Origin of the sequence: Neobacillus drentensis, from assembly GCF_036962125.1 — a bacterium.
In the GTDB taxonomy this organism is placed as follows: domain Bacteria; phylum Bacillota; class Bacilli; order Bacillales; family Cytobacillaceae; genus Neobacillus; species Neobacillus drentensis_B.
The window spans coordinates 118302-233644 of sequence record NZ_JBALOA010000005.1 but is presented as its reverse complement, the minus strand read 5'-3'; the positions used below and the strand labels follow the sequence as shown (position 1 = coordinate 233644).

At 38.5% G+C, this 115343-nt stretch carries 99 protein-coding genes and 1 pseudogene (1 of these 100 only partly in view); 9 read left to right on the top strand and 91 right to left on the bottom strand.

Translation table 11 applies throughout. The annotated features are described in order from the left end of the window. The 4 genes from V7121_RS05670 to V7121_RS05655 form a co-directional block, all read right to left on the bottom strand. Positions 1–702 carry the 5' portion of an MFS transporter gene (locus V7121_RS05670; protein ID WP_335495381.1) on the bottom strand. 534 nt of this gene lie to the left of the window's left edge, so only the first 702 of its 1236 coding nucleotides appear in the window; the start codon lies at positions 700–702; its stop codon lies off the left edge, out of view. Between the two features lie 191 nt (positions 703–893). Then, positions 894–2534, bottom strand: coding sequence for a glycoside hydrolase family 43 protein (locus V7121_RS05665; protein ID WP_335545966.1), 1641 nt, complete (start codon positions 2532–2534; stop codon positions 894–896). A gap of 60 nt (positions 2535–2594) precedes the next feature. Then, a complete protein-coding gene (locus V7121_RS05660; protein WP_335545964.1) occupies positions 2595–2996 on the bottom strand; it encodes a C-glycoside deglycosidase beta subunit domain-containing protein in 402 nt (133 codons plus the stop codon). A gap of 11 nt (positions 2997–3007) precedes the next feature. After that, on the bottom strand, positions 3008–3901 hold the full coding sequence (locus V7121_RS05655) for a sugar phosphate isomerase/epimerase family protein (RefSeq protein ID WP_335545962.1): 894 nt from the start codon (positions 3899–3901) through the stop codon (positions 3008–3010). A gap of 220 nt (positions 3902–4121) precedes the next feature. Here V7121_RS05655 and V7121_RS24895 point away from each other — a divergent pair. After that, a pseudogene (locus V7121_RS24895) lies at positions 4122–4241 on the top strand (DUF5597 domain-containing protein); the annotation flags it as partial. Between the two features lie 72 nt (positions 4242–4313). On the opposite strand, the gene V7121_RS05650 reads toward V7121_RS24895, so the two are convergent. The 11 genes from V7121_RS05650 to V7121_RS05600 form a co-directional block, all read right to left on the bottom strand. Beyond that, positions 4314–5279 (bottom strand): ROK family glucokinase, encoded by a 966-nt coding sequence (locus V7121_RS05650; protein ID WP_335545960.1) that lies wholly within the window; start codon positions 5277–5279, stop codon positions 4314–4316. A gap of 54 nt (positions 5280–5333) precedes the next feature. Further along, a complete protein-coding gene (locus V7121_RS05645; RefSeq protein ID WP_335495391.1) occupies positions 5334–6305 on the bottom strand; it encodes a sugar phosphate isomerase/epimerase family protein in 972 nt (323 codons plus the stop codon). Next, positions 6302–6757, bottom strand: a complete 456-nt coding sequence (locus V7121_RS05640) for a C-glycoside deglycosidase beta subunit domain-containing protein (protein WP_335495392.1) — start codon at positions 6755–6757, stop codon at positions 6302–6304. Before V7121_RS05640 ends, V7121_RS05645 begins: the two co-directional genes overlap by 4 nt. 10 nt (positions 6758–6767) lie before the next feature. Further along, a complete protein-coding gene (locus V7121_RS05635; protein WP_335545958.1) occupies positions 6768–7895 on the bottom strand; it encodes a Gfo/Idh/MocA family protein in 1128 nt (375 codons plus the stop codon). Between the two features lie 54 nt (positions 7896–7949). Then, on the bottom strand, positions 7950–8855 hold the full coding sequence (locus V7121_RS05630; RefSeq protein WP_335495396.1) for a sugar phosphate isomerase/epimerase family protein: 906 nt from the start codon (positions 8853–8855) through the stop codon (positions 7950–7952). 255 nt (positions 8856–9110) lie between these two features. Continuing rightward, positions 9111–11789, bottom strand: a complete 2679-nt coding sequence (locus V7121_RS05625) for a sugar-binding domain-containing protein (RefSeq protein WP_335495397.1) — start codon at positions 11787–11789, stop codon at positions 9111–9113. Between the two features lie 71 nt (positions 11790–11860). Further along, positions 11861–13258: an MFS transporter gene (locus tag V7121_RS05620; protein WP_335495398.1), complete on the bottom strand. Its 1398-nt coding sequence runs from the start codon at positions 13256–13258 to the stop codon at positions 11861–11863. Positions 13259–13661: 403 nt separating this feature from the next. After that, on the bottom strand, positions 13662–14768 hold the full coding sequence (locus tag V7121_RS05615) for a glycoside hydrolase family 3 C-terminal domain-containing protein (RefSeq protein WP_335545957.1): 1107 nt from the start codon (positions 14766–14768) through the stop codon (positions 13662–13664). Positions 14769–14909: 141 nt separating this feature from the next. Continuing rightward, positions 14910–15908, bottom strand: coding sequence for a glycoside hydrolase family 3 protein (locus V7121_RS05610; RefSeq protein WP_335546156.1), 999 nt, complete (start codon positions 15906–15908; stop codon positions 14910–14912). Between the two features lie 85 nt (positions 15909–15993). After that, entirely contained in the window at positions 15994–17091 is a 1098-nt protein-coding gene (locus V7121_RS05605; protein ID WP_335495402.1) for a Gfo/Idh/MocA family protein, read from the bottom strand. A 19-nt stretch (positions 17092–17110) separates the two neighbouring features. After that, entirely contained in the window at positions 17111–17899 is a 789-nt protein-coding gene (locus V7121_RS05600) for a sugar phosphate isomerase/epimerase family protein (protein WP_335545955.1), read from the bottom strand. Positions 17900–18251: 352 nt separating this feature from the next. Here V7121_RS05600 and V7121_RS05595 point away from each other — a divergent pair, with 352 nt between their 5' ends. Next, complete coding sequence (locus V7121_RS05595; RefSeq protein WP_335495405.1) at positions 18252–19271, top strand: sugar phosphate isomerase/epimerase family protein; 1020 nt, start codon at positions 18252–18254, stop codon at positions 19269–19271. Position 19272: 1 nt separating this feature from the next. After that, positions 19273–19665: a C-glycoside deglycosidase beta subunit domain-containing protein gene (locus V7121_RS05590; RefSeq protein WP_335495407.1), complete on the top strand. Its 393-nt coding sequence runs from the start codon at positions 19273–19275 to the stop codon at positions 19663–19665. Between the two features lie 61 nt (positions 19666–19726). On the opposite strand, the gene V7121_RS05585 is transcribed toward V7121_RS05590, so the two are convergent. Beyond that, a complete protein-coding gene (locus V7121_RS05585; protein WP_335545953.1) occupies positions 19727–22204 on the bottom strand; it encodes a GH39 family glycosyl hydrolase in 2478 nt (825 codons plus the stop codon). Between the two features lie 290 nt (positions 22205–22494). Continuing rightward, entirely contained in the window at positions 22495–24564 is a 2070-nt protein-coding gene (locus V7121_RS05580) for a bifunctional aldolase/short-chain dehydrogenase (protein WP_335545952.1), read from the bottom strand. A 214-nt stretch (positions 24565–24778) separates the two neighbouring features. Here V7121_RS05580 and V7121_RS05575 point away from each other — a divergent pair, with 214 nt between their 5' ends. From V7121_RS05575 to V7121_RS05560, 4 genes are all read left to right on the top strand, one after another. Then, positions 24779–26374 carry a spore germination protein gene (locus V7121_RS05575; protein WP_335545951.1) on the top strand — a complete coding sequence of 532 codons (1596 nt, stop codon included), beginning with the start codon at positions 24779–24781 and terminating at the stop codon, positions 26372–26374. Positions 26375–26401: 27 nt separating this feature from the next. Then, complete coding sequence (locus V7121_RS05570) at positions 26402–27589, top strand: Ger(x)C family spore germination protein (RefSeq protein WP_335495413.1); 1188 nt, start codon at positions 26402–26404, stop codon at positions 27587–27589. Positions 27590–27850: 261 nt separating this feature from the next. After that, entirely contained in the window at positions 27851–28948 is a 1098-nt protein-coding gene (locus tag V7121_RS05565; RefSeq protein ID WP_335495415.1) for a GerAB/ArcD/ProY family transporter, read from the top strand. A gap of 25 nt (positions 28949–28973) precedes the next feature. Further along, complete coding sequence (locus V7121_RS05560; RefSeq protein ID WP_335545949.1) at positions 28974–30107, top strand: GerAB/ArcD/ProY family transporter; 1134 nt, start codon at positions 28974–28976, stop codon at positions 30105–30107. A gap of 75 nt (positions 30108–30182) precedes the next feature. On the opposite strand, the gene V7121_RS05555 is transcribed toward V7121_RS05560, so the two are convergent. Next, complete coding sequence (locus V7121_RS05555; protein WP_335495417.1) at positions 30183–31064, bottom strand: SCO family protein; 882 nt, start codon at positions 31062–31064, stop codon at positions 30183–30185. Between the two features lie 264 nt (positions 31065–31328). On the opposite strand from V7121_RS05555, the gene adhE reads away from it, so the two are divergent. Further along, a complete protein-coding gene (adhE, locus tag V7121_RS05550) occupies positions 31329–33938 on the top strand; it encodes a bifunctional acetaldehyde-CoA/alcohol dehydrogenase (protein ID WP_335545947.1) in 2610 nt (869 codons plus the stop codon). 138 nt (positions 33939–34076) lie between these two features. Here the strand turns inward: adhE and V7121_RS05545 are convergent, their stop codons facing one another. From V7121_RS05545 to V7121_RS05435, 23 genes are all read right to left on the bottom strand, one after another. Next, positions 34077–35057, bottom strand: a complete 981-nt coding sequence (locus V7121_RS05545) for an electron transfer flavoprotein subunit alpha/FixB family protein (protein ID WP_335545946.1) — start codon at positions 35055–35057, stop codon at positions 34077–34079. Positions 35058–35069: 12 nt separating this feature from the next. Further along, complete coding sequence (locus V7121_RS05540; RefSeq protein ID WP_335545945.1) at positions 35070–35864, bottom strand: electron transfer flavoprotein subunit beta/FixA family protein; 795 nt, start codon at positions 35862–35864, stop codon at positions 35070–35072. A gap of 30 nt (positions 35865–35894) precedes the next feature. Beyond that, on the bottom strand, positions 35895–36749 hold the full coding sequence (locus tag V7121_RS05535; RefSeq protein WP_335495421.1) for an aspartate/glutamate racemase family protein: 855 nt from the start codon (positions 36747–36749) through the stop codon (positions 35895–35897). Between the two features lie 210 nt (positions 36750–36959). Next, complete coding sequence (locus tag V7121_RS05530) at positions 36960–38336, bottom strand: FAD-dependent oxidoreductase (protein WP_335545943.1); 1377 nt, start codon at positions 38334–38336, stop codon at positions 36960–36962. A gap of 15 nt (positions 38337–38351) precedes the next feature. Beyond that, the gene (locus V7121_RS05525) at positions 38352–38789 is read right to left on the bottom strand and encodes a GlcG/HbpS family heme-binding protein (protein WP_335545941.1); all 438 of its coding nucleotides are present in this window, start codon (positions 38787–38789) and stop codon (positions 38352–38354) included. 25 nt (positions 38790–38814) lie between these two features. Next, on the bottom strand, positions 38815–39543 hold the full coding sequence (locus tag V7121_RS05520; protein ID WP_335545939.1) for an SDR family NAD(P)-dependent oxidoreductase: 729 nt from the start codon (positions 39541–39543) through the stop codon (positions 38815–38817). A gap of 24 nt (positions 39544–39567) precedes the next feature. Continuing rightward, complete coding sequence (locus V7121_RS05515) at positions 39568–40989, bottom strand: FAD-binding protein (protein ID WP_335545937.1); 1422 nt, start codon at positions 40987–40989, stop codon at positions 39568–39570. Between the two features lie 33 nt (positions 40990–41022). Further along, positions 41023–41910, bottom strand: coding sequence for an isocitrate lyase/PEP mutase family protein (locus tag V7121_RS05510; protein WP_335545935.1), 888 nt, complete (start codon positions 41908–41910; stop codon positions 41023–41025). Positions 41911–41966: 56 nt separating this feature from the next. Next, entirely contained in the window at positions 41967–42818 is an 852-nt protein-coding gene (locus V7121_RS05505) for an FAD synthetase family protein (protein WP_335545933.1), read from the bottom strand. A gap of 286 nt (positions 42819–43104) precedes the next feature. Then, positions 43105–44277, bottom strand: coding sequence for an acyl-CoA dehydrogenase (locus tag V7121_RS05500; protein ID WP_335545931.1), 1173 nt, complete (start codon positions 44275–44277; stop codon positions 43105–43107). Positions 44278–44324: 47 nt separating this feature from the next. Then, positions 44325–45830, bottom strand: a complete 1506-nt coding sequence (tcuA, locus tag V7121_RS05495) for an FAD-dependent tricarballylate dehydrogenase TcuA (RefSeq protein ID WP_335545928.1) — start codon at positions 45828–45830, stop codon at positions 44325–44327. 60 nt (positions 45831–45890) lie between these two features. Further along, a complete protein-coding gene (locus V7121_RS05490) occupies positions 45891–46844 on the bottom strand; it encodes a VOC family protein (protein WP_335495434.1) in 954 nt (317 codons plus the stop codon). 26 nt (positions 46845–46870) lie between these two features. Next, positions 46871–47710 carry an alpha/beta fold hydrolase gene (locus V7121_RS05485; protein ID WP_335495436.1) on the bottom strand — a complete coding sequence of 280 codons (840 nt, stop codon included), beginning with the start codon at positions 47708–47710 and terminating at the stop codon, positions 46871–46873. A gap of 261 nt (positions 47711–47971) precedes the next feature. Beyond that, positions 47972–49825 carry a XylR N-terminal domain-containing protein gene (locus V7121_RS05480; protein WP_335545926.1) on the bottom strand — a complete coding sequence of 618 codons (1854 nt, stop codon included), beginning with the start codon at positions 49823–49825 and terminating at the stop codon, positions 47972–47974. A 103-nt stretch (positions 49826–49928) separates the two neighbouring features. Next, a complete protein-coding gene (locus V7121_RS05475; protein ID WP_335495438.1) occupies positions 49929–50714 on the bottom strand; it encodes a 2-keto-4-pentenoate hydratase in 786 nt (261 codons plus the stop codon). 41 nt (positions 50715–50755) lie between these two features. Beyond that, positions 50756–51238 (bottom strand): flavin reductase family protein, encoded by a 483-nt coding sequence (locus tag V7121_RS05470; protein WP_335495439.1) that lies wholly within the window; start codon positions 51236–51238, stop codon positions 50756–50758. Positions 51239–51295: 57 nt separating this feature from the next. Continuing rightward, positions 51296–52249 carry a VOC family protein gene (locus V7121_RS05465; protein ID WP_335495440.1) on the bottom strand — a complete coding sequence of 318 codons (954 nt, stop codon included), beginning with the start codon at positions 52247–52249 and terminating at the stop codon, positions 51296–51298. 85 nt (positions 52250–52334) lie between these two features. Beyond that, positions 52335–53528 carry an acyl-CoA dehydrogenase family protein gene (locus tag V7121_RS05460; RefSeq protein WP_335545924.1) on the bottom strand — a complete coding sequence of 398 codons (1194 nt, stop codon included), beginning with the start codon at positions 53526–53528 and terminating at the stop codon, positions 52335–52337. A gap of 42 nt (positions 53529–53570) precedes the next feature. Continuing rightward, positions 53571–54224: a GntR family transcriptional regulator gene (locus V7121_RS05455; RefSeq protein ID WP_335495442.1), complete on the bottom strand. Its 654-nt coding sequence runs from the start codon at positions 54222–54224 to the stop codon at positions 53571–53573. Between the two features lie 24 nt (positions 54225–54248). After that, positions 54249–55094, bottom strand: a complete 846-nt coding sequence (locus tag V7121_RS05450; protein WP_335495444.1) for an alpha/beta fold hydrolase — start codon at positions 55092–55094, stop codon at positions 54249–54251. Positions 55095–55403: 309 nt separating this feature from the next. Beyond that, entirely contained in the window at positions 55404–56603 is a 1200-nt protein-coding gene (locus V7121_RS05445; protein ID WP_335495445.1) for an MFS transporter, read from the bottom strand. 399 nt (positions 56604–57002) lie between these two features. After that, entirely contained in the window at positions 57003–57467 is a 465-nt protein-coding gene (locus tag V7121_RS05440) for a flavin reductase family protein (protein ID WP_335495447.1), read from the bottom strand. An 89-nt stretch (positions 57468–57556) separates the two neighbouring features. Beyond that, positions 57557–58222 (bottom strand): serine/threonine protein kinase, encoded by a 666-nt coding sequence (locus V7121_RS05435; RefSeq protein WP_335495449.1) that lies wholly within the window; start codon positions 58220–58222, stop codon positions 57557–57559. A gap of 107 nt (positions 58223–58329) precedes the next feature. Between V7121_RS05435 and V7121_RS05430 the strand changes: the two genes are divergently transcribed. Continuing rightward, the gene (locus V7121_RS05430) at positions 58330–58881 is read left to right on the top strand and encodes a GNAT family N-acetyltransferase (protein ID WP_335495451.1); all 552 of its coding nucleotides are present in this window, start codon (positions 58330–58332) and stop codon (positions 58879–58881) included. Between the two features lie 189 nt (positions 58882–59070). Here V7121_RS05430 and V7121_RS05425 read toward each other — a convergent pair whose 3' ends face one another. The 50 genes from V7121_RS05425 to V7121_RS05180 form a co-directional block, all read right to left on the bottom strand. Continuing rightward, a complete protein-coding gene (locus V7121_RS05425; protein ID WP_335495453.1) occupies positions 59071–59271 on the bottom strand; it encodes a hypothetical protein in 201 nt (66 codons plus the stop codon). A 91-nt stretch (positions 59272–59362) separates the two neighbouring features. Next, the gene (locus V7121_RS05420; RefSeq protein WP_335495455.1) at positions 59363–59908 is read right to left on the bottom strand and encodes an outer spore coat protein CotE; all 546 of its coding nucleotides are present in this window, start codon (positions 59906–59908) and stop codon (positions 59363–59365) included. A 253-nt stretch (positions 59909–60161) separates the two neighbouring features. Next, the gene (locus V7121_RS05415) at positions 60162–60626 is read right to left on the bottom strand and encodes a RicAFT regulatory complex protein RicA family protein (protein WP_335495457.1); all 465 of its coding nucleotides are present in this window, start codon (positions 60624–60626) and stop codon (positions 60162–60164) included. A 1-nt stretch (position 60627) separates the two neighbouring features. Then, the gene (miaB, locus tag V7121_RS05410) at positions 60628–62172 is read right to left on the bottom strand and encodes a tRNA (N6-isopentenyl adenosine(37)-C2)-methylthiotransferase MiaB (protein WP_335495459.1); all 1545 of its coding nucleotides are present in this window, start codon (positions 62170–62172) and stop codon (positions 60628–60630) included. A gap of 175 nt (positions 62173–62347) precedes the next feature. Next, positions 62348–63214 (bottom strand): 2-oxoacid:ferredoxin oxidoreductase subunit beta, encoded by an 867-nt coding sequence (locus V7121_RS05405; protein WP_335495460.1) that lies wholly within the window; start codon positions 63212–63214, stop codon positions 62348–62350. A gap of 2 nt (positions 63215–63216) precedes the next feature. Continuing rightward, positions 63217–64953 (bottom strand): 2-oxoacid:acceptor oxidoreductase subunit alpha, encoded by a 1737-nt coding sequence (locus V7121_RS05400; RefSeq protein WP_335495462.1) that lies wholly within the window; start codon positions 64951–64953, stop codon positions 63217–63219. Positions 64954–65439: 486 nt separating this feature from the next. Next, a complete protein-coding gene (gene spoVS, locus V7121_RS05395; protein WP_026566505.1) occupies positions 65440–65700 on the bottom strand; it encodes a stage V sporulation protein SpoVS in 261 nt (86 codons plus the stop codon). A 206-nt stretch (positions 65701–65906) separates the two neighbouring features. Continuing rightward, on the bottom strand, positions 65907–66704 hold the full coding sequence (locus V7121_RS05390; protein WP_335495464.1) for a TIGR00282 family metallophosphoesterase: 798 nt from the start codon (positions 66702–66704) through the stop codon (positions 65907–65909). A gap of 108 nt (positions 66705–66812) precedes the next feature. Continuing rightward, a complete protein-coding gene (rny, locus tag V7121_RS05385; protein WP_335495466.1) occupies positions 66813–68372 on the bottom strand; it encodes a ribonuclease Y in 1560 nt (519 codons plus the stop codon). A 317-nt stretch (positions 68373–68689) separates the two neighbouring features. Continuing rightward, positions 68690–69736 carry a recombinase RecA gene (recA, locus tag V7121_RS05380; protein WP_335495468.1) on the bottom strand — a complete coding sequence of 349 codons (1047 nt, stop codon included), beginning with the start codon at positions 69734–69736 and terminating at the stop codon, positions 68690–68692. Positions 69737–69992: 256 nt separating this feature from the next. Next, positions 69993–71246, bottom strand: a complete 1254-nt coding sequence (locus V7121_RS05375) for a competence/damage-inducible protein A (protein ID WP_335495470.1) — start codon at positions 71244–71246, stop codon at positions 69993–69995. A gap of 32 nt (positions 71247–71278) precedes the next feature. After that, positions 71279–71863, bottom strand: a complete 585-nt coding sequence (gene pgsA, locus V7121_RS05370) for a CDP-diacylglycerol--glycerol-3-phosphate 3-phosphatidyltransferase (protein WP_335495472.1) — start codon at positions 71861–71863, stop codon at positions 71279–71281. Positions 71864–71914: 51 nt separating this feature from the next. Continuing rightward, on the bottom strand, positions 71915–72823 hold the full coding sequence (locus V7121_RS05365) for a helix-turn-helix domain-containing protein (protein WP_335495473.1): 909 nt from the start codon (positions 72821–72823) through the stop codon (positions 71915–71917). Positions 72824–72844: 21 nt separating this feature from the next. After that, positions 72845–73633, bottom strand: a complete 789-nt coding sequence (locus V7121_RS05360; protein ID WP_335495474.1) for a DUF3388 domain-containing protein — start codon at positions 73631–73633, stop codon at positions 72845–72847. A gap of 146 nt (positions 73634–73779) precedes the next feature. Further along, a complete protein-coding gene (locus tag V7121_RS05355) occupies positions 73780–74037 on the bottom strand; it encodes a DUF3243 domain-containing protein (protein WP_335495475.1) in 258 nt (85 codons plus the stop codon). An 82-nt stretch (positions 74038–74119) separates the two neighbouring features. Further along, positions 74120–74839 (bottom strand): elongation factor P 5-aminopentanone reductase, encoded by a 720-nt coding sequence (gene ymfI, locus V7121_RS05350; protein WP_335495476.1) that lies wholly within the window; start codon positions 74837–74839, stop codon positions 74120–74122. A 58-nt stretch (positions 74840–74897) separates the two neighbouring features. After that, positions 74898–76190: an EF-P 5-aminopentanol modification-associated protein YfmH gene (yfmH, locus tag V7121_RS05345; protein ID WP_335495477.1), complete on the bottom strand. Its 1293-nt coding sequence runs from the start codon at positions 76188–76190 to the stop codon at positions 74898–74900. Beyond that, the gene (yfmF, locus tag V7121_RS05340) at positions 76191–77477 is read right to left on the bottom strand and encodes an EF-P 5-aminopentanol modification-associated protein YfmF (protein WP_420490560.1); all 1287 of its coding nucleotides are present in this window, start codon (positions 77475–77477) and stop codon (positions 76191–76193) included. Positions 77478–77654: 177 nt separating this feature from the next. Beyond that, on the bottom strand, positions 77655–78614 hold the full coding sequence (locus V7121_RS05335) for an ABC transporter permease (protein WP_335495479.1): 960 nt from the start codon (positions 78612–78614) through the stop codon (positions 77655–77657). Beyond that, positions 78615–79661, bottom strand: coding sequence for an ABC transporter permease (locus tag V7121_RS05330; protein WP_335495481.1), 1047 nt, complete (start codon positions 79659–79661; stop codon positions 78615–78617). Beyond that, entirely contained in the window at positions 79654–81189 is a 1536-nt protein-coding gene (locus V7121_RS05325) for an ABC transporter ATP-binding protein (protein WP_335495483.1), read from the bottom strand. The genes V7121_RS05330 and V7121_RS05325 overlap by 8 nt, the downstream gene beginning before the upstream one ends. A 201-nt stretch (positions 81190–81390) precedes the next feature. Then, on the bottom strand, positions 81391–82470 hold the full coding sequence (locus V7121_RS05320) for a BMP family lipoprotein (RefSeq protein WP_335495485.1): 1080 nt from the start codon (positions 82468–82470) through the stop codon (positions 81391–81393). A gap of 82 nt (positions 82471–82552) precedes the next feature. Continuing rightward, positions 82553–83278 carry a GntR family transcriptional regulator gene (locus V7121_RS05315; RefSeq protein WP_335495487.1) on the bottom strand — a complete coding sequence of 242 codons (726 nt, stop codon included), beginning with the start codon at positions 83276–83278 and terminating at the stop codon, positions 82553–82555. A 290-nt stretch (positions 83279–83568) separates the two neighbouring features. After that, positions 83569–85920: a DNA translocase FtsK gene (locus V7121_RS05310; protein ID WP_335495489.1), complete on the bottom strand. Its 2352-nt coding sequence runs from the start codon at positions 85918–85920 to the stop codon at positions 83569–83571. 133 nt (positions 85921–86053) lie between these two features. Beyond that, positions 86054–86290, bottom strand: coding sequence for a YlzJ-like family protein (locus V7121_RS05305; protein WP_335495490.1), 237 nt, complete (start codon positions 86288–86290; stop codon positions 86054–86056). Next, positions 86287–87033, bottom strand: a complete 747-nt coding sequence (locus tag V7121_RS05300) for a ClpP family protease (RefSeq protein ID WP_335495492.1) — start codon at positions 87031–87033, stop codon at positions 86287–86289. Before V7121_RS05300 ends, V7121_RS05305 begins: the two co-directional genes overlap by 4 nt. A 113-nt stretch (positions 87034–87146) precedes the next feature. Further along, complete coding sequence (locus tag V7121_RS05295) at positions 87147–88814, bottom strand: ribonuclease J (protein WP_335495494.1); 1668 nt, start codon at positions 88812–88814, stop codon at positions 87147–87149. 266 nt (positions 88815–89080) lie between these two features. After that, positions 89081–89956 (bottom strand): 4-hydroxy-tetrahydrodipicolinate synthase, encoded by an 876-nt coding sequence (gene dapA, locus V7121_RS05290; RefSeq protein WP_335495496.1) that lies wholly within the window; start codon positions 89954–89956, stop codon positions 89081–89083. A 92-nt stretch (positions 89957–90048) separates the two neighbouring features. Continuing rightward, on the bottom strand, positions 90049–91293 hold the full coding sequence (gene dapG / locus V7121_RS05285; protein WP_335495498.1) for an aspartate kinase: 1245 nt from the start codon (positions 91291–91293) through the stop codon (positions 90049–90051). Positions 91294–91328: 35 nt separating this feature from the next. After that, entirely contained in the window at positions 91329–92378 is a 1050-nt protein-coding gene (gene asd, locus V7121_RS05280) for an aspartate-semialdehyde dehydrogenase (protein ID WP_335545921.1), read from the bottom strand. Positions 92379–92585: 207 nt separating this feature from the next. Beyond that, the gene (dpaB, locus tag V7121_RS05275; RefSeq protein WP_335495500.1) at positions 92586–93185 is read right to left on the bottom strand and encodes a dipicolinate synthase subunit B; all 600 of its coding nucleotides are present in this window, start codon (positions 93183–93185) and stop codon (positions 92586–92588) included. Beyond that, positions 93182–94084 carry a dipicolinic acid synthetase subunit A gene (dpaA, locus tag V7121_RS05270; protein WP_335495502.1) on the bottom strand — a complete coding sequence of 301 codons (903 nt, stop codon included), beginning with the start codon at positions 94082–94084 and terminating at the stop codon, positions 93182–93184. Before dpaA ends, dpaB begins: the two co-directional genes overlap by 4 nt. A 168-nt stretch (positions 94085–94252) precedes the next feature. Then, a complete protein-coding gene (locus V7121_RS05265; RefSeq protein ID WP_335495504.1) occupies positions 94253–94495 on the bottom strand; it encodes a YlmC/YmxH family sporulation protein in 243 nt (80 codons plus the stop codon). Positions 94496–94634: 139 nt separating this feature from the next. Then, positions 94635–95873 carry a M16 family metallopeptidase gene (locus tag V7121_RS05260; protein ID WP_335495506.1) on the bottom strand — a complete coding sequence of 413 codons (1239 nt, stop codon included), beginning with the start codon at positions 95871–95873 and terminating at the stop codon, positions 94635–94637. A gap of 103 nt (positions 95874–95976) precedes the next feature. Beyond that, positions 95977–96924 carry a polysaccharide deacetylase family protein gene (locus V7121_RS05255; protein WP_335495508.1) on the bottom strand — a complete coding sequence of 316 codons (948 nt, stop codon included), beginning with the start codon at positions 96922–96924 and terminating at the stop codon, positions 95977–95979. Positions 96925–97076: 152 nt separating this feature from the next. Continuing rightward, the gene (pnp, locus tag V7121_RS05250; protein WP_335495510.1) at positions 97077–99194 is read right to left on the bottom strand and encodes a polyribonucleotide nucleotidyltransferase; all 2118 of its coding nucleotides are present in this window, start codon (positions 99192–99194) and stop codon (positions 97077–97079) included. Positions 99195–99436: 242 nt separating this feature from the next. Beyond that, a complete protein-coding gene (rpsO, locus tag V7121_RS05245; RefSeq protein ID WP_026566475.1) occupies positions 99437–99706 on the bottom strand; it encodes a 30S ribosomal protein S15 in 270 nt (89 codons plus the stop codon). Between the two features lie 205 nt (positions 99707–99911). Next, positions 99912–100847: a bifunctional riboflavin kinase/FAD synthetase gene (gene ribF / locus V7121_RS05240; RefSeq protein ID WP_420490561.1), complete on the bottom strand. Its 936-nt coding sequence runs from the start codon at positions 100845–100847 to the stop codon at positions 99912–99914. A 16-nt stretch (positions 100848–100863) separates the two neighbouring features. Then, complete coding sequence (gene truB, locus V7121_RS05235; RefSeq protein WP_335495512.1) at positions 100864–101799, bottom strand: tRNA pseudouridine(55) synthase TruB; 936 nt, start codon at positions 101797–101799, stop codon at positions 100864–100866. Positions 101800–101845: 46 nt separating this feature from the next. Continuing rightward, a complete protein-coding gene (gene rbfA, locus V7121_RS05230; RefSeq protein ID WP_026566472.1) occupies positions 101846–102217 on the bottom strand; it encodes a 30S ribosome-binding factor RbfA in 372 nt (123 codons plus the stop codon). A 17-nt stretch (positions 102218–102234) separates the two neighbouring features. Continuing rightward, entirely contained in the window at positions 102235–102516 is a 282-nt protein-coding gene (locus tag V7121_RS05225; protein ID WP_335495513.1) for a DUF503 domain-containing protein, read from the bottom strand. Next, entirely contained in the window at positions 102513–104834 is a 2322-nt protein-coding gene (infB, locus tag V7121_RS05220; protein ID WP_335495514.1) for a translation initiation factor IF-2, read from the bottom strand. The genes V7121_RS05225 and infB overlap by 4 nt, the downstream gene beginning before the upstream one ends. A 19-nt stretch (positions 104835–104853) precedes the next feature. Further along, entirely contained in the window at positions 104854–105156 is a 303-nt protein-coding gene (locus V7121_RS05215; RefSeq protein ID WP_335495515.1) for a YlxQ family RNA-binding protein, read from the bottom strand. A gap of 8 nt (positions 105157–105164) precedes the next feature. After that, on the bottom strand, positions 105165–105437 hold the full coding sequence (rnpM, locus tag V7121_RS05210; protein ID WP_335495516.1) for an RNase P modulator RnpM: 273 nt from the start codon (positions 105435–105437) through the stop codon (positions 105165–105167). Positions 105438–105455: 18 nt separating this feature from the next. Beyond that, a complete protein-coding gene (nusA, locus tag V7121_RS05205; RefSeq protein WP_335495517.1) occupies positions 105456–106577 on the bottom strand; it encodes a transcription termination factor NusA in 1122 nt (373 codons plus the stop codon). Between the two features lie 34 nt (positions 106578–106611). Then, positions 106612–107082: a ribosome maturation factor RimP gene (gene rimP, locus V7121_RS05200; RefSeq protein ID WP_335495518.1), complete on the bottom strand. Its 471-nt coding sequence runs from the start codon at positions 107080–107082 to the stop codon at positions 106612–106614. A gap of 290 nt (positions 107083–107372) precedes the next feature. Next, a complete protein-coding gene (locus V7121_RS05195; protein ID WP_335495520.1) occupies positions 107373–111698 on the bottom strand; it encodes a PolC-type DNA polymerase III in 4326 nt (1441 codons plus the stop codon). Between the two features lie 380 nt (positions 111699–112078). Continuing rightward, positions 112079–113338, bottom strand: coding sequence for an RIP metalloprotease RseP (gene rseP / locus V7121_RS05190; RefSeq protein ID WP_335503664.1), 1260 nt, complete (start codon positions 113336–113338; stop codon positions 112079–112081). Between the two features lie 17 nt (positions 113339–113355). Continuing rightward, positions 113356–114498, bottom strand: coding sequence for a 1-deoxy-D-xylulose-5-phosphate reductoisomerase (gene dxr / locus V7121_RS05185; protein ID WP_335503668.1), 1143 nt, complete (start codon positions 114496–114498; stop codon positions 113356–113358). 34 nt (positions 114499–114532) lie between these two features. Then, the gene (locus V7121_RS05180) at positions 114533–115327 is read right to left on the bottom strand and encodes a phosphatidate cytidylyltransferase (protein WP_335545919.1); all 795 of its coding nucleotides are present in this window, start codon (positions 115325–115327) and stop codon (positions 114533–114535) included. Positions 115328–115343 lie beyond the last annotated feature (16 nt).

Sequence of the window (115343 nt, the reverse complement as noted above, 5' to 3'; positions counted from 1 at the left end):
GCCAAACGTCATGGTGAAAATAAGCAGTAAAAGGACAAAGTAAAACACTTTAAAAGACCTTTTGATGTCATGAATCATTCCGTTTTGTTCCAACGATGATTCTCTAAACACAAGTTGTTGTGCTATTGACAACGACTCAGGTAAAAATAATAGAGAGACGATCATTGCGATAGCTGCGGCTAGTGCTGAAGCATAGAATGGTACACGTATACCATATTCTGCTAGAAATCCACCGATTCCTGGACCAATAACAAAACCTAGAGAAATGGAAGCACCAAGTAACCCCATTCCTTTCCCGCGTTTTTCTATTGTTGTAACATCCGCCACATAAGCCATAGTAGCTGGAATGAGCAATCCTACACCGATTCCCCCAATGAAGCGTGATACATAGAGAAGCCATAGGTCGGTACCTACACTAAATAAAAATTGAGACACCATAATGATGGCTAACCCTATAATCGTAATTTTTTTCCGACCGTATTGGTCTGAAAGCTTCCCACCTAGAGGTGAAAAAAGAAATTGAGTTAGTCCCGTTGCGGCGACGAGATACCCCATATCTTTACCGCTTGCCCCGATTTCAAGAATAAATTTTGGAAGAACCGGAATCGCTAACCCAACCCCTACTAATGCAATAAATGTGTTTATCATTAGAATTAGTAGCGGCATATTTATTTTTACCTTTATCAAATTAAACCTTTGCATTCACTTTCTCCTGTTCTAGAAACTAAAAACGATTCTTATTTAATCTTAACTGCCAATTCACTCATTTCATTTCACTTTTTTAATCTCTTAATAGTGCAATCTTTATCCTTGTTTTTTTCGAATTTCTTTTAAAAATAAAGAGATTAAAAATCTAATTGTGATTTTTAATCTCTTAACTAATTATTCTCTTATTATTCGGCTCCAACATATTCAAACCAATCAAACTCAGCATAGTTTTGGCTATCCTTGCTATTCGAACTGGCAAACATGCCAAGCATTGTCCCCACCATACCGCCAACGATCTCTGGATTTATTTTTCTCGCGTCTGCGTTCTTGTAAAGTAGGTCGAGGACTCCATCCACTTTGCCATAATAAAAGCTATAGGATTGTCCTTCTGCAATCATGCTAAGAATAATGCTGCCTCCATCCACCTCAGTATTTGCCAGCTCGTTTTCAGTCGTCACACCTTTGAAGTGTGGTTGGTGCGGATATCCGCTTAGCTCGCTCGTACACTGGATTAGCCTAAGAATTTGCTTCCCTTTTTCCAACGACCGCTCAAACCGGACTTGATGATTTGAAGCCTGCATCACGACAATCCCTGCTGTCTCATTCTCTAATAAGGCATTAAAGTTCATTTTAACAGAGATTCGAAAGCTAGCATGCAATTGTCTTCGTCCAACAAAGCTTAAACTCGGAACAGCCTTAGCCGTTTCAGTTGCGGACAAGTCTATCTTGCGTAATTCTGGACTCATGGAACGTGGCAGCAATCTCAAAGACAACTTGCTGTCTGAGAGGGTATGAAAGTCATCATAAGGTGTACCGAAGAAAACCCAATCCATTCCTAACTTTTCGCCCTCAAAATCGTCCCTTTCTGGAATTAAATGTGGTGTATAGGCAGGCAGTTCAGGAGCTGGATAACTCCATTCTACTTTTCCTGTCCCAGGGCTTATGACCGGCCAACCGTCCTCCCAAACAACTGGTGAGATAAAGGTTTCCCTGCCAAGGTTTTTATGATAACCCTCAATCAGGCGGGAACCTAAAATTACGGCATACCATTCTCCGTTTTTCAGTTCAACAAAATCAGCATGGCCAACATTACAGATTGGATACTGTTTCCCTAGATGTCGATGCGTCAAAATCGGATTTCCCGCATAGCCCTCATAATAATCAAAAATATGTTTACTTCGTGCGATCGTTACTGCATGGAAGTGTTCCGTACCTCCCTCAGCAATCATCAAATAATAATAACCATCCTTTTTGTAAAGATGAGGAGCTTCAGGTGAAGCGCAATTATTCAAGGCTCCCCCCCATATCGTCCGTTTCTCGCCAACAAGGCGCATATTGACCAAATCGATTTCACTAATCCAGATTACTTGATTTCCATGTGTTCCATCCTCACTAATATCGCCTCTGGTACCGGTGATATATGCCTTTTTGTCTTCGTCAAAAAATAAAGATGCATCAATGCCCGGGCAGCCCTCTAGCCAATATGGATCTGACCATGGCCCCCGAGGATCCTTAGCAGTGACAATAAAATTCCACTTGTCGCTTACATTCGTCGTAATCATATAGAAGGTGCCGTCATGATAACGAAGTGTTGGGGCCATGATTCCGGCTGTCATATGATCTGCCGTCGTATGCAGTTGTGACTTTCGGTCGAGGATGTGCCCAATCTGTTCCCAATTCACAAGATCCGTGCTATGAAAAATCGGAACCCCCGGGAATAGGGAGAAACTTGATGTTATCATGTAGAAATCATTATCTACCCTGCAGATGGAAGGGTCGGGATAAAAGCCAGGTAAAATCGGATTTTTTAACTGTTTATTCTTCAAATAGATCGCCTCTTTTATATTTTTCAATCGCGATAAATATCTTGTAAACTACTTAAAAAGTTACACCATAATCAGTGTTCTCTTTTGTGCTCCGCCGAGAACAGTATCCGCCACTGGAGGAAAATAAGAGCAGCTATACGTATAGTTAACTTCTATTTCATGGCTTCCTGATTCCAGGCCGCCTTCTTTTGCAACCGTAAGAGTAGCAGGCTCTAATAGACCCCAGTGAACATCCCCAATTTCGGCCATTTCCGCTTGTGTATAGGTAACACCATTGATGGTCCAGGTAATTTGCTCTCCCAAAAAAGTTTCCCCATTAACTGTAACCGTAGCAGGGCGCAACTGTGAAAGCCAGAGTCCTCGATAATATAGGGATCTGATGTTAACCTGAAAGCCGACGATTTCTCCATCACGTACCACATTTTTAAATCCTCTCGATTGAATACAAGGTTTTTCTAACATTCGCTTCTCTCCTATTCTCCCAATATTTTTTTCATCATGACGTGGTGTTTCCGAACCTGTTCAACAGCATAGCCTGATACATCTTTCTTTGGTCCTTCATACTCACTTACCATATAACCGTCCCATTTGTGCTCGATCAAAGTATTAATAATTTTTTTGTATGGAATCGTCATCTCTTGAAAGTCATCTGACATCTTCACAAATTTTGCATGACAGCAATATACATAAGGCAGTAACGGGATTATATCCTCTACCGGGCTGTGGTCACTCTCAGGCATGATGAACTCATTTGGCCCCCATTCACTGGCAGGTATAGTCTGGGTTGTAAAAACACCGAAGTCGATGTTCAGTCCAAAATGTTTAGTTCCTGTCTCTTCAATAAACTCAACATAATCATCTACCATTTTGGATTTTAGAAGTGTAGGAGCATGAATCTCCGGACACATGCGCACATTATATTTTTCTGCCATCGGAAGGGCCATTTTAATGAACTCTCGCCAATTCTCTACAGGAGTAAGGTCATCATCGATTACACCTAGTTTAGTACGAAGAACGGTAAATCCGAGTCGGTTGGCTAGTTTGAAATCGCGAACCAACATTTCATATGATTCTTCTGGTGTAAGATGTCTTCCCTGATATAGTCGAGAATCAACCCAATGTCCATATTCAACCGGTACAATATCATATTTTTTTATTAACCTGTCCCAATTTTCCAGCCATTCTTCACTAGGATTCGGGTAGCCTTCAATATGCGAGTTTGCTAATATTTCTAGTCCTTTCGCACCCATATCATGCATCTCAGCAAACATATCTTCCAAACTCATCGTTACACCGTATTCGCCAGCATAACTGTAAAGAGAAACTCCTCGTTTCGGTTTCCTATTAATCTCGACCTGATTAGTCATTTCAGCCTTCTCTCCTTTTTTATCTCTCAAAATGTGATTCCGCTTACATTTAATCATACCGTTTGTTTTCTCTTCTTCCTCTCGTAAAATTAACTTTAAAGATGTTGATTTTTGTTTCTTTTATCGTCCATTCCTTTTTTAAAAAAAATAGGATAAAAATTAATATATAATTCTTATCCATAAAATTGATACTATGAAAAATGTAAACTGTTGATTCGAAGAAGGCGAATTTGTTAAAGGAGAATGGAAAGGTGGCCGTGTCTTAAACGGTGACGAAAAAATGATGATTCAATTAAAAGATATGCCAGCAGCTTATAAAACTCAGGTAAATGAGTATTAAAATTAAATATTAATTAGACAATAAAAAAGATGCCAATTCATTCTTTAATGAATAGTTGGCATCTTTCATTTTTTAACTCTTGCTTGATTGTTTTACCAATGAGGCAGCCCCAATTACTCCTGCATCATTTCCTAATTGGGCAAGTTTCAATGTTGTACTCGTTCTTACTGTTGGGAAGGCGAACTTACGGAAGTATTCCTCCACTCCTGCTAACAGTATATCTCCAGCGGCGGATACTCCCCCGCCGATCACAATAGTTTCAGGATTTAAGATGTTCCCAATATTGGCACAAGCAAGTCCTAAATAAAAATAAAATTTGTCTACAACGATTAATGCTAATTTATCTCCACGTTTGGCATAATCGAACACGGTCTTTGCCGTGACTTCTTGCCCATCATCAATTAACCACTTCAACTCAGATTCCCCGGCAAATCTTTCAGAATAATCTCTGGCTAATCGGACAACCCCTGTTGCACTTGCTACTGTTTCCAGACAGCCTTGATTTCCACATGTACAATGATATCCATTTGGCTCTACATTAATATGACCAATTTCTCCCCCTGCCCCAACCTTGCCATGAATAAGATTGCCATCTGCAATAATTCCGCCGCCAACACCTGTTCCTAGTGTAACGAATACTACATCCGCACCATTTTCACCGGCACCCTTCCAGCGCTCACCTAATGCCGCTACGTTCGCATCATTATCGATATAAAATGGTATGCCTGTCCCAGCTTCAATCGATTCTTTCACCGGCTGCAAAGTACTCCAATTTAAATTATAGGCTCCAATCACAGTTCCTTTTTCGCGATCTACTGTTCCAGGAGAGCCCATTCCAATTCCCTGGAATTCATCAGCTGCTAGCCCATTTAATTCTATGCGGTGATTAATAGATTCAATTATGTTAGGAAGGATATTCTTTCCCTCATTTTGAATATCTGTCTCAACGCTCCACTTTTGTTGGACCTTTCCTTCATCTGTCAAAATGGCAAATTTAACTGTTGTGCCGCCTAAATCGATCCCAATAAATTTCTTCATTTTTCTCCCGCCTTAGTAAAGAATACAGGTGAAATTCACCTGTATTCTCTCAATTTATCTAGTTAGTATTTTTCTTTCCATTTCCAAAAGACGCTTCGTCATAAGTAAAGCCCTTCCCGATAAATGATCCTCGTATTCTGCCATAATATAACCGTCGAAATCAGACTTTTGGATAATTGGTAAAATGTCTTGATACGGAATACTCGCTTCCTCAAGATTCTCATCAATATAATGGAATTTTCCATGGAAGTGGATATTGTATGGCATGATTTTCTTTAATCCGTCTAAATCAGGCTCGTTATAGAATGTGACAAATCCATACATCCCCTGTAAAGCACCCATTACTGGACCATTGGCACCAGCTTCAAGCAAGCGTTGACTTGCTTCCTCTCTTGGGACACCATCATAGCGTAGTTGCGCTGCCATTTCCAGCAATTCAAGCGGAGCGCCATTAGCTAGGGCCTCATCCCAATGTGGTTTATTTGGACGAGTTGCAAAGGTTCCAAAATCAGTGACAAAGCCTAGATGTTTAGATCCTGTTTTCTCAATTACTTCTACATATTTTTGGATATTTGGCGAAGTTGGCGTTTCAGGATTATGAATCTCGATCCCAACCTTAATTCCATAAGCTTCAGCGTAAGGTGCGAGTTTTCCAAATGCTGCCGGCGATAAAAGATACTGGGCACGCATGATCTTACAGCCTAATTTATTGGCCGTTTTCAAATCAATAATCGCTGATTGCAGCAATTCATCATCTGTTAAATCGCGATCGGATCTCAGCCCCCGGTCGGCATTTGCTCCGTATGACACAAATTCGATTCCATAGTGATTCGTTATCGCTTTAAATTCATTTAACACTTTATCACTTACATATGGATAAGAAGGGAGCATTTGGGTCCCTACCAATTCAAATCCTTCTGCTCCATATTCAGCTGCAGTACGAATACAGTCTTCTAATGTAAATTTGCCCTTTACATACTCATCTGTGAAGCTATATAAAGAAACACCTAACTTAATGTTACTCATTTGGCTATAACCTCCTCTCTTATCGCTAGTGTTTTACTGCCACAAGAATCTAGTACGGCATATTCGCGTTCAATCTTTCTTCCTGGAACTGCCATATAAGGGATCCGTAACATCAACTTTATATCAATTTGATGTTCTCCTTCTGACAATCCCCCTGGTTGATAAACATTAATGGTAGCTGGTTCTATTAAATTCCAAAACTCTGAAACTAGACTTGGAAGTTGCCCAACGGTAAACTCTTTACCATTAAGACAAAAAGTTAAATGATCTGAATTTATTTCCTTCCCATCCACCTTAACAGTAAACTCCTCAATACAGGATAAATAATGTCCACGATAATTACTTAAACGGATTTGGAATTCATATCCTAGCTTTTTCCCATTCACATAGGTGTTTTTTAAACTATCATCACAAACAACATCCACGAATGGCAATTTCATACTAAATGCCATGGTGCACCTCCTATTTGCTTAATACTGTCTCTTCCTTAAAAACAATTTCCTTACCTGTCTCAGCAGATTTATAAACGGCATCTAAAATTTTCGTTACAACAAATGCTTGTTCTGGTTTTACAAGTGGTTCTTTATCATATTTAACAGCCTCTAACCATTGTTTTGCTTCTAGAACTTCTGGCTTATTCGATCCGCCTTCAAAGAATGCAATCGCTCCGCCTGCGGAATTTTTCTCTTCTGTTAACATACCATTGCGGGAGGAATTATAAACTAACTCATTGGTACGGAAGCTCATCCCGGAATTGATTTGTGCTCCAGACTTTGTTCCGCAAAGAGTAGTTGCTGCCTCTCTAGATTCTAAAACGTTAAGTGCCCAAGACGATTCAAGGAAAATCGTTGCTCCATTCTCCATTTTGATATATCCAAACGCGGAGTCCTCAACTTCAAACGTTTCCGGATCCCATGGACCGAACATATTACCTTCAACCGCTTCCGGTAAATGACCTAATTTATTGAAAACCGAACCTGTTACAGAAACTGGCTTGTAATTATCCATCATCCATAAAGTAATGTCGAGAGCATGTGTACCGATATCAATTAGTGGGCCGCCGCCTTGTTGAGATTTATCAGGAAACACTCCCCAAGTTGGCACGGCACGGCGGCGAAGGGCATGTGCTTTTGCAAAATAAATATCACCCAATTCATCTTTTTCACAAGATTTATGAAGAGATTGTACTTCTGGACGGAAGCGATTTTGATAACCAATAGTGAATTTCTTGCCGGACTTTTTCCAAGCGTCGATCATTTTTTGAGCAGCTTCTGTAGTATGAGCCATTGGTTTTTCACACATAACATGTTTGCCTGCCTCAAATGCTGCAACTGTAATTGGGCTATGGCTTACATTCGGCGTTAGAACATGTACAAGATCGATCGATTCATCCTTCAATAGTTCGAGATAGTCTTCGTAAACTTTAGCATCCGGTGTTCCAAATTCTTCCGCTGCTTTTTCAGCACGTTCAACGACGATGTCACAAAACGCAACAATTTCACTGATTTCCTTAAATTGTGATAATGCAGGAAAATGTTTTTGATTTGCAATACCTCCGCAGCCAATAATACCAATTTTTAATTTACTCATAATGAATACTCTCCTTTTTCTTTATAAAATTTTTTAAATAAATATGATGCTTACTTAAGCAAAAAACTGACTCAAATAGTTTTTACTAATATTAATTGAATCTTTTTTAGATTTAAGTGAATCTTCGAATGCCTTGTCCTCTACTTCAATGACGGCATACCCGCGATAGCCGATATCTGTTAAGGCTGATACATATTGTCCCCAATTGACATCCCCTAGTCCTGGTAGTTTAGGAGATATGTATTCAAGCGGAGTAGCCATGATCCCTACATCATTTAAGCGATCCTCATATACCTTAATATCTTTAAAGTGGATATGGAAAATCCGCTCTTGGAACTCATAGATTGGCTTGATATAATCCATTTGTTGCCACACAAAATGCGATGGATCAAAGTTCAATCCGAAGTTTTTATTTGGAATTAATTCAAACACTCGACGGAAGGAAGCTGGTGTCGTCATGAGGTTTTGCCCGCCTGGCCACTCATCGGAAGTAAATAACATTGGGCAGTTTTCAATCGCAATGTTTACTCCAAGTTCTTCAGCGAACTCTATGATAGGTCTCCAAACAGTAGTCATAATCTCCAAATTTTCGTCTACTGTTTTCTTTTGGTCTCTGCCAATAAATGTAGTTACCATGTTAATATCAAGTTTGTTTGCTGCCTCAATACATTTTTTGATGTGGGTCACATAGTAATCGCTTTTTTCCGGATCTGCATCTAAAGCATTAGGATAATAAGCAATAGCAGAAATCTTAACTCCTTTTGCTTCTGTATAATTTTTAATGTAATCCACATCTAAGTTATCCACATCAATGTGGGTCACACCTGCATATTTCCGGGCTGCTTTCCCTATTGGCCATGCACATATTTCCACACATGAAAATCCATTATCAGCTGCATAGTCAATTACTTCTTCAAAGCTGCATTCACTCAAAATTGCGCTGTTAAAACCAAGTTTCATGCTGTCTGTTCCTCCTCCTATGTTTCTATCAAGTTTTATTTATTGATTCCGCTTACATATATATCTTAACCTCTTTTTGCATATGTTCCCTTTCTTTAATTAACCTTATCAGGTATAGATTTTCGTCTTTTTTATTATTTTCTTTCATCAAAAAGATAAATAGGATAAATATTAGCCTGTTATTTTTAATCTGTTTGTAAAACTAGGATCAAAAAGAAAAAAGGTGCGATACTCTGTGTATCACACCTTACCTATTTACGTCCAAAGAGTTATTTTCCCAAACATTCCTGTTGGATCAATTGCGTCATGCCAAACAATGAATGGTGGTTCTGGGTGATTAAAACGATCTCTATCCAATGTTGTGGCTACTTCGACACGAATGGTATTGGTACCTTTCCTTAAGTATTTTTCCAGCTCAAATACATAAGGAGGGCAAACCTTCATGCCTGCATATTCATCGTTGATCCATAATTCAACTGCTTCATAAATATGGTCAAAAGCTAGTATCCCCTGCTTTGAAAATTCCTCTAATTCGAAGGTTTTTTCGTACCTAATAATACCAGTAAAAGTTGGATTTTGTGTCGAAATAGGGATGAGTTCCTTCATACCATTTACTTCACCAAAGTTCGGATATTCTTTGTTCTTAACCAAAGAGTAATTCCAATCAGATGATAAATCCAGGCTAGATTTACAACTAGAAAGTTTAGTAGCGAATGGAATATATGTTTCAAAATTGTCTGCATGTTCCTCAGAACTTGCAAATACAACGCATGATTCATATGGATTTAGCTCTAAATAGATAATATCTCTCCCATTTTCTTTTCTAACTGGCAGATTTTCAAATTTATTTTCAAGACTGTTATAAATAATTGCAGACTCTCCAAGTGATAATTCAATCTCGCCGCTAAAGGTATCAAATGCGGATTCATTTTGGAACATGTATATATTATTGTCTTTCACATAATGATAGTAGGTTAAATCTTTAAATGGCTTCTTTAATCGAATATCATAAATTCCTAATGCTTTCAGTTCATTTGTTAAATTCCTTAATGGTATTACCTTACAGTCTTCCGTTGCTCGTAATAAATCTGCAGCTTCCATTTGGTCTACTACATTAGCAATCCCTTCTGGCCTTCCATCAACAAAAATAATTTCCAAGCCGTCTGAATTTTTAATAAAAGAAGCCAACTCTTTTGTAATATATTGACTATAAGGGATCACTAAACATTTAAATTCTTCACCATTAATTTTTAACTGTTGATTTTTTAACTTTCCATTATAGGAACTTAAATCATGTAAGATATCAATTGGAACAAAATCAAAATCAATCTGATTTTCGGTTAGTACTCTGGCTGGTTTTTGCATTTTCATATATTCCCCGGTCCATTCGCTCTCACCTTGGTATAAAACAGCAACAGGGGCGACATGGGTACCATTATTAAAAATATGACATAAGCGGTTCGCATATTGCATGAGATGGGCAAAATGTTTGAACTGCGGATTATGCCCACGTGAGTAAAAATGCGGCGGACAGTCGAAATCAGGGTATTCCCGCATTGAAAAGGCATGAGGAACCAGATAATTGATTCCACGGACAATCAAGTGATCCAAGATATACTTCATATCCCTTACCCCAAGCTTCCATCCATAAGCGCCAAAAAGTTCACACATGGTCCTGCCTTGTTTCTTAGGATCTAGATGTCCAAAAGATGAACCAAGCTTTCCTAATGTATAATGATAGAATTCTCCATCTCCTTTGAAAACTCCCCTTCTCTCTAAACCAACACCGCCAAAAATCACTTGACCGCCAATCACATCAATTCCCGACATATGCTGTCCAGACAATGCCCGGAAGAAATGGCCGGCACCGCTTCCTAGTCGGCTATGCTGGTCATTGTCCTCAATAACGTGCCCAATATATTCGACATGGTGCTCTTCACACCATTTTCCTAATTGAATACTAAAGTTCTTTTCATATAAACGAGTAACGATATCCATATAGGTATATCTTGTATGGATACATTGATTCATTTCTTCCGAATTATTCCATAAATAAGGCAGGTACAGTCGCCAATTACCTCCAAGAGCATCGGAAAACATAGTTTTTGCCTCTTCACTCCAAGGTAATGGCATATCTTTTCTACCAATCGATTCATTAAAGTCAAATCCATTTACATTACCGAATGCTGGTTCATCTGAAAAGAACCCAGCAAATGTCTTTCCAAACTCCTCTTTGTAACGGGCATAATGGGGTTCATATACGGCTTCAAGTTGAGTATTAACGGACTCTTTATCGATCATATTAATATATTTCGGATTGCCGCCATCTGTTTTCGTTTCATAAACGACATAAAGCCTCCATGGACCTTCTGGCAGGGTGCATGTTAAGAAATCACCTTTAACACTGTTCGTTAAATCGATTAACTCTTCATAAATAATCCCGTCTGTTACTAACTTTGCTGCAACAATGCTTATTAATTTATTGTTATTTTGTTCTTCTTTGTCTATCGGTTTACCAATATCCAACCAGGAACTCTTTGGTTTTAACATTGGCGTAATATGTACCGTTACCTCATTTTGTGCTCCTAATATATCCAAAGTATTATAGTTTATATAGGTTTTCTTTCGTTCCGGATATTTTTTTTCAATTAAGCCGTTGGCATATCCAGTTGGAAAATGGGCATCATCTAACACCCAAATACGCATACCTCGCTGCTTTGCCTCATCCATGACAATATCGAGGTCATGCCACCAGCCAGGTCCTGCAAAATCAGGGTGTGGACGTGCTTCAACACAGATCCCTCTTATTCCGCATTCGTAGATTTTTGCAATTTCTTCTCTAATTACTTCTTCCTCTTCGCCTCTCATCCAAAGAAAAGGAAGGATGTAATTGTCGTTATTCTGATTGTTCAATTCTTGTAAGATTCCTTTCATGATGTACCTCCCTAATAAAATAGCTTATAAGCTACACATATCTGTGTAACTTATAAGCTCCTTAGAAATACTTACATTGTTAATTCATTTTGTCTCTTTAGAAGTTCTTGTGTATTTGCCATAGCTCTGGCTTTAGTAATTTGATAGAAAAACAATGGAATGGTTCCGATAATTAATAGTATACCAGGTCCTAAATTTACTAAAACATTGATTCCTGTCACCACTTCCGGCGTTTGCGGTTTATTCGCAACATAGCCAATAGCTCCTAGAATGGCTGCACTCAAGGCACCTACTGAAGCGCTTGCAATTTTGGTCACTAGACTGGTAAAGGAATAAATGGCGCCATCTGCACGCACGCCTGTCTTCAATTGACTTTCATCTATAGCGTCTCCAACCATACTGAATACCATAAGGCCGCTGAATCCAAGGGGAACACATGAAATCGCTGACAAAATATAGATCATTGTAAAGTTTGTGACAGGTGTTAAATACAACCCACACCAACCAAGTCCCATAATGATTGATCCACCAATCAAAAGGGTCTTCTTTTCAAAGAATTTTGCGATAAACGAAACACCAAATGCTCCAATGGCTCCACAAACTGATAATATTGTAAATAATACTGCAATTAAATCTGGACGATTTAATACATAAATAGCGTAATATACGATAGTCCCGATTCTTCCAAATACACCAAGCAAAACAATGAAAAGACTTGTTAAAATTAACAATACTGGTTTATTGGACCAGACTGATTTTAATGATTCTTTAATAGAAGGCCTTTCTTCTTTTGCTGGAGTAACGACTTCCTTACAGTTTTTAAAGGTTAAAAATAGAAGTGGAGCAGAAACTAATGATAGAACAATTGCTGCATAGAAGAAACCATGTTGTTGGTTTCCATCACCTAAAAATGTAATTAAAGGCATTACGGCAGCACCAGTTAAAATACCAGCAAGTTGACCGAAAAATCCTCTATATACGTTTAAATTCGTTCTTTCATTTGTATCCCGTGTCATTACAGTCGCCAGTGCACCATATGGAACATTGACCACAGAGTGAACAGTACCTAATAATAAATAGGTAATGGTAGCATAAATGACTTTACCTGTAATTGAAAAATCTGGAGTGTAAAAAGTTAATATATTTAGGGCGCTAAGTGCAAACGCACCATAAAGAATATATGGTCTAAAACGTCCGTGTTTGCTCTTGGTTCGTTCCATTATTAAGCCAAGTAATGGATCTACAAAACAATCCCATACCCTTGCTACTAGTAAAATGATAGCGGCTACACCACCAGCGATACCAAAAACATCAGTGTAGAAAAACAATAAATAAGATGACGCCAAACTCCATACAACGCTAGCAGAAAACTCTCCAAACCCATAACTTAACTTGGTAAAGAAACTAAGCTTTTCAGTATTTTGAGAAGCAACGATCTTATTAGTTGGCTGAACCACCGTATTTGCCATATTTTTCCTCCTACTTTAAAGTACTGATCCCAAATTGTGTATCTCTCATCACAGTAGCTACTGTTAAAATTATATTAACTTACCCCATATGCAAACGCCTTCATATTATTACACAGATAACTTTAATATTTTAACCTCTTTAAAATTTAAAGGGCTTTCATTTTTATGAGGATAAAAATTTAATGGTAATTTTTAATCTATTGTTTCAAAATTCAGAAACTATTTCCTAGTAATAGTCAATTTGAATTACTTTTTTAGTATTTTATCACATAATTGACTAGCTTAGATTAAATGTAAGTGTACTATATGGAAAAAGATAATTAATATTGACAATAAAAAAACGCAACCATTTAACATAAGTTAGATAGCTGCGACTATAGGATCACTAACAGTTTAAAAAAGATTAATAATCTACTACTATAAATTCTCCTTCAAGTCCTTCTTTCGAGTTTGGACCGATGCATACTTTGAATACACCTGGTTCAATAATATAATCCATCGCATCATTATAGAAACCAAGATTTTTAATCTCAATCTCAAAACTTACTGTTTTCTTCTCGCCTGGCAGAAACTCTATCTTTTTAAATCCTTTTAACTCCTTAACCGGTCTTATTCTACTTGCAACTACATCTGATAGATAAAGCTGTACAATTTCTTCTCCTGACCGGTCCCCTGTATTTTGCACATCCACATTAATTGTAACTTTACTGTCTTTTGTAACTTCTGAAGAAGATATCACAAGATTTTTATATTCAAATGTAGTGTAACTTAAACCAAAGCCAAACGGATACAATGGCTCAGACGGACCATCGATATATTTGGAGGTGAATTTTATTTTACTAGCGGGTCTTCCTGTTTTAGGATGATTATAGTAAATGGGCACCTGTCCAACTGAGTATGGAAAAGTAGCTACTAGTTTACCGCTTGGATTATAATCCCCAAACAAAATATCCGCTATTGCATTGCCACTCTGAATGCCCAATTGCCATGCTTCAACAATGGCAGACACGTTCTCCGCAGCCCATGGTAATGATAGTGGTCTACCATTAATTAGGACGACTACAACTGGTTTACCAGTTTGATGTAATGCTTTTAATAACTCTTCCTGGCGACCTGGCAAGTTAAGATCCATACGGCTCGAAGCTTCTCCACTCATTTCGGCATTCTCACCCACAACTGCAATGATGACCTCGGATTCGTTTGCTATTTGTACGGCCGTATTAAAGTCTAAACCTTCATCACCTGTTACTTCACAGCCCTTTGAATAAACGATTTCTGTATTCTTATCGACCACTGATTGGATTCCTGACAGGACAGTAACTACATCTTCTGAGTCACCAGTGATCGCCCACGTACCCAACATTTCCTTTTTATTTTCGGCTAATGGACCAATGACAGCAATTTTCTTGAGATTTTTCTTTAATGGAAGGATATTCTCGTCATTCTTCAATAAGACAATCGAACGTTGCGCCATCTTTCTTGCCACTTCTACATGTTCAGGAGCAAGCAAAACTTTTTCTTCTAGATTACAATCTGTTCGATAAGGATTATCAAAAAGTCCTAACTGGTACTTTACACGTAATACCCGACGTACTGCTTCATCTAGGCCGTCTACAGGTATGTCACCATTATATATTTGTTCAGGTAAATCCTATTGGTACGTACCTTGACTCATGTCCATCTCCAACCCAGCCAGTAAAGCCTTCTTACTTGCCTCTTTCCGATCGACCGACTCCCCATGAATTACCACCTCTGCAATTGAATTAGCATCACTTACTACAAACCCCTTAAACCCAAACTGCTCTCTTAATACATTTGTTAACAGGAACTTGTTTACAGTACAGGGGATACCATTTAAATCATTAAATGCACTCATAAATGTCCCAACACCTGCTTTTGCAGCTGCCTCAAAAGGAGGAAGGTACACCTCATAAAGAGTTTGAAGGGACATGTCCACTGTATTATAATCGCGGCCGCCAACAGCTCCTCCATATGCCGCAAAGTGCTTGGCACAAGCAAGAATTCTACCAGGTTCGGATAGTTTCTCACCTTGAAATCCTTTCACTCTAGCCGCTGCAATCACGCTAGCAAGATATGTGTCCTCTCCAGCACCTTCAGCCACTCTTCCCCAACGAGGGTCTCTTGAAACATCGACCATTGGGGCATAAGTCCAATGAATACCTGCAGCTGAGGATTCTTTGGCCGCAATTTCTGCCGTTTTCTCTATTAATTCCAGATCCCAACTACATGCTTCTGCAAGTGGAATCGGAAAGATCGTCCTATATCCGTGGATAACATCCAAACCAAAAAGTAGTGGAATGCCCAATCTTGACTCCTCTATTACAATTTTTTGCAATTGATTCGAAAGTTCAACTCCGGTGATTCCTCCCATTGAACCAATCAAACCTCTTCTAAGATCATCTTTATGGTAATCCCTCTCCATAGCCTGAAAATCCTCATATGAAATTTCACCTTTTACTAATTTCTCAATAATTTCGTCTTTTGTCATACCAAATGCACCAAAAATAGATGGAAGTGATTGGTTTAGTTGACCAACCTTCTCCTCTATCGTCATTTTATCAATCAGTACATTAATCTTATTCTCGTAATCCGCTATTATCATTTTTTCCTGAATATTTAATTCAGTCATAACCAAAATCATTCCTCTCTATTTTCTATTCTCAAGCAAAAAAAGTACCCTATAGATAGATTTATATCTATTGGGTACCTTTTCCTCAATATGATGAAGACAGCAATAGAAGTTTATTTTTACCTTCTTTTTCGAAAAACACTGGTTCGTTTCGATTTGCAGCCTGATAAAAATAATCAATAATTTCCATCATATAAGCACCATGCTCTGCAGGTGCCATTAATGGCTCACCTGATAGAATACTATTTGTAAAATGTTCGAACTCGTTCTTTAGTTTAATAGTTGGATTCAGAATAGGGGAAATATCCACACAGGCATCCAATAATTCTGAATGAATCTTTAACTCCCCATTAATAAGAGAAACTCCACCCTTTGTTCCAAGTATTTCTACATATTGTTTGTCCTTCTCAATATTGGATGCCCAGCTGAATTCGAAATTAACAGTTGCTCCATTTTTAAGACCAATAAACCCAAGTGCGGAATCCTCAACATTAAAGATTCCATTCGGAATACCTTTATAGCCATTGCGATTACGAGTAGTCGTATGATCAAAATTATTATAAGTGGACCCTGTCACATAAGACAGTTCTGGCATTCCCATTAGGTACAAGGCTAAATCTAGATAGTGAACACCTAAATCGACCATTACTCCGCCGCCGGAACAATCTTTATTTGTAAACCAAGTGCCTCTTCCCGGTATCCCACTTCGTCGGATCCAACCAGCTTTAGCATGATAGATTTCTCCCAAGAATCCCTCAGCAATATACTTCTTCATATAAACAGCTTCATTTGTAAATCGATTATTAAGTCCGACCATTACCTTCTTCCCAGACTTATTTTTCGCCTCTACTATTTTTTTCGCTTCGATTGCATTAATGGCAAGTGGTTTCTCACAATGAACATTTACTCCCTTTAATAGAGCGTAAATAGAAATTTCAGCATGTAGATAGTTCGGTGTACACACACTGACAAGATCCAAATCTTCGGAATTAATCATATCTTCATAATTGTTATAAACGTTGTTTATATTATATTTTTGAGCTAATTTATGAGCATTCTCTAGATTTACATCACATATCGAGACTAATTCAACATTCGGAAGATTCATATAATTATTTAAATGTTTTCTTTCCGCGTTACTCCCTGCACCAATTAACCCATATCTTAATTTCCGGTTATTCATTTAATCCTCCCCTTAAGCTTTAAAATGCAAGCTTCTTCATATATTCAATGGTAAAATTGATTCCTTTTTCGCCTATTTCCCCTGTCCAAACTGGTGAATGTGGCTCAATACTGAGACCGCCGGAATACCCTTTTACTCTTAATAACGAAATAAAGGTTTTCCAATCCGTTTGATCCAGCCCTGCAGGTGGATCATCCACCCTCTGACCATTAATAATCATGGAACCCTTTAAATGAACATGGTTAAAACGGTGACCCCAATCTAAAGTTTCCTGTAAGTAATCCCCACCGAAATATCTGCTGTGAGAGGGATCAAATTTAATCCCCAGATCTTTTAAATGGCCATGAACGATTTTCCAAACTTCAGGATTATGGACAAAGTTTACTTTCCGGCAGTTGTAAGTGGAAATTTTTACGCCTTTTGGTTTAGCGTACTCAATAAGCTGTGAAAAAAAGTGTATCGCTGCAGTACAATTTTCATAATAGGATAGTTCTTCGACATAATTACAGCCACTAACAAAATTGGTGCATCCTAATTCACTTGCGACATCAATTAATCTGTAACATCTTTCTAATTCTTCTTCTATGACTTTTCCCTTTTCATCAATACGTAAAGACTTCCATCTACCTATAGATTCAACTGCGACACCAGATTCATTTTTCCACTTAAGTAAATTGCCGCGATTCCAATAAAAGGCATCTACATCTTGCCCTTCATTCACGCAGACCTCTATAAAATCCAGCCCTTTTTGTTTGGCACTCTGAAAACTTTCCTCAGTTGGTGTCGCTATTATTCCAATGTGCATCATTTCAAAAACCTCTTTTCTTAAATTTTTTGACATGCAATCTATTTAACTTTTTATTTTTGATTTACCCTTACAACTACATTTTAAATGTTACGTTTATAAGTTTCTCTCCAACTCTTAACCATTTTATTGTAAGTTTTTTATTCATTTTATTTTCTTTTAAACAAATAAAAACTTAAAGGTTAAAAATTTACCGGTGATTTTTAACCTTTACCTATGATTTGTAGAAAGGCACAAAAAGGCGACGAAAATCTATATCTGAAAAGATAAATAATGAAAGGGAATGAGAGATAACTAGGGTTATGATACAAATGTAAGCGACACCAAGTTAGAAATAATAAAAAGGAGATTTTATATGAGCAAAATAAAAACATGCGTAAGTTTGTATAGTCTGCAAGATGAATATTTAAATAAGCGGATGAACCTAGAAGAAGTCTTTAAATTCTTAGCAGAGAATTCAGTGGAAGGAATTGAGATTATTCCCGATCAAATGATGCATAACACCCCCCATCCTTCAGAAGAAACGTTAACAGAATGGGATCGACTCGTATCTACCTATAAAATGAAGCCAGTAATTGCGGATGTCTTCTTAAATACAAACTTATACAAAAATCGAGAATTAACGAAAAAAGAATGTGTTGACTTACTAATTAAAGAAATTAAACTTGCAAATCGTTTAGGAATTCGATTGATTCGTTTAGTGTCGATGGTTCCGGCATATGTAATCGAACCTTTATTGCCGTATGCAGAAAAATACAATGTAACTCTAGCATTGGAAATTCATGCAGGTTTAAGTTTTGATGTAAAGAAGACGCAAGATTTTATAAATGAGATGAAACGATTGAATTCTCCTTATATCGGACTTGTAATTGATACGGGAATCTTCTGTAGAAGGCTGCCAAGAGTAATGGCTGATTATTGCAAACATTTAGGAACAAGCCAGGAAGTAATTGATTATATCAATCACATTTTCGAGCAAGGGAATGACCCTAGGAAAGTATATCTTGAAAATGGTGGATTCCCAGATGACTTAAAAGCATTATTAAAATCAGATGCTGATTACTTCTTTGCACACATGGCAGATGGATATGAAAATGATCCCTACACTGTGTTAGATGAATATATGCCGTACATTAAGCATTTTCACTTTAAATTATTTGAAATGACAGAAACTGGAGAAGAGTATTCGATTGATTATAAAGGCATTCTGCAATATCTGCATGATAAAGGATACGAAGGTTATGTTTCTACTGAATATGAAGGAAACCGCTGGGTACTACCTGGAAAACCAATGAAGGAAAAAGAACAAGTTTTGGCACATCAGGCGCTTATTCGAAATGTAATTAAGAAGTTAGAAGGTCAGGAGGTATATTGATATGTTTGATAATAATGTTTTCATAGAAAACACTTGTAAAAATATAGTAGATTCTGGTCACGTTATTGGATTTGAATTAAAGACTAATATTACTTATTACCGGGGTATTCCGCTAAGCATGGTAAATGATATTGGAGTTACAGTCGATGGTGAAAAGGTTGCACGTGAACATATCGTCTGCTCAGTTGATGAAGTAGATTGGTTTACTTTAGATGAAATGGAAACCATCACTTCCTATAAATGGGAATATGGTGAACCGTTAACAGTAAGAGTACTCAATGAAGGTGGGTTATCTAAAGGGAATCATGAAGTAGCTTTAGATGTAGTTGTTCGTACTGCCTATATACCAGTTCCTTTAGCGGGAAGTAAGGTTAGAACTGTCGAGATCGCTTAAAAAAAGTAGAGGGTAAAAATCTATTAAAGATTTTTACCCTCTTTTTTCATATTGCCGTAAATTATCTCTCACCAAATAACAAATTTAACTCAAACAACCGGACCTCATGGGGTTGAAGTTCTCCTCTTAAAACAATCGAATGATTCTCAACAAGAGAATGCTCTACTTTCATACAAGGAACACAGATTTGCTTAAAATAATCCACTTCATCCGATTTAATGTCATCTACAGCACCAAATTTTAACCACTCATCTAGTACACTACCATGATCGCGATTTAGTTTTAATTCTTTTACTCGATATTTCCCATTTGCAATACCTTGAATTTCCAAGGAAAGGTTTAAAGGCTCATTGTTTTCAAATATTTCATATTGTTCGTGAATTCCTGTACTACCCTCGGGATGTAAGTAATAAGAATAATTGAAATGTTTATAGTTAAAACACAATACTTGATATCGATCACCTGACTTTTTTGTAACAAGATAATTGTCACCTTTAGCCACTAAGATCTCTCCTAATTGTTTTAGCAGGACAAAGGCATGGAAACTCGGTTTTTTAATACTATTTTTTGTTACCAGTCCGGCACCGCCATGAAAAATGTTTTTCGAATCCCTAAAATCACTAAAAATATCAGAGCATAACCAGTATCCCATCATTTTCAATTGATTTTGATTCAAATTCTCAACAATATTCTTAACCATATATGAAGCTTTAAAGCTGCTATCATTAAGATAGTTACGATTTGAGATGCTGATATTCCATTCGGTCACATTAAGTTCTAAATTCTCAAACCCTGCTTTTTTCAAAGATTTTCGTACTTCATTCAATTTGTTTAAAACATAATGAGGATTAGCGGAATGTAAATTTTTAATAGGAACCCGATACTTATCACGATCGATTTCAATGGGATAAAGATAAATGGACAAAAAGTCTGGCTGAATTTCTTCCTTCTTCCACTGTTCCAGTAACAAATCCAGTTTGTCCCCTTCTAAGTCCATGCTAAGCCCACATCCGCCAACCTTTGCACCAGGTACAAGTTCTTGTGCTGTCCTCTTAAATTCACTAAATATTTTAAAGTACCTATCAAATCGCGGATCTTGATTTTGATTATTCTTGATTTTAGACAAGAAATCTTTTTCTTCCTCTGCATTATTACTAAGTTGATCCATTGGCCGCCACAATTCAAAATACCATGTCTCCACTTCTTCAATACCATAACGCTCGATGCATTGCAGCAAAAACGCCGTCACTAGGTTGTGCCATTCCTCTAGTGTCCTTTCAGTACTTATCGTTTGGATAACAAGCGTCTCACCAATAGCTTTTTGAATAATTTTTGGCTTTGGCCCCATTTCAATAAAGGGTTTCAATTTATTTTTAATAAGAAAATCCAATAATTTGTTGGCATTAGAAAAATTGTAGGCGATGGTTCCCCCAGAGCGATCTTCTAAAAGCATATCATCTCCAAACAACCCCCAAAATCTAGCATAGGTAAAACCGATTTCCGATTGCAAAAGGTTGATTTGCTCTTGCATATCGGAATTCAACAAATCTTTTGCATATCCAATATTAAGTAATCGATTCCAATACTTTACAAAAGCATCTGTTCTTCCAACTTTTATTATTTCATTATCCGCAGTACTTCTGGATTGAGGTAATGCTTGAACACTTTTGTCCTCGGTACTTTTAAGATAATGGCGCAGCTCGGTAAGGGCTTCATTGGTTTCTAGATTGCTTAGATCATTAGTAGATTCTGCTGCTTCTTTCTCTACTGTTTCTGACATTTTCTTTCTATATTCAACTGGCTTTAATTGATAACTTTCATTAAATACTCTGTTGAATGCCGCTAAATTTGGAAATCCATTATCTAAGGCAATACGAGTGATCGGCTTATTGGAGTTCACTAACTCGTTAACTGCATGGGCTAGGCGAATTTCATTTACGTATTGGGAAAAGGTTTTTCCTGTTTGTTTTTTAAAAAACTTAGACAAATAGGGAACCGAAATGTAATGCAGGCCGGCTACCTCTTCTAAGGTTAAGGGCTCGCGATAATTGCTCTGCATATATTCAATGATTTCTAATAATCGATCATTTCGTCCTTTACTATTCGAATAACTCTGTATTTCAAACTGATTTGTGCTTTTTAAATAATGTAATTTTAGAAATGATATTAATTTAAATGTTTTCTCTAAAGACTCAACTTCAATATCATGTCGTTGCTGCATATACACGGACAGTAGTTCTTCAATAATCATTCTTAGTTCTTGATTAGAAGATTCACCCTGTTCCAATGAATTGCAAGTGAATAATAAATTTTTTTGAGCAAGCAAAGAACTTAATTCCAAATAATTAAAATGAAAAACAATAAATAAATTATCCTTCTCTGATTGAAAGGAGTGAAAATCATTTGAATTCACTAAGATAAAATCAGCTTTGTTCAGACGATAGGTATTATTTTTGATTTTCACTTGGAGTTGACCTTTTATTATATAGATTAATTCAATTTCTCGATGTGCATGTTCCAAGTTACTCTTGTTACTCATAACGGAAACAGTTATTAACTTTGAATCTATAGAAGTTTGGAAAATATGCATACCACTCAGGTTCAATCACCGCCATAAGAAACTAACTTATTTTTGTAAACTACTATTCTTTAATATAACATATATTGAAATAATAGTTCGACAATATATTTATCAGAGAGTACATCTCCTACTCGGGGAAAAAGATTATGACCCTTTTCTTTTTTGTATAAAATTCAAAAAGACCGTTCCTTAATTAGAGAACGGTCTTTTAACTAATCTTTAATCTGCTTTATTTTCACTTTGGCGGCTTATCTAGTAAAAGCTGCAGGTACCCCTCCATCCACAGTTAACATACATCCAGTGGTTCTGTCTGATTTCGATGAAGCAAAGAAGGCAATCGATTCGGCAATATCAGATGGATAAATATTAACTAGCAGAGTCGTGCGTTTACGGTAGTGTTCTTCTAATTGGTCTGGCTCGATACCGTATGCAGCCGCACGTTCCTCCCGCCATCTAGAGCCCCAAATAGCAGATCCCTGAAGCACGGCATCTGGAAGAACGGAGTTCACACGAATTCCATATTCTCCGCCCTCAGCAGCAATACATCTTGCTAAGTGTGTTTCAAGTGCTTTCACAGAGCTATAGGCTGCTGCATTCTTACCAGCGTACACAGAGTTTTTCGATCCGATAAACACCATATTCCCGCCAATTGCTTGATCCTTCATTTGCTTGAAGGCTTCGCGGGCAACTAAAAAGTAACCTGTACCCAATACATTCATATTTAGATTCCACTCTTTGAGCGTTGTTTCTTCGAATGGACTTGATGTAGCAAGTCCTGCATTGTTGACAATAATGTCTACCCCACCAAATGTTAGTGCTGTTTGATTAAACGCTTCTTGAACTTGCTCTTCACTAGTCACATCCATTTTAACAGCAAGTGCACGGTTCGCACCATATTGTTCGTTAATTTCTGCAGCTACTTTTTCTGCACCTTCAAGATTGAGATCTGCTAAAACAACATGAGCCCCTTCAGCCACAAGGCGACGAGCTGTTGCACTCCCAATTCCACCAGCTCCTCCAGTGATGAAAGCTACCTTTCTAGAGAATTCTGCTTCTCGTGGAGCAAGCGTTAATTTATATAATTCTAATGGCCAATATTCAACATTGTAGGATTCGTTTTCGCTTAAAGATACAAAGTTTCCTAGCATAGTTGAACCTTTCATAACTGCAATCGCACGATGATATAAAGCTCCACTAACTCTAGAATTGCTAACATCCTTCCCTGAATTCACCATCCCAACCCCAGGAATAAGGATGACCCGTGGAGCTGGTTCAAACATTTTATCATTTTCATTTTTGTTGCGCTGAAAATATTCCATGTAAGCTGCTTTGAAACTGGCCACTCCCTTTTTAATACTGGCAATTAACGCATCCACATCTTTTGATTGCGGATCCCAATTGATATAAAGTGGGACCATTTTTGTGTGAACTAAATGGTCTGGACAAGCCGCACCGATTTGTGATAGCACAGGTGCATTTTGACTGTTTACAAATTGCAAAACATCTTCACCACGGTCAAAGGTTAACAGCATTTTCTTTTCATCACTTACCGCACCGCGAATAATAGGCATAACCTTTGCTAGGATACTAGTTGCTTCATCCACAGATAGAGATTGATATTTTTGTCCGCCAAATACTGACTCTTCATCTATTCTAGCTTTGATATACTGTTCTGCTTCATTAATGATTTCAATTGTTTTTGCATAAGTCTGTTCAGAAGTTTCTCCCCATGTAACTAGTCCGTGCTTTTCCATTAAGACTAACTCTGCGTTCGGATTATTCCGAACTCCTGCTGCGATCATTTTTGAAAGTGTGAAGCCAGGGCGTGCATATGGAACCCAGACAAAACGGTTTCCAAAGATCTCTTCAGCCAGCTGCATTCCATTATCTGCACAACAAAGGCTAATAATCGCATCTGGATGGGTATGGTCAACATGCTTAAATGGCAGGAAGGCATGCAATAAAGTTTCGATCGAAGCTCTTGGATGTTTGCTGTCAATCATGCAATGTGAAAGATAAGCAACCATTTCTTCATCTGTCATTTCGTCACGTTCAAATAATGGACGAATATCTTCTAAAATTAATCCAGTAAAATTATGTGCTCCCATGGTTGCCAAATCAGAACCGCTACCTTTTACCCACATTACCTCGATCTCGCGTCCACGGAAATCCTTTTCAATTGTTTTCATGGAAGTATTGCCGCCACCCCAGTTACATACGGCACGATCTGTTCCAATTAAATTGGAACGATACACTAACTCTTCTACCCCTTTTGAAACCTGTGAAGCTTTTTCAGTATCCCAAAGATTCTTTACCATCCCGATCCCTCCGTTTTATCGTTTATATTTTTACTTCTTTCTGTTTTTATTATAATTTACTTTTGTTTATTTTTGAATAGAGGATTCAAAATTTTATTTTTATTTGAGATTGTTATTAAATTTTGGCATAATGAATAACTCAACCTTATTTTGGAAATATAATCATACGTTGATTTAATAGAAGGGAAAGATAAGAATGGCAGGGGAATGGTAAATGAGCTTATTTCGAACCATTAAGAAAAACGCAAAACAAAAAGTCATCGAGAGTTCAAAAAAAGATGATTCCCTAACAAAGGATCCCTTAACAGGTATTTTTTCAGAGGACTTACAGAAAATTAATAAAACCTTTGAGAAAAGTTCAGATGTAGTGATAAGGGAATTTTCAATTGGTAGTGAAGAAAAAGTTAAAGCAGCCATTATCTATACGGATGGATTAGCAGATACAACATCGATCCAAACCTTTATACTCGACTCACTAATGGTTGAAGCAAAACAAATGGATAACACAAAAGAAAACTTGCATAGCAGAAAAATTCTCCAGTGGGTTAAAGCTAGTCTTCTAACTGTTGGATCAGTTGCAGAAATAAGCGATTTTGACTCGCTATTTACAAATATTCTCTCAGGTAACACAGTAATATTTATCGATGGGATGAAAGTGGCAATTGGTGCTTCAACAGGGAGATGGGAAGAACGTGCTATTTCAGAGCCTGCTTCTGAAACAGTTGTTCGTGGACCTCGTGAAAGTTTTTCTGAAAATATTCGAAAGAATACTGCTCTAATTAGAAGAAAAATAAAAGATTCCAATCTCCTTTGCGAGCAAAAGGAAATTGGTCGTATCACAAAGACCTGTGTTGCAGTTATGTATATCAATGGAATCGTCAATGAAAAAGTAGTGGAAGAAGTACACACCCGATTGGACAGGATTGATATTGATGGAATTTTGGAAAGTGGAAATATTGAAGAATTAATTCAAGATGAAACGTTCACACCATTTCCTACTATATATAATACGGAGCGTCCAGATGTCATTGCTGCTGGCCTGCTTGAAGGTCGTGTAGCAATCCTAATTGATGGGACTCCTTTTGTCCTTATTGTTCCATCCCTATTTATTCAAAACTTCCAGGTCCCTGAAGATTATTACCAACGTGCTGATATTAGCACCTTTCTAAGAATGCTCCGAATTGTTTGTTTTTTAATATCGCTACTTGGCCCATCATTTTATATAGCAGCTACTACTTACCATCAGGAAATGTTACCTACACCTCTTTTAGTCAGTTTAGCTGCCCAGCGAGAAGGGGTTCCCTTTCCTGCCTTTGTCGAAGCACTTATTATGGAAATTACCTTTGAAATCCTTAGGGAAGCTGGGATTAGGATGCCTAGGGCAGTTGGTCAAACGGTATCAATTGTCGGAGCATTGGTACTTGGACAAGCTGCTGTTGAGGCTGGAATCGTGTCGGCAAGCATGGTTATTGTTGTTTCGATTACCGCCATCTCCAATTTTGTTTTTCCTGCCTACAATATGGCAATTTCAATAAGAATGCTCCGTTTTGGGATGATGATGCTTGCCGCTTCTTTTGGGTTGTATGGAATAACCATCGGCCTGTTAGCCCTTCTACTTCATCTTAATTCATTACGTTCATTTGGGATTCCTTATATGGCGCCTTTCAGTCCTTTTATTAAAGATGATATAAAAGATACTATTTTCCGATTTCCGCTAAAATTTTTAGGAACTCGTCCTAGGCTAATTAGCCAAAAAAATAGTAAACGCAATCATACACCAGCTACATCGAAACCTGAACCAAGAGAATAGTTTCTTTGTTGTAAAGGATGGACTTAAATGAAAATGTTATCTTGGCTATTGATTATCATCTTGTTCGTTCCCATTCTTTCAGGATGTTGGAATAGAAGAGAATTAAATGAACTTGCGATTGTCGCAGCATTGGCTATTGATAAAACTGGAGATAATTACCTAGTTACTGCACAAGTAATTGACCCTGGTCAAGTATCAACTAATGGTGGAGGAGGTGGTCGAGCACCTGTTACAACTTATTCCGAGAAAGGAAAACATATTTTCGAGGCTGTACGTCGAATGACCACCATCACTCCTAGAAAATTGTATTTTTCACATTTGCAAATGCTTGTCATTAGTGAGGAAGTGGCACGTGAAGGTATGAATAATACCTTAGATTTCTTAACTAGGGATCCGGAATTTAGGAAAGATTTTTACATTGTTGTTTCAAGAGAGCTTAATGCCTCACAAATTCTAAAAAATTTATCGCCTATTGAAAAAATTCCAGCACAAAAAATGCGATCTTCCCTTGAGACATCTCAAAAGGCTTGGGCGCCAACAATCGCAATTCAAATGGATGAGTTAATCTCTTCGTTAACAAGTGATGGGAGTAATCCTGTCCTAACTGGTATCACCATAAAGGGAGAAGGGGATGATGGACAAACTTTGCAAAACGTGGAGAGAATTGAACCCTTTGCACGGTTAAAATATAAAAATATAGCTGTTTTTAAGAAAGATAAATTAATTGGGTGGCTAAATGAAAAAGAAAGTAAAGGTTACAACTATATTAAAGATAAAGTCGAGAATACCGTGGGGCCAATTCCATGTGAAAAGAAAGGGGAATTAATCATTGAAGTTATTCGATCAAAAACGAAAGTGAAAGGAAAGTTTATTAATGGTAAACCAACAATTGATATCCAAATACGTTCTGAAGCCAATATCGCAGAAGTAGCATGTCAAATTGACTTAACAGATCCTAATGCTATTAGGAAAATTGAAAAAAAAACTGATAAAGTGAATATAAACATTTTGAAAACATCGATTGCAAGAGCTAAAAAATTAGGAGTAGATATTTACGGGTTTGGGGAAGTCATTCACCGTACCGATCCTAAAGCATGGAAAAGTCTAAAAAAAAATTGGAATCAAGAATTTACTCACTTGCCTATTACCATTCATTCTGATTTCAAAATTCGGCGAACTGGAACTGTAAACCAATCATTTCTAAAAAAGGAGTAATCCATTTTTGTTTTATAGCATTATTATCCTATTTATTTCCATCGGCATTGGTTTATTAGAAATACCGAAATTGTTGAGAGGTAAGTTAGTTAGAGAGAGTCTCTTCTATTTACTGATTCTTTCGATAGGTACCTTTTTTTGTATTCTTTTAGCCTTAGATATTAATTTACCGAATCCAGTCAATTGGTTAACCATATTATTTAAACCACTGACTAATTGGTTAAATTTCACTTAATGTAAACGGAAAGGGAGGGACTTTACATGATAGAAAAAGGAGTTATCTCTCAAGGTCAATTTATCATACTGGCCGTGTTGTATATAATTGCTACTTCCATTTTAATTGGTCCTCCTTTGTTCGTATTAGCTGCTAAACAAAATGCTTGGATGGGGATTATCATTGGTATATGTTTTGGAGTTCTTCATGCGTGGATGTATGGGATTCTCGCCAAACGATACCCAAACAAAACGTTGATTGAATTCAATGAAAGTATTCTCGGAAAATGGGCTGGGAAAGCCCTCTCCCTTCTATTCTTCATATTTTTTTTAATACTTACCAGTGGTCTACTACGGATTATCGGAGATTTTATTACAACCAGTATTTTGACTGATACGCCAATTGAAGCTATTGAAGTTACGTTTATGTTATTGCTTATATTGGCAGTTCGTCTTGGCTTAGAGACGTTTGCGCGAACCGCAGAAATGGTAGTCCCATGGGTTTTGATATTTTTTTTCCTGCTTACATTCTGTCTACTGCCTGAAATTGAAATGAAAAACCTATTCCCGATCCTTGAGGATGGGATAAATCCAGTCATAAAAGCAACCATCTATTCACTAGGGGTTCCTTTTTCTGACCTCGTCATTTTACTGATGATCGCCCCAACTGTGGCTTCTCCTAAAAAAATTGGAAAAGCACTGGGTATTGCAACATTTACAGGTGGGTTTATCCTACTAACGATTGTATTATTAGCTATTCTCGTTTTAGGGGCTAATTCAATAATTCAAATAAATTACCCCATTTATATATTAGCTCAAAAAATTAATATCGGTAATTTCATTCAAAGAATTGAAGTACTGGCCGGGGCTATTTTTTTTATTTCAGCTTTTATTAAATCTACGATCAGTTTTTATTCAACCGTTGTAAGCTTTGCCCATATTTTCCAATTAAAAAAATTTGAAAATTTAACCCTTCCCTTTGGGATAGTTATCATTTCCTTAGCCACGGTTATGTCACCGAATATCGTCTATTTTAATAATTTTCTTTCAACAACTTGGGTGCCATTTGCCGTAATCTTTGGTTCGATTATTCCTTTTTTCTTATTTACGATTGATTCAATAAAAGGAGCAATGAGAAACAAATAAGAGAACCATTGGGGGTTTATCATTCATGAATATAAAAAAGATTAGCGCTTTTCAATTGTTTTGTCTGATGTATTTATTTGAGCTTGGTAGTGCTATTGTAGTAGGGTTAGGTTTACAAGCAAAACAGGACGCTTGGTTAGCGATCTTACTAGGGATGGTTGGCGGGATCTGTCTTTTTCAAATATATCATTTCCTTTATTTACAATTCCCTGATCAGCCATTAACTAGTTACATTACGAAAATACTTGGGAAATTCATTGGGACTCCTTTAGCTCTTATTTACTGCTTCTACTTCCTATACATCGCCGGAAGGGTGTTGAGGGATTTCGGAGATTTGTTAATTACATCTGCTTTGGATGAAACTCCATTAATTATGATAAATGCCTTGATGGTCCTTTTAATCACCTATGGGTTGTCGAGAGGCATTGAAGTGATCGGCCGTACAAGCGAAACTGTGTTTTTTTTAATGCTCTTATTTGGTTTTATCGGAATTACCTTCACCAATTTTTCGGGGATTGTTAAATTGGTCAATTTAGCCCCACTTTTTGAAAGTGGTTGGAAAACTTTATCTTCCACAGTATTAAAACAAACCTATACTTTTCCATTTGGAGAAATGATAGCCTTCACCATGATTCTTCCGCATTTAAATAATCAGCTAAATGGAAGGAAAATTGGCATTTTTGCCTTGCTAGCCAGTGGTATCACATTAAGTATCACTGTCGCACTAGAAATAGCTGTACTTGGGGCAAAAGGTGTAGCTTTCTCACAATTTCCTTTACTTGATATGATTGGACAGGTAAATATCGGTGATTTTATCCAACGATTAGATATAATTGTTGTCGCAACATTAATTATTGGTGTTTTCATAAAGATAACAGTCTTTTTTTATGCCGGGTATCTAGGTTTAACTAGTATATTTCATATCACGAAAAAAAAACAGAAAGCCCTTTTTTTACTCATCCTTGGGACACTTATTCTGATTTCCTCAATAAAAATGTCTAGTAACTTTGCAGAGCATCTGAAAGTAGGATTGAAGTGGGTTCCAATTTACCTTCACTTACCATTACAAACTGGCGTTCCTCTATTATTATTCTTGATAACCTGGTTACGAAAATCTCTTCGAAAGAATAAACTAAAGACCCATGAAATGGAGTCTTAATTGGATATTCGGTCAATACAATTCATGATTCCTGAGAAAGACCGCTATTTTTTGTCAATAGCGGTCTAATTCTAACTAATCCATATTCACAACTTGATATAACTCATTTCGATCGATTATGCTCCCTGTAAACTCATGGGTCAACTTTCCATTTGCATTAAATATAAACGTTTTGTTATCATGTATGACTTCTGATCCCTTTTTTGAAAATTGTTCACCAAGTGTGTCTGCCAAATTTTGAATCTCATCCTTATCCCCTGTCAGCATCTTTAAATAAGTCATATCAAAATTCATCTTCTTGGCATGTTCTTTCATCGCTTCAGGTGTATCATTTTTTGGGTCGAGCGAAACAGAAATAAGCAGGATATTTCCTGTGTTGCTTCCCTTTGCTTTCAAATCCTGCTGCAGGTTGCTAAAATTGCTCAAAAGAATTGGACAAGCATTCGGGTCGATACAGTTTACATAAGTAAAAGTCATGACCACTTTTTTGCCAATAAGATCTTGGTTAGTCACTGACTTCCCATTCTCATCGATTAACTTAAAATTAGGTAAGGCAAGGTCTTTTGTGACCTTATGGGCCGTCTCTAATGTTTTTGCCTCGACAGCGAATTCTCTATCTTCTTCTAAAATGTCCCCATCATGTTCTACCTTTATTGAAGCTATCCAATCACCATTCATCGCTAGATTTGCTGTTCCAATATATTTGCCCTCACCTATGTCTTGGACGGCAACAGGAGTAGTTCCGTGATCCATGTTTTTCATAGCTAGATTGGCACTTACCTTTGCATCCTCAACGGGATTTCCCTGTTTGTCAGTCACAGTAAATTGCATCGCATACATTTTTCCAGGAGTAAACGTTTTTGGCGAGGTAAGTTTTACCGATAAACGTTGGGATCCCCCGCAGCCAGCAATAAATATAATAATCATAGTCATTAAGATGACAGTTAGTCTTTTCATTTTGCCAACCTCACAGTTAGATAAATTGTTAAATCTTAGCTTCCTTTAACTATATACTACTATTTTTTTAAAAACTGTGAAGTTTTACACATGAACTCGAAATAACACAATACGGCAATTACTTCTTGAATTTTTTTTGAACTTTATTAGAACCATGGGGTTTCGCCAAATTTCTCCTCACTTTTCAACAAATTTCTACGTTATTCATTGATATATTTTATGACAGTACAAGAATACAGTTTAAATTAAAGGGAGGAAATCATAATGGCGATTGATGAAAAGGTGCTTTTCCAAACTCAATCAGAAACCATGGTAGATCGGATCGCCCATAAAGGGGCGGTTGCGTTAACGGAGTTTCGCACATATACCCAAGAAATGGTTGATGAAATTGTTAAAGAAATGGCTCTGACTGCACTTGAAAATCATGTTCATCTTGCAAAAATGGCCGTTGAGGAAACGAAAAGAGGACTTTTTGAGGATAAGATTTCCAAAAATATGTTTGCTACTGAAATGATTTATCACAGTATCAGAGACCTAAGAACCGCAGGTATTATTAGTGAAAACGAACATGAAGGGACGTATGAAATGGCTGAGCCTGTTGGTGTGATTGCTGCACTGGTGCCAGTCACAAATCCCGCATCAACTGTCATTTATAAATCCCTTATAGCCTTGAAAACTAGAAACCCAATTATATTTTCCTTTCATCATTTGGGTCAAAATACTGGGATTACCACAGCAAAACTGCTCAGTGATGCCGCTATAAAGGCAGGTGCTCCGGAAAATTGCATTCAATGGCTTGAGGACACCTCTCGTGATTCGGCAAATACATTGATGCGGCATCCAAAAGTCTCACTAATTTTAGCTACTGGTGGCTCAAGCATGGTTAAGGCTGCCTATAGCTCCGGGAAACCGGCAATTGGTGTGGGGCCAGGTAACGTCCCTTGTTATTTTGAAAAAACAGCCAATATCAAGAATTCTGTCCAAGACCTCATCCTATCAAAAACCTATGATAATGGAATGATTTGTGCATCTGAGCAAGCGCTCATAATTGATTATGAGATATATACAGAAGTTGTAACCGAAATGATGGCAAATAACTGTTATTTCCTTAATGAGCAGGAAAAACAACTATTAGAAAAATTGGCGGTTAAAGAATCTACTGGTACCCTTAATCCGCTCGTTGTCGGCTTGTCAGCTAGTAAAATAGCAGAAATGGCAGGATTAGAAGTTCCTGTTGACACGAAGATTCTCGTTGCAGAATTAGAAGGTGTGGGACCGCAATATCCACTTTCATGTGAAAAATTAAGCCCGATTCTTGCCTGCTACAGGGCAAGAAGTTTAGAGGACGGTTTAAGAATTGCTGAAGAAACACTTGAATATGGGGGACTCGGTCATACTGCCTCAATCCATACCTTTGATGATGATATCATTGAATTGTTTGCAATGAGGATGAGAGCAGGACGAATTCTGGTAAATACCCCTTCTGCCCAAGGAGCAACTGGAAATGTTTATAATGATTTTCTGCCCACCCTTACACTCGGATGTGGCACCTATGGAGGAAATTCCGTCTCAACAAATGTTGGCGCGATGAATTTGATTAACATTAAAAAGATTGCCAAAAGAAATATAAACGCTCAAGTTTTGAGGACACCACCGCAAATTTATTATAAAAAGAACTCTGTCCAAGTCTTAGAAGTTCTACCAAACATTACAAAGGCATTCATTGTCACTAGCCCAAGTGCGGTGAAGAACGGTTACGTTGCTAAAGTTCTTCATTATCTAAAAAAACGTCCGGATTTCATTCAGTTTGAAGTATTCTCTAAGGTCGAGCCTGATCCGAGCCTTGAAACGGTTTTAAGTGGTGCTGAACTTATGAGACACTCACAACCAGATATGATTATTGCCCTTGGTGGCGGCTCGGTATTAGATGCAGCCAAAGCAATGTGGTTATTTTACGAGTATCCAGATACAGACTTCACCGCTATAAAACAAAAATTCTTAAATCCAAGAAAACGGGTGGTTACTTACCCAAAACTTGGCACGAAAGCAAAACTTATTGCTATTCCAACTACATCTGGAACTGGCTCTGAGGTCACATCTTTTTCGGTGATTACAGATAAAAAAGTGAATGTTAAATATCCGCTCTCGGATCCAGAACTATTACCTGAAATTGCAATTATTGACTCACAATTTACAATGACCGTTCCTAAGCATATTACGGCTGATACGGGAATGGATGTTCTTACACATGCCCTGGAAGCGTATGTTTCGGTTGTCTCTAATGATTTTACAGATGGACAAATCATCAAAGCGATTCAACTTGTATTTGAATATCTTCCTCGTGCCTACCGAAACGGTCTCGATGAAGTGGCCCGTGAGAAAATGCATTATGCTTCAACGATTGCAGGATTGGCTTTCAATAATGCCTTTTTAGGCATTAACCATAGTTTGGCACATGCGCTAGGGGCAGAGTTTCAGATTGCACACGGTCGTGCAAATACAATCTTTCTCCCGCATGTCATTCGGTTTAATTCTATTAAGCCAACCAAATTCACACCGTTCGCTGGCTATCAGCAATTTGTGGCGGACAAACGCTATGCCGATCTTGCTAAAATGTTAGGACTGCCAGCTCGAACCACAGAAGAAGGAATTGACAGTTTAGTTGGTGCAATTCTCGAACTTGCTGATGAACTAGATATACCGCTGAGTGTGGAAGAATGTGGTGTTGCACCTTCTGAATACGAAAAGAAAATTGAAACTATGGCTTTACATGCCTTTAATGATCCGGACACAAATGTAAATCCAAAGCGGCCGCTAGTTAAAGAACTTGCTGAAATCCTGCGTCAAGCATATACAGGTATTCAACGTTTATAATTACTACTCTATGAAGGTAAGAAGGCGCATGGATTACATGCGCTTTCTTTAGTAAATACCAATACAAGTTTAATGAGTTCCGATTACTTAATTTTCACTCACTTGAATCTTGTTGTAATCTGTCAATTGATATCTTGCTTAAACTAATACTTTTTTTAACTTTTCCGTAAGTGCTGGTATAACTGTTTTGTAGTCAGCTATTACCCCAAGATTGGCACGCTTAAAAATAGGAGCTTCTGGGTCTGAATTAATTGCAACCACAGTCTTTGCACTTGTTATCCCCGCGAGATGCTGGCTGGCACCGGATATTCCAACGGCGATATAAAGGTCTGGAGCAACAACGGCACCTGTTTGCCCGACCTGAAGATTAGAAGGAACCCATCCGGCGTCACATGCTGCCCTTGATGCACCGACTGTACCTCCAAGCAATTCGGCAAGAGCCTGCAACTCTTGAAAACCTTCTGGTCCGCCAAGTCCACGACCTCCGGAGACGATTATATTCGCATCCTCCAGACGAATGTCGGACAGTGCTGACTGAATCTTAACCACTAGCTTCGTTAAAACTTTCTCCTCTGGAACGGAGTAATTAACTTCAATGATTTCACCTGTACGTGTTGAATCAGGGACGGCCTGGTCCTGACTCTTTTGGCGAATTCCAACGACTACTTTTTTGCGTGAAGTTGAATACTCACCTAAGGCCTTATCACCATAAATCGGGCGCACCCATGTCAGCTTGCTGCCTTCTGTTCTAAAATCAGTAACCTCAGTTATGGCGGACGCTCCTAAACGGGTAGCCAATCGACCTGCTAAATCTTTACCGGTCCGATCAAAGGAGAGAAGCAGCACATCGGCGCCTGACTGTTGAAAAACAGTGTAGAGACTATCTGCATACAAATCAACTTGGTATTCCGCAAGCAGCGGGTTACAAACAGTATATACCTTGCTAGCCCCATAGCTAATGGCCTCCTTGGCACCAGCAGTAGGCTTAACTCCAACTAATACAGCTTCCACAGTTCCTTCAGTGACACTAGCCAAACGACTACCGAATGCCAGCACTTCCTTGGCACCAGAACTAAGCGATTCTTCCTGATGATGTGTATAGATAAGTATTTTATTCATAGGTTGGACCTCCTAAAAAATCTTCAGTGTCAGGAGTTTATCAATTAATTCATCGGCGAGCACAGTTCCTTCACTTCCAGAGAGGATTTCACAGTTAACATCTCTGTTTAGTACATACGCCCGTTCTAATCTTACCCCGGGTTGACACCGCTCTTTATCTAAATCTGTGTCTTCTGCTTCAAAAAGACTAATTGACTTGCTCCTCGCCAGACGAATATCTTTAACCTTAGGAAGGCGCGGGACATTTGTCTCAGAACTGATAATCGTGAACACTGCTGGAAATGGAACACTAACCACTGTATACCCGCCTTCTGCTTCACATGTAGACTTTACACTGTCATCAGCTAGTTCGAGGTCAGAGACGAGCGTCACACATGGAATGCCAAGTTCCTCGGCCATGACTGGTCCAACCAGCGCTTCCTCAATGTCACTCGCTTGATAGCCAGTCAGCACAAGCTCTGCCCCACCAAGAGTTTTGATTGTTTGAGCAAGGATATGCCCAACGGCCTGACCGTCAAGATTTTCCCATTCCGAATCCCACACACGTACAGCTGCATTTGCTGTAAAGGCTAAGGCCCGACGCAGCACCTCTTCTGAAGATTCGTCTCCTAGGCAGATGGCAGTTACTGTAGCTCCAGGTGTTTTATCTCTTAATTGAATAGCCAATTCAAGGGCGTTTTCAGCAAAAGAGTCCAAAACCATGTCATTATCTCCGTAATCCGGACGATTGGTCTCAGGGTCAATTTGAAAATAACGGGGTTTAATCTCCGGATCTAAGACATGCTTTAGACATACGACGATATGCATCTTGTTCACCTCTTGTATTTTTAATTTGTTTTACCCTCTAACTTCTATTCCAGCCCTTACAGCCAAGCCACGATGGCTAGTAGGATTAGGGTACGGGTCAAGCCCATACATTTCTCGTAATCTAGCAACTGCTTCGGCTGGTGGTTTTGAATTGTAATATCCGCGGCGCGTCATATAAACCCCAGATACCCTCCTCAAGTCCGCTAGTGATTCACACATCTTAATCCCTGCACCAAAGGAGTCGACAACAGGCACTTCTCCAATCCTTGAGATTCCAAACGTAGCGAGGAAAACGTTCATCGGTCCTTCCCCTGGCACAATGACATCTGCCCCTTGGGAAATGGCAGTTTCAGCAGCCCTTTTAAAAGCCTCGATAACAGGTTCAGGATTATTAAAACCAGCAAGAACATCATCAAATCCTGACTCGAGCGCTACAATTGGTCCAAGTTTTTCACCAAGGCCATAGCGAGCAGCGTTTTGTCTAAGCTCATCCGCTAATGGGGTTAAAAAATTAACAACTCCGAGCCGGTCACCCAGCATGGACGCGATATGAAAGGAGGCTTGCCCATATCCGACCACTGGGATATCTACCAACGTGCGAGCCTCATGTAGCCCGACGTCAGGAATAGTCCCGATAAACATCGCATCATATCCTGCTGCCTCTGCCATGAGTGCAGAGCGGACGAACTGCTCACGGTGCAGGTTTTGAAGGTAGGAATGAGTAATAAAGTGTCCCGGGTAATGAGTTGGATAAGTCTCTTCCGACATCCCATGCAATACGATTTCTACATCCGGTCGTGCAATTTTTCGCAGGTGATTGATAATTGCATCCCGGTATTGGGGAACTCTGTCAATCGTGGTCAGGCTCTGATGCCAGATTTTCATAAAATCTACCTCCTTTTTAATATTTTTATTGTTCTATTAGCGCGAATTCCTGTATCCTATCAGCGAATACTGATAATCTATCAGCGAATCCGTTCCAATGGGCGGATTTTACATTTTAATGGGCGAATTCTCCAATTTTATGGGCGAATTTAACGAACTAATGGGCGAATTCTTCTATTTTATGGGCGAATCATAAATCTTCCCGATGTGCTACTTTACAGCCACCTCTTTCAATGCCACTTGGACTGCAATCCGTCCAAATACTGCACACTTACCTAACGAGCTTCCGGTCATATATCCAGCCCCGTGAAATCCACCTGTCACTTCCCCGGCCGCAAACAACCCTAAAATCGGCTCGCCGAAAGGATTGACTACTTTTGCTTCTGGATTTACAGAAACGCCAGCATAAGTTGCAAGCATCGCCACTGTCGACTCAAATGCATAGAATGGTGCTTTTTCGATAGGGGTTGGTTTTCCATAGTTATGCGTTAAGGTTTTCCTGCCAAAATCAGCATCTTCACCGTCTAGAACTCCTTGATTGTATCTAGAAATCGTTTCCTCCAATACATCAAGCGGCACATCAATACAATCAGCCAAATCCTCTAATGTGTCAGCTTGATAGAGAAGCCTTCGCCGTTTTAGTAACTGCAGATCATAAAGAGGATCATCGTGGACACTCTTGTCCATTACGATTTGATCCCACACCTGAAAGGTCACACAATCTGGCTGTTCGAACGCAGCTTTTCCTAATAATTTATAGGAGATCGACTCATTAACGAATCTTTTCCCGAGCTGGTTAACCATGATTGCCCCCTTATAGAAGGCTAATCCTTGTGACTTAACTGGTCCAGCTGCGGTTGGATGAAAACCATATGTTCCGTTTAAATAAGGTAAGTCCTTCAGCCAGCCCCCATGTTCACAGGCCATTCGTAGTCCGTCGCCGTAATTTCCACGACCGCCAATTCTTAACGCTCCTTTTAATTGTGGAGCGAACTGGCTTAGAAGTTCCTCGCTTTTTGCAAAACCACCTGAAGCGATAATTACCCCTTTTGAAGCCTTTGCCGTTTGCTCTGCTCCTTCAACCTCGTATATTACACGGTCAATTCGACCATCGTCATTTTCTAAAAGTCTCTTTGCCGGAGCATCAAAAAGTATCGTCACATTGGACAACTGCTTGACCCTGCGGTAAAGTGTCTGTATCGCTTGATGGGGATCAATAATATGGCCACGGGGAACACTATGACCACTTACAGCTTCTAGCGAGCGGAATTCAATACCGTGGTTAACAAGCCAATTATAGGTTTCTAATTGATGCTGGCCATAGGCAATAACGAGTGCGGGATCATTCGCACCACCGCCGACCTCTATCATGTCATCCATTAGCGATTCAGTTGAGTCGATAGTTCCCTCTTTTTCTTGCATATCTGTGCCAGCGAAGGCCATATACCCTGAGCTAAGGACTGTACTGCCGCCAAGTTCATCTTGTTTTTCGAGGAGCAGGACGCGTGCTCCTGCTTCCCCTGCCTCAACAGCGGCACACATGCCTGCTAATCCCCCACCTAAAATAATCAAATCATAGCTTTCCATCGGTTAACACACCTCTTACTCTAGGTTATTTAACACTTCTAAGGCAGCCTGGCAAACCTGCATATCATGGGTATAATGGCCGCCGCTTACTCCTACACCGCCAATAAGTTCGTTATTAATTTTGATTGGATAACCTCCGCCAAAAATGATCAATCTTGGCGTGTGAACAATTCCATGCAGCAAAGGCGGATCATCTTTTAGTCTGTCGTACCATTCATGTGTTGCTCTGTTATAGGTTGCAGCTGAAAAAGCCTTATTTTGTGCAATTTCCAAACTAAGTACTGGTGCTCCATCCATTGCAGCGAATGCTTTTAAATTTCCAACGCGATCGACAATGGAGATGCTAAACGGCATTCCTAATTCTTGACCCTTTACAAGTGCTGCCTCTAGCATTTTATTTGCAAGTGCTAGACTGATATTTTTTGATTCAATTACTGGTTTAAATTTTTCCATGGTTATTTCCTCTTTTCTGATATTGTTATAGGTTTACTGGTCGTCCGTTACCAAATGCTTCAATCACTGTAGCAGTTACCGCTTTCATCTTCGGCATACATAAATCTACGATGACATTAGCAAGGTCACGAGGGTGTAACCAATTGTCTTTATTCACATCTGGGGCAATGTCGTCCATCATCTTTGTGTCCACTGGACCAGGACAGACTGCGTTTACTCTAATTTGGTAGGGCTTCAACTCTTCACCAAGTGCTTTAGAAAATCCGATACATGCATATTTCGAAGTAATGTAGGCACTTCTGTCAGGCCCCCCCTTTGTTCCCCAAATCGAAGATAAATTGATAATTATACCGTCTCTCTTTTCAATCATTTGCGGGACCACGGCTCGAGTACACAAATATACTCCGCGGATATTTACATCTTGGACAAAGTCCCATTCTTTAACTGTCGTTTCGATGAAAGGCTTGAGAAGCATGACACCCGCATTATTAATTAAAATATCAATCGATCCCAAGCACTCTTTGGTTTCTTGCACTGCGCTATTTACATCCTCTTCACTACGAACATCTCCCGTAAGCGCAACTGCTTCTCCGCCAAGTTTCTCATTAATATAGAGAGATGTTTCCTTGCTTTCTGATTGATTATCGGAAAAAACAGCTATTTTCGCACCTTGTTTTGCTAAGAGGATACAGGTTTCTTTGCCGATTCCCCTGCCGCCCCCCGTCACAAAGGCTACCTTCCCTTTTAAATCCAAAGAACCTCACCCTCTCTTTTAAGTCTAAACCTCCAATGTCTTTGCACCAGTGACATATGATACGGCATGCTCACCCGCACGACGGCCAAAGACAAGTCCCCTTAGGACAGATGTCCCGCCAGGATACTTCCCATAATATAGACCAGCTGTTTCACCGACAGCATATAAGCCTGGAATCGGATCATGATCTTGCGAAAGAATGCGTCCATTGGTATCAGTAGCTAATCCGCCATTCGTGAACACATTGGAACAGACAATTGGATATGCAATAAATGGGGCCTTATCAATAGGAATGGCCCAATTCGACTTCGGCGGTGTAATACCAATCGCCTGTTTTCCATCCTTTTTATCCCAATAAAATTCACCCGGCTGAACTGCAGCATTAAAGGAATTCACTGTGGCCTTTAATTGCTCAGCTGGCACGCCAATCACTTCTGCCAATTCTTCGAGTGTATCTGCAACAATCGCAGGTTTATCAGTTTCTACTGCACGTTCATAATTTGGAATTTCATACATCTTTTGGTCGCCAATCATATAGGCTATATGGCCAGGAAGATCATGAAATATTGTTCTAGCCACCTCTTCATATTGCTCATCGACGGTTGTTTTTCCTTCGTCAACAAACCGCTTGCCATTTTGATCCACTAAAATAAAATAGGGGTAGGTCATTACAGCAGCTTCTTCCCGCTTACTTCTCGGATCGACCGGTTCCGCATGGAAAGAGTCGAACTGACCTGCCGTTTTTGCTCCGATTTCCATCGCCATCCGAATTCCTTCCCCTTTATTAAATAAACCACCCTCAGCGACGGTTCGAATTTTATGTGCATCTCTGCCAATATATTGGGACATCATTTCCTGATTTCCCTGGAAGCCCCCTGATGCTAACACCACAGCCCCAACCTTTAATTGAAGCGAGGTTCCACCCTTCACCCGCACCATTAATCCATCCACAACACCCTCGTCATCCAGAAGTAATTTCCAGGCAGTTGCTTCGTAAATGATTTCTACACCAAGTCCACTAGCACGTCGAGATAATGTATCTACAATCGCACGTCCCCCTCCGACTGGTAGCAAACGAGGTCTTGATGCGGTTAGGAACATAGTGAGCAGGTAATCAAATTCAACCCCTTTTTCCTCCACCCACCTTAATGTACTGCCAGCGTCCTTGGCGAGAGTTTCTATGTACTCCCGATCAGAATAGTTATCAGAGAAAGCGAGCATGTCTTCTACAAAGTTATCAGCCACTTCATCGAGATTTTTCATCCGCATATAAGAAGCCGTCCAACGGGAGTTCCCGCCCCGATGGTCATAATCAGCCCGTTCAAGAATAGCAATTTTTAGGTTCCTATTTTCTTTTTTAGCTGTTTCAGCTGCAGACAGGGCAGCTGAGGTACCTGCAACTCCACATCCAATTACTACAATGTCATAATCTACTTCTCTTCCCACTTCTGTGTCCTCCTTTAAATTAAAAAAGTACATTTACTTTTTAATTAATGACTGATTTTCTGAATACTTATTTTCCCATTCTTTTATCTGATTCAGTTTAAAAAGTGTTTGCCTTTCTTCCCATGTACAGATCAAATCGTGGACATTTTCTTGTGATCCTTCTGCTTTTAATATTCTTAACGACTCCGTGATTCCTTTGATTGCTGAACGAAGAACCGTATTCGCGCAAAGCATAATCTTAAAGCCTATCTCTTCTGCTTCTTTCAATGAAATTAGCGGGGTTTTACCGCCTTCGACAAGATTTATTACCTGTGGTATCCCTTTTAATGAGCTGGTAATTTGTTTCAATTGATCAATGGTTGTCGGTGCTTCCACAAAAATAATGTCTGCTCCAGCCTCGGAATAAGCATTGGCCCTATCCAATGCATCGTCCATCCCATTTACGGCCAATGCATCCGTACGAGCGATAATTGCTAGACTTTCATCTTTTCTTGTATCCACTGCTGCTTTAATTTTTCCAATCATTTCTTCTTTGGAAATGACATCTTTTCCATTGAAGTGTCCGCATTTCTTAGGTGAAACTTGGTCCTCCATTTGTATAGCAGCGACACCGGCTCTTTCAAACTCTCGAACGGTTCGAATCACATTAATCACATTACCAAACCCTGTATCAGTATCAACGACGATCGGAATCGTCGTCACATCCGCCATCCTCGTAACAATGTCAACCACCTCTTTTAATGAGGTCAACCCTACATCTGCCCATCCTAATTGGGCATTTGATATTCCAGCACCAGTAGCGTAAATTGCTTGGTACCCGATTTCTTCTATTAATCTTGCAGACATGGCATCATAAGCACCCGGTAAAATAAATGCCCCTGGTTGCTGCAACAATGTTTGGAAATCTTTTGTCTTATTCACCCTTTACATCCCCCTGTATTAAAAAATAAATTTTCATATTGTTGATAAAAAAAGAGTTATCCGACCTGAACATATGCTGAGATAATATCCCTTTCACATATCACTTTTCCGTCAATTCTTTCGTGCCAAATTATGGACAGCTTTTCATTATCATTCGGATTGAATAATTCTGTTAGCGATTGATCAGGGATTAGGCCTTTCTGTTTTTTTATGGTCATTTCACTCACATGTGATTGACAAGTACCTTTTACAGTAACTACATATCTTCCTTGAGCAGGTAATGTATAGTGTGGGCCTACAACTAGCGACGTTCCATCCCATTTACAGGCTACTTCATAGGGACGTCCTAAAAAGTCGGGTAAGTCCTCAACATTTCCACATGCTAATTTTTCTCGAATGCCAGTTGAACTAATTTTTTCTCCTTGATATTCCACTTTACTGACCTTCGTTATTTCTAGTAAACCGCCAGAATCATCTTGCAAACGGTCCATATTCCCTTCCCCACGAAACCCATAGCTATAATCAAAGCCTGCAACTGCATGGACGACACCAAGATCAACTAAATACTTTGATGCAAACTTTTCTGGGGAAAGTGACGCAAATTCTTTATCGAATTCAACAATATAAAATATGTCGACCCCCAGTTCACAGAATATTTTTTCCTTTTCAGAAAGCGGCATCAGATAGTCAACATGTGTCCTTCCTTTGGATAAGACGGTTTTCGGATGTGGAAAGAAACTCATCACAGATAGTGAAAGTTTCCTTTCCTTTGCTTTCTGAAAAGCGGTTTTAATCACTTGACGGTGTCCGTTATGAATCCCATCAAAAAATCCAAGGGCCATAACACTTGGTTTTGCTTCATGCTGATAGTCCGTTAGATTTTCCGGGTTCAAATAAATCGTTTCCATGCAGTTCCCTCCTAATCGTAAAAACTATCATGCTTGCCTGGTCCGATAAAATTGATTCTCTGCTCCTTGAGAAATCAGCAGCTCGATTTGTTTATGTCTAAATTTTAGAAAATTCAGCAACTTCAATCTAGAGTAAAAATCGTTTAAGTTAGCGTATTTTTTAGATAATTTTTATCGGTTTTTATCTAATGAGGTATTCTATATACACTTTTAAAAACTTCTTTACATTTTTAATCCATAAAAAAACACCTAAATTAGAATATTAGGTGCCTTTTTATGCTGCCTTTTAACCATTAATCGAAACATCAACGCCAAATTGTGTCTTTCCAAATGCTTCTACTGAGTCTTCATAAAGATTAGATCGATGAGTGCATACTGCCAAAAGATCGCGTACAAACATTTCAATTGGGTCTCCTTTAAACATGGAAAATCCGCCAAGTGTCAATAAAACTTTTACTGCAATATCCGATACGTTCTTTGTGATTTTTGCTCTAATTGCGGCAAATTCACCACGTTTATCTTCTTTTCCCATTTCATAGTTTTCCAATAAAGAAATATATTTGTCTAATAGACCTTCTGCCTCATAATATTTTATTGTTAATTCAGCCAATACTCCCTGATGTCGGGAATCTTTAGCGAAATTTCCTCCCATTCGTACCCGCTTTTCCGTTCGGTTCTTAAATTCCTGTAGTAAGCGTTCCGCACCACCCAATGCAACCATTGGGAAACCGACACAAAAGGAGGAGAAGAATGGAACATCATACAGAGGATAGTCTTTATCATAACCCTGTGGCGGTCGGCCTGTACGATCGGCAACTGTAAGCCGTATTAGATGGTGCTTTGGAACATAGACATTATCTACAATTACCTGGTTGCTTCCTGTCCCTCTTAGTCCTAACGTATCCCAATTTTCTACTATTTCCACATCAGATATCGGTATATTCAGCATACATAGTTCAGTCTCTTCACTGTCATCCAGTTTCATTTTCACAGCAAGAGCCACCCAATCACTATAAAGAATACCGCTTACAAAACTATACTTACCTGTAATCCGGAAACCGTCCCCATCTTTTTCCACTTTCCCTATAGGAGCAAAGATATCAGCAATCAATCCTCCTTGATTCACCACTTCTTCTGCTCCCTCTTTCGTCATAAATGCTACTAAACTATTATGAATGGAATATAGAAAGGTTAACCAAGCAGCAGAAGTATTATATTTTCCAACTGTTCGGATAATCTGGGAATAATCTCTTAGATCTACTTGTGGCTCGCCATATTTTTTTGGCAGTAACAACTTAGATAATCGAGCCTCTTTTATCGCATCAATGACATTTTTTGAAACCGTTTTGTTTTGGTCTGCCTCTAGTGCTTCCGATTCGGCAATTTTTCCAACCTTTTCTGCACCCTTTAATAACAGGCCCAAATCGGCCTTGTTTTCATCCAATACTTTGCTTACCATATTTTGCACCCCTTATTCATTTACTTTATTTTCCTCTTACTTATCCTTCAAAACATTTCCTCTTTTTCTTTTACTTGGGTAATAAATCGCGAAGCATTTTCACCCGCAATTTTCCCAAAGACTGATCCTGCCATTAAGCCTGCACCACCAGGGTAGTTAAAGTAGAATAGGCCGCCTACAAGTTCACCTGCAGCATATAACCCTGGAATCGATTGGGACAATACGTCTTGAACCTCGGTATTCGTGTTTATTTTTAAGCCGCCAAACGTAAAGGTAATTCCGCAGGTGACGGCATATGCCTCAAATGGACCTTCATCCAAGGTATTAGCCCAATTGGATTTCCGCACCGCTAACCCATCTGTACAACGGCCATCCTTAATATTAGGGTTAAATGGTATTTCTTTCCGGACAGCCTCATTGTATTCCGCTATCGTCTTTAAAAAACCTTCCTTATCCACCCCATCAAGCTTTTCCGCCAACTCTTCCAAGGTATTAGCTTTGACCTTTGTTACCTTTCGTCCCCGGTATTCCTCTCGTAAAAGCCCGGCTACTTTGGCATCGAATACCTGCCAAGCGAACTGCCCTGGCTGCCCGAGAATCAATTTCCCATATTTTGCATACGTATAATTGCGAAAGTCAGCCCCTTCATCAACAAAACGCTTTCCTTCGGCATTTACTAAAATTCCAAACGGATAGCTGAGTTTTTGAAATCCTTCTGTAAACTCTGGAAGATAGCGGTCTCCGCCAACGGAATGGCAGCCTGACCAGTTTCCAGCAGAAAGTGCTCCAATATCTAGAGCCAACTGAATTCCCTCGCCCGTGTTATAACGGCTTCCTCTTGCTACCGCTAAATCCCAGTTTTGTCCTAAATACCGGGTCCGCATTTCCGGGTTTGCATGAAAGCCTCCAGATGCTAAAATCACTGCTTTCGCACGAACTTCTGTTGTTTTTCCATTATGTTTAAAGATGACTCCGTGGACACCTTCATCATCGTGAATAAGTTGGGTTGCCATTGCATTAAATAAAACTTGAACGCCCAATTGTACTGCTTCTTCATGTAGTGCTCCAACTAAACCTGGTCCTCCACCTACCGATTCAACAATCATTCCACCCCAAAATTTAAAGATGCCATCCACTTTAAAGGCTTGGCGGCCGTAAATGGGCACCCACCTGACTTTATGGGACTGCATCCATTTCATTGTTTCAAAGCTTTTACTTGTTAAGAGGGAGGCAAGCTCTGGGTCAGTACGATATTCCGTTATCCGGCACATATCTTCAAAAAATTCTTCCTCCGGATACGACCCAAAATCTGTCATGTCTATATCTTCCTGCGTTAGGTCCGGCATAATTTGTTTTAAATCTTCAACGTCATTATAGGCAAATCGGATGGAGCCATGCGTAAACGTGCTATTTCCACCTTTTTCATCCTCCGGAGCTTTTTCAAGTACAATGACATTGGCACCATTTTCCCGTGCAGCTATTGCAGCACACATGGCAGCATTTCCTGCCCCCACTACTACAATATCAGTTTCATAGATTTTGTTTTTGGTCAAGAAACTATCCCTCTCTTTCAAAAAAACTGACTCAAGCTATTTCCTGAGTCAGCCTATATATCAAGCTTCGATCGTTGGTTTATTCAATTCCTTATCGCTTACGGTTTCTCCCCAGTAGGTGTTCCCAATTGAGTGGTCTTCCTCCGTCCACTCAACCGGTTCCCAGTCTGGTTCAAAAATTAAATAGGATCCGCTAAATAGTTCCACGCGGCAGCCGCTGCCCGGATCACAAACATATAGATAAAACGCTTGGGATACTCCATGTTTACCAGGACCAACGAATTTAATGCCTTCTTCTGCAAGAATATCAGCAGCCCTAAGGATATCTTGAGCATTATCGTGCCAATAGGAAATGTGATGAAGCTGGTTTGGTGTTTCTGCTTGCGGTCTTGAAATAACTGCAATGTCGTGAACTAAAGGAGTAACACTCATCCAGCCTGCAACGGTCGTTTTTTCATGGTATCTCACATATTCACGAAGCTTAAATCCTAATTGGCTCCCTAAGTAATCGAGAATTTCACCCACATCCATGGAAGTAGCAATATTTACATGGTCAAATCTTCTTGGCGAACAGCCGCGCGCCCACGCTTTGTACGTTTGATTTTTTAAGACTGAACGTCTTTTTTCATCTGCTTTAGGTTTTTCGACATCATAGTAAATTTCAAAAGAGTGCTGGCTTGGCAGTTTAAAGCGTATCGCTCGGCCTTGACCGGCTTCTTCGCCTGCTTCAACCCAGTTAACCTCTGTTCCGGCTTTTTCAAGAAGCTGGGCAAAGCCCTCCACATCTTCCGGACGTTTCGTTCTCCAGCCGATATGGTCAACGTACCCTTTCTCTCCTGCTGTTAAAGAGAGGGAATGATGTTCAAAGTCGCCCCAGGCACGTAAGTAATATGTACCGGCTTTTTCTTCTGTTACTTCCAATCCAATGACATCCCTGAAAAACCATAATGATTTTTCCAAATCCGGTGTGACGAGTGCCACATGTCCTAACTTTGCAATCTCTGGTAAAGTCATTTTAATACCTCCACACGTTATATTTTTTAGATTGAACTAGAGAAATAGTTTTGGATTAAATTATTAAAGCTTTCTTGGTTCTCAATTTGCGTCCAGTGGCCACACTTTCCGTAAACATGCAATTGAACATTCTGGAGATGTGAGAGTAGGTAATAGCTAGATTCAACCGAACAAACCATGTCATCACGTCCATGAACAAGTAAGATTGGGTTTGTGATCCGTTTAAGTGCTGTTACTGGTACAGGTACTGCAGCTGTTGCAAAAATAGATTCATTGGATCGATGGATCTCAGGTCGCATCGCTGTCTCATATCGCGTTTCGGCAAGTGAATCGATTTCAGGAGCCAGTTTTTCCACATCATAGACAAACCAGCCCATAATTTGACGCATTTTCTTTTCAGATGGATTGTCGTAAAAACCTTTCGCACGACCGAGTTCCAAACTTAGCTTTGTATTTGGTGTCCCTCCAGGTCCCATTAAGACCACACGGTCAAATCGTTCAGGGTATTCTAGTAATAACTCCAATGCTATGGAACAGCCTAACGAGTTTCCGACCACGTGCGCTTTTTGAATACCTAATGTATCAAGCAATTCAATCAGTTGATTTACCCAAAGATCCATCCAACCTTGCCTGTTCTTTGGAAGGGACTCAGGATGACTACTTTGTCCAAAGCCATGGAGGTCAGGTGCAATACAGTCATACTGTTCACCGCATGAATTTAAAGCGTATCGCCAATTAGCCCAAGCGAACACGCCCGGTCCTGATCCATGTAAAAACAAAATCGCTTCAGAATTGCCTTCACCAGAACGATTTACAAACGTTTCAAACTTATCCGTCTGAACTAATTGTTGCGTAATGTTTGCCATTTTAAAATTTTCCTCCTTTTTAAATAAAACTACCTTTCAATTTCAACCAAAATGAAAACCTTTACATTTCAATCAACTAGTAAACATACTTAAATTTTAGAAAATTCTATATTTAAATTCTAGAGAAAAAACCATCTGACTTCCTCGTATTTTTAGGCAGTTTTTATTGGTTTTTTCCTTGGCGAATTTTGTTTCCACGCCTATTGAAGGTTTTTTTACTTCATAAAAAGAGCAATCCTCTTGGACTGCTCTGGTAGATGATTATATTTCTAACTCTCCTAATGCCATTAATGAATCTAGTATCAGCAAGAGCTGATAGCTTTGGGAGGAATCCCGCAAATCTTTATTTATTAGCGTTTCAATCTTATTGATTCGATACATAAGCCCACTCATGGACAAAGAAAGGTCATCCATGGTTTGCTGAAGCTTCCCGCCATTTGATAAAAAGACATAAAGAGTTTTCAGCAACTCCTTTTGTTTCACATCACTTAATTTATATAAAGGACCTAATTCCTGTTTTGCGATTTTCTTAATCCCGCTCACATTTTTTGAATTGATCAACACACCAACAATCCCTAAATCTTTAAACCCATTTATTTTCTTATCCGTCGACATTCTTAAAGCAATTAATGACTCTTCTAAATAATCCAATAAACTCTCAATATCCTCAGACTTATCACTAATCCCAATTTTAAATTGGCAGGATGGGTAAGTTGTTTCTAAATGTTTTAGGATTTTTTCCATTTTCGGAAAAATCTTAGCCATTTCAGGTATCAGCATAATAATCTGACCCTCATATTGACCAATTAATGCTTTATATCCTTGAATATCGAGATACTTGGCAATTGTCTCTAACATTTGGTCATAGTGATCAAAACTATTTTGTGTGGTCTTTCCCTTTTCTTTATAGTCAATGGCAGAAATATAAAATGGATTCCCAAGATTAAAACCCATATGCCTGCCACGCTTTATGACTTCCTCTCTGGAAGAATATTGACCCTTTAATATTTGTTCTAAGAAATAGCCCTTCATTTTTTCAAGTGCTTCAAAACTAGTTTTTTCGTTCAAAAGGTATAAAGAGGCAGCATTTGCAACCCTCTCTATAAACATAATATCGTTTTCAGCACTTTTTCCTACATCCTTTAAATAAAGAAATGTGCAATAACCAATTACTTTTTTTTGGACTACAATAGGAGTAATTAGACGTTCCTGGTTTTCCGTTTTTATTCTTGTCGTTTCATTAAATACAGGCAGCAAGTGGTAGTTATTCCGATTTTTCCGTACTAAATTTTCCTTGAGGTTTTTATTGAGACTAATATATTCCTCTTCACTCAGTCCTGCGTAAACAATTTTTTGGAAACTCAAATCCTCAATTGAAATTGGTATTCTCAAAAGTTTAAATGAGCTATCAGCAATATCCTGAAGATTGCTGCCATTTGAAACACTTTCTGTTAATTTCTTATGAAATTTTGACACCGTTTCGATATAATTCCGCTGCTCTAACAATTGCTCGTATGTATACTCAAGTTCTTCAATGATGCTAGATTCATGGTAAAATCTTAATTCCTCCTGTATTTCAATTCCCCAATCCTCTTGCATCCTTGCTTCAAAACAGCATTCAGCATCTCCCCTGCCGGTACAGCTGATTTCCCTCACGATGACACTCTTCCTGCAAACGGTCGACATATACCCGCTTGCATAACCTGTCAACGTATGACATACCGGAACATTCGATTTGCCATGATGCTTTAAATGCTCAATTGCCTCAAATGAATCAATCCATTTTCCCTTGCCAAGGATTGATTTTATCGTTTCTGAATCACTCATTTCAATGATTCTTTCGGATTGAATGTCTCTTATATGTCCTGTACCTAAATGAAGTATTGACGCTTGATTAAGAAGATCATGGATGGATGTGCTAGTCTTCATTGCTTCTTCCGCATCACTAACACCTAAATTCCAACCATAACGAAGAAGAAACCCTTTTGCTCTTTTGGTACCTAGATTCTCGATTAATCCTTTTCTTAGTAAACCAAAAGCTGCTGAGGTTGAGACAATTTTTTTATTCCCATCATCTGTGGACCTATGATCATCTGATTTAACTAAGTTTCTCAAGATTATTCCTCCTTGAATCCCCATCATAACACTTCTCAAAAGAAAGACTCCTCACATAACTAAATACAAGGAGTCTTCAAACTAATTTTTATTCAAGTGTTTCTTACCTGCTATTTTTAAATGTCGCTGATACTGAACCTAATTGCTCGAATTCAGCTGTGAAGGTATCACCATCTTCAATCACGATTGCCTTTGAAAGTGCCCCTGCGAGAATAACTTCACCAGCATAGAGAGAAATATCGTAATTACCTAAAGCGTTAGCAAGCCAGGCAACAGCTTCCGCTGGATTCCCCATAACTGCGGCACTTACTGCGGAGTCCAATAATTCATTGTTCCTATATACATTCATATGAATTCCGGCCAAGTCAAGTCCGTCTAATTTAGTTGTTGTTTTCCCGATAATCGCTCCCGCTGAAGATCCATTATCAGCTACTGTATCTTCGAATTTGATTTGCCAGTTGCTAATGCGGCTGTCAATAATTTCAAGGGCCGGTACTATATAATCAGTTGCTTCGATTACGTCCTGCAACGTTACACCAGGACCTTTTATATCCTTTTTCAAGACAAAGGCAATTTCAAATTCAATCTTTGGCTGAATAAACCGGGAAAGTGAAATCGTATCCCCTTCTTCATAGATCATGTCATTCAGGAGGTGTCCATAATCTGGCTGGTTTACGTTTAACATTTCCTGCATCGCCTTACTTGTAAGGCCGATTTTTTTCCCCACTATCACTGCCCCATTATTCACTTTATGATGAACTTGGTGAAGTTGAATTTGGTAGGCTTCATCAACAGAAATCTTCTCTTCAGGTGATGAAGTAAATGGAGCAATCGGCTTTTTCTCTTTTTCCGCTTCCATAAGTGCTGTTGCAGCTCTTTGAATATCCATAACCATTGCTCCTTTTTTCATGCTTCTGATACTGCCACTTTTTAATTGGTTGTAACAGGAGTTTCTTCCAATAACGTACGGTAACGACCACTGTAAAACAGCAGTGGTTCAGCATCCACCAGCTTGATATCAGTTACTTTTCCGATAAACAGTGTGTGATCCCCTTCAACATGCTCTGCAGATACTTCGCATGCAATTTGAGCAACGGCTCCAGCAAGTACGGGTTTTCCATCAAGACGGTCAAAGGTGACTTCACGCGGCTCTTTTATCTGGCCTGCAAAAATCATGGAAAGTTCTTGTTGCTCGGCAGCTAATATATTAACTGAAAATGTTTGACTTTGTTTTATTTTCTCAAGGATTTTTGCTTTTTCCCCAATCGAAATAACAACTAGTTTTGGACTGAGTGACACGGACATAAAGGCATTTGCCGTCATGCCATGTACATCACCCTCTACATCTGTTGCAATAACAGTTACACCTGTTGCAAATTTTCCCATCGCTGTTCTAAATAATCGATCATCCATTCTAATGGCCCCTTCCTGCTCTTCTAAATTTTATAAAATTAGCTTCCTATTAAACTCTTATGCTTCAATCGTCGGGTTGTTTTCAGGGAGTGTGTCCGTTTGATCACCCCAGAATGTAAAGCCTACATCCATTTCATCCAAAGTCCACACAATAGGTTCCCAATCTGGTTCAAAAATCAAATAGCCATTAGTGAACAATTCCAAGCGGACGCCGCTTCCCGGATCGACCACGTAAATGTACATAGCTTGGGAAATACCGTGTTTACCAGGACCTTTAAACTTGATCCCATTCTCAGCTAGGATATCAGCTGCACGAAGAAGGTCTTGGGCATTATCAAGCCAGTAAGACAAATGGTGTATTTGATGTGTTGAAGGTGAAAATGGATCATGACTAACTGCGATATCATGCACTAATGGTGTGACACTTAACCAGGCACCAATTAAAGATTCATCTGGAGCTTGAACACATTCCCTCATTTTAAAACCTAGCTTTTCTATTAAATAATCAGAAATAACATTTGCCTTCAATGAAGATAGGATATTGACATGGTCAATTCTTCTTGGAGAAACACCTTTCGCCCATGATTTATACGTCTGATTCTTTAACACGGACCGTTTCGACGGCTCAGCTAATGTTTTTTCCATATCATAATAAATTTCAAAACGATGTTCACTTGGTAATTGAAAACGAATTGCTCTTCCTTGGCCCGCTTCTACCCCAGCTTCGATCCAATTTACTTCTGTCCCAGCTTCTTTCAGAAGTTGGGCAAATCCCTCAACATCCTCAGGACGTTTTGTCCGCCAGGCTATGTGATCCACATAAGATTTGTCGCCAGCCGTGATTGAAAGAGTGTGATGTTCAAAATCACCCCATGCACGTAAATAATGAGTTCCATTTACTACTTCCGTTTCTTCAAGACCAATTAATTCTTTAAAAAACCATAATGATTTGTCAAGATCAGTTGATACTAACGCAACATGCCCTAATTTTGCGATTTCTGGTAAACTCATATATTCTACCTCCATATTTTCAGAAAAATTATTTTAGATTAACTCCTAATAATAGTCAGATATTTCTGGTTGGCAATTTCTATTTCTAGACAAAGTAAGTGTTTGGTTCCTGTCCACATAAAACTCTACCATAAGTTTCTATTAAACTTGATGGAGTAATGAAACCATGTAAATGCATTGTTAGGAAGTCACGATAGACTCTTTGGAGTGGGTTTGTTTCGTAAGTAAACATGGATCCGACTCCAGCAACTAATAGATCAATCGCTTCTTTACATAGTTGGTTTACATACCCAAAGTCTGCTTTGACTTTGACAATTTCATCTTTATCCATTACCTGTCCACGTTCTGCATAAGAGTCTATTTTGTCAACCGCACGGTACAGATGCATCTCAGCGGAATCAATTTTTAATTGGGCCTGGGCAACCTGATGATGTGTAATAGGTGCTTCCGCTTGTTTACTATAGAAAGTGTTTCCAATTCCTGCCTTTGGAAGCCTTTCCATAAATAAGTCCATTGCAGCCTTCGCAAGTCCCAATGCAGGTGCTACAATTGATAAAGTTAGGGAAGGAACAAAGGACGATCTATATAAGGCAACATCTTTTAGCGGTTCGATAAGATAGTGACCCTTGCTTGCTAGACGGTCCAGTGACACATGATGATCGGGTACAAATACATTTTTTATTTTACAGCTATTACTGCCGGAGCCCTTTAATCCCATTACGTACCAGTCGTCTAGAATTTCTAATTCTTCCCGAGGAATAACCATAATGGCCATTTCTACTCCGCCGTTTTCATCAAAGATTGGAAAACCAAAGTAACACCAGTCAGCATGTGGACTTCCTGAAACAAATGGCCACTGCGCTTCCTCAATATAATAGCCGCCTTCTACCTTTTTGATGTCACACTTGATTGGTTTAAAGTTCCCTGCTAATACGACATCTTCTCCTGGTTTGTAAATTTCGCTTAAAGCTTTTTCGCCAAACGTATAAGAAATCATATAATCCCGAATATTACTAAGTGCCACAAACCAGCCTGCCGACCCGTTTCCACGGGATATCTCAGTAACAACCTCTGTATATGTCCGCATATCCGTTTGATAGCCGCCAAATAAATGTGGACGTAATACTTTTAATGCGCCTTCTCTTTGTAAATCTTCAATAATCGACTTCGGTAATGAATTCGTCTTTTCAATTTCTTCCCCAAATGCACGTAATTTTGGAATCAGAGTTCGAGCCTTTTCTACCAGTTCCTTTTTGGTGTCCAACACGCTTTGTTCCATTAGATTACCTCCCGCAATTATAGTCTTCTACCATCGAAATGATTAGTTAAACACACGCTGATTCAAATCAATGTCCTGATATTTTTCACCTACTAGTTTAGCTACACGGCGCATATGTTTCTCCATCAATCTTTTGGCCATTTTACTGTCTTTTTCCCGTAAATAATAATAAATGATCCAATGCTCTGTCTGAGATTGTTTCCTTCGTTCATCTGTGAATAATTCATCTGGGTTTCCAACAAAGTTCAGGTAATCCCAAAGTGTTTTAGCCAAATTAAAGGTGTAAATCAACTTTGAGGCTTCATAAATGGTACGATGAAATTCAATATTTAAACTCGCGTATTCATCAGCGGTTAGCTTATTATCATCCATCTTTACTAACGTTTCTTCAAGAAAAGCAAACTCTTCTTTATTTAAGTAAACAGCAGCCTGTTCCGTCATTAACGCATCTAAATTTGCACATACCAATAAACGTTCTAATACCTCATCCGGGTCTGGTCTTTTAACAAAGACACCCACCTGTGGAATAATCGACAGAAATCCCTCTTGCTCAAGCTTGGATAAAGCCTTGTGGACTGGTGTTCGACTCATTTTTAGTTTTTCAGTAATTTCACTGACATTTATTGCAGTTTCCGGCTCCCAAACCCCTTCAATAATTAATCTTTTAATATAACGATAGGCTTTATCTATTTTCATTTCATTCACCTGCTATTATTCTAGTTATAGTTCACCGTTGAAGAAATCAGAGGTTAGCTTAATAAATCTATCTTTTTGCTCTACCTGTGCCCAATGCCCGCAACGCTTAAAAATATGTAATTGCGCATTAGGTAAATAGTCCATTACGTATAGGCTGCTTTGGAGAGGTACAAATCGGTCAGCATGACCGTGAATGAGTAAGATTTCATGATCCATTTGTTTAAGGGCTGAAGGCGGGACAAGCATATCAGATAGTTGCGATTTAGAGAAATTTTCTTCGTATGACCTGCGCACTTCCGGCTTTAAGAATAACTCTAACCGTTCGGCAACAATCTTTTCGAGCTCATCTTCGAGGATACTTTTATCATATAAAAACCAACTTAATAAATTTTTAAACGCAATTGGATCTGGGTCTTTATGAAAGTTAGCCAATTTAGCAAGTTCTGGCGTCGGCTCTGTTAACCCGCCGCCTGCCCCCATTAATACAACACGGTCAAAGCGATCAGGAGCGTACATTAATAGATGCAGCGCAATGACACCACCGAGAGAGTTCCCTACTAAATGAGCTTTTTCGACCCCTAGATCATCCATTAGGGAGAGAACCTGTTTAATTCTCATATTCATCCATTCTTCGCCATTTTTTGGATATGACACAGGATGATCTGTATTTCCAAATCCAAATATATCCGGTGCCAATACATGAAAATTCCCGCTAAAATGTGGTAATATATGCTGCCAGTTTGATTTAGCACTCACTCCTGGTCCGCTCCCATGAAGAAATATGATCGTTTCTGAGGAGCCAGCACCACCCTCATGTATAAATGTTTGATAGTTTCCTGTTTGTACTTTTTTTGTTTCAACCGTAGCCATCTCCACAACCTCACTTCATATAAATAGTTTTGTCTGCATTTCATTTTCTTCTAAAATTTTAGTTTTGTATTTTTACTACATATATAGTGGATAAAATGGTAATAAAAGCGCTTTCTTTTACTGACTATAATTTTACTCTTATCTATTTTACTTTGTCAACCAATTCAAAATATTTTTTTAATTATAAAAATAATAAACTCCTAAAATTATGTACCTTATATTTATTGATATCTTCCTAACTAAAAAAGCTAAAAGAAAGAACTTTCGCCTCTTCTTTTAGCTTCATGGTTTTTTTATGTTCTTACTATTTTATCGAGCAATTGTAACATCAAGATCCTTTGCAGGAGCCTTTATGGCAAGTGCCCAAATAAGAGCTAATACAACTAATCCCACCGCACTTACAGCTAACGGGAATCTGCCAATTCCCTGGTTAAATATTGTTTGAACCAATTGAAAGCCAAATGGCCCTAGTATACCGCCAAGTCCTTGACCTACAACTACTAATCCAACACCAGAAGATGCACCAACCGGTGTAAGTTCAGAAACCTTTGTAAATACACCAGGAAGTCCAATTCCCATTGCAAAGCCGCCGATGATACTTCCGATAAAAATCATAATTAAGCTTGGCGAAAAGTAACAAAAGGCCATTCCAATTCCTGTCACTAGAACAGCGATTGGCAGATAATAGTTAGGTAGATTATGTTTAATTTTCCCGAACAGGAAGCCTGCGATCAACGTTCCCAAAGTAAAGACCGAAATAGCCAAACCAGCCTCTGTCGCATTGCCTAATTTATCTTCTTGGATGACAACTGAAATATTTGTCACATATCCAAAGATTAACCCTGAATAGATTACCTGAGCCAAACAAACCCAGTAGATTGCCTTTGGCCATTTAACCCTTTCACGGGCTTGGCCGTCGTTCGCTGCTACGATTTGTTTCTTTTCTGGTTCTGGCAGATAAAGGATGGTAACGGCTAGAATCCAAATAGGGAATAGATAGGTTAGGAAACCATAATGCCAGCCATAGGCATCGGCTAAAATTCCACCTACTAATTGAAAGAAAATTGCGCCAATACATGCGATTGTGGAAGTACCAAAGCCAATCAAGAAATCTCTTTCTCTACCATCAAAGAAATCGGTAATAACATCGACCGATAACGGCATGGTAATACCGACACCCAGACCTAAAATTCCTCTCATAGCTATAATCAACCATAAGTTATCTATAAAAGTAGGAAGGACTCCACCGATGATGAAAAGACTTAAGCCGACAAACAATAGTGTTCTCTTCTTAAACATTTTGGAAAGTTTACCATAAAAGAGTGCTGGAACAATTTGAATTAACCCTGGAAAGGTTGCAACTAACATAACAATTGTGGGGTCATATTGTGGAAATGCTTTAATAATATCTGCCATGATTGATCCTGCCACGCCTGCAGCAACATCCTGGAAAGCAAGAATAACAACCAAAAACTTTAGAAAATTTCTGCTGATTGCTTTTACTGCCATCGGTTAACCTCCCTGATTTTAAATAAATCCGCTCTTATAAAAAATAATAATCTTGACTCGAACTGTTGTATTTGTTGGCCTCCAAAACAACAAAACTAAAATTTCAATTTAACATTTCTAACTGAATTTACTGGGTAAAATGGTAAAAAAAGCGCTTTCTTTTACTAACTGTAATTCTACATAGGTCCTAATTACTTGTCAATATTTTCTGAATATTTTTTATTGTTTAAAAGAAGAACGTTATTTTGCAAAAACACTAAAAAATGCCCTGAAAATAACAGGACATTTTCCAAATATCGTAATCAAGTAAAATATTACTGTAACCAAAGTGAGATTTAATCTTTTTATCAAAATCTTTTCAATAAATAGTAAAAAACTTACGAAGCCAATTAGATCGATTTACTCAATTGCAAGTCTTCGATATTTTCCACTAAAATAAATTAGTGGGTCAGAATCTTCTAGATGCAAATGAGTTACCCTGCCGATAAATAGTGTGTGATCCCCTTCCACATACTCCGCTGAAACTTCACATGTAATTTGGGCTATTGCTCCTGGTAAAACTGGTATTCCTTCAAGACGCTCAAACACTACCTCTTGTTGACTTTTTGTCTGTCCCGCAAAAATCATTGATAATTCTTGTTGATCGGCTGCCAGGATATTTACCGAAAAGCATCCGCTTTTTTTTATTTTTTCGAGCATTTGTGCCTTTTCCGCTATGGAGATGACGACTAATTTTGGATGAAGTGAAACAGACATAAAGGCATTCGCCGTCATTCCATGCACCTCTCCAGCCGCACCCGTTGCCACTACAGTTACTCCTGTTGCAAATTTCCCCATTGCATTTCGAAATTGACGGTCATCCATCATAACACCTCACTTCGCTTTTTAAGGATTAGTTTGCATGCAAAATCATGAAACTTTTTACAATTAACTATTATATGAAGCAAGATGGCTCAAGATTCGTTTTTATTTCTGCCTTTTGTTTTCAGGCGACGATAGATTCTATATCCTTTTCGAACGGCATCAACAATAAAAAAAGGAATGGGTGGATGAAACTTATAAATAAACGGTAGATAAATTTTATAATAGGCTTTTTTTAGATCCTTCCATTTCCGGCAAAACCCGAGTTTATAAAAATCGGAAATATCAACAATATAACCTCTCCCCTCATACATGACGACATTTTTGCCATGAACATCATAGGGATTTAATCCCACCGAGCGCGCGTAATCTAAACCTAAATCAATATCGTTAATGACCGTTTCTGGAATAGGAATTCCCTTTACCACTGCATCAAACAAGGTAATCCCTTTGAGCTTTTTTAAAATCAAATAATTTTCACCATAATCATAAAGAGTAGAGTAACTTTTGTGATTTCCTAATTTTTTATAAACTTCAATTTCCTTTTTTAGTTCTTCTGGATTTCGTCCGTATACTTTTACTACCCATTGCGGCTCTGCATCAAGAGTAAATACCCCAGCATAATTACCGCTCCCGATTGTTTTCCAAAATTGCGATTGATTTTTGACTATGATTGGATTAAAGGGACTGGTTGTAATTAGTTGTATTTTCGGTAATAATTCTGTTTCTATTAAATTTATATATTCAGCTCTTTGCAAATTTCACACCTTCTAAACCTAATATTATTCATATAATAATGGAAATTTCTTTTATGCCATTATACACTAATAATGCATAGAAATATGGGGGAATAGAAAGGGTTGCTATGACTTTTCCAATTTTAGATACGAAAAGACTTAAACTAATCGAAATAACACACCAGCATATTGACTACCTATATGAGATTTTATCATTAGAAGAAGTTACTCGGTATTATGGTACCAACCGCTTTACTCTTCCTGTCGAGGCTTCAAGATTAATTGATATGTTTCATAAGAATCTGGTTGAAAAACGCGGAATTCGATGGGGGATTAAATTAAAAGAAAATCAGCGACTCATCGGCACAGTAGGTTTAAATGGCTTACAATTAAAACATAAGCGCGCAGAGATTGGCTATGAACTTCATCCAGCTTATTGGCGCAGGGGATTGGCAAGTGAGGCCATCCATGAAGTCCTGAGTTTTAGCTTTAAGCAATTAGATTTACATCGGATTGGGGCCGTTGTTTACCCTGAAAATGAAGCATCACTCAATTTGCTTATGAACATAGGCTTCATGAAAGAAGGAATCCTTCGTGGCTATATCCATCAAAATGAGCAATTCCATGACACCTGCGTGTTATCTCTATTAAAATCGGATTGGTTAGAAAGCCAGGTATAAAGCCTGGCTTTCTTAAAAGATAAGTATTAGTTTCAGACTTAGTTTACTGTCTAGCTCCAGNNNTGTTTCCTTTATCTCAGTTGGAGCGCTCCACAAGGAAGGCTTCGGCAGCATAAGCATCGCACGAAGAAAGAGCGTTAACTCTTTCGAGGAGGCCATACGCCGCTGACCAGGGCGCTTCCGCTTTTCTTATTCCTCAAAATAATTCTTTATTTTTTTGGGGTCCTTAACTTCCGTTTCCTGATAATATGGATTATTTTCAGTAACATCTTTAGGGTCGAGATTGGTTTTAATCACAAGCATTGGTGTGGGTGAAGCTTCTGCGATGATTCGATCATTTAATTGATCAAAATCTGGCATATTTTTATTTCCAGGTTGTTTAGGTTCCATTTAAACACCTCCTTAACATAGCTTGCTAAGTTTACCATGTAAAATTCCTTGAAAAGAAAAAAACTAGGAAGTAAAAACCTCCTAGTTGCTGTTATTCTTCTTCAGAGCCGACTAAGAAATCTGGATTTAACTCCTCGAATTCCTCATCGTCTACGTCCATACCCCAATCATCGTCACAGTCTTTGCATCCCTCAGAGCTTACACGAACACAAACTTTTGTCTCGCCAATCACTTCTACAAGGAATTCTCTTTCGACATGTACGATAATACGATTGCCATTTGGTGAAATGACCGCTTCAACACAATTTGGCTGCTGCAGCACTCGAGCACTAATTTCGTTGTCATCGAGGCAATCATGGTCACGATACTTTAACTTAATGACATCTGTATATTGGACACGTTCTGTAACAACCTCTGTCTTGGTATTGTCATTGAACGAATACCAAACATTGATGTCGTAAGAGCCATGTATCTCTACAGTCTTGCCAACCTTTTTCGCATTGTATTTATGGTTGATGATCCAACAGCCAAGGATACTTGTTGGACTATGCGCCGGGCTAATCGTATGATTGGACTGGGTGAATTTACGTCCTTTCGCTACTACGGCCTTGGTAATTATCTCTCTATATTCTCCCATTTCGCGCGAACCCTCCTCATTCATTTTCATTTCATCGTATGCAAGATATAAGACTAGTGTGATATTTATTTTGATGAGTACTGGATAAAAGTTTAGTCATAGTTCATTTTATGCGGGAGTTATAGGTGTGTGCCTTCCATGCCTGTACTTTAAAATAATGAGGGCTCATAAGATTTAGAATCTGGGGGAAAATAGATTGAGGATTATTATAAAAATTAAAGCTAGGCTTTAATTAAAAAGCCTAGCTAATGTCTTAATGGTTGTGATCGTGGTCGTGGTCGCAATCGCCGTGACCTTCACAAGAACCGCCATTTTTCATACTTGAACCTGTTTCTCCCATCAATACATCGCCGCCGGTGGAAATGATGATTTCATCGGTAACTGTATTTGAAATGGTTGAGGCAATTATTTGTAGCAATTCATTTACATCTAATTGAGATTGTTTGAATTCTTGTACAACAGGAATTTCATCTAATTCTTGCTCAATCGAAGCAATTTTATCTTCAACCTTCTTTAAAGCTTCTGGTTTGCCATAATGCTGAAGATTGACAGCTTGCTTTTGCAATCCTTTAATATCTGCAATTAACGTATGAACTTTCTTGTTCTCATTTAACTGTGCTTCTGCACGTTTAAAAAAGTCAACTTCTTCTGTTTCTGCAATCATCCTTGCTAAGTCAGTTGCTCGTGCAACGATATCATCTTTTGTATATTTCGCCACTTTACTTCACCTCTGCTGGTTCGAATTTCTCAACGATTTCTCCGTTTAATGACCATGTTCTTGCTTCTGTAATTTTGACTTTAACAATCTTTCCAATCGCTGATTTTGGAGCTACGAAATTTACAAGCTTATTCCTTGAAGTGTAACCGGCAAGGACATCAGGATTGTTCTTACTCTCCCCTTCAACTAGAACATCGAGGATTTGGCCTTCATGTTTTTTCATTGCTTCTAATGAAAGCTCATTTACAAGGGCATTTAAGCGTTGTAAGCGTACTTTCTTCACTTCCAACGGAACGTTGTCCTCCATTTTTGCAGCTGGAGTACCTTCCCGTGGTGAGTAAATAAACGTATAGGCTAATTCATAACCGACTTCACGGTAGAGTGACATCGTTTCTTCAAACTGTTCGTCTGTTTCGTTTGGATAGCCCACGATTATATCTGTTGTTAATGCAACATTTGGAATGGCTGCTTTAATTTTTCTAACAAGCTCTAAATATTGTTCTCTTGTATACTTGCGTGCCATAATTTTTAATACGTCTGTTGAACCCGATTGAACTGGTAAATGGATATGATCCATTAAGTTTCCGCCTTTAGCTAGTATACTTATTAAACGATCATCAAAGTCACGTGGATGGCTTGTTGTAAAGCGGATTCTTGGGATATCTATTTTTCGAAGTTCATCCATTAATTCACCAAGTCCATAGGATCCATCGTCTAGGTCTTTTCCATACGCATTTACATTTTGACCAAGCAAGGTAACTTCCTGGTAACCCTGTGCTGCTAGATGTCGTACCTCTTGAATAATTTCTTCCGGCCGACGGCTTCTTTCCTTCCCGCGTGTAAATGGTACGATACAGTAAGTACAGAATTTATCACAGCCGTACATAATATTTACCCATGCTTTTATTTTTCCGCGACGGACTTTTGGAAGGTTTTCAATGACATCCCCTTCTTTAGACCATACCTCGACAACCATTTCTTTTGACATGTATGCTTCATTCAAAATATGTGGCAGACGGTGGATATTATGTGTACCAAAAATCATATCAACTTGTTGATAGGTTTTTAGAATCTTATTAACAACTGATTCCTCTTGTGACATACACCCACAAACACCTATTAATAAGTCTGGCTTTTCCAATTTCAAATGCTTTAAGTGGCCAAGTTCACCAAACACTTTATTCTCTGCGTTCTCTCTGATTGCACATGTATTTAGTAAAATAACATTGGCATCATCAGTGCTGTCAGTTGGTTCATAGCCTAATGCTAAAAAGATCCCAGCCATTACTTCCGTATCATGTTCGTTCATTTGACAGCCATAGGTACGGATATAAAACTTTCTTCCCTCTCCCATTCCTCGGAACTTCTCTGGAATGGCAAAATCATTATGGTACTTTACTTCTTCCTTCCCGCGTTTCTTTGCTTCTTTCAGAGAAGGTGCAGTAATTACTTGTTCAAAGTACTTGCTGTAATCCTTGGCGGATTTTTTGTCCGAAGAATTAACAGAGTCGACTTGCTGACCTTCTAAACGTTGTTTTTCATTCATTTATTCAATAGCCCCTTTCTATCCATTTAACATTTTTCATCTATTGAATATTTAAGATTTATTAGCTTGTGCAAAATATATAGAGTTCCGCACATTATAATAGTATAAAGCTTAAATGGCTTGAAAACAATAGAAAATCCCGTGGCCTCTAACCACGGGATTAGTTAATTTATTCTTAAATAAATTCAGAAACTAATTTATCAAAATAGTTTTGATCAAGGTTTAGGTCTGCTTTGGCTAAAGGTGTTTCAGAGTAGCCAGTGATTAATTCTTGATATGACTTACGCTCAGTATTTTGATAAATAAGTCCAGTAACAAGACCATTATGCTTCATTAATGTCTGCATTGCATCCTCGCGATTTGAAGGATCATATCCTTCAATATCACTAAGTTTTGTTAAATTTTCTTTAAACCAATCATATGTGTTTACCTTATTGTAAGTTACACATGGACTGAAAACATTTATCAATGAAAATCCTTTGTGTTTAATACCAGCTTCAATTAACGCCGTTAAGTCTTTTAGGTCTGTAGAGAAGCTTTGTGCTACAAAGGTTGCCCCAACAGTTAATGCCATTTCCATCGGAGAAATGGATTGTTCAATTGAACCCAGTGGTGTTGACTTTGTTTTAAATCCAGTTGCTGAACGTGGGGAGGTTTGTCCCTTTGTTAAACCATAAATTTGGTTATCCATCACAATATAAGTAATATCGAGATTACGGCGAATGGCATGAATCGTATGACCCATTCCAATTGCGTAACCATCACCGTCACCACCTGAAGCGATAACCGTTAAATCGCGATTTGCCATTTTCACACCTTGTGCAATCGGTAGTGAACGACCATGAATCCCGTGGAAGCCATATGAATTAATATATCCGGAAATACGTCCTGAACAGCCTATACCAGAAATAACAGCTAAGTTTTCAGGCTCTAATCCAACATTAGCTGCCGCACGTTGCATTGCCGCTTGTACAGAGAAGTCGCCACAGCCAGGGCACCAGTTCGGTTTTACATTGTTTCGAAAGTCTTTAAAAGTGGCCATGATTAGAACAACTCCTTACATTTTGTATATACTTCGTGTGGTAGGAACGGATTTCCGTCATATTTTAGATGCTTGGTAATCTTTTCAGCATGTCCTACATTCATTTTCATAATATTCGCTAATTGCCCAGTGGCATTGTTTTCCACGACAACAATTTTCTTAGCTGAACGGACAAGTGGAAGAACTTCGTCTGTAGGGAACGGATGAATTAAACGAATGTGAGCATGATTTACCTTTAAGCCATCATTCTCTAATCGAACCATTGCCTCTTCAATTACCCCGCGAGTTGAGTTAAATCCTACAAATAAAACATCTGCATCTTCATGCTTTACATTTTTATATACAGGTGTATTAAAGCGGATATTTTCAATTTTACGGAAACGTTTATCCATTTGTGCAATTCGGTTTGCAGCAGATTCAGATGGTTTACCTGTTTCGTCGTGCTCAACACCTGTTACATGATGAATACCATTTTTCATACCAGGAATTACACGTGGTGAAACACCATCTTCTGTTACTTCATAACGTTTAAAATAAGCATTATTTTCGTTTGCCGGTATCTCTTCAGATACTAATTTTCCGCGTCTGATTTCAACTTTATCATAGCTTAGAGGTTCAACTGTTTGTTTACCTAAAGATAATTGAAGGTCAGATAAAATGATAACTGGGCATTGGTACTCTTCAGCTAGATTAAATGCCTCTGCTGTATCATAGAATGCTTCTTCAACAGTACTTGGTGCCATGACAATTTTCGGAATTTCACCATGTGTTCCATAAATCATTGCCATTAGATCTGATTGTTCCTGTTTAGTTGGTAATCCTGTCGAAGGTCCGCCACGTTGCGTGTCAACAATAACTAGCGGAGTCTCAGTAATACCAGAAAGACCGATTGCTTCCATTTTTAAAGATAATCCAGGGCCAGCAGACGCAGTGATTGTACGGACGCCACCATAGTTAGCCCCGATTGCCATCGTACAAGCAGCAATTTCATCCTCTGTTTGAATGACTGTACCACCTAGAGCTGGCAGCTTTTTAATTAAATATTCCATTATTTCAGATGCTGGTGTAATTGGGTATGCTGCCATAAAACGGCATCCGCCGGCAATAGCCCCAAGAGCGATCGCATCGTTTCCAATCATGAACATCCGTTTCTTGCCGTCAGCCTTTTCAAGTTCCATCGTTGGAACTCCTGATGCAAGATTTTCCTTCATTTTATCAAAACCGGCTTTGATTGCATCCATATTTTTTGCGACAACCTGGTCGCCTTTTTTGCCAAAAATCTCACGAACTACCACTTCAAATACATTAATATCTAAATCTAAAACTGCTGATGTTGCACCTATTGCCACCATGTTTTTCATTAAAGAAGTTCCTAGTTCAGTCGCTATTTCAGTAAATGGTACCGCATACAATGATGCATCAGTATCTTCAGGTTTCTTTGGAGAAAACTTGGCATCAGCAAGGATTACACCATTACTATGTAGTTCTTTGTAGTTTAAATCAATCGTTTCTTGGTCAAATGCTACTAGGATATCTAAGTCATCAGAGATAGAACGTACTTCTGTAGTACTAACTCTGATTTTATTGTTTGTATGCCCACCTTTAATACGTGAAGAAAAATGACGATACCCATACAAGTAATATCCCAGGCGATTCAGTGCAATAGCAAAGATTTCCCCAGTACTTTCAATACCTTCCCCTTGTTGTCCTCCAACTTTCCATGAAAGTTGATTGATCATGACTTACACCCCTTTGGATATGTAAAAATAAGTAGATTTGATTAATGCAATATTAGTTTAGCACTATTCCGAGTAAATCACTAGAAATTAGCCTATAGAATTCCTGAAAAGACTGATATACAGTATCAAGGAGATGTACTAAACGCTTACAATTCTAGACCTATGCATTAAAAAATGCAACCCTTTAAAGAGAAATATTGTCTAAAATATGAATATTTTTTTATTATTTAAAATATATACCCATTCAATCATGTCGCCCCTCAAAAAAACATGCTTCTTGCCCATTATATGGCAGTTTTTCCTATCTTAAGAATAATATGAGTATTTAATATTTATATTCTAGAAATCACAGATATTTATCTTAGAATAATATTTTTACATTCCAGATAATTCATAACCCCCAAACATAAAAAATACCTGCTTGTTTTACCAAGCAGGTAGAATGTATTTATTCATGTTTGATTTCCTGTCAATAGTCTATCTCTTTCAACGCGGTTCAACAATTAGCTTGATAGCTGTGCGTTCTTCTCCGTCAATTAAAATATCGGTAAACGCAGGGATACAAATTAAATCAACTCCGCTAGGTGCTACAAATCCTCGAGCAATTGCTACTGCCTTAACGGCTTGATTTAATGCACCCGCCCCAATTGCCTGTATTTCCGCTGCACCTCTTTCACGCAGAACCCCGGCAAGTGCACCAGCTACAGAATTAGGATTAGATTTTGCTGAAACTTTTAATATATCCATTTCTAGCTCCTCCTTAGAAAATCCCGATCCCGCATGAGCAGTTTCATGAACAAATCAGGTTATAACATTCCACTGCTACTATATTCAGTTGTAAAAAAACATATTCCGGCTTGGACAAAAAAATTAGAAAAGTGGACGCACCTGAGAGAATAGCAAAACATGATAAAAGATTATTGATAAAAAATAAGAGCAAAATTAATTTGCTCTTACGAAAAAAATGGATGATCGTCATTTATTAAGATTGGTTGAATCTTTTTCGTCAAACCCGTTTTCCGGTCCAATTCAATATATACAGCACTAAGCTGATTTCTTCCCCCTGCAGCCACTTCAAACCGTACGGGAAGGCTTGTAAGGAACCTTTTAAGGACAGCCTCTCTCTCAACCCCTAGAATGCCATCATACGGGCCTGTCATGCCTACATCAGATAAATATCCAGTTCCATTCGGAAGAACTCGATTATCGGCCGTCTGTACATGTGTATGTGTCCCTACTACCGCAGATACCCTGCCATCTAAGTACCAGCCCATTGCTTGTTTCTCACTTGTTACTTCTGCATGAAAATCGACAAAGATAAATGGAGTTCTCTCTTTGGCAATTTCAATTAATTCATCCGCCTTTTTAAACGGACAATCCAATGGGGCCATAAAAGTTCTCCCTTGCAGATTAATAACAGCAATCTCTAACTCATTTACTTTAAAAAATGCCATCCCCTTCCCTGGTGTTCCTTCAGGGAAATTCGCTGGTCTTACCATATTTTTAGCCGTCTCAATAAATTCAAAAATTTCACGATTATCCCAGGTATGATTACCGAGGGTAACTGCCTGGGCACCATACCCTAAAAATTCACGATAGATTTTTTCGGTAATCCCCTTTCCTCCTGCTGCATTCTCACCATTAATAATCGTAAAATGAGGACGATACTTTTCCTTTAATTTTGGAAGATACTCCTTCACCATGTCCCTGCCTGGTGAACCGACAACATCACCGATAAATAGTAGATTCATTATAATTCCTTTCGTCACCAAAATTGTTATGATATAAATAATATCACATTCAGACTATTTATTTTTTGATTAGTATTCCAAAAAATAAAGCGGTGCATGTGCACCGCTTTATTTTGCATATTCAACAGCCCGTGTTTCACGGATAACTGTTACTTTTATATGTCCTGGATAATCCAGTTCTTCTTCAATGCGCTTGCGAATATCGCGAGCTAAGCGGTGCGCTGCCAAATCATCAACTGAATCTGGTCTTACAATAATACGAACTTCCCGACCTGCTTGAATGGCAAAGGATTTCTCTACACCTTCATAAGACTCAGAAATTTCCTCTAACTTTTCTAGACGGCGGATATAGTTTTCAAGCGTCTCACTACGTGCCCCTGGTCTTGCTGCCGATAACGCATCAGCTGCGGCAACTAAAACGGCAATGATAGATGTCGGCTCTGTATCACCATGATGAGAAGCAATACTATTGATTACTACCGGATGTTCCTTGTATTTGGTTGCAAGTTCCACACCAATTTCTACGTGGCTGCCTTCCACTTCGTGATCAATTGCTTTACCAATATCATGAAGTAAGCCTGCACGACGTGCTAAGGTTTCATCTTGGCCCAATTCAGCTGCAAGCAGTCCAGAAAGCTGTGCTACTTCCATTGAATGCTTTAAGACGTTTTGACCGTAACTTGTACGGAATTTCAAACGGCCAAGAATTTTGATAAGATCTGGATGAAGACCATGAACACCCACTTCAAATGTGGTTTGCTCACCAACCTCACGAATATACTCATCGACTTCACGACGAGATTTTTCTACCATTTCCTCTATTCGTGCTGGGTGGATTCGCCCATCTTGAACTAACTTTTCAAGTGCTAAGCGGGCCGTTTCACGGCGAATAGGATCAAAACCTGATAGAATGACAGCTTCGGGAGTATCATCAATAATTAAATCAATGCCCGTTAACGTTTCTAGCGTACGAATATTTCTTCCTTCACGGCCAATAATACGGCCCTTCATTTCGTCATTTGGCAGGTTGACGACAGAGACAGTCGTTTCCGCAACATGGTCAGCAGCGCAACGCTGGATAGCTAGCGAAAGAATTTCTTTCGCTTTCTTGTCTGCTTCTTCTTTCGCACGATTCTCGCTTTCCTTAATCATTATCGCACTATCATGGGTTAATTCCTGTTCCAATCTATCGATAATAATAGCTTTCGCTTCCTCGCGTGTTAAGCTTGAAATTCGTTCGAGTTCAGTTTGTTGTTTTCGTACCAACTCGTCCACTTTGCTTTCCATCTCTTCAATATGCTGTTGTCTTTGGTTTAGAGAATCATCCTTCTTTTCTAAAAGATTTTCACGCTTACTTAACGTTTCCTCTTTTCGATCAAAATTCTCTTCTCTTTGCAGTAAACGGTTTTCTTGTTTTTGCATTTCATTTCTTCGTTCACGAACCTCACGTTCTGCTTCTGTACGAAGCTTGTGAATTTCATCCTTTGCTTCTAGCAAAGCTTCCTTTTTCAATGAATCAGCATCACGTTTCGCATCTTCAAGAATCTGCTCCGCAGCATTCTTTGCACCTGCTACTTTTGCTTCAGCAATGGATTTATGAACAAAATAGCCAACAACGGCACCGACGATAAGGCCAAGCAAAATGGAGATGATAGTAATAGGTTCCAATCGTTACACCTCCTCTTGCTATGAACTTTTGTTACATTTTTTAAGTGTCGGCATGTACATTGTTTAGACTCAACATACAGCAAGCACTACGGCTTTTTTTCGAATTGTAATAATACCAAAAATGTAAAATATACATGTTAATTGTAAAGGTGGGAATATTCATTGTCAAGGCTTTGTCCTATAGGCTTTTTGAAATATTTAGAAAAGGACATCATTTTATGATATCAAAGACTTATATTCACAGATTGTTACGTGAAAATTTTTGTAACTACACTATGTAAAAAGGAGCAAAACTAATAAAGCTTTGCTCCTTTTGTTTAGTCGATTAATTCAAATTGTTCATCATCATCAGTTGTTTCAGTGACTATTTTTTCACCATCTAATCCATAATGTTCACGGATTTTTGTTTGAATTTCGAGACGAATATCAGGATTTTCCTTTAAGTACAGCTTCGCATTTTCACGGCCTTGACCAATTCTTATATCGTTATAGGAATACCATGAACCGCTCTTTTGAACAATATCCAATTCGGAGCCTAAATCAACAATTTCCCCTTCCTTAGAAATTCCCTCACCATACATAATATCTACCTCTGCCGTACGGAATGGCGGAGCAACCTTATTCTTTACGATTTTAATTTTGGTTTTATTCCCGACAATGTCCGTTCCTTGCTTCAACGCTTCAGCACGGCGTACTTCAAGACGAACTGTTGAATAAAACTTTAAGGCTCGACCACCAGGTGTTGTCTCGGGATTTCCAAACATAATGCCGATTTTTTCACGAATTTGGTTAATAAAAATAGCAATTGTCTTCGATTTATTGATGGCTCCAGATAGTTTACGAAGTGCTTGTGACATCAAACGTGCTTGTAAACCAACGTGAGAATCTCCCATTTCCCCTTCAATTTCCGCTTTTGGAACTAATGCTGCTACAGAGTCCACGACAAGAATATCAATAGCGCCGCTTCGTACTAATGCCTCAGCAATTTCAAGTGCTTGTTCCCCAGTATCAGGCTGTGATAATAATAACTCATCAATATTAACCCCCAACTTTTGGGCATAGGTTGGGTCTAGAGCATGTTCCGCATCAATAAATGCAGCTTGTCCGCCATTTGCTTGAACTTCAGCTATTGCATGTAAAGCAACCGTTGTTTTACCCGAGCTCTCAGGGCCATACACCTCGATAATACGGCCTCTCGGATACCCACCCACTCCAAGAGCCGCATCAAGTGCTAGAGAGCCGCTTGGGCTTGTTAAAATCCTCGTATCCGTTTTTTCCCCCATCTTCATGACGGAGCCTTTACCGAATTGCTTTTCTATTTGCTTTAACGCCATTTCTAAGGCCGCTTTACGATCATTACTCACGAATTTCTTCCTCCCTTATATATAAACAAAAGCTATTTGCTACAATCTATCAAATTAAATCCTATTAATAATATAACCTCTTTTCGGATATTTGTCGAGTAAAAAATCGAACATTCATTCGTTTATTTTCTAGGTATAATTGATGCAAATAGGGGGGATTTTCCTGTTTTTTGAATACTTCTTGATTTTTTATAATCGATTAATGTAAATATCGTCTATTGTCAGACTATTTTCATTCAAAAAAAGTCACAGAATACTAATTAGCATTCTGTGACTCTTTTAGCGATCGAAGTAGAAAAGAACATCCAAATTTGACTGCACGGTTCCGGTTGGCTTCTCTCGTTCCGCTAAGAGTAATCTTTTCTACTCGGGTCGTTCTTCCCTTTATCGCAATCCCAATATAAACCGTACCAACTGGCTTTCCTTCCAGTTCTTCAGGACCAGCTACGCCCGTAAAACTAATTCCAACATCAGTTTTAAAAATTGTCGAAGCATTTTCAGCCAATTCTTTCGCACACTGTTCACTCACTGCACCTTGTGTATCAAGCGTTTCTTGCCGTACTTGTAATAGCTGCTGTTTTACCTGATTGGAATAACAAACTATGCCTCCATAAAACACGGAACTTGCGCCTGGAATAGCTGTAAGCCCCTGTTGAAATAATCCACCCGTTAAACTCTCAGCGGCAGTAATTGTCAATTGGCTTGTCTTTAAAATTTTCATTACTTCTTCCAAAAGCGATGTATTATCATAACCATATAAAAATTCACCGACACGCTCGTTAATGGTATTTTCGAGTTCATCGAGCATCAACTGTGCCTTTTTCTCGTCTACATGCCTTGCTGTAAGCCGTAAAGTAACCTCCCCGTCGCCAGCAAGCGGGGCAATCGTCGGATTACTTTGCGCATCAATTAAATCTAGAATCTCAGTTTCCAATGCAGCCTCACCAATTCCAAAAAATCTTAACACTCTTGAAACAATTTTTTCATTGGTCTGGTTTCGATTAGAAAGTGCCTGACACCCATATTGGATAAACATCGGCTCTAGCTCCTTTGGAGGACCTGGCAGAAGCATATAGGTATGACCATTGGATTCTACTACCATTCCTGGAGCCATCCCATGGTCATTAGGAAGAATTTGCGCCCCTTGCAAGACGAGTGCCTGTTTTCGATTATTTTCTGTCATAATACGGTTAGTCCTCTGAAAAAAAACTTCAATCGAAGATAACGCTTTTTCATCAATGACAAGTTCTTTACCGAGATGACGGGCAATGGTCTCCTTCGTTAAATCATCCTTTGTTGGCCCAAGACCACCAGAAAAGATTACCAGGTCTGCACGCTTTTCAGCTAATTCAATGGCTGTCTTTAGCCTATCGGGATTATCACCAACAACGGTGTGAAAATAGACATTTATTCCAAGACCCGCCAATTGCTGAGACAAAAACCGAGCATTCGTATTTACAATTTGCCCAAGCAATAACTCTGAACCAACTGCGATAATTTCAGCATCCAACATCCCCATCTCCCGTCATAGTAAAATTACCTCTACTTTGAATTTTTAAGAACATGACTATTTTTAGCAAAATAATCCCATCCAGACCAAATGGTAAAAATCAATGCTACCCACAATGATACGATATCAAAACGAAAGGAAATCATAGCAAAAATAATATTATGTAATAAAAGTGATGAAATCGCGACAATCTGCGCCCATGTTTTAATTTTCCCGAGCATATTAGCTGCAACAACTTCACCTTCCCCTGCGAGTAGGAGTCGTAGTCCTGTGACAGCAAACTCCCTGCTAATAATAATAATTACTAACCATGAAGGTGCATAGACATCATTTAATTCTACGAGCACAATGAGTGCAGCAGAGACTAGTAATTTATCAGCCAGCGGGTCGAGAAATTTCCCCATATTGGTAACAAGGTTATACTTCCGTGCATAATGCCCATCAACCCAGTCAGTTGATGAAGCAATAATAAAAATCAATGCGCCGACAAAATGGGTAACCGGAAGGTCTGTCCCAAGAAGATGCATATCGCCCCAATCAAAGGGAGCTAACATTATAATCAAGAATAATGGAATTAATAATATTCTTGATACCGTAATTCTATTCGGAATATTCATAGTTTTCCTCCGTTTTATTAATAAAAGCGAAAAATAGTCATCAACTGATGACTATTCGTTTTTCAGAACATATTGAATCGTTATGTTCTGAACATTTGCAGTCGCTGGCACTGCATACTCAAGCTTTTGGTCATTAATATAGATTTCAGTATCAGCAGCATTCCCCACCTTAATAACAGCCGTGCTCTCAGCTGATAAATCCTCGGTTTGGCTCTCGGTACCTCCGGTTTTAAGTGTGCCTTGGAAAAAAGATTTTCCTTTTCCATTTTTAATACTAACCCAGGTCTGGCCTTTAGAAACCAATTTCACAACAAATTTTTCAGCATTTTTTAATTCATAAGTTGAGTTCCTGCCACTGCTTTGAACAGCAGTAATTTCTTGTTTTGGTGTTTCTTCATCTTCTGTTGTTTGTTGTTGTTCATCCTTTACAGGAGTATCCTTACTTTCTTCTGTATTATCTTTGTTAGTTTCTTTATCGTCGGCTTTTTCTTTTTCAAGGTTCTCCGATTTCACAATTTTAACTGGTTCATTTTCCTTGTTTATCGATTCATTTGCATTATCACCGGCATGTTTATATACAAAGTAATATAATAGGCTGGCAACCCCAATCACAAAGATCCCAATTAAAACTTTAGGTAAAATATCAAAAATTTTAGAGTTACTTTCTGATATGGTTTTATGTGTTTTTACTCTAGATAATTGCTGGGGTAAATCGTCATTTAAGCTAGCAGGAATTTCACCCTTATAGGTTTCAAATATTTCATCAGGATTAAGACCTAATGCCTCTGAATACTGCTTAATAAATGCCCGCACATAAAAATTCCCTGGCATGCTCGTATAATTACCATCTTCAATTCCAATTAAATAGCGTTTTTGTATTTTAGTCATGGATTGTAAATCATCCAAGCTTAATCCTTTAGCTAGTCGGGCTTCTTTAAGTCGATTCCCTAATTCTGTCACCTATTAACACCTTCCAATTAATTAAAAATCAAAATCTCCAAAATCTGATCCGGAGAACATATTATTCTGATCTACGACCTCGTATGTAATCTCTTCTTCCGCGTCGTTTCTAAGTTCAATAATATAATCAAAATCATCCAGTGTATATTCAGAATTTTGGACAAAGATATCTGGATGTTCAATTACTTTTACAGACGGAAGTCGCATAATTTCGCGGACAAGCTGCCAATGACGCTCATTAGCACGTCTCGTTGAGACAATTCCATCAAGAATAAATAGATTATTTTCGTTATATTCATCTTCAATCAGTTGATTACGAATTGTTTGTTTTAATAAGGTGGAAGACACAAATAACCAACGTTTATTTGCACAGACACTGGCCGCTACCAGTGATTCTGTTTTTCCAACTCGAGGCATGCCACGAATACCAATCAGTTTATGCCCTTCCTGCTTAAATAATTCTGCCATAAAATCAACCAATAAGCCAAGTTCGTCCCTTACAAAACGAAAGGTTTTTTTATCATCCGCATCTCTTTGAATATAACGCCCGTGTCTAACTGCCAGTCTGTCACGCAATTTTGGTTCTCTAAGTTTTATTAGTTTTATTGTGTCCATCGTATGTAAAATTGACTCAAGTCGTTTTATTTGATCATCATCTTTTGCTAAAATGAGTAATCCTCGTCGTCCTTCATCAACGCCATTAATGGTTACGATATTTATTGAAAGCATCCCTAATAAGGATGAAATATCCCCTAATAAACCTGGTCGATTTTTTTGAATTTCATATTCCAAATACCATTCTTTTTTCAAGTTATTAAACCTCCTTTAAAGAAGTTTCGACATTTTTTTACTATCCCTTATCTAAACCCTATAATAAATGATTTTGGAAGAAGATGAAAGTAAAAACAAATATTAACGGAGATAATGAAAAAAAGAGAGGAGAAATCTCCTCTCTTTTAGCGGCTGCCGTTATTTTGAATCAATTTTACCATCATATTAGCAATTGCTTGCTGTTCTTCTTTGTCTGCAACTGACCAAAGATCGGCAAGAATTCTTTCCTGTTCGTTTTTCGGCTCCACTTGGCTTGATAAATAATCGCCAATTTGAAACGCAAGGTTGTGAATGGCGCCATCGCTCATCCCTTCATTTTGTGCATGATGAAGACGATCAGCTAAAAAGTCTTCCCACTGTTTCCAGTTATCTAAAACAGACATTGTCTTATTCCCTCCTTTAATTTTGTACTATATTATTTTGCGATGAAGTGAATGGAACTATGCATATATTTATTTTCGAATTTTAGGTATACCAACCGCCATTTATTGCTAGTACTTGTCCTGTCATGTACGATGACTCATCTGAAAGTAAAAAGGCGACACCACTTGCTATTTCTTCTGGCTTCCCTAGTCTTCCCATTGGGATTTCACCTGAAATTTGCTCCTTCTCTTCTTCTGTGAAACCTTCCATCATTGGTGTTGCGATCGCGCCTGGAGCAATGGCATTTACTCTTACTCCATTCATCGCTAACTCCTTACTGAGGGATTTAACAAAAGCAATTTGTGCACCCTTTACGGTGGAATAAGCCACCTCACATGCAGCACCCGTTTGTCCCCATATCGATGTGATCATTACAATATTCCCTTTTCCTTTTCCAAGTAATTTAGGGAGAAGTTCTTTTGTGAGCATTAATGGAGTTAATACATGAACATTCAATAATGCTTCTGCATCTTTTTGTTGCAGGTCCATCAGGAGCCCATATTGGCTTTGGCCCCCACAATGAATAATTGCATCCAAAGAAAAAACTTCGGAATAGACCTTTTGATACCCGTTCGGGTCTGCCAAATTGGCCTGAATAGGGATATATTCGCCTCCAAAGGGCTTGAGTTTATTTAGCAATTCTCTAATTGATTGCTTATTTTTATTATAATGAAGATACAAATGATAGCCTTTTTCTGCCAGGTTACATGCAATCGCTTGGCCGATTCCCCCACTTGCTCCCGTAATTAATGCATATTTCATTTTTCCACACTCTCTCTTTTTCAGAAGAAAAAGCGCCGGGTTACGACGCTTTTATCTTCTACTTTTTCTTAGGAATTACTTGGCATACTGAAAAGCGTTCCTCTGATATGACTTCAGACGCAAGTGTTTTAACATCGTTCAAGGTGATTTTTTCTAATGTTGGAACGACATCAAACAAGTTCATATCATTAAAGGCATAGCGCGTAAATTGATTTGCGATATATTCCGGAGAGTTTACCGCTCGTAAAAATGCTCCAATCTTTTTCCGCTTAGCTCTTTCTAATTGCTCTTCGTTAAATTTGAATTGATTCTTAGCTTCCATCAGCATATTTTGTAGTGTTTCTGCCAACTTATCGGGTTCTCCTGTGTCGCCGCCAATCATCGCAAAGCCAAAGCCTTGTTCTTGCGTATAATCAAAGGAAAAAGTTTCATCAATTAATCCACTATTATATAGTTGATTGAAATTTTCCGAACTTTTCCCAAACAATAAGTCCAATAACACATTCATTGTTAATTCATTTTTCAGGAGTTCTTCGCCACTTTGATCAACATGAAGCGCTTTTATCCCTAGTAAACATTTTGATGTTTGGACATTCATTTCAAGTATTTGTTTCTTTTCAGCAACCTCGGTTGGCTCATCTTCAAATTTACGCTTAATCTCAGGCATATCTTTATATTCTTTTTTTGCTTGGTTCGCTTTGACTTGATTCATAAAACTGTCAGGATCAACTGGACCAACAATAAATAAAAGCATGTTACTCGGATGATAGAAGGTGTTATAGCATTCATACAGCCAATCTTTTGTAATATGTGAGATCGATTCAATCGTTCCAGCAATATCAATTTTAACAGGATGATTCCGATATAAATTTTGAATTAAGCCAAAATATAAGCGCCAATCCGCATTATCATCATACATGGTAATTTCTTGCCCGATAATTCCTTTTTCTTTTTCAACGGTTTTTTCAGAGAAATACGGGTCCTGCACAAAATCAACCAGTGTTTCAAGATTTTTTTCTACGTCTGATGTGCTAGAAAATAAATAGGCAGTTCGTGTAAAGGACGTAAAGGCATTTGCAGATGCCCCTTGGCGGCTAAATTGCTGGAAAACATCACCATCTTCTTTTTCAAACAATTTATGCTCCAGAAAGTGGGCTATTCCATCAGGTACTTTAACATATTCATCTTTTCCGAATGGAACAAAGGTATTATCAACCGAACCATATTTTGTTGTAAACGTAGCAAAAGTTTTATTAAACCCTTTTTTTGGTAATATATAAACATTTAGACCATTAGCTAGTTTTTCATGGTAAAGTTCTTCCTGAAGCTGGTCAAAAGTAATTTTCTCCATTTATTTGCCCGCCTCCGTTCCAGTTAAAAAGTAAATAGTATCTGTTTCGATTTTTTTCGCTACCGCTACAATCTCTTCCTTTGTTACTTTTTGCATTTCCTCAAGCCATGCATCTAGATTAATATTCGCATCTGAAACAACATTATGATAGAGGATTTCTGTTAATCCTCTAGACGTATCAATCGTCTCAAGAATTTGATTTTGGATGACAGCCTTGGTCTGGACTAGTTCTTCCTCAGTAAAATCACCATTTTTCATTGCCTCTAATTGATCATGAATAATACCGACTGCTTGGTCATAGTTCTTTAAATCAATCCCTGACATAACCATCATTAAACCTTTGTGACTTTCAAGACGGCTTGCTGCATAATAGGCTAGACTAGCTTTTTCACGTACATTAATAAATAATTTGGAATGTGAAAACCCGCCAAATATGCCATTGAACACCTGTAAGGCAAAATAATCCGGGTCACCGTAGACGATGTTTGTGCGATAGCCAATGTTTAATTTCCCTTGTTTTACATCCTGCTGCTCTTTCACTTCATTTACCTGTCTATTGATATTTACTTTTTGTTGATCTAACTTTTTCGATGTTCGATTTTCAAACTGTAATAGCTCCGACGCATATTTCTTTACCTCTTCTTCATTCACATCACCAATAATATATAAATCCATTTCATCTTGCTGAAATGCATTTTGATAATACTCATATAAATTCTCAGATGTAATAGCATCTACATATGTGGCATCCCCGTTAACTTCTAAGGCATATGGTTCACCCTTACACATTTCCTGGATAAGACGCACATTGGAATAACGCATTTTATCATCAAAAACTGATTGGATCCGTTGTTTCAGTGTCCGTTTCTCTTTTTCAACCGTTTCTGCATCAAATCCATTTCCTTTCTTATTAGGATTTGTCAATATATCTGCTAATAACTCAAACCCTTTTCTTAATAATGGACTTGGATCACTTAAGAATTTTTCATTGGCAATTTCGAGTGAAAAACTCATGACATGGTATTCACCTTTTTTAGATAAATCAACATAAAGAGTCGCACCATATAACTCATCAAGATAGGAGCGAAGCGCTGTAGTTGAAGGAAATTTAGCTGAACTGCTTTGCAATACCTGTGGAAGAAGTGCCCGCTTGGTTACATCTTCTTTTGTTAGTGGTGCTTTCATTTTCCAAATCAAGGTATTCGTTTTATATTTTTCTGTTGGGATTACATGAAGTTTAAATCCATTAAGATTAGTTATTTTTTCTGTAGCGGTCGCCACATACATTCCTCCTTAACTGTTCAAAGGGTCATACATTAACAATATGTAAACGTTTTTCTTTATATCATTTCCTTTGTAATAAAACCTATACTAATTACTATAATTTGGCAAGCTTGTTCAATACAAGTATTTACACTTATTTCACAAAAAAGAACCCTCAGAAACTGAGAGTTCTTTTTCTTATTATCTATTCCCTTTGATATAGTGGGTACCACTAGCTTTTGGTGCATCAGCACGACCAATGAATCCTGTTAAGGCTAAAATTGTTAAAACATATGGAGCACATAACAAGTATACACTTGGAATTTCTTTTAAGAACGGTAAACTTGAGCCGATAATACTAATACTTTGGGCAAATCCAAAGAAGATTGCAGCACCTAGTGCACCAAGTGGATGCCATTTACCGAAAATCATTGCGGCTAGGGCCATGAAACCCTGTCCACTAATAGTAGAGTGACTGAAGTTAGATGTGATTGATTGTGCGTAAACACCACCGCCAATACCACCTAATGCTCCAGATAGGATTACACCAAGATAGCGCATTTTAGTTACGTTAATTCCCATTGTATCAGCGGCCATTGGATGTTCACCAACCGAACGGAGACGAAGTCCAAATGGTGTTTTGAAAACCACGTACCAAACAATAATTGCAACAATAATTGCTAAGAATGAAGTCCAATACGTGTTTTGGAAAAAGATTTTTCCGATAAAAGGGATATCCTTTAAGACAGGTATATCAATTTTACTAAATCCCTTACTGATGATGCCGGTCTCCCCTTTATCATAGATAAGCTTGACCAAAAACAACGTTAATCCTGTCGCCAACAGGTTAATGGCAACACCTGAAACGGTATGATCAGCACGGAGAGTAATCGCAGCAACGGCATGTAGAATCGAGAAAATAGCTCCTGCCAACATAGCGACTACAATTGAAATCCACGGTGTTAAGCTTCCAAATGTATCAACAAACGTAAGGTTAAAGACAATTGCTGAAAAAGCTCCGATAACCATTAAACCTTCTAAACCAATATTAACTACTCCGGAACGTTCTGAAAAAATTCCGCCTAATGCAGTGAAGACAAGTGGAGCAGCCCATAACAATGTGGATGGAACAAGAATCATTAATATTTCCATTAAGCTCACTTACTTCACCCCCTTTTTACTTAGTCGATCGAGTAATACTCTTATCATATAGCTTGATGCAACAAAGAATACGATTAACGCAATAATGATATCAACTAATTCATTTGGAACTCCTGCTTCAAGCGGCATGTTTAATGCTCCAACTTTTAGGAATCCAAATAATATGGCTGAGAAAAATACACCTAAAGCTGTGTTACCACCTAATAAGGCAACAGCGATTCCATCAAAACCAACGCCTGAGAATCCACCTTTTACAGCGGCATATTCAAACGTACCTAGTCCTTCCATCGCACCTGCTAAGCCCGCAAAAGCACCTGAGATAATCATGGAAAGGATAATATTTTTGTTTACACTCATCCCTGCATATTGTGCTGCGTGCTGGTTAAAACCAACTGACCTTAGTTCAAATCCTCTTGTTGTCCGTTCTAATAAGAACCACATAATAAAACATGATAAAATGGCAAGTAGAATACCCCAGTGGAGTCTTGAGTAATCGGTAATACTCTCTAACCAAGCAGAGCGTAATGATGCTGTTTTATGAATAGGGCCTGAATTATCCCCATGTTTTGTAATGACGTTACGAATAATATAATTGGAGACGTGTAAGGCAACATAGTTCATCATAATTGTTACGATAACTTCATGGACACGAAAACGGGCTTTTAATAAACCAGGAATAAATGCCCAAAGTGCTCCTGCAACGATTGCTGCTAAGATTGCAAGTGGTAGATGAATGATACGCGGCAGGTCAAAGGCTACCCCAACCCAAACCGCAGCAAGCCAACCCATTAAGAATTGTCCTTCAACTCCGATATTAAATAAACCAACACGGAAAGCAAAGGCAACAGCTAGTCCAGCTAAGATATATGGAGTGAATTGTCTGACTACTTCCCCGATATAATAAATATCTCCAAAAGCACCATTCCACAATGCTGTAAACGCCGCAACTGGGTTATAACCACTAAATAACATAATAATTGTTCCAACTAAGATACCTAGTAAAACGGCAATAATTGGCGTTAAAATACTTTTAAACCGTTTAGACATGTGAACCTTCACCCGCTTCCTTTCTATTCGATCCAGCCATCAATAATCCAAGTTCCTGCTCTGTCGTTTCTTTCGGATTAACTACAGCCACGATTTTCCCCTCATATATAACGGCAATACGGTCACTAACATTCATAATTTCATCTAATTCAAAGCTTACTAATAAGACACCTTTGCCCTGATCACGCTGCTCGATTAAACGTTTATGAATGAATTCAATCGCTCCAACATCTAATCCACGAGTTGGTTGTGCGGCGATCAAAAGGTCTGGGTTCCGGTCAATTTCACGGCCGATAATGGCCTTTTGCTGATTACCACCAGAAAGAGCACGAGCCAAAGTGTATTCAGTTGGTGTACGAACATCAAACTCACTAATTAAGGTTTTTGCCTTTTTATAAATTTCGCCAAAGTTTAGGATACCGTTCTTTGAGAATGGCCGTTTATTATATGTTTGCAGTACCATATTTTCACCAATTGGGAAGTTCAAAACTAACCCATGCTTGTGACGGTCCTGAGGGATATGACCTACACCAGATTCAGTAATTTGCCTTGGTGTATGATTAATCAATTCTTTACCATTTAATTTTACACTGCCGCTTTCTGCTTTACGTAAACCAGTTATCGCTTCTATAAATTCCGACTGACCATTTCCATCGACACCAGCGATTCCGACAATCTCTCCAGCTCGAACAGAAAGATTTAGGCCATTTACAACTGTGACACCACGAGGGTCTTTAACTACCAAATCATTTATTTCAAGCACTTCTTGTTTTGGTGATGCTTCTTTCTTTTCAGTTTTAAAGACAACTTCCCGTCCAACCATTAAACTGGCAAGTTCATTAGGATTGGTCTCACTTACATTTACTGTTCCAATCCCTTTACCTTTTCGAATAACGGTACAACGGTCGGAAACTTCCATTATCTCTTTTAATTTATGAGTTATAAGAATAATAGATTTGCCTTCTTTTATAAGCGTTTTCATAATTTGAATTAATTCTTTAATCTCTTGAGGCGTTAATACTGCTGTTGGTTCATCAAAAATAAGAATTTCAGCTCCGCGGTAAAGTGTCTTTAATATTTCGACCCTCTGCTGCATACCAACAGTTATATCGGAAATTTTCGCCTGAGGATCAACTGCTAAACCATAACGTTCAGAAATTTCACGAACCTGTTGTTCCGCTTTCTTAAGGTCAATTTTTCCACCTGATGTTATTTCTCTACCTAAAATAATGTTTTCAGTAACGGTGAATGTATCCACTAACATGAAGTGCTGGTGAACCATTCCGATCCCTAAATCATTGGCGATGTTCGGGTTGGCAATGTTAACTGGTTTCCCTTTAACACGAATTTCACCCTGTTCTGGCTGATATAAACCAAAAAGTACATTCATCAAGGTGGACTTTCCTGCTCCATTTTCTCCAAGCAAGGCATGGATTTCACCCTTTTTTAATTGCAGGGTTATGTTATCATTCGCAACGAAGCCATTAAATTCCTTACGGATGTTAAGCATTTCAATTACATATTCCATCTTTTCTCACTCCCTGTGACAAGATAAAAGGAAAAATTGACCAATAGTAGTAAGAGGTCAGACCTTTCCAGGTTTTAAAAAAACAGGGAATTTCTCCCCACTAAAATCTTAAATGAAATGTAGAATATTTATTCTACGTTTCAGTTAAGATTCATTAGTTTGGAATAAGCGAGAGGTACTCCCGCTTATTCCATTCAAAGATTATTTTGCACTAAAGTTCTTTAATTCATCACGAGTTCCTGGAACTTTTACAGCACCAGATTTGATTTTTTCTACCCAATCTTTAATAGCTGTTTCGATTTCAGCCTTTTTATCAGCTTTAGCGTTAATTGGTGCAACGCCAACGCCATCTTCAGCTAAACCATAAACGATTGAACCGCCAGGATAGTTACCATCCATAGCTTTTTTAGATAAATCTTGTACTGCAACGTCAACACGCTTTAATGCTGATGTAAGTACTACATCTGGACCCATGTCGTTTTGGTCACGGTCAACACCGATTGCCCAAATTTCTTTACTTGGATCTTTCGCTTTTCTGTCTGATGCTTCTTTAAATAATCCGTTACCAGTTCCACCTGCAGCATGGAAGATTACGTCCGCGCCTGAAGAATACATTTTAGAAGCAATATTTTGACCTAATTCAGCTTTATCAAATGCACCTGAGTATTGAACATCAACTTTTACTTCTGGTTTTGCGGCTTTAACACCAGCTAGGAAACCAGACTCAAAGCGTTCAATTACAGGAATTTCCATACCGCCGATGAATCCGATATGATTAGATTTTGTTTGAAGTGCTGCAGCAATACCAGCAAGGAAGGCTGCTTCTTGCTCTTTGAAAAGAACGCTTGTTACGTTAGGCTGTTTAACTTCAGCATCAATGATGGCAAAGTGTGAATCTTTTTGTTGTTTCGCAATTTCTTCAACAGCAGCCTGCATTAAGAAACCAATTCCGTACACTAAATCAAAGTCTTGACGTGCAAGAGTATTTAGGTTTGTGGAGTAATCAGCATCAGATTTTGATTGAAGGTAATCATATCCGCCTTTACCTTTTGTTAAACCATTATCCTTACCGAATTTTTGAAGACCCTCCCAAGCAGATTGGTTGAATGATTTGTCATCAACACCACCAACATCAGTAACCATTGCTACAGAGAAATCTGTTTTCTTTTCTCCACCCTTAGCTGGTTCTTTGCTTGTGTCATCACTTTTTCCACATGCTCCTAAAAGTGTTCCAGCAGCTAGGACAAGTGATAAAGCCATTCCAATTTTACGCTTTTTCATGGTATTGACCCCCTATGAATATTATGGATTTAGTAAAAATGATTTGTAGCAAGATTCGTTTGATTTTCATTTAGGTTAGAAATTAAATTCGTTTCCTTAAAACATGAAAACTAAACTTATCCGCTTTAAAATAGTTTACCGAAAAAAGGACTGGTTCATCCATTTCATCGAAATGCATTTGTTTTAAAACTAACAATGCAGTTTCAGGTTCGCATTCTAGAATTGGGGAGATTTTTTCATGATAGCCAATAGGCTCGATTTGAGCAACCGCATATGTAATTTTTCGGTTGGCTTCTTCATCCAATATCTGGAAAATCGATTCTTCCGTATGAGAAAACGTTTCCGGTAATATGCGTTCGGGTACCTTGTCGATACAGTAAACGACTGGCTCCCCATTTGCGGTTCTGACCCTCTCCATTACAAAAATTTCCTCACTTGTAGAACACGAGAAACGACGAATATCTTCTTCGGTGGGACCTTGTGTTGATGAACTAAGAAAAATCGTTCCTGGTATCATGCCAGCTTGTTGAATCATGGCAGTTACACTGCTAAGTTGTTCAATCCCTGATGTAAACAATGGCTTAACGTTAACAAAAGTTCCAACACCATGGCGCCTAATGATAACGTTTTCTTCTTCGAGTATACGTAACGCTTCCCGAAGTGTGGCCCTGCTAACACCAAGTTGTTTGGCAAGATCAAACTCAGAAGGTAATTTTTCTTTTTCTTTATATACCCCATTGGCAATATCTTGCTTTAACCGATCGATTACTTGTAAGTATAAATGCCGGTTATCTGATTTTATAGACATGCTGTTTCCTCCAGCCTTTTCCTTAGACATCAGACATCTGATATCATTTCTACTAATCGAAATTTATATTAACATTTTTTTTGGGATAAATAAATAGCTATTCAAAATTTTGTCGATAAAGGGTGAAAGGTTATGTCACAATTATAAGAAAATCATTCACCCCATAAAGTAGTTCTACTAATAGGGACAATTGACTCATAAAATAAGCCTCTATTATGAGGATTTATTCCTGCATAATAGAGGCTATTCTTTGTCTCAATGAATCATGCTGCTTTTTTAATTTAGGAAACTTAAGAACTTTGTTCCTCTTTATCCTTTGGTTTTGACTGTAAAACAGCTCGTGGCTTACTTCCCTCATAAGGTCCGACGATTCCACGTGCCTCCATTTCGTCTATTAGTCTTGCCGCTCTTGTATAACCAATCCGAAAACGTCTTTGTAACATCGAAACTGATGCTGTCTGCATTTCAATGATTAATTCAACGGCGTCATCATAAATATCATCATCAACGGCACCTGTTATTTCCGGAATATCATCAGGAATCATTTCATCCTGGTACTGGGCTTTTTGTTGTGATATTACAAATTCAACCGTGTCTTCTACCTCTTGATCTGAGAGGAAGGCGCCTTGTACACGAACCGGTTTTGATTCTCCAACCGGTAGGAATAACATATCGCCTCTTCCCAAAAGTTTTTCAGCCCCCCCCATATCCAGAATGGTCCTTGAATCTGTTGCACTTGATACTGCAAAGGCAATTCTCGATGGAATATTGGCTTTAATTACTCCTGTTATAACATCAACTGATGGTCTTTGAGTAGCAATGATTAAATGAATTCCTGCCGCACGGGCCATTTGAGCAAGTCGGGTAATCGAATCTTCAACATCGGAAGAGGCAACCATCATTAAGTCGGCTAACTCATCAACGATGACGACTATGAATGGCAGCAAGGGCTGTTTATCATTTTCTTCTAAATTATGCCTTCTAATGTGATCATTATAGCCCTCAATATTACGCGTACCCGAATGCGAGAACAAATCGTAACGCCTTTCCATTTCGCTTACCACTTTTTGCAAAGCTTGTGAGGCCTTTTTGGGATTTGTTACCACAGGTGCTAACAGGTGTGGAATGCCATTATAAACATTCAATTCAACCATTTTCGGGTCAATCATCATTAATTTTACTTCATGAGGCTTCGCCCTCATTAAGATACTAGTGATAATTCCATTTATACAAACACTTTTACCGCTTCCGGTTGCACCTGCAACTAGTAAATGGGGCATCTTATTTAATTCAGCTAAAACAGCCTCACCTGTAATATCCCTGCCTAAACCTATTAAAAGTTTGGCATCAGGCTTATCATTTTGGGTAGCTTCTAATACCTCACGAAGTGAAACCATTGCCACTTCAGAGTTAGGAACTTCAATGCCAATTGCGGATTTACCTGGGATTGGCGCCTCAATTCGAATTCCTTTAGCAGCTAGTGCTAATGCTAGGTCATCACTGAGACTGACAATTTTACTAACTTTTACCCCTACATCAGGATGAACTTCATATTTCGTTACAGCTGGTCCTAAATGTACCTGGGTAACGCGCGCTTTAACTCCAAAGCTTTGAAAGGTTCTCTCCAGTTTTGCAGCATTGGCATGAATTTGTTCATATTCTCCGCTTTGGTCGGTTTTTTTAGGAAGGTTTAACAATCGAAGTGGCGGTAGTTCATAATCAGTATTCTCGACTTCAGTAAAGGTGATTGGTGGGATTGAATCCTCAGTATCTTCACTGGTTTTTTTTCTTCCTTTCGTTTCTACAGATTGTGTCACCTCATCCCCATCTTCTTCTACATAGGTCTTATCAGCAAAACTTGAAATAATAGGCTCTGGTGCTCTGGTTTCTTCCTGAGGGGATTCTGGCTCTGTAGTTGACCGAGTTTGATCTTTTTGGTCACGATTTTCCCGTTCTTGTCTTTTCTGGGTAGTTTTTTCTGCTTTTCTCTCTTGTTGTTTTTGTCTCCAATCCGACATATCCGTTTTAAAGGCATCCCACTGATTTTTTGAAAAATCAACAAGAACCATCAAAATTTTAGCGATGAAATCTCCAAATGATTTCCCCGTTAATAAAATAATTCCAATCAGGATGAATATAAATGCGATAATTTTCGTACCGGTCTCAGCAAATAAATAATGGAATAAGGCAAATAAGACTGCCCCTATCATTCCTCCACCTAAATCAACTGTGCTAGTCTCACCTCTAAGTTCCATCATAAATAATTCCCAAGTATTACTGATTACACTAGGGTCTTTAAATTTCCCATCATTGGTTAACAGATGAAAAAGAGTTACATGACTAAGCAGAAGTATAGCAGAAGAAATAAAATAGACTCCAACTAACTTGATATGAAAGAAGAAAGGAATACTCCGCTTCCACATCAAATAAACACTTAACACAACTAGCCCAATTAAACTGAGCATATACCATTCTCCCATCCAAAAACGGAAGAAAATAACAGTTGCTTTCCCCACGGCACCAAGTTTTGCAATTGATATGATTGCTAGGGCTAAAATCGCCAGTGCGGATAATTCATATTGAACCGTTTTTTTCAAATGATTATCTCTCTTTTTAGGTTGTCTTCTCTTTTTCTTTGCCATCTAATCACCTTGCTGTTTCATTATGGTATTTTCCCCCTTTAATATAGTAGTCCTCAGATTAAAGGGTAAAAAGGAAGAAAGCAGCCTTGCTGGCTGCTCGTGTGTCTTCCCCTGATTATACCATAATCTACTATTACATTGCGGACAATCCTTCCAGGTTTGCGAAAGAAATTTTTGCACCCGGGCAAACTTGGCTTTCCAAGTAGTGCTGAGGATCTGTGCTAAGTATCCGAATTACTTGAGCATTTTGACCATCTACCATCTCTACTAAGAGTGGTATTCCTTGGAAACTTACCATTTGCTGTTGACTCACTGAATCAGTTTCAAACGGGAATATTAATTCAGGCGGCATCATCGTATAAAGTATCATTGGATCAACCCTTCATCTTTTTCTTTATGAAGTTCAATCAATTCATTTAACTTTTTCATCGCCTGTCCAAGACCGCCTACTTCATCAATCAAGCCTGTTTTGACAGCATCCACACCGATAACATTCGTGCCAATATCTCTGGTTAAATTACCTTTTGCAAACATTAAATCTTTAAATGTTTCTTCAGTGATTTTAGAATGCTTTGTTACAAAATTGATGACCCGATCTTGCATTTTATCCAAATATTCGAAGGTTGCTGGAACTCCAATCACCAGTCCAGTTAACCTAATCGGATGAATGGTCATTGTTGCGGTTTCTGCAATAAATGAATAGTCACAGGAAACAGCAATCGGGACCCCAATCGAATGGCCTCCTCCTAATACAATTGAAACAGTTGGTTTTGATATTGTTGCCAGCATTTCGGAAATAGCGAGACCCGCCTCAACATCACCACCCACCGTATTTAATATGATAAGAACACCCTCTATTTTAGGATTTTGTTCAATGGCAACGAGTTGTGGAATAATATGCTCATATTTTGTAGTTTTGTTTTGCGGTGGCAACGCTAAATGCCCTTCAATTTGACCGATAATCGTCAAGCAATGAATTTTAGAATCTGTTGAAAGCTGGGGTACGTTGGTTTGTCCTAATTGTTGTATTTTTTCTATTAATGCTGAAGAAGGTTTATCCTCTTTTTGAGGTTCCCCGCCTTCTTGATTATTTTTTTGTAAATCGTTATCCATCCTTAATACTCCCTTCAAGCATGATATTTGTTAGTATTGGGCTTATCAGGAAATTTCATGCTTAAAATAAGAGCACTGGTTGCCCAGTGCTCGGTTCCCTCTTATATTGTTTTCTAGATTTCCATAATGATTGGCAGGATCATTGGTCTTCTTTTTGTTTTTTCGAATAAATTTCGGTTTAATTCTTCTCTGATATCTTGCTTTAAACTTGACCATTCAAATGTTTCTTTTGCAATGTTTCGTTCTACAATGTCACGAACTAGCTTGGTTGAATCATCCATTAATTTTTCTGATTCGCGAACATATACAAATCCTCGCGAGATAATTTCAGGACCTGCTACTATACTCTTGTCTTGTTTTCTTAATGTCACTACGACAATCAGAATTCCATCCTGTGATAAGAGCCTACGATCACGAAGGACTATATTTCCGACATCCCCTACACCAATTCCGTCAATAAGTATATTCCCTGAAGGAACCTTGCCTGAAATCGCCAGCCTTCCTTCTTTCCATTCCAGAATATCACCACGGTCTGGGATAATAATTTGTTCATCGCTAAGTCCACATTCCAATGCTAATTTTCGGTGTGCCTTAAGCATCCGGTATTCACCGTGTACAGGAACCAGATATTTTGGTTTCATTAAATTAAGCATAAATTTTAATTCTTCTTGACTGCCATGACTTGAAACATGGATTGTTCTTTTTCCAGAAATTACATTTGCTCCGGCTCTAAACAACAAATCTATTGTCTTGAATAAAAATACTTCACTACCCCTAAGAGGTGATGCGGCAATTAATACCGTGTCACCTGTTTGGATATTAACCACTTTATCAATTTGTTTTGCCATTTTCTGAAGAGCCTCAATTGGTTCCCCTTGACTGCCTGTCATTAATACAACAATTTCCCGGTCTTGATATTCTTTTACTTCACTAATTGGAATGATTAAGTCATCTGCTACTTCTAAGTAGCCTAAATCTAGGGCAATATGATAAATTCTTTCTAAGCTTTTACCGACCACAGCAACTTTTCGGCCGTTTTCATTAGCTGCATTAAAAATATGTTGAATTCTATTAATGTCCGATGCGAAGCATGCAGCAATGATTCTTCCTGGTGCGTTATAAAAAGCATTGGACATTTCTCGCTCAACAATTGCTTCAGATGCAGTATAACCTGGCTTTTCCGCCTCGGTACTATCAGACAACAGGCATAAAACCCCTTGTTCCCCTATAGATGCCATCTTTCCGATTTCTGGTTTATAAAGTTTTGTAGCTGCTTGGTCAAATTTAAAATCTCCCGTGTAAACGATAATCCCTTCAGATGTATGTATACAAATACCAACAGAATCGGGAATACTATGATTGGTTTTAAAGAAGCTAACCTCGACCATATCCAAGTTAACAATTGTATCTGATTGCACTTCAATAAAATTAGTATTGCCAAAATAATCCTGTTCCTTCAGTTTAGCATTGGCAAGTGCTAGAGTAAGCTTTGTTCCATATACAGGAGCTTCAATTTCACGGAGTACATAGGATAAGGCTCCGATATGATCCTCATGTCCATGTGTAAGGAAAATCGCTTTTACCCGGTCCTTATTTTCTTTTAAATATGTTAGATCTGGAATGACAATATCTATGCCAAGCATTTCTTCCTCGGGGAACATTAAGCCTGCATCGATGATAAAAATGTCCTTGTCCACCTCAACAAGATACATATTTTTACCAATTTCTCCGATACCACCAAGTGTGATTAACTTAATGGATTGATTAATTTTCTTTATCAATTTGTAAATCCTCCTATGCTGTATCCAAATTTATAGTTTATGATCTCCGAAAAATGTCTAGCTCTAGCTCCGCGAATGGGTAGCTTCTGCTTTCTTATTTCCGATCCAAATCAGTTATGATTATTATACTTGATTTTAGAAAACCTTTCCAACATTATAATATTTCGACTTAATTGTCTTGTGATTTCCAAATCAATATAGTACTAATTGGTTAGATTAAAAATAAAAAAGCCAACCGAAAAATTTTTTCGATTGGCTTTTTCTATTCATGATAACTCATTTAATAATTTTATTAGGGTGGACCGTTCTTGTTCGGTTAGGCCCACCAGCGGAAGCCTCACTGATCCAACATCCATCCCTTTTATTTGTAATGCTGTTTTAACAGGGGCTGGGCTCGGCGCAGCAAATAAACCTTGCATAACAGGGAGCAGATGCTGATGTAACTTCGCAGCCTTATCATTCTCACCGTTAAAGTATGCATGAACCATTTCCTGCAGCTCTTTCCCAATTACATGTGAAGCAACTGATACCACACCTGCACCTCCAATAGACAGCACAGGGATTGTTAGACTATCATCGCCACTATATAAAACAAAATCAGCATCGGTATTAGCAATGATCCTTGTCATTGCACTTAAATCACCGCTTGCTTCCTTCACCGCAACAATATTTGGTATCTTAGATAGTCGAATGATTGTCTCAGGATGGATATTGACTGCTGAACGGCCTGGAATGTTGTAAACCATTACTGGTAATGTAGTTGCTTCTGCAACAGCCTTAAAATGCTGATACAAACCTTCCTGATTCGGTTTATTATAGTAAGGAGCCACAACCATAATGGCATCCACGCCAAGTTGTTCTGCTTTTTTTGTCAATTCAATCGATGCATACGTATTATTGCTTCCGGTTCCAGCTATGACGGGAATTCGCTTATTGGCAACTTTTACAACATGATCAAATAATGCTAGTTTTTCTTCCTTCGTCAGGGTTGGTGATTCACCTGTAGTTCCAGCAACTACAAGTGATTCTGTGCCATTTTCAATTAAAAAATTCACTAATTGCGTGGTCTTGGCAAAGTCAATATGTCCTTTTTTATCAAAAGGAGTTACCATTGCCGTCGAAACTCGCCCAAAATGAACCATATTTTTACTCCTCTCAATCCAACAGGCATACTTAACACCTTTTATCTTGTTCACATTTGGAATAAAGATGACTAGTTACTACCAGATAACTTTTATAGGTCAGAGAGATTAAATTCGAACGATTCGTCTTCTAATTGAAAAGCGTCATGAAGAGCATTGACAGATTTAACCAAATCATCCTGCTTTACAAGTACCCAAATTGTGGTATGACTATCTGCAGATTGCAATATTCGAATACCGTGATCCGATAGTGCCGTTACGATTTTTGATGTAACCCCAGGAACACCAGTAATTCCTGCACCAACCACAGAAACCTTAGCACAATGGCGTTCTACGACTGGCTCATGACCTAATTCATTTAGAACCTGTATTGCACGGTCCGTCATTTCTTCAGTTACCGTATAGACGACCCCGTTAGGTGAAATATTGATAAAATCTACACTAATTCCTTCATTGGCCATTGCCTTAAATACCTCAGCCTGCAAATTATATTGATCCTTTTTTGCAAACACCTTAATTTGTGTAACATTGGAAACGTGGGCGATTCCGGTCACGACTCGTTCCTTAATATCACTGCCACGACTATGTCTATTTGAGGAAGTTACCAATGTTCCAAGATTATCAGAATAGGTGGAGCGGATCCGGATTGGCACCTTTGACTGCATTGCAATTTCTACTGCCCTTGGATGAATGACCTTCGCACCTTGATATGCCATATTACATACTTCTGTGTAAGTGACAACAGAAAGCGGACGTGCATTTTCAGCAATACGGGGGTCTGCAGTCATAATACCTTCCACATCAGTAAAAATATCAATAAAATCAGCATTTAGAGCTGCACCTAATGCAGCTGCTGAAGTATCACTCCCACCGCGTCCAATGGTCGTAACATCACCATTTTTGGCAGCACCTTGAAAGCCTGCAACCACTACAACATCATTTCTCTCTAACTCATTAAGTAACCGATCACATTGCATTTCAATAATCTTTGCATTTGTATGGTCATTGTTTGTACGGAATCCTGCTTGAGCACCAGTTAATGAAATAGCATTCATTCCGCTCTCTTTTAGCATGTTCACAAATACGACGCTCGAAATAATCTCACCACAAGACAATAATAAATCGTGTTCCCGTTTTGAGATTTTGCTTAAATTCCCACCAATTAACGAAAGTAGTGAATCTGTTGCATAAGGGTCACCTTTTCTTCCCATTGCGGAGACAACTACTACTACCTTATAGCCTTCGGCCAAAGCATTCTCAATATGGCCTTGAGCATTTTTTCTACTTTCTTCATCTCTTACAGAAGTACCGCCAAACTTTTGAATAATAATTTTCATGGTGACACCAAAACCTGCCTTTTTTTGATGTAACTTTATTTTACAATACCTAGTTCCACTAATCTTTCAGCGATTTGAACAGAGTTCCACGCTGCACCTTTAAGCAAGTTATCAGAGACAACCCACATATGAAAACCACGAGGTTCATCAATATCTTTTCTAATCCGACCGACAAAAACATCATTTTTACCAACGCAATTTGCAGGCATTGGGTATAATTGATTTTCAGGATCATCTTGTAAGATAACCCCTGGGGCATCTGATAACAATGCTTTTATGTCACTCGCACTAACGTTGTCAGCTTCAATTTCAAAATAAACGGATTCGGAATGACCCACAGCCACAGGAAGGCGAACGCACGTAGCAGATACCTGCAACTCTGGTAAATGCATGATTTTTTTGGTTTCATTAATCATTTTCATCTCTTCAAATGTATAGCCGTTTTCTTCAAATTTATCAATTTGCGGAATGGCATTAAACGCAATTTGGTAGTGATTATTATCAGATTTCACTGGTAAAATTTTAGGTTCATATGCTTCACCATTTAAAATTGATTGTGTTTGCTGCATTAATTCCTCAACAGCTGCAGCACCAGAACCAGAAACAGCTTGATAGGTTGAAACGATTACTTTTTTCAAGCCATATTGTTGGCGAATTGGCTCAAGTGCAACCACCATTTGAATGGTAGAACAATTGGGGTTAGCAATTATCCCATTATGATCATGAAGGTCTGCTTCGTTTACTTCAGGCACTACTAATGGTGTATTTTCATCCATTCTAAAAGCACTAGTGTTGTCCACCACAATGGCACCACGTTTCACTGCTTCTGGACCAAGTTCTTTTGATACACTGCCCCCTGCACTAAACAAGGCAATTTCAACGCCTTCAAAACTTTCAGGCTTTGCTTCTTCAATCGTATATTGCTGACCATTAATCTCCACTATTTTCCCAGCTGAACGCGCTGAAGATAATAAAGTTAGTTTTTTAATTGGGAAATTTTCTTTGATTAAGGTTTGTATCATTTGCTGCCCTACTGCTCCCGTAGCTCCAACAACAGCCACGTGAAATCCATTTTCTTGACTCATATTACGTTTCCCCTTCCATATTCATCGTTTCATAACTGGTCATTTACTTAAAAGGAATGGCCTTTATTTAGCACCCAGACCCAGCATGTTTTTCATATTTTTATTATCTCATCAGTGGGTAGTTATCCCCCCACTGATGATGATAGAATAATTTATTTTAACATATTCCTTTAAAGAAATAACCTTTTTTGATGAAGGAGTGAAATATTAGTCAGAATCTTTATATCTCTCAACTAAGACTGGTTGAATTTGTTTCCCTTCAATGGCAGCTTCTACCGTTTCGGTGAGCAATGTCATTCTTGCAACCATTGAATTTGGTTTTTTAATTGGATCATCTTGGCCATATGGAATAAAGTAAATATTTTTTGTGGCCATTAATCTCATTAAATTTACACCATTCAAACCGAGGGCATCATTTGTTGAAATTCCCAGAACCACTGGTTTTAAGTTGCGCAGTGTTGCTTTTGCTGCCATTAATACAGGACTATCATTCATAGCATTTGCGAATTTGCTCATGGAAACACCCGTTAATGGAGCAATTACCATACAGTCTAAAGGAATTTTAGGTCCGAGCGGCTCTGCTTTAACGATGGAATCAATGACCTTATTTCCTGTTAAATCTTCAATTCTCTGGATCCAATCCTCCCCTTTTCCAAACCGGGTATCAGTATTTTTAACAGTAAAGGTCACGATTGGCATTACTTCTGCACCGGCCTGCACTAACTTTTCAATTTCTGGGAATACAGCATCATACGTACAATGAGAGCCGGTTAAGCCAAAGCCAATTCTTTTACCTTTTAAACTCATTTCACTTTCCCCTTTCGCTTCCTTAAATCATCTTGTAAGAGTTGGGCAAGAACATTCGCCAGTATTTGACCAGCCGTTTTTGGTGCAACAATTCCAGGCAAGCCAGGTGCAAGCAATGCTTTTATTCCCCTTTTTTCTGCATATCGAAAATCAGTACCGCCAGGCTTTGAAGCCAAATCAATAATGAGGGTATGTGATGGCAATTTTGAAATAACCATCGCGGTTACGATAAGATGTGGTGCTGTGTTTATTAAAATATCGGTTTCTTTCACTTCATTCACCAGATTATTTAAATGAAAGGGAGTTAAACCCATCTCAGTAATCCTAGCTATATGCTCACTTTTCCTTGCCCCTACCTTTACTTTGGCACCAAGTGCAGCAAACGTTCGCGCCACACTCATTCCAACCCTCCCTAAACCTAGCACCGTAATATTCGACCCATGTATAGTAAAATCAGTGTGTTGGATCGCCATCATAATCGTCCCTTCTACAGTTGGGATTGAATTATAGATGGCCACATCATCCCTTTCAAATAACTGAATAAGAGTTCGTTTTGCTTCCTTAGTAATCCCATTTAAATAGGTATTACTAATACCCGAATAAATCGTACAATGTTCAGGTGTCTTGGCGAGCAAATCCCCCGTCAAAATAACCTTTTCATTCGAAAAGATTGTTTCAACCTGACCTTCTAAATTTGTTCCAGGCACTGGCAGGATCAGGGTATCCATACATGAAAAATCGACCTCATCCATTTTTTCCTTGACCGCACCAGTAAATGCATGGTCAAGCTGTTCAAAACCAATAAGCGATAATCTCGCATCTAATTCGGTTAACTTGCGGATGATTTCCAGCTGTCTGGCATCCCCGCCAATCACGGCAATCTGCATCCCTGTCAGCATGAAAACATTCACCTTCTTTTTTTTATAAATCCTACTAAGAATTCCTTTTCTTTATATCACTCCACCATATTATGTAGGTTCACTTCATTCGGTGAGTTTTCCTACGTACTTAATAAAAAAAGCCCAAGCAAGTTGAAACTCGCCTGGTCTTTTTGCCTTTTTGGGTAATTATTCTTCATCCTGAACATCAATAATAATCATATCAGAGCCTATTTTTTTAATATGCTGCCAAGGAACCCTAATTTCTTCCCCCTGTTTTCGAAACCCAAACCATTTAATAGAAGGTATTAGCAGCGCCTGAATTTGGCCAGTTCCTTCATTAATTTCTAAATCTGTTTGTCCTAGTACACCAAGTCGTTCTGCCTTTTTTACATCCACGATTTCTTTCCCGCTTAATTCGCTTAATCTCAAGTGCAAACGCCCCCTTCCTTCCCCCTTAATATTAGTTTATAAAAGGAAGTCCATATTTAGACTAAGAAAAGCAGCAGTGCTCAAGAGTAAATTGTACCGCTAAAAAAGAGGTATCCATTTAATGGAATACCTCTTCTCATTAAGCCAGTTTATTTGGAAATTCTCCGTCAGGACTTATTAAAGTAACGGAATACTTATCGGTAAAGACCTTTCTGCCCATTTCATCCACACTATTTTTCGTTACGGCATCAATCTGATCGATAATCTCATCAAGCGAACGATGACGTTTTAATAATAATTCATTTTTTCCATTACGACTCATCCGGCTATTTGTGCTTTCAAGACTAAGCATCAAGCTGCCTTTAAGCTGCTCTTTACTATTGGTTAATTCCCTTTCAGTAATCCCATCTCGCTTTAATGTATCAAGTGTTTCTTGGATGGTTTCAAATAATACATTTAGCTGTTTTGCACCTGTTCCTCCATAAACCGTTACAATCCCACTATCCTGATATGCAGAATGATAGGAGAATACTGAGTAGGCTAAGCCTCTTTGTTCACGAACCTCTTGAAACAACCTTGAGCTCATGCTGCCGCCTAAGATATTATTTAATGTAATTAAGCTGTAAATCTCTTCATGCCCCACCTTTAATCCTTCAAAGCCTATACATAAATGGGCCTGTTCCGTTTCTTTTTTTCGTGAAATTTGATTGGAATGAAAGGTTGGAATATTTTCAGTTGCTTGTTTGTTACCACCTTGATATGATCCGAAATATTTTTCTACCTCTTTAATAAAAGTATCAGATACATTCCCAGCAATGGAAATTACTACATTTTCCGGAGTGTATCTTTCATGTATATATTCTTTTAAAGTTTGGCTAGTAAATGTATTAAGTGTTTCTTCTGTACCGAGGATAGGGTATCCAAGCGGGTGCTCTCCAAAAACAGCTCTGCTTAATAAATCATGGACGATATCATCTGGTGTATCTTCATACATTTTTATCTCTTCTAAAACTACATTTCTCTCTTTATTAAGCTCTTCTTCCACAAATGTTGAGTTAAAGAACATATCAGCAAGTACATCCAGTGCAAATTGAGAATGTGTATCAAGCACTTTAGCATAATAGCAAGTATATTCTTTTGAGGTAAAAGCATTCACTTGTCCGCCAATGCTATCAAAGGATTCGGCTATTTCCTTTGCCGACCTGGTCGTGGTACCTTTAAAGAACATGTGCTCGAGAAAATGAGAAATACCATTGTTCTCGGGATTCTCATCTCTAGAACCAGTACCAATCCAAACACCGATTGCTACCGAACGTACGGTAGGAATATTTTCTAAGACAATTCTTACTCCATTTTGGCATGTGTATTTATTAATCAATCGACTTCCTCCAGTCTATTACAAACGCTGCTACTACTCCAACTATCATTATACTTATAATGTGGTATTTTCTCCAATTTTCAGTATTTCTTACACACAATTATTATTGCTTAACTCTTTGTTCACTCATTAACTCAGAAACAGTGCCGATTTCTAAGTTTTTTTGTTTGATTTGAGTTATTAGCCGATCCAGCGATTTTGCAGTGGATTCAGTTGGATGCATAAGAACCATTGAACCTTTATCAATTTTTGACATTACACGAGAGATGAGCGCATCAGGGGACGGTTTTCTCCAGTCAATCGTATCTACAGTCCACATTACAGTCTTCATGTTTAATTCATCCGCTACTTTAATGGTTTCATCCCGATAACTACCGCTAGGCGGAGCAAACCAAACACATTTTTCACCTGTTGCTGCTTCAATAATTTCATTGGTTTTCACCATTTGTTCTCTGGCTCTCTCCGCTGTTAGCTTCTTCATATCTGGGTGTGAATAGGAATGATTTCCTACTTCGTGCCCTGAACTGACAATCATTTTAGCAAGATCGGGATTATTTTTAACCCAATTACCTTCAAGAAAAAAACTTGCAGTTACATTATGTCTCTTAAGGACAGCAAGTATCTCTGATAAATATTCATTTCCCCACGCTACATTAATAATAAACGTTACCATCGGTTTATCCGGGTGCCCCTTATAGATAGGAGCTGGCGGTAAATCCTCGAGGTGGACTTTGGGCTTTGTCTCTGTATAGACAAGTTTTTTTTCATCAAAAATACCTTTTTTTTTCATATTTTTATATGAAGCTGTAATGTCAACCATAAGCCCATTATAGCCAGGAATAGCTTTCCAGACCTTATCAATTGTCGCATCTTTAGCAGGTATTTCGTATGTATGGGCATTTTTTATAATGCTTTGATAAAGAGGGTCTGACTCTTTTACAGCAGGCAGAACTGTTTCCCTTTTTAAGGTTAAAAATTTGTTTACAAAGGGATTACTTACAGCGATCCAACCTGCTATACAAATAAAAATAATGATATAAACCTTTTTCATTTACAATTCCCCCTTTCCATACAGATTATGTATAAAAAGGACAAGGTAGAACAAAGAGGTTTAAATGTGCAATTAGTACTTTAGGACAAAAAATAGACTTTCCATACGGAAAAAGCCAGGGTGAGGACCCTGGCTTTCCAAACAGCTTCTTATTATTTGTTTTCTTCTGCCTTTTCGCGTTGTTCCTTTAAGACAGCTTTACGGGAAAGGTTTACACGACCCTGTTTATCAATTTCAGTAACTTTTACTAAAAGCTCGTCTCCGATTTTTATAACATCTTCGACTTTACCAACACGTTCTTCGGCAAGTTCAGAAATATGAACGAGACCATCTTTACCAGCAAAGATTTCTACGAAGGCACCAAACTTTTCAATTCGTTTTACCTTACCAAGATATAATTCGCCTACTTGCACTTCACGAACAATATCTTCAATAATTTTCTTTGCCTTTTGGTTCATTTCTTGATTGGTTGAAGCAATAAATACAGTACCATCCTGCTCAATATCAATTTTAACGCCAGTTTCCTCAATAATTTTATTAATTTGTTTTCCGCTTGGTCCAATGACATCACGAATTTTATCTGGATTAATGGTCATTGTTAAGATTTTCGGCGCAAACTGTGAAAGTTCTTCTCTTGGTTCAGAAATTGTTGCTAACATGGAATCCAAGATATGCATTCTGCCAACCTTTGCCTGTTGAAGGGCTTCTTCTAAAATCTCACGAGATAAGCCTTCAATTTTAATATCCATTTGAAGTGCGGTGACACCTTTAGCCGTACCAGCCACTTTAAAATCCATATCTCCTAAATGATCTTCCATTCCTTGAATATCAGATAACACGGTATAGTGCTCACCTGATTTTACAAGACCCATGGCAATCCCAGCTACTGGAGCTTTGATTGGTACACCAGCATCCATCATCGCTAAGGTACTAGCACAAATACTCGCCTGTGAAGTAGACCCATTTGATTCAAGCACTTCAGATACAAGACGAATCGTATAAGGGAAATCCTTTTCAGACGGAACAATCGGTTCAAGTGCTCGTTCACCAAGAGCACCATGACCAATTTCACGACGTCCTGGACCACGAATTGGGCCAGTTTCACCCACACTGAATTGAGGAAAATTGTAATGGTGCATGAAACGCTTTTCTTCCTCAATTCCAAGACCATCTAGAATTTGTACATCACCCATGGCACCTAAAGTACAAATGCTAAGGGCTTGGGTTTGTCCACGAGTGAAAAGTCCAGAACCGTGTGTACGTGGTAAAATACTTACTTGTGAAGAAAGAGGACGAATTTCATCGATCTTCCGACCATCTGGACGAACCTTCTCCACAGTAATTAAACGACGGACTTCACCTTTAACAATCTTGTCCAAAATTTGCTTCACTTGTTTCAGATCTTCATCGGTTGCTTCTTGTTCTTCGTATTTAGCAATTACGCGGTTTTTCACTTCTTTAATGGCATCTTCCCGGGCATGCTTCTCTTGAACCTGAATGGCAGTGACCATATCAGCTTCACACATTTCTCTCACTTCAACCTCAAGCTCTTTATCAATTTCATAAAGAGTAATTTCTCTTTTTGGTTTGCCAATTTCTGCGACGATTTTTTCTTGAAATTCAATTAGACGTTTAATCTCATCATGACCAAACATGATGGCTTCAAGCATTGTTTCTTCAGGAACCTCTAAAGCACCTGCTTCTACCATGTTGATAGCATCTTTTGTACCAGCAACAGTTAAGTGGATATCACTTTTTTCTGCTTGCTCAACAGTTGGATTAATAACAAATTCATTGTTAACGCGCCCTACAACAACACCTGCAATCGGTCCTTCAAATGGGATATCTGAAGTACTTAGTGCTAATGATGAGCCGAACATGGCAGACATTTCTGTTGAACAATCCTGATCGACGCTCATAACAATACTAATAACTTGGACATCATTACGGAATCCATCCGCAAATAACGGCCGAATAGGTCTGTCAATAAGTCTGCTTGCTAAAATAGCTTTTTCACTTGGGCGACCCTCACGTTTAATAAAACCACCTGGGATTTTACCAACAGCATACAATCTCTCTTCATAGTTAACTGTTAATGGGAAAAAGTCTAAATTTTTTGGTTCCTTCGAAGCAGTTGCTGTACTCAGTACGGCAGTATCTCCATAGCGAACTAATACTGCTCCGTTTGCTTGTTTGGCTAATTGTCCAATTTCGACAGTTAATTTACGGCCAGCCCAAACGATGGAATACTCATGTTTCAATTGTTCCATATTCTTACCCCTCTCTATCTAAATCACTTAGGAGGATGATGCGAAAGTTACACTTTCGCTAATCTCATCATACTAAATCAAACTTTTATAAAAAAGCCTTAAAAAGCTTATGTTATCAATACAAATCACCTTAATAGTATGCACAAAAAAATCCTGACTTAAAAATATGTATGAAAAATTCTTTATTTTGCTAATTGCTTTTTAACCTAATAAAAAAGCGGGAATAATCCCGCTTCTGTAAACTAACGACGTAGACCAAGCTTATTAATTAACACACGGTAACGTTGAACGTCTTTGTTACGTAGGAATGTTAAAAGATTACGACGTTTACCAACCATTTTCAAAAGACCGCGACGTGAGTGGTGATCTTTCTTATGAGTACGTAAGTGCTCATTCAAATTGTTGATTGATTCTGTAAGGACAGCGATTTGAACTTCTGCAGATCCAGTGTCGCTTTCATGAGTTTTAAACTCATTGATAAGTTCATTTTTACGTTCTTGAGTGATTGCCATCCGGATTCACCTCCTAAAATTTACAAATCCCCTGATACCGAGCAAACGTTGGTGATTCGTTTTGCCAAGTAGAGGTTATTTTTAATACGTTAATAAGAATACAACTTTTTACTCCAAAAAGCAAGGCTATAAAGAAGTTTATTGTAGGAAATTGCCTTTAAAATGCTAAAATGACGAAGATTGTTGAATTCCCGCTCCACATAACCTACTCATTAAAATAAACGAGTGAATTTTGTTTATCTCGTTCAATTTGTGCGACTAGTTCTTCAATCCCGGAAAACTTTTGTTCCTTCCGTAAGTGAAGATGCCATTCAATGGTCACTTCTTCTCCGTAGATATCTTCATTAAAATCGAACAAGTGAACCTCAACAGAAGGATGTAATGCTTCCTTATTAAAGGTAGGTTTATAGCCAATATTACAAACTCCATTGTACCATGTGTCATTAACTTTCATTCTAACAGCATAAACACCTAATGGTGGAATAATATAATCATCAAATAAATCTACATTTGCCGTTGGAAAACCAATCGTCCTGCCCCGTTTATCCCCATGAATGACAATACCTGATGTCGTATAATACCGACCTAAAAGAGATATTAGTTCGTTTGTTTTTCCATCTTTAAGCAAAGAGCGAATTCTTGTTGAACTAACTTTTTCATTTCCTTGGGTAAACTTTGGAACAACTGTATAAGAAAATTTATTTCTAGAATGAAATGGCAAAGTTTCCATTGTTCCCTTTCCCATTCGTCCATAGGTAAAATCAAAACCAGCCACGACATGCTTTACGTTAAGTCCAATCACATATTGGTCTATAAATTCTTGAGGAAGTAGATTAGCAAAGTCTGCACTAAAATTGATAATGAATAAATAATCGATACCAAGTTCCTCAATAATTTTAATTTTTTCTGTTAATGGGGTAATATATTGAATCTGCTTGTCTGTTCTTCCTAATACCACTGAAGGATGCGGATCAAAAGTCATGACCGCACTCTTAGTTCCTTCTTCTTCAGCTTGTCTTTTCGCTTCAAGTATGACTTGTTGATGGCCACGGTGAACCCCATCAAAGTAGCCCAGCGCCATTGCCATTGGCGGATACTCATTACTTGATTTATTATTAATTTTAAGCCTAATTACGTCCAAAAGAAACTCACCTTTTCTATACCGTACCTTTTTCATCAAGATCATTTCTTAACACCTTAACAGGTTTAAATAGATCTGGCTTATTTGGATGCTTTGCATAAATAGCAAGCGCCATTCCATCTTCCGTTTCAGCGATAATCGGTCCGTTACTGGTTTTTAAATGTTCAGGCATTTGTAATAATGCGCCATTTTTCACTTTCTCTGCTACTTTATCATTAATTATCAATTTCGGCAAATGAGAAAGTGCTGACTCTAATGGTCTTAATACACTTGAAATGGTTCCAGCTTCCATGTGTTCTTCAATCTCATCGAAGGTCAAACAATCCTCCAATGAATAAGAGGCAGATTGAACTCTTTGTAAGTAGGACATATGTGCGGGATAACCAAGCATTTCGCCAATCATTACCGCTAAGGTCCGAATATAAGTACCTTTACTGCAACTAACCTTAAACTTAAATTTTATTGTTTCACCACTAAATTCATTTCGATCGTCTAAAAGCTCAATTGAATAAATCGTTATTTTTCTAGTTGGCCTCTCAACCTCTATTCCTTTCCGAGCGTATTCATACAGTCGGACTCCACCCACTTTTACTGCGGAGAACATTGGCGGTGTTTGTTCAATCTCGCCTGTTAAAGACTGAAATACTTGGAGAATCTCCTCACGATGAATAACCCTCGTTACTGGTTCTCGAGCAACCGTTTCACCTGAAGCATCTTCCGTCGTTGTGGTATAGCCAATTGTAACTTCTCCTTCGTATGCCTTTCCAGCATCAGTTATGTATTCAGCAACTTTGGTTGCTTTCCCAATACAAATTGGTAGAACTCCAGTGACGTCTGGGTCTAATGTACCCGTATGTCCTACTTTTTTGGTCTTTAATATTTTCCGTAACCGAAAGACACAATCATGTGATGTTAACCCAGCTGGTTTTAATAAGGGTAGTATCCCTTCCACAAAATAACCTCCAATCTAAAAAAAGGATAGACATATGTCTATCCAGTTATTCTTCTTCCCTTTTTTCTAAAGGCTTTTCATCCTTATGCAATTGATGAAGAAGTGTATCGATTCGATTCCCGTAATCGATGGATTCATCCCATTCAAAGATGATCTCAGGTGTTTTACGAAGGCGAATACGGTGACCAATTTCAGTCCGAATAAAGCCTTTTGCTTTGGCCAGCCCTTTTAGGGTATTTTCCCTTTGCTCTTCATCACCTAGTACGGAAATATATACTTTAGCTTGTTGCAAATCACCTGTTACTTCCACATCGGTAACCGTTACAAAACCAATCCGAGGGTCTTTGATTTTACGGCCGATGATGTCACCAAGTTCTTTTTTCATTTGTTCTCCGACACGATTTGCTCTGTGGCTCATTACATTCACCTCTTAACTTAAAGCCATTCAATCTCGGTGATCGTTCTCTCTATTTCTGGAAATGAGTCGATAAATTTCAACGCATTATTCAACTCATGTTCAGTGTTAACTCGAGTGGACGTCACGACAACGATCGCAATTTTTGTTCGTTGCCAGACATCCTGAAAACCAACTTCTGCAACAGAAACATTATATTTCTGTTTTAAACGAGTAAGAATTCGCTGCAAAACAGCTCGTTTCTCTTTTAAAGAATGCGCATCATAAATCATACATTCGCATTCAGCTGCACCGATAATCATTTCCGTTCAATTTCTTCCATTACATATGCTTCAATGATGTCTCCTTCTTTTACATCATTAAAGTTTTTAATGGTAATACCGCATTCATAACCTTGGGCCACTTCTTTTACATCATCTTTAAAACGTTTTAATGCATCTATATTTCCTTCAAACGTAACCACACCGTTACGAATTAAACGAATACCGCTGTCTCTGGTAATTTTACCATCGGTTACATACGAACCAGCAATTGTACCAACCTTTGATACCTTGAATGTCTGGCGAACTTCTGCCTGACCAATAATCTTCTCTTGGAATTCGGGATCAAGCATCCCTTTCATGGCTGCTTCAATTTCTTCGATTACTTTATAGATTATGCGGTGAAGACGTACATCGACTTTCTCTGCTTCTGCGGCACGTTTTGCATTCACATCAGGTCGGACGTTAAAACCGATGACAATGGCATTAGACGCAGCAGCAAGACTAATATCCGACTCATTAATGGCACCTGCACCACTATGAATTATTTTGATATTAACACCTTCCACATCTATTTTTTGCAATGAAGCAGCAACAGCTTCAGCAGAACCTTGAACATCAGCTTTTAAGATGATATTAAGATCCTTCATTTCGCCTTGCTTCAATTGATCAAATAGTGTTTCAAGACTCACAATGGATTTTTCACCACGTTGAGCAACCAATGCAGTTTGCGCACGGGCTTCCCCAACTTGTCGAGCTGTTTTTTCATCTTCAAATACAACGAATCGGTCTCCTGCTTGCGGCACGTCATTTAATCCCGTGATTTCAACCGGGGTTGATGGACCTGCTTCCTTTACTCGGCGTCCTTTGTCATTTACCATCGCACGGACACGTCCATATGTGTTGCCGACTACAATCGGATCACCTATTTTTAATGTACCGTTTTGAACTAATAAGGTTGCTACGGATCCACGACCTTTATCCAATTGTGCTTCGATAACTGTGCCAACGGCTTTACGATTAGGATTCGCTTTATATTCTTCTACTTCACTAACGAGTAAAATCATTTCAAGAAGGGTGTCAATACCTTCCCCCGTTTTTGCAGATAGCGGTACAAAGATAGTATCTCCACCCCATGCTTCTGATACTAATCCATGTTCAGTTAATTCCTGCATCACACGGTCGGCATTTGCAGCTTCTTTATCCATTTTATTAACAGCTACAATAATTGGTACCTCAGCTGCTTTAGCATGGTTAATTGCCTCTACTGTTTGTGGCATAACCCCATCATCCGCTGCAACTACTAGGATGGTAATATCGGTGATTTTTGCACCACGAGCACGCATGGTTGTAAATGCAGCGTGTCCTGGTGTATCAAGGAAGGTTATTTTTTTGCCATTTTCAACTACTTGGTAGGCACCAATGTGCTGGGTAATTCCTCCTGCTTCACCTTCTGTAACCTTTGTGTTACGGATGGAATCCAGCAAAGTTGTTTTACCGTGGTCAACGTGACCCATAATTGTTACTACAGAAGGCCTTTCAACAAGAGTCTCCTCTGAATCTTCTGTAAAGTATACTTCAAGGTCAGTTGTATCCACCTTAATTTCTTCTTCAACCTCAACACCATACTCGCTTGCAATCAATTCAATCGCATCTTTATCTAAAACTTGGTTAATTGTAGCCATTACTCCAAGTAAAAAGAGCTTCTTAATAATTTCTGAAGGCTCGCGATAAATCTTTTTCGCTAATTCACCTACAGTTAGAGATTCACTGAAAGTAATTTTCGCTGGAAGCTCCTTCTGTTTTTTAATCTGAGGTTGTTGTGTTTGCTGAACAGGCGTATGAGCCTTTTTCTTATTTTTATTATTATTATTATTACGATTTTGATTATTATTATAAGGTCTAGCCTTTGCTTTATCAGCATTGTTGAAAACCTTATTTTCTTTTGATTGATTTTCCTGGTTTTGCTTTTTGCCTTCGACCGTCTTTGGAGGAGAAACAACTTTCACCTTACTAGGAGCGGCATTTTTATCAGCAGCTTCTTCAAATGCCTTAGGGGTTTTCGTCTGTACTTGCGGTCTTTGCGCTGACTGAGCAGGTCTTTGGGTTTGACGTTGCTGCTGTTGACCAGTTGGACGAGAGTTTGTTCGTTGCTGCTGTCCATTTTGGGTATTCTCTGGTTTTTGCTGCGGTGCATTATTTTGTTTGTTGAATGTTGCGTCAAGCTTTTTTACTTCTGCGTCTTCTATTGTTGCCATATGATTGGAGACCTCTATATTCATTTCTTTTAGTTTTGTGATGATTTCTTTACTTGAAATGTTGTGTTTTTTTGCATACTCATATACACGTATTTTACTCATCTTTTCACCCCCGCTAGATTTAATCGAGCAACGTTACCATTTTTTTAGCAAATCCATCATCCAGTACAGCTACAACAACGCGGGCTTCTTTGCCAATCGCCTGGCCAAGAAGATGACGATTTTCCACCATTTTAAATGGAACCTCATACGAATTACATTTATCAGTAATTTTTTTTGTCGTATTTGCAGAAGCATCTGCGGATAATAAAATGAGCCGCGCTTTTCCGCTTTGAATCTGCTTCACGGTGAGCTCCTCACCCGATATGATTTTACGTGCTCGATTGGCCAAGCCAAGTAATGACATCCATTGATTATCTCTCATGTGGATAGTCAATTCTCCTTCTCTATAAGCTCAAGTAGCTCTTCGTATAACGAATCATTAATAGAAACCTGTAAGTGATTAGATAGGGTATTTTTTTTCTTGGCAAGTAAGACAGCTTCCTTGTCCTTTGAAAGGTAGGCACCCCTTCCGGATTTCTTCCCCGTAAGGTCGATGGATACATCCCCTTCTTTTGAGCGAACGATGCGAACTAATTCTTTTTTCGGCTTCATTTCGCCAGTTGCTACACACTTACGCATAGGAACTTTTTTCTTAGGGTTCACTCATCTTCACCTCACTTTTTAGTCCAACTCTTCTTCATAATCAAAATCATTTTCAACTTGATCATCGAAAAGTCTAATCGTTTCTTCACGTGGATAAATACCAATGTCACGTGCTTCAGTTTCTGATTTAATATCAATTTTCCAACCTGTTAATTTCGCTGCTAAGCGGGCGTTTTGTCCACGTTTCCCAATCGCTAAAGATAGTTGATAATCAGGAACAACAACGGTAGTTGCTTTTTCATTTTCATTAACCATTACATCTAAGACTTTAGATGGGCTAAGAGAATTCGCAACGAAAATGACCGGGTCAGCTGACCACTTAACAATATCTATTTTTTCACCTTTTAATTCATTAACCACAGCTTGAACCCTTGCTCCTTTGGGTCCAACACAAGAACCGACTGGGTCTACCTCTGAATTGTCAGAGTGAACAGAGATTTTCGAGCGATCCCCTGCTTCACGGGCAACAGATTTAATTTCTACTGTACCGTCATAAATTTCCGGAACTTCAATTTCAAACAATCGCTTTAAAAGACCTGGATGTGTCCGAGATACAAATATCTGCGGTCCCTTAGTGGTTTTTTCTACTTTTGTAATAAAAACTTTAATTCGGTCATGCGGTTTATACCGTTCATTAGGCATTTGCTCATTTACTGGAAGTAATGCCTCGATTTTACCAAGGCTTACATAAATAAATTTTGAGTCCAACCGTTGAACAATTCCAGTCATAATATCTTCTTCACGGTCAATAAATTCTGAATAAATGATTCCACGTTCAGCTTCTCTGACACGCTGAGTTACTACCTGCTTTGCTGTTTGAGCTGCAATCCGCCCAAAATCTTTAGGAGTGACCTCCATTTCGACAACATCTTCGACCTGGTAATTTGGAGAGATTTGTCTTGCGTCCTCTAAGGAAATTTCTAGACGCGGGTCAAATACTTGATCAACCACTTCTTTTCTAGCAAAAACACGCATCGACCCATTTTTTAGGTTTAAATCGATCCGAACATTCTGGGCCTGATTAAAATTACGGCGATATGCCGAAATAAGTGCGGCTTCAATGGCATCTATTAATACTTCTCTGGAAATGCCTTTTTCTCTTTCCAGTATTGTAAGAGCATCTAATAATTCGCTGCTCATCTTTGTGTATCCCCCTATCTAAACTATAATTTCACTACGAAAAAGTTACGGCTAATCGTGCGTTTGCTACCTTTTCATAGGGTATTTCGATTATTTTTTTTCGGGTTTTTATCTTCATCTCAATTTTTAAATATTGTCCATCAAATTCCAATAATTTTCCTTCAAAGCTTTTTTCGCCATCGAAAGGTTCATATGTTTTGATAAAGACGTTTTTCCCGATTGCCCTTTGGAAGTCTTTATCCTTTTTTAATGGACGCTCTGCCCCAGGTGAAGAAACTTCTAGAAAATAGTTATGGGGAATCGGATCAAGCTCATCGAGTTTTTCGCTGAGTTTTTCGCTAACGAGTCCGCAATCTTCAATATCAACACCGTTGTCTTTATCGATATAGACACGAAGAAACCAGCTTTTCCCTTCCTTCACATATTCAACTTCCACAAGTTCTATACCAAGTTCTTGAAAAATAGGTGTAGCCAGTTCTTCTACAACTTCCGTTACCTTGCTCATGCTTTACCTCCTTTTCCGATAATAATTTCACCCATATTGTATGTAGTTCACGGAAAGTTTTATCAAGTTACTAAAAAACTCTCATGAGTTTTAACCCGAATCCAATCATTTTAAAGGGTTATTATGAGGCTCTGCCCCTTTTCCTCTTTGAAAAAAGTTGTATACAAAAACGAAAGAGCGGGTTTCCCCACTCTTGATCACGAGAGTATTTCTTAGTATTTCCATTAAAACTATACCATAACCATCCTATTTATGCAAATGGCTTCGCCGTTTGTCAAGTATTTTCCTATTTAAAACAACGATAACTGGTTTTGCTCTGGAAGGGAGGCAAGACATCCTTGCTTGTCTAAATATTCAAGAATCGTCTTAGATACCTTTCCACGCTGCTGCAAATCTTCTTTGGATAAAAATTCTCCTGATTGTCGTGCATTAACAATATTGAAGGCCGCGTTTGTTCCTAGGCCTGGGATTGAATTAAACGGCGGTATTAAGGTATTCCCTTCAATAGTGAATTCAGAAGCAGATGACTTATATAAATCATAGTTTTGGAACACAAAGCCTCTTTGAGTCATTTCTAAAGCAAGTTCTAAGACCGTTAATAGGTTTTTCTCTTTGTTTGATGCTTCTAACCCTTTAGCATTGATTTCCTCAATTTTTGCCCGAATGGCCTCTGGTCCGCGTGACATGGCTTCGATATCAAAGTCTTCCGCACGAACCGTAAAATAAGCCGCGTAATAAAGCAATGGTAAATGCACCTTGAAGTAAGCAATTCTAACTGCCATAAGTACATAGGCAGCGGCATGGGCTTTAGGGAACATATACTTGATCTTCTTACAAGAGTCAATGTACCATTCTGGTACCTCATTTTTCCTCATCTCTGCTTCCATCTCTTCACTTAGGCCTTTACCCTTACGTACGGATTCCATAATTTTAAAAGCAAACGATGGATCAAGTCCCTGATAAATTAGGTAGACCATGATATCATCACGGCAGCCAATTACTTCACTAAGGTTACAAGTTTGATTATGAATTAATTCCTGGGCATTCCCAAGCCATACATCGGTACCATGCGATAGTCCCGATATTTGAACAAGTTCAGAAAAGGTTGTTGGCTTCGTATCCTCAAGCATTTGACGTACAAAGCGCGTACCAAATTCAGGAATCCCTAGTGTTCCAGTTTTACACATAATTTGTTCTTCTGTTACCCCTAATGATTCTGTACCGCTAAATATTTTCATTACTTCAGGATCGTCGGTAGGAATCGTTTTGGGATCCATTCCACTAAGGTCCTGAAGCATCCGAATAACAGTCGGGTCGTCATGCCCCAGAATATCAAGCTTTAAAACATTATCATGGATGGAATGGAAGTCGAAATGTGTTGTCTTCCACTCTGAATTCCGATCATCTGCTGGGAATTGAATTGGCGAAAAATCATAAACATCCATATAATCAGGGATTACGATAATTCCGCCTGGATGCTGACCTGTGGTCCTTTTTACACCCGTACAGCCTGAAGCTAGACGTTCTACTTCGGCACCACGCAGTTGAAGGTTGTTATCCTGTTGGTAGGCCTTTACATATCCAAACGCGGTTTTATCTGCAACCGTTCCAATCGTTCCTGCACGATAAACATATTCTTCACCAAAAAGAACCTTAGTGTAATTATGGGCCCTAGGCTGATATTCACCTGAAAAGTTCAAATCAATATCGGGAACTTTGTCTCCTTTAAATCCTAGGAATGTTTCGAATGGAATATCATGTCCATCCTTATGATACTTTCCACCGCATTGCGGGCAATCTTTATCAGGTAAATCAAATCCAGAACCTACAGACCCATCATTAAAGAACTCTGAGTGCTTACAGGCAGGACAGACATAATGAGGCGGCAGAGGATTTACTTCGGTAATCTCTGTCATCGTTGCAACAAGTGATGAGCCGACAGATCCCCGGGAGCCAACAAGGTAACCATCATCCAATGATTTTTTTACTAACTTGTGTGAAATCAAATAGATAACGGCAAATCCATGCCCAATAATACTCTTCAATTCTTTTTCTAACCGCGCCTCGACAATTTCGGGTAAATTATCACCGTATATTTTCCGAGCCATTGCATAACTCATTTCACGCATTTCTTCATCGGCACCTTCAATTTTCGGTGTATATAAATCATCTTTAATTGGTTTAATAACTTCAATCATATCTGCAATTTTGTTCGTATTGGTGACGACGATTTCTTTTGCCTTTTCTTTTCCAAGAAATGAAAATGCATCAAGCATTTCATTGGTTGTTCTAAAGTGAACATCTGGTAATTCATGCCGGTTGAGCGGATTTGCTCCACCTTGTGAGTTAATTAATATTTTCCGATAAATTTTATCATTTTCGTTTAGGTAATGAACATTTCCAGTGGCAACAACTGGAAGACCTAATTTATCACCAAGATTAACGATTTTGGCAATAATATCTTCCATTGCTTTTTCATCACTTACCAATTCCATTTCAATCAATGGGGCATTGACTTCTTTTGGCATAACCTCAAGATAATCATAAAAGCGAGCTGCGCTTTCGACTTCCTCAGGGGATTTTTGCATCATCCCTTCAAATACTTCACCTTTGTTACATCCTGAGCCCACTAGAATTCCCTCTCTGTATTTTTGGAGTACGGATCTAGGTAATCTAGGCACTCGATAGAAGTATTCGATGTGGGAAATAGATACCAGTTTAAATAGATTTTTTAACCCCGCCTGGGTTTGGGCTAACAGTGTACAATGATATGGCCGTGCTCGTTGATAAGCATTGCCTTTACCCATATTGTCATTAAATTGGTCATGATACTCAATTTGTTTTTCAAACGAATCTTTTAACATTTTCAAAAGTAAATATCCGGTCGCCTCAGCATCATAAATAGCACGGTGATGCTGGGTTAATTCGATATCAAATTTCTTAGCCAGTGTATTTAATCGATGGTTTTTCAACTCTGGGTAAAGGAATCGGCCAAGTTCAAGCGTATCAATAACTGGATTACTGGCCTTTTCAAAGCCTATTTTTTTATAGCCAACATTTAAGAACCCCATATCAAAGGACGCATTATGAGCGACAAGAACAGCATCCCCCGCCCACTCTTTAAAGTTCCGGAGAACTTCCTCTATTTCAGGAGCTGTTTGCACCATATCATCGGTAATTCCAGTGAGGTTAATGGTGGTAGCCGATAAACGATGATGCGGATTGGCAAATGATTCAAACCGGTCAATGATCTCCCCATCATGGATTTTCACGGCGGCAAGTTCAATAATTGTGTTATAAACAGCTGAGAGTCCGGTTGTTTCAACGTCAAATACAACATAGGTATCCTCTGCTAGAAGACGGTGGGCATCATTATAAGCAATTGGTACCCCATCATCTACTAAATTCACTTCAACACCATAAAGAATTTTTATATCATTCTTCTTCCCTGCACCATATGCTTCAGGAAACGATTGGGCACCGGCATGGTCGGTTACGGCTATTGCTTTATGACCCCATTTTTTCGCCTGAGCAATCAACGCACTAACAGGAGTTACAGCATCCATTTGACTCATTGGTGTATGAAGATGGAGTTCCACTCGTTTTTCATCCTCTGGTGCCGTATCCTTTCGACCTACTGGTTTTATTTCATTGATATCATTTCCAATCATAACTAGATCACGAACAAAGGTATCATTTTGGATGCTTCCGCGAACCTTTACCCACATCCCCTTCTTAACAAGTTGAAATAGGGCGGCGTCCTCTTTGTCCCGCGAAAACATTTTAACCATAATCGAGCTTGTATAATCGGTAATTTTAAATGTTAGCAAGGAACGTCCACTCCGCAGTTCACGGATCTCCGCATCAAAGATATACCCTTCCACCGCAATTCTTCTTTCTTCATCGACAATATCAATCAGAGTGCGGAAGTCGTTATTATCCTTAATCGTAAGACCAATGGTAAGCGGCCCAGATGGTACTTCACCAGAACCAGAATCCTTTTCAGCTTCTTTCTTCTGTAGTTCCACCATTGCTTGAAGTCCACGTTCTTGGTCTTCTTTCTGCTTTGCAAGTAAAAACTTTTGGTATTCTTCATTGGTTTCTACATTTTTCAATTCTGTCTCAATTGTTAAATTTGGAAATCCAAACGATTGATAAATCTTTGAGATAGTCTCTGCATATTTCCGCTTTAATGCAGATCCCTCGGTATCGTTACGAACAGAAATGGTTAGTTTATTACCGTTCACTTCGGGAAGTTGTTCATGTAACAGTTTTAAAAGCGGCGGGGCAATCCCATCGATTTGTTGAATAGTGTAACTCCAATAATCTCTTATTAATTCGGTTGAAATCGATTGATTAGTTACACCGATATGGTAAGTAACCGTGGCAATGTTGGAAAAGGTTCTTTCAAGCTGTGATGTAAAAAGAACATATATGTTATAAGGTAGGATATTATCGAATAAAAAATGAAAATGCCAATTTCTCGACTTTTTTTCCACCAATAATCTTTCAATTTGCGCATTGTGGAAATGCGCCACTACAGCATCCTCAATCAATTGCAGCTGCTGGAGCAGGAGTTGGAATCGCTCTTTTTTGCCTTGGGCATGTTCGCTCATCGTTCTCTCTCCCATCTATAAAAAATTACTATCTATATCTCGTCAAAGAGTAATTATATCACACGAGTAGAAATGATTCGGGATAATTCGACAGAAAAAATTCTCCAATTGAGATTTTAAAGCGTAAGCGGCCTGGTCAGCGGCGTATGGCCTCCTCGAAAGAGCTAACGCTCTTTATTCGTGCGATGCTTATGCTGCCGAAGCCTTCCTTGTGGAGCACTCCAACTGAGATAAAGGAAACANNTTGACTTATCGTAGGGCGGAGAGCGAAGGACACTAGCAGTTAGGGCGCTGGAGCCAGACAGTAAACTAAGTTTATTAGCTTTAAAACAATTGAAGGGACCGTATCAACGGCCCCTTCAATTTGTTAAATTTTGTAATTACAAGAAAAACCTTTGAATGTCATTCCAAGTGACGACAAGCATGAGGAGCATTAAAAGGGCGAATCCAATAAAATGAACCATACCTTCTTTTTGACGATCAATCGGCTTACCTCTAACAGCCTCGACAGCAAAAAACATTAATCTCCCACCATCAAGAGCAGGAATTGGCAAGAGGTTCATAATCCCTAAGTTAATGCTTAAAATTCCAGCCCATTTCATTAAATAATAAATACCAGATTTAGCAACAGAATCAGTCGCTTGATAGATTCCAACTGGACCAGATAGAGCATCAATAGAAAATTGACCTGTCACTAGTTTTCCTACCATCACAAATATTTGCTTCGTCCAGAAATAGGTTTCTGTGAAACCTGCTTTAATCGCTTGAATCGGTGACTTTTCGACAGGACTATATACGCCAATCAGTCCAATTTTCTTACCTTCAACCGTTTTTTCAATCGGAGTTACGGTAATGTCTAAATCCTTGTTGTCACGACGGATTGAAAAATCAAGTTTTTCATTTGGATTTTTGCGGATGACCTCAACGACATCAGACCAACTGGTAATTTCTGAACCATTTATGGTCTGGATAAAATCACCCTTTTTAAGACCTGCAGCCATTGCTGCCCCATCAGGAGTGATTTCACCTAACTTAGGCTCATTGGTAGGGACCCCTTGGATAAAGGCAATAATAATAAAGACAATAAATGCAAGTACAAAATTCATCATTGGACCGGCAAAAATAGCCATCGTTCTTTGGGCTAAAGTTTTAGAGCCGAATTGACGGTCAATTGGAGCAATCTGTGATTCTATTCCATTTTCAACAATAACTGCTTTTGGATCAATGATAAAAGTCTTTAATTCTTCGGATTCATCATCAGGAAAGCCTTTAATAATTAAATCCTTTTCTATATCTGCATATTCCACTTCAACCACTCGGGAATTGGGAAACTTCTCTTTATTGTTTAAGATAATTTTATTTACCTTTTCATGATTATCAAACAACAGCCCAATTCGATAACCAGGCTTTATTTCAATCATTTCTGGGTCTTCGCCGGCCATTCGGACAAAACCGCCAATCGGTAATAAGCGAATGGTATAGGTTGTCTCCCCTTTTTTATGGGAAAATACCTTTGGACCAAAACCAATTGCAAATTCTCGGCATAAAATACCGGCCCTTTTTGCGAAAATCAAATGACCTAATTCATGAAAGAATACAAGTGCGCCAAAAATCACAATAAAGGCAATAACTGTAGTCAAAATAAAACCACCTTTTTTTATAGGAGTGAAGTTACATACTCTCTTGTTTCTTTGTCAATCTCTTGGATTGCCACCAGGCTTGGATGAGTGGTAATTTGGTGGGTAGCTAATGCCTTTTCAATCAAATCTTCAATTTGCAAGAAACGAATTTTCCCTGCTAAAAAAGCTGCTACGGCCACTTCATTAGCTGCATTCAATACGGTGGGCATTGAACCGCCTATTTTCCCAGCTTCATAGGCAAATCCAAGACAGCGGAATCTTGCGATATCCATTTCCTCAAAATGTAATTTACCAATATTCGCCAAATCCAATCGCTTTGATGTTGGCAATGGCATTCGATCAGGATAGGTAAGTGCATATTGAATTGGAACCCTCATATCTGGTGTACCAAGCTGGGCGATGATACTGCTGTCATGAAATTCAACCATTGAATGGATGATACTTTCTTTATGAAGCAATACGTCAATTTTTTCATAAGGTATATCAAAAAGCCAGTGTGCCTCAATCACTTCTAAACCCTTATTCATCATAGATGCTGAATCAATGGTGATTTTGGCCCCCATCGACCAATTTGGATGATTTAACGCTTGTTCTACAGTCACATTCTTTAATTCTTGCCTTGAGAAATCACGAAAACTGCCACCAGAAGCGGTGAGTATTAATCTTTCAATATTTTTTTCTTTTTCCCCCTGCAAAGCTTGAAAAATGGCAGAATGTTCACTATCGACAGGAAGGAGTGGTACATTATTTCTTCTAGCAGCATCGATTACTAAATGCCCAGCAGTAACAAGGGTTTCTTTATTCGCGATTGCGATGACTTTCCCACACTCAATCGCTTGCAGGGTTGGATTTAAACCCACACTTCCAAGTACAGCATTGACGAGGACTTCTGCTTTTTCAAAAACCGCTGTCTCCATTAGTCCTTCCAAACCAAAAGTAAATTTTATCGAAGGAAATTCTGCTTTTAATGTATTACAGTCCTGATAGTCTTGTACAGAAACAAGCTCAGGTTTAAATTCAACAATTATTTTGCGAGCTAAATCAATATTTTTACCGACAGAGATTGCCGTTAAATTAAATTCTGTAGGATGTTCACGAATAATATCCAGTGTTTGGGTGCCAATTGATCCTGTTGCGCCCAATAAACTTATGTTTTTCAATAAAGTCAACTCCTAAATATGAAAAGCATGCCCTTTATACCCAAAGATGAAACAGATGTAACAAGGGCCACACAAATAATAGACTGTCAAATCGATCAAGGATTCCTCCATGACCTGGTAAGATCTTACCGGAGTCTTTGACATTAAAATGACGTTTGAAAGCCGATTCAACTAAGTCACCGATTTGTCCAAAAATCGATAGGACCACGGTTATTCCCATTAATGATAATATTCCAACGTTTATGTTAGAAAAGATTGCAAAGAGCACTGCAACCAGAACAGCACAGACAACGCCGCCAACGGAGCCTTCCACCGTTTTATTAGGGCTAATATCGGGCCATAGCTTGGTTTTACCAAGCGCTTTTCCAATAAAATAGGCACCTGAATCAGTGGCCCAAATCATAAACAAGGAATACAAGATAAAGACAAGACCACCTTCCTGTCTCGTTTCGAAGAAAAAGGAAAAACCAATCCCTACATAAATGGCAGATAGAATTGAAAACGATGCATCTTCAAAGGTAAATTGATTCTTAGTTATGACAGTAAAAGTTAATAACAGTAGGATTAAAGCAAAACAGATCTCAATTTTAGAGTAATAAAAGGCGTCTAAAATGTGATAATATTTCTCAGGGAAAAGCAGGACCCATAGAAATAAAACAGATAATACTCCATTTATTGAAAAGATATTAAGTTTTTTCATTTTCATTAATTCATACAAACCGATTGTTGCTAAAAAGTAGGTGAGCAATACCATTGGAAGTCCACCAAAGTAAACAATTGGTAAAAAAAGTGCAGCTGCTATGACTCCTGTTATGATTCTTTGCTTCATTTATTATTTCAACACC

Coding starts and splice junctions, on each gene's coding strand:
- nusA (WP_335495517.1), bottom strand. CDS start 106,577: ATGAGCAGCGAATTATTAGATGCTCTTACAATACTGGAAAGAGAAAAA.
- ymfI (WP_335495476.1), bottom strand. CDS start 74,839: ATGAAATATGCATTAATTACGGGAGCAAGTGGGGGAATCGGCCAAGCG.
- V7121_RS05430 (WP_335495451.1), top strand. CDS start 58,330: ATGACTTTTCCAATTTTAGATACGAAAAGACTTAAACTAATCGAAATA.
- V7121_RS05630 (WP_335495396.1), bottom strand. CDS start 8,855: ATGAAACTTGGTTTTAACAGCGCAATTTTGAGTGAATGCAGCTTTGAA.
- pgsA (WP_335495472.1), bottom strand. CDS start 71,863: ATGAATATTCCGAATAGAATTACGGTATCAAGAATATTATTAATTCCA.
- V7121_RS05620 (WP_335495398.1), bottom strand. CDS start 13,258: ATGGCAAATACGGTGGTTCAGCCAACTAATAAGATCGTTGCTTCTCAA.
- V7121_RS05330 (WP_335495481.1), bottom strand. CDS start 79,661: ATGTCTAAACGGTTTAAAAGTATTTTAACGCCAATTATTGCCGTTTTA.
- V7121_RS05490 (WP_335495434.1), bottom strand. CDS start 46,844: ATGACTTTACCAGAGATTGCAAAGTTAGGACATGTGGCACTCGTCACA.
- V7121_RS05305 (WP_335495490.1), bottom strand. CDS start 86,290: ATGATACTTTATACGATGATGCCGCCTGAATTAATATTCCCGTTTGAA.
- rpsO (WP_026566475.1), bottom strand. CDS start 99,706: ATGGCAATCACTCAAGAACGTAAAAATGAACTTATCAATGAGTTTAAA.
- dapA (WP_335495496.1), bottom strand. CDS start 89,956: ATGGTTCATTTTGGGCGAGTTTCGACGGCAATGGTAACTCCTTTTGAT.
- V7121_RS05465 (WP_335495440.1), bottom strand. CDS start 52,249: ATGAGTTTACCAGAAATCGCAAAATTAGGGCATGTTGCGTTAGTATCA.
- rbfA (WP_026566472.1), bottom strand. CDS start 102,217: ATGAGCCACAGAGCAAATCGTGTCGGAGAACAAATGAAAAAAGAACTT.
- V7121_RS05320 (WP_335495485.1), bottom strand. CDS start 82,470: ATGAAAAAGCGTAAAATTGGAATGGCTTTATCACTTGTCCTAGCTGCT.
- V7121_RS05545 (WP_335545946.1), bottom strand. CDS start 35,057: ATGAATAAAATACTTATCTATACACATCATCAGGAAGAATCGCTTAGT.
- adhE (WP_335545947.1), top strand. CDS start 31,329: ATGGCGATTGATGAAAAGGTGCTTTTCCAAACTCAATCAGAAACCATG.
- V7121_RS05595 (WP_335495405.1), top strand. CDS start 18,252: ATGAGCAAAATAAAAACATGCGTAAGTTTGTATAGTCTGCAAGATGAA.
- asd (WP_335545921.1), bottom strand. CDS start 92,378: ATGAGTCAAGAAAATGGATTTCACGTGGCTGTTGTTGGAGCTACGGGA.
- V7121_RS05400 (WP_335495462.1), bottom strand. CDS start 64,953: ATGATCAATCAACTTTCATGGAAAGTTGGAGGACAACAAGGGGAAGGT.
- V7121_RS05300 (WP_335495492.1), bottom strand. CDS start 87,033: ATGGATAACGATTTACAAAAAAATAATCAAGAAGGCGGGGAACCTCAA.
- V7121_RS05425 (WP_335495453.1), bottom strand. CDS start 59,271: ATGGAACCTAAACAACCTGGAAATAAAAATATGCCAGATTTTGATCAA.
- V7121_RS05485 (WP_335495436.1), bottom strand. CDS start 47,710: ATGGCAAACATTACGCAACAATTAGTTCAGACGGATAAGTTTGAAACG.
- V7121_RS05555 (WP_335495417.1), bottom strand. CDS start 31,064: ATGAAAAGACTAACTGTCATCTTAATGACTATGATTATTATATTTATT.
- rimP (WP_335495518.1), bottom strand. CDS start 107,082: ATGAGCAAGGTAACGGAAGTTGTAGAAGAACTGGCTACACCTATTTTT.
- V7121_RS05255 (WP_335495508.1), bottom strand. CDS start 96,924: ATGAAAAAGGTTTATATCATTATTTTTATTTGTATAGCAGGTTGGATC.
- V7121_RS05450 (WP_335495444.1), bottom strand. CDS start 55,094: ATGGCTACGGTTGAAACAAAAAAAGTACAAACAGGAAACTATCAAACA.
- yfmF (WP_420490560.1), bottom strand. CDS start 77,477: ATGTATGTGGCGACCGCTACAGAAAAAATAACTAATCTTAATGGATTT.
- V7121_RS05585 (WP_335545953.1), bottom strand. CDS start 22,204: ATGAGTAACAAGAGTAACTTGGAACATGCACATCGAGAAATTGAATTA.
- dpaB (WP_335495500.1), bottom strand. CDS start 93,185: ATGAGTTTAAAAGGTAAAAGAATTGGCTTTGGCTTAACCGGCTCTCAT.
- V7121_RS05600 (WP_335545955.1), bottom strand. CDS start 17,899: ATGATGCACATTGGAATAATAGCGACACCAACTGAGGAAAGTTTTCAG.
- V7121_RS05655 (WP_335545962.1), bottom strand. CDS start 3,901: ATGACTAATCAGGTCGAGATTAATAGGAAACCGAAACGAGGAGTTTCT.
- V7121_RS05310 (WP_335495489.1), bottom strand. CDS start 85,920: ATGGCAAAGAAAAAGAGAAGACAACCTAAAAAGAGAGATAATCATTTG.
- miaB (WP_335495459.1), bottom strand. CDS start 62,172: ATGAATGAAAAACAACGTTTAGAAGGTCAGCAAGTCGACTCTGTTAAT.
- V7121_RS05605 (WP_335495402.1), bottom strand. CDS start 17,091: ATGAATAACCGGAAATTAAGATATGGGTTAATTGGTGCAGGGAGTAAC.
- pnp (WP_335495510.1), bottom strand. CDS start 99,194: ATGGAACAATTGAAACATGAGTATTCCATCGTTTGGGCTGGCCGTAAA.
- V7121_RS05570 (WP_335495413.1), top strand. CDS start 26,402: ATGAAAATGTTATCTTGGCTATTGATTATCATCTTGTTCGTTCCCATT.
- spoVS (WP_026566505.1), bottom strand. CDS start 65,700: ATGGATATATTAAAAGTTTCAGCAAAATCTAATCCTAATTCTGTAGCT.
- V7121_RS05635 (WP_335545958.1), bottom strand. CDS start 7,895: ATGAGTAAATTAAAAATTGGTATTATTGGCTGCGGAGGTATTGCAAAT.
- V7121_RS05420 (WP_335495455.1), bottom strand. CDS start 59,908: ATGGGAGAATATAGAGAGATAATTACCAAGGCCGTAGTAGCGAAAGGA.
- V7121_RS05645 (WP_335495391.1), bottom strand. CDS start 6,305: ATGAGTAACATTAAGTTAGGTGTTTCTTTATATAGCTTCACAGATGAG.
- infB (WP_335495514.1), bottom strand. CDS start 104,834: ATGAGTAAAATACGTGTATATGAGTATGCAAAAAAACACAACATTTCA.
- V7121_RS05455 (WP_335495442.1), bottom strand. CDS start 54,224: ATGAAAATAGATAAAGCCTATCGTTATATTAAAAGATTAATTATTGAA.
- V7121_RS05390 (WP_335495464.1), bottom strand. CDS start 66,704: ATGAATCTACTATTTATCGGTGATGTTGTCGGTTCACCAGGCAGGGAC.
- V7121_RS05565 (WP_335495415.1), top strand. CDS start 27,851: ATGATAGAAAAAGGAGTTATCTCTCAAGGTCAATTTATCATACTGGCC.
- V7121_RS05405 (WP_335495460.1), bottom strand. CDS start 63,214: ATGGCCACTTTTAAAGACTTTCGAAACAATGTAAAACCGAACTGGTGC.
- V7121_RS05610 (WP_335546156.1), bottom strand. CDS start 15,908: ATGACTGAATTAAATATTCAGGAAAAAATGATAATAGCGGATTACGAG.
- V7121_RS05535 (WP_335495421.1), bottom strand. CDS start 36,749: ATGAAAATCTGGCATCAGAGCCTGACCACGATTGACAGAGTTCCCCAA.
- V7121_RS05440 (WP_335495447.1), bottom strand. CDS start 57,467: ATGGATGACCGTCAATTTCGAAATGCAATGGGGAAATTTGCAACAGGA.
- V7121_RS05590 (WP_335495407.1), top strand. CDS start 19,273: ATGTTTGATAATAATGTTTTCATAGAAAACACTTGTAAAAATATAGTA.
- V7121_RS05460 (WP_335545924.1), bottom strand. CDS start 53,528: ATGGAACAAAGCGTGTTGGACACCAAAAAGGAACTGGTAGAAAAGGCT.
- yfmH (WP_335495477.1), bottom strand. CDS start 76,190: ATGGAGAAAATTACTTTTGACCAGCTTCAGGAAGAACTTTACCATGAA.
- V7121_RS05445 (WP_335495445.1), bottom strand. CDS start 56,603: ATGGCAGTAAAAGCAATCAGCAGAAATTTTCTAAAGTTTTTGGTTGTT.
- V7121_RS05560 (WP_335545949.1), top strand. CDS start 28,974: ATGAATATAAAAAAGATTAGCGCTTTTCAATTGTTTTGTCTGATGTAT.
- V7121_RS05530 (WP_335545943.1), bottom strand. CDS start 38,336: ATGGAAAGCTATGATTTGATTATTTTAGGTGGGGGATTAGCAGGCATG.
- V7121_RS05315 (WP_335495487.1), bottom strand. CDS start 83,278: ATGTCTATAAAATCAGATAACCGGCATTTATACTTACAAGTAATCGAT.
- dpaA (WP_335495502.1), bottom strand. CDS start 94,084: ATGCTGACAGGGATGCAGATTGCCGTGATTGGCGGGGATGCCAGACAG.
- V7121_RS05355 (WP_335495475.1), bottom strand. CDS start 74,037: ATGTCTGTTTTAGATAACTGGAAACAGTGGGAAGACTTTTTAGCTGAT.
- V7121_RS05505 (WP_335545933.1), bottom strand. CDS start 42,818: ATGGAAACGATTTATTTGAACCCGGAAAATCTAACGGACTATCAGCAT.
- V7121_RS05215 (WP_335495515.1), bottom strand. CDS start 105,156: ATGAGAGATAATCAATGGATGTCATTACTTGGCTTGGCCAATCGAGCA.
- V7121_RS05180 (WP_335545919.1), bottom strand. CDS start 115,327: ATGAAGCAAAGAATCATAACAGGAGTCATAGCAGCTGCACTTTTTTTA.
- V7121_RS05325 (WP_335495483.1), bottom strand. CDS start 81,189: ATGGAATATGTAATTGAAATGCTTAACATCCGTAAGGAATTTAATGGC.
- V7121_RS05225 (WP_335495513.1), bottom strand. CDS start 102,516: ATGATTATCGGTGCAGCTGAATGCGAATGTATGATTTATGATGCGCAT.
- V7121_RS05660 (WP_335545964.1), bottom strand. CDS start 2,996: ATGTTAGAAAAACCTTGTATTCAATCGAGAGGATTTAAAAATGTGGTA.
- V7121_RS05475 (WP_335495438.1), bottom strand. CDS start 50,714: ATGGATATTCAAAGAGCTGCAACAGCACTTATGGAAGCGGAAAAAGAG.
- V7121_RS05500 (WP_335545931.1), bottom strand. CDS start 44,277: ATGGTAAGCAAAGTATTGGATGAAAACAAGGCCGATTTGGGCCTGTTA.
- V7121_RS05540 (WP_335545945.1), bottom strand. CDS start 35,864: ATGCATATCGTCGTATGTCTAAAGCATGTCTTAGATCCGGAGATTAAA.
- V7121_RS05650 (WP_335545960.1), bottom strand. CDS start 5,279: ATGAAGAAATTTATTGGGATCGATTTAGGCGGCACAACAGTTAAATTT.
- V7121_RS05640 (WP_335495392.1), bottom strand. CDS start 6,757: ATGGCATTTAGTATGAAATTGCCATTCGTGGATGTTGTTTGTGATGAT.
- V7121_RS05580 (WP_335545952.1), bottom strand. CDS start 24,564: ATGGTAAAGAATCTTTGGGATACTGAAAAAGCTTCACAGGTTTCAAAA.
- V7121_RS05625 (WP_335495397.1), bottom strand. CDS start 11,789: ATGAAAGGAATCTTACAAGAATTGAACAATCAGAATAACGACAATTAC.
- V7121_RS05575 (WP_335545951.1), top strand. CDS start 24,779: ATGAGCTTATTTCGAACCATTAAGAAAAACGCAAAACAAAAAGTCATC.
- V7121_RS05195 (WP_335495520.1), bottom strand. CDS start 111,698: ATGAGCGAACATGCCCAAGGCAAAAAAGAGCGATTCCAACTCCTGCTC.
- V7121_RS05525 (WP_335545941.1), bottom strand. CDS start 38,789: ATGGAAAAATTTAAACCAGTAATTGAATCAAAAAATATCAGTCTAGCA.
- dapG (WP_335495498.1), bottom strand. CDS start 91,293: ATGAAAATTATTATTCAAAAGTTTGGCGGTACTTCTGTAAGAGATGAA.
- V7121_RS05470 (WP_335495439.1), bottom strand. CDS start 51,238: ATGGATGATCGATTATTTAGAACAGCGATGGGAAAATTTGCAACAGGT.